Here is a 114371-nt window from a genome sequence, read left to right as displayed (position 1 = left end):
CGACGCGCTCAACCCGAAGCTTCGATGAGTACGCCTCGTCCATGACCGAACCCGTCCTCTCCGTGCGAAATCTCAAGGTCGAGTTCGCCTCGCGCCGCGGGACGTTGCGCGCCATCGACGGTGTCTCCTTCGATATCGCCAAGGGCGAGGTGCTCGGCGTCGTCGGCGAATCCGGCGCCGGCAAGTCCGTCACCGGCCTCTCCGTGATCGGCCTGATCGATCCGCCCGGACGGATCGCCGGCGGCGAGATCCGTCTCGCGGGCCTGCGCATTGACAATCTGCCGCCGGAGGAGTTGCGCCGCGTCCGGGGCAAGCGCATCGGGATGATCTTCCAGGATCCTCTCACATCGCTCAATCCGCTCTACCGCGTCGGCGACCAGATTGTGGAGACGATCCGGACCCATCTCAATCTGTCCGGGACGGCCGCGCGCCGCCGCGCCATCGACCTCTTGGCCGAAGTCGGCATTCCCGCGCCCGAAAAACGTATCGACGGCTATCCTCACGAATTCTCTGGCGGCATGCGCCAGCGCGTCGTGATTGCGCTCGCGATCTGCGCCGAACCGGAGCTGATCATCGCCGACGAGCCGACCACCGCGCTCGACGTCTCCGTTCAGGCGCAGATCATCTCGCTGATCAAGCGGCTGGGACGCGATCACGGCACCGCCGTGATGCTGGTGACCCACGACATGGGCGTGATTGCGGAAACATCCGACCGCGTCGCGGTGATGTATGCCGGCCGGATCGCCGAGATCGGCCCGGTCCAGGACGTCGTGAAGAATCCCCTGCATCCCTACGCCAAGGGCTTGATGGGCGCCATTCCGACGCTTGCGGGCGAGGACAAGCGACTCGTGCAGATTCCCGGCTCCATGCCGCGGCTGTCCGCCATCCCGCCCGGCTGTTCGTTCAACCCGCGCTGCGCCTTCGCCTTCGATCGCTGCCGCGTGGACCGGCCGGACCCGCTCCCGCGCGGAGCGCAATCGGTCGCCTGCCATCTCTATGACGATGCGGCGGCGGAGAGCGTGGCATGAGCGCCCCGTTCGTTCAGGCTACAGACCTGCGCCGCGTCTTCGACGTCTCAAAGCCCTGGCTAAATCGCGTGCTCGAAGGCGGGCATCTCGAATATCTCAAAGCAGTCGATCACGTCACCTTCGACATCAGAAAAGGCGAGACGTTCGCGCTGGTCGGTGAATCCGGCTCCGGCAAGACCACAGTCGCGCGCATGGTCGTGGGGCTGCTGCCGCCGAGCTCCGGCGACGTGCTGATCGACGGCGTCTCCATGACCGATCCGCGGCAGGCGCCCGCGCGCCGGAAGCTGCGCCGCCGCATCCAGATGATCTTCCAGGACCCCTATGCAAGCCTGAACCCGCGCTTCCGCGTGGATGCGATCATCTCCGAGCCGATCCGCGCCTTCGGCTTGATCCTGGGCGAGCGCGACATCCAGGCTCGTGTCGGCGAGCTGCTCAACCTCGTCGGCCTGCATCCCGACGACCGTCTGAAATATCCGCACGAATTCTCCGGCGGTCAGCGCCAGCGCATCGCGATCGCGCGAGCGCTCGCGTCTGACGCCGAGTTCATCGTCTGCGACGAGCCGACCTCGGCCCTCGACGTTTCCGTGCAGGCGCAGATCCTGAACCTGATGCGCGACCTCCAGGACAAGTTCGGCCTGACCTACATGTTCATCAGCCACAACCTCGCCGTGGTCCGTCACATGGCGAGCCGCGTCGGCGTGATGTATCTCGGCCGCATTGTCGAGATCGCGGAAGGGCGCGAGCTTTTCGCCCGTCCACGCATGCCTTACACCAAGATGCTGCTCGGCGCGGTGCCCGATCTCGCCATGAGCGGCCGTCAGCGGGTTCCCGTCAAGGGCGAGATCCCAAACCCGATCAACCCGCCGCCCGGCTGCGCCTTCAATCCACGCTGTCCGCTCGCGTTCGATCTCTGCCGCAGGGAGACGCCCGAACTGATCGACGGCGCCGCCTGCCACGCGGTCAACACTGCGCCGGTCCCGGCGTGACGCGCGCGTGCCATGCAGCCTTCGCATTTGGCGGCGACGTGGCTCTGTGATCAATTGCGCGCGTCGAAGTAAGGTGGTGAAATCCGATGGGCAGCAATATCAATCCCGATCCGTTCACGACGAGACCCGAGATTGAGGGCACCTTCGGGGTCGTTGCCACCACGCACTGGATTGCGACCGCGGTCGGCATGGGCATTTTGGAGAAAGGCGGTAACGCCTTCGATGCCGGCGTCGCCGCCGCCTTCACTCTCCAGGTGGTCGAGCCGCATCTGAACGGTCCCGGCGGTGATGTCCCCATCATCGTTCACGACGTCAAACGCGGCCGCACCGAGGTGATCTGCGGTCAGGGCCCGGCGCCCGCGCGCGCCACCATCGCGCATTACAGGAGCGAAGGTCTCGACATGGTGCCCGGCACGGGCCTGCTCGCGGCCTGCGTTCCCGGCACGTTCGAGTCCTGGATGATGCTGCTGCGCGATTACGGCACGATGCGCGTGCGCGACGTCCTGGAGCCTGCGATCGCATACGCCCGCGACGGCTATCCATTGGTCGAGCGTGCCTGCGCCACGATCCAGATGGTCGAGCAGTTGTTCCGGAAGCACTGGCCGACCTCCGCCGCAGTGTACCTGCCGAACGGCGAGGTGCCGAAACCCGGCACGCTCTTCACCAACAAGACGTTGGCCGCGACCTACGACCGCATTCTCCGCGAAGCCGAGAGCGGCGGTGCAGGCCGCGACGCCGAGATCGAGCGCGCGCGCAAGGCCTGGTCGCAAGGCTTCGTTGCGGAGGCCATCGACAAGTTTTGCCGGACACAGGAGGTGATGGACGTCAGCGGCTCCCCGCATCGCGGCGTCCTGTCCGCCGACGACATGGCCCGTTGGCAGCCGACAGTCGAGGCACCGCTCACCTACGAATATGGCCGCTATACCGTCTGCAAGGCTGGCGTCTGGAGCCAGGGCCCCGTCACGCTCCAGCAGCTTGCGCTGCTCAAGGGCTTCGACCTCGACGGACTCGATCCGACGGGACCGGAGTTCATCCATCTGCAGATCGAATGCGCAAAGCTCGCCTTCGCCGACCGCGAAAAGTTCTACGGCGATCCTAAGTTCACCGAGATCCCGATCTCGACGCTGCTGTCGGATATCTACAATGATGAGCGTCGCAAGCTCGTCACCGACAAGGCCTCGCTCGATTTCATCCCCGGCTCGGTGGAGGGTTTTGGCGGAATGGTCAAGCTGCGCCGCGCCGAGGGCCAGCGCGAAGCGGTCGGTGCGCTCGGTGCCGGCGAGCCGACGGTGGGACGCTTCGGCGAGGTGCGCGGCGACACCGTGCATTTCGACATCATCGACAAGGACGGCAACATGGTGTCCTCGACCCCCTCGGGCGGCTGGTTGCAATCCTCGCCCATCATTCCGGAGCTCGGCTTCTGCCTCGGCAGCCGCGCCCAGATGTTCTGGCTCGAGGAAGGCCACCCCGCCGCGCTCGCGCCGGGCAAGCGGCCGCGCACGACGCTGTCGCCGACCATGGCATTGCGCGACGGCGAGCCGTACCTTGCCTGGGGCTCGCCCGGCGGCGACCAGCAGGACCAGTGGATCACGCAGTTCTTCCTGCGCCACGTCCATTGCAACCTCAATCTCCAGGAGGCAATCGACGCGCCGGCCTGGCACTCCGAGCACTTCCCGATCTCGTTCTGGCCGCGCACCGCGCGCCCGGGCGTGCTCGTGGTCGAGAACCGCGTGCCTAAGGCAACGATCGAGAACTTGCGCGAGCGCGGACATATCGTCGAGATCGGTCCCGACTGGTCGGAAGGCCGTCTCACCGCCGCCTCGCGGGTCGGTCCACGCCGCCGCGCTGCCGCCAATCCGCGCGGCATGCAGGGCTACGCTGCGGGACGGTAGAAGGCTGCACATGACTTGGTCGATCATCGCGCGCGACCCTGCCACCGGTCAGTTCGGGATTGCGGTGGCCACCCGCTTCTTCGCCGTCGGCGCGCGGGTCCCGTACATTGCTGCCGGCGTCGGCGCCATCGCAACGCAGGCCTTCGTCAATCCCTATTACGGCATCGACGGCGTCAGGCTGCTGCGGGAAGGCCTCAATGCCCACGACGTGCTGGGCTCTCTGCTCGCAACCGACGACGGCCGCGAGAGCCGGCAAGTCCACATCATGGATGCGAGCGGCGAAATCGCGGCTCACACAGGGCACGACTGCGTCGGCTGGTGCGGTCACATCGCCGGCAGCGGCTTCTCGATCGCCGGCAACATGCTGGCAGGAGCCGACGTGCTCGACGAGACCGCAAAGACCTACATCGCCAATGACAGCTTGCCCTTTCCGCGCCGCCTGCTCGCCGCGATGCGCGCAGGCGAAGCCGCAGGCGGCGACAAGCGCGGCAAGCAGTCCGCCGCGCTGCTGATCCACGGCGAGGAAGAATGGCCAGCGCTCGACATTCGGGCCGACGATCATCCCGATCCGCTGGGCGAGCTCGAACGGCTCGAGCGCGTCAGCCACGAGCTCTGGGTGCACTTTCGCGCCTCCATGCCAACGCGGCAGAACCCGGCGGGCAACACCGATCGCAGCGTCATCGAGGCCAGCATTGCTGCGGCGCGCATAAGACAGTCATGATGCGATCTGGCTTTCCCAGTGGACGAGCTGAAGAGCGACCATCAGCGTCAGACTAAATCACCACTTCCCGCATCACCCGGCGGCAATCCATCTCGTATTCGAGATCGACGACAGGCGGCCGGGCAAAATGCCAGGTCAGGCCGGAGCGCAGCGCGCCACGGCGGACCAGCTCGTCGACCAGCGCATGATGGAAGTCGTGCACGGAATATGCCTGCACGCCGGTAGTATCCTTCCAACCGAAGCCGAAGGCCGCCATCCGGTTCTCCATCTGCGACGTCGTCGTGAAGCGCACCTTTTCCCGAAGCCCTTCCGGGCTGAGATCGCGGTAACGCACCGTGCGCTCGACATAGGTGCCGCTGCCCTCACGTGCCTCGGCGCCGCCGGCGATGACGAAGCTCGGCGCGTTTGACCGTGTCGGGCGCGTGAAGGAGAACGCATAGAACGAGGGCTCCGATGGCGGATCGATCTCGGGACAAACATTGCTGCGCGCCACCGGATTGGTGGTGCCGTCGAAGATGCCCCATTCGGACAGGGTCTTCACATAATGCAGATTGAACGCGCGAAAGCCTTCCTCGCTGAAGGCCGCCGGCGACCGCAGCTCGCAAGCACAGAATGCCGTCAACGGACGTCCCGCCTCCTGGATAAACTTTGCCGCCAGCGCAAAGCCTTCTGCGAGCGGCACCAGGCGATCGAACCGGACGCGCTGGATCTCATAGCCTTCGTCCGCGGCGGCGCCTGCGGAGTACTGGAACACGGATGGAATGAAACGGTAGTTGCCGGCTGAGAATTCACGGGTCATGATGGGCTCCTATTCCAATTGCATGCGAATGCCCTTGGCGCCGTTGAGCAGGCGCTTCAGGTGAAAACTGGCCAGAGGGTCGTCGGCATGCATGCCGACCAGCGCGGCAAAGGCCGGCATGGCCGCGGCATCACCAGCCTCCATCTTGCCGAAAGCTTCGGAATATTGCGCCGTCGCCGGAGCTTCGAATTCGGTCTGGCGGAGCGGTTCGAATGCGCGCAGCGGCTCGCTGCGTCCGCGCAGCATCAGGTCGCCCACCGGACGACCATGGAAATTCGCTGCCCCGTTCGCTACGCTGGCACTGACGCAGATGCGCGTTCCCAGATGCTTGTTCGCGGCCTCCAGCCGCGCCGCCGTGTTGATGGTGTCGCCGTAGGCCGTGTAGTCGAAAAAGCGGTTTCCGCCGAAATTTCCGACCAGCGCCGGTCCGGCGTGAATGCCGATACGGGTCGTGCCAAAATTCACACCCCTGGCTTTCTGGCGCACGCAAAAGCTCTGCGCCCAGGCATCAAGATCATGCGCGCAGGCAACGGCACGCGTCGCATAGTCCGGCTGATCTCCGGGCGCATTGAACAGAACCTGGATCGCGTCGCCGATGATTTTGGCGACCGTCCCTTCGTGCGTGAAGACGATCTCGGTCATCCCGCCGACATATTCGTTGAGCAGTTCGCCCAGCGTCTCGGGCGGCGCACTTTCAACCAGCGAGGTGAAGCCGGTGATATCGGTGAAGATGGTCGCGATGTCGCGCCACTGTACTTCAACCCCTTCGCCTTCGCCGCTTGCCGCCAGCCGTTTGGCGAGCTGTGGCGAGAAATGACGCGACAGCGCAGCATGGGCACGCTCGGCTTCCATCTGACGCCGCCGGACTTCGCGCAGCATTTCAACATGCCGAATGGTCTTCTCGATCGTTGTCTCCAGATCGGCGAAGTCGATCGGCTTGGTCAGGAAGTCGAACGCTCCCCGGTTCATGGCGATGCGGATATTGCTCATGTCACCATAGGCCGAGACGATGATGGTCGACTTCTTGTCCTCGGCCTCCTGGAGCTTCGCCAGCAGCGACAACCCGTCCATCCGCGGCATGTTGATGTCGGAAACCACCATGTCGACATGCGGGTTCCGCTCGAGCGACTCCAGCGCCTCCAGGCCGTCGCGCGCGAAGATGAGAGCGAGCTGCCCGTCGCGGACCTGCTTGCGGAATTTCTGCAGGACCAGCGCCTCGAGGTCGGGCTCGTCGTCGACGAAGAGGATGGTCGCAGTCATGCGGCTTGCTCGAGCCTCGTGTCGATCTCCTGCCGCAGCAGCGCGAAGTCGATCGGCTTGGTGAGAAGCCCGACGGCGCCGCGTTCGATCGCCTTGCGGCGCGTTTCGGCATCGCCATAGGCCGTGATCATGATGACGGGGACGTCCGGATGCGCAGCGCGGACCTTGGGCAGCATGTCTAGCCCGCTCATGCCGGGCATGTTGATGTCGGACAGGATTAGGATCAGCGAGGGATCGCGGACCTCGGCGGCACGCTTGAGCGCCTCGGGCGCAGAGAGCGCGAACTCCATCTGGAACCGGCCGGCGCGCAGGTCGCGCCTGAACTGCTGCCGAAACAGCGCCTCGACGTCCGGCTCGTCGTCGACGACCAGGATGTATACGTTCAAGACTTGCCTCCAGGTGTGCCAGTCGTGGGGCCGGTTGCGATGGCTCGCGGCAGCGTAATGATGAACTCGGTGAATACACCAGGCTCGGTGTTCACGTCGATCGTACCCCCGTGCTGCTTCACGATGATATCGTGGCTCATGGACAAACCGAGCCCCGTCCCCTCGCCGGCCGGCTTGGTGGTGAAGAAGGGGTTGAACATCTTCTCCTTGACTTCGGGCGGAATCCCGGTGCCGTTGTCACGGATCCGGATCTCGACGGCGTTGCCGCAATTCTTCGTCGTCGCGCTCAGGGTGGGCTCGAAACCGTCACCGGCGCTCTCCTTGCGCTTGGCGGTGGCATAGAAGCCGTTCGCGATCAGATTGAGGAGAACGCGCGTGATCTCCTGCGGATAGACGTCGATCATGCCGGCAGCGGGATCGAACGCCCGCTGGATCGTGACGTTGAAATCCGGTTTCTCTGCGCGCGCTCCGTGATAGGCGAGATTGATGCTTTCCTCCACGATGGCATTGATGTCGGCGGCGCGATGTTCACCAGAGCCTTCGCGCGAATGCAGCAGCATGTTCCGGACGATGGAGTCGGCGCGCTTGCCGTGCTGCACCACCTTCTCGAGATTGCCCTTGAGCATGCCGGTCAGCTCCTCGACTTCCTCTTTCGCCTTGCCGTCGAGCGGGGCGGATCGCAGGGTCTCATTGAGCTCATCGATCAGCTCCGTCGAAATTGCGGAGAAATTGTTGACGAAGTTGAGCGGGTTCTTGATCTCGTGCGCAATGCCGGCGGTGAGCTGGCCCAGGGACGCGAGCTTTTCGGACTGGATCAGGCGGTTCTGCGCAGTGCGCAAATCGTCGAGGGATCGACGCAGTTCCGCGGTGCGCTGCTCGACCTTGTTCTCGAGATCGGCATAGGATTCCTGCAAGCGCGCCCCCATGTCGTTGAACTGGTCGGCGAGACCTTCGAGCTCGTCTCCGGTCCGGATCGAGATGCGCTGCGAGAAGTCGCCGCCGCCGATCCTTTCGGCGCCGCTGCGCAACGCCTGGATAGGACCGACCAAGCGGCGCGCCAGGAAGATCCCCGCAAGCACCGCGAAGATCGACGCCGCAAGCAACACGATCGCGAGCCGCTGCAGAGAGGCATAAAGAGAGGCATAGGCCTCCTCGACCGGCAGCTCGACGAACATGGTCCAATGCAGAGGCTGGATGGGGGCGGAGGCGGTCAAGACCTTCTGGCCCTGAATGTTGCGCCCCTCCTCCAGTTCATCCGGCATCCTGCCGCCGGCAGCCAGCGCCGAACGCACCTGCGGGAGGCCGGACATGTCGCTATTGCGCAGCACGAGGCTGATGTCGGGATGCGCGATCAGACGCCCCTCCGGGCCGACCACATAGGCGTGCCCGCGCGCGCCGACCTTGATTTGGGAGACCACGTCCCAGATCAGCTTGAGATTCACCTCCGCGATGCTGACGCCGGCATCCTTGCGCGCCCCAGCCAGCGCCAGCGTCATGTAGGGCTCGGATTCCCGGCGAAAATAAACGGGGCCGTAATAGACCTTGTGCACGACCGCCTCAGTGAACTTCGGATCGCTCGACAGGTCGATCCCGCTGTCGAGCGCATCCATCGCCAGCCGCGAGACCCGCAACCGCTCCTTGCCGGTCGAATCCACCTGGGCAAGCTCGGTAATCGCGGGCACTTGGCGCAGGAGGCGTAGCGCATCGAATCGGCGCTGTTCGATCGAGCCTCCGGACCAGGGCAGCTGGGTGGTCCAGCCGAGCTGGCTTTCGATCTCCTTGACGAAATGACCGATCTTGGCCGCGGCCGACTCGGCCTGCTCGTGCTGAACCCGGATCAGCGCAGCCTTGTGCTCGCGGTAGTAGAAGAAGACCTCGAACAGGCCGTTGACCAGCAGCGCGATGGCCACGACGGCCACGAACAGGGCGACATACTTGGTGAACAGCCGGATCCTGATGCCGCGGCCCGTTTCGCCCTGCCCTGCCTGGCTTGGTGCCGCACTGGCTAGCGTTCCAGCTTGAGGTGAGTCGGGGTGGAGGGAAAGGCTCATCCCGCGAAACCTAGCAAGAAGACCGATTCTTGTCTCTCGCGGGCGCGCACAGGGCTTGCAACAAGCTCAACGAAAAAGGCGGCAGCGGATGACCGCTGCCGCCCTTGGCACCAGCCTTGTCTGCGGTTCAGGTCGGCCGCAGCGCTTTTGATCCGAGGTCGAGGTCGTTGATCTGCTTGTTCCGCTCCGAATCGGCCGCCGCGCGATGATCGGTCGCCAGCACCACATAGACCGCCGGCAACACGAACAGCGTGAACAGCGTACCGATCGACATGCCGGCCACGACGACCAGACCGATCGAGAAGCGGCTGGCCGCACCCGCCCCGGTCGCGGTCAGGAGCGGAATCAGGCCGGTCACCATCGCGGCCGTGGTCATCAGGATCGGCCGCAGCCGGATGCGAGCCGACATCTCGATCGCCGAGCGGCGGTCGAGCCGCTCGTTGATCTGGAGCTCGTTGGCGAACTCCACCATCAGGATGCCGTGCTTGGTGATCAGGCCGACCAGGGTGAGCAGACCGACCTGGGTGTAGATGTTCATCGTCGCCGCGCCGAAGAACAGCGGGATCAGCGCGCCGACGATAGCCATCGGCACCGAGATCATGATGACCAACGGGTCGCGCAGGCTCTCGAACTGCGCCGCCAGCACCAGGAAGATGATGATCAGCGCGAAGCCGAAGGTGATCGCGAGCTGATTGCCTTCCTGCACATATTGCCGGGAATCGGCCAGATAGTCGTGGCTGAAGCCCTGCGGCAACTTCTTGGCCTCACCTTCGAGGAAGTCCACCGCAGCACCGACGGTCACGCCCGGCATCGGCACTGCCGAGAACGTCGCCGAATTGAGCTGGTTGAAGTGAGTCAACGAATTCGGGTCGGTCTTGGTCTCAATCGACACCAACGTCGACAGCGGAAGCTGCTGCCCGGTATTGGTCGTCACATAATAGCCGCCGAGCGATTCCGGGGACAGCCGCTTGGCACGCGGCACCTGCGGGATCACCTGGTACGAACGACCCTCGAGATTGAAGCGGTTGATGTAGTTGCCGCCGAGCAGCACCGCCAGCGTAGCGCCGAGGTTCTGCATGTTGACGCCGAGATCCTGCGCCTTGGTGCGGTCGATCGTCACCTTCACGTTCGGCTGGTTGTAGGCGAGATCGCTGTCGGAAACGATGAACATGCCGCTGTTGCGCGCGGCCTCCTTCAGCTTCTCCATCTGCTCATAGACCGTCTGGAACCCGGCGGTGGAGTTGATCACCATCTGGATCGGCAAGCCGCCCGGGCCGCCCGGCAGCGGCGGCAGGTTGAACGCAAAGGCTTGCACCCCCTCGATTTTGGAGAGTTCGGCCTGCACCAGCGGCTTCAGCTGGATCGCCGAGCGCTTGCGCTCGTCCCATGGCTTGAGCAGCATGCCGGCGATGCCGCCCTGCGGACCGTTGATGCCATTCAGCACGAAGCGCAGATCGGTCTCGGGGAATTTCGCGAATTCCTTGTCGAGCTTCTCGCCGTAGAAATCGAGATAATCGATGTTGGCGTATTTCGGAGCCTTTGTGACGGCGAACACGATGCCCTGGTCTTCCTCTGGCGCAAGCTCCTTCGAAGTGTGCATATAGAGGAAGCCGACGAGACCGAGGATCGTGACCGCGAAGAGGCCGGTAATCGCCTTGTAGTCAAGCGAACGATCGAGCTTGCGCCCATACCAGCGCGTCATCGCACCGAACACCCGGTTCACGAGCTTGGCGAAGCGGCCCTCCTCGGTGTTCTTCAGCAACACCGAGCACATCATCGGCGAGAGCGTCAGCGCGATTACGCCCGACACGATCACCGAGCCCGCGAGCGTGAAGGCGAATTCGCGGAACAGCGAGCCGGTGAGGCCGCCGAGGAAGCCGATCGGCGCGTAGACCGCCGCGAGCGTGATCGTCATGGAGATGACAGGACCCACGATCTCGCGCGCACCTTGCAGCGAGGCCTGGACCGGTGTCTTGCCCTCCTCAAGGTGGCGATGGATGTTCTCCACCACGACGATGGCGTCGTCGACGACGAGGCCGATCGCCAGCACCATCGCAAGCAGAGTCAAGAGGTTGAAGCTGAAGCCCAGCGCCAGCATCAGGGTGCAGACGCCGATCATCGACAGCGGAATGGTGACGACGGGGATGATGACCGAGCGTAGCGAGGCCAGGAACAGGAAGATGACCACGATCACGATGATCACGGCTTCGCCCAGCGTCTTCTCCACCTCGTCGATCGAGGACTGGATGAACTTGGTCGAGTCGTAGGCGACTTTCATCTTCATCGACGGCGGCAAGTTCCGCTCGAGCTCGGGGAACAGCGCGCGCACGCCCTTCACCAGCGTCAGCGGGTTGCCCTGCGGCGTTGCCTGCACGCCGATGAAGATCGCGTGCTCGCCGTTGAAGGCGACGCTGGCATCCGTGCTTTGAGCGGCAAGTTCGACGGTGGCGATATCCTCCATCCGCACGAAGCCGCCGTCCTTGGCCTTGACGATCATCTTCTTGAACTGATCGACATTGGTCAGGCCGGTATTGGTCGAGACGTTCGAAACGATCAGATAGCCCTTGGTCTGGCCTGCCGCGGACTGGAAGTTGTTGGCCTGGATCGCCGCCGCAACATCGGTCGGCGAGACATTGCGGCCGGCCATCTTCACGGGGTCAAGCCACAGCCGCATCGCGAAGGTCTGGCCGCCCAAGATGTCGGCCGAAGCCACGCCGTCGACGGTCGATAGCACCGGCTGGACCACGCGCGTCAGATAATCGGAGATCGCCGAGCCCGACAGTTCTTCGGACGAGAAGCCGAGATACATAACGGCCGTAGTCTGGCCCGTGGTCTTGGTGACGATCGGGTCGTTGGATTCCTTCGGGATCAGGTATTTCACCGAGTTCGTCTTGGCCAGCACCTCGGTGAGCGCCTGGTTCGGATCGAAGTTCAGCTTGATGTAGACCTGAATGGTCGAGGTGCCGAGCACCGAAGAGGAAGTGATGTAGTCGACGCCCTCGGCGGAGGCGACGGCCTGCTCGATCGGCGTGGTGATGAAGCCCTGGATCAGGTCGGCAGACGCGCCGGGATAGACGGTCGTGATGTTGATGACCGTATTCGACAGCTTCGGATATTGCCGGATCGGCAGCACCATCGCCGCACGCAAGCCGATCAGCAGGATCAGCAGGCTGACGACGACCGACAGAACCGGGCGCTTGATGAAAATATCGGTAAAGGCCATCGCGGCGATCTCGATTTCTTAGGCTCAAGATAAAGTGATCCGGCGGAGCCGGATCACCTGAGTGTATTTGTCAGTAGCGCGGCGGCTGCGCCGGGATCGGCGGGGCCGGGTCGGTGGAGATCGACACCGGCGCACCCGATTGCAGCTTGAGCTGGCCCACAGCGACGACCTTGTCGCCCGCCTTCAGGCCCTTGACGATTTCGACGCGACCCTCGACCCGGCTGCCGGTCTGCACGAAGGTGCGCACCGCCGAAAGGCTGGTCTTGCCGTCGTCTTCCTTCTTCTCGGTGATCACGAACACGGAGTCGCCGTAGAGCGTGTAATCGACCGCCGTTTCAGGCACAGTGATCACGGCGGGCTTCTCCGGCAGCACCACTGTCGTGGTGACAAACATGCCGGGCTTCAGGATCTTCTCCGGATTGGCGATGGTCGCCTGCACGCGGATGTTGCGGGTGTCGGTGGAGATTTGCGGCTCGATCGTGGTGATCTTGCCTTCGAAGGTTCGGCCCGGATAGGCGTCGACCTTGAGCCTGACGGCCTGTCCGACTTTGAGGCTGCCGGAATCCTTTTCCGTCACGGTGAAGTTGGCCCACAGCTGCGACAGATCGGTCAGCGACACGATAGCGGTGCCGGCGGTGAGATATTGGCCGACCTCGACCTTGCGCACGCCGAGATCGCCAGAGAACGGGGCGCGCACCAGCTTCTGCGAGATCAACGCCTCGGTCTTGGCAATGCCGGCCAGCGCCTGGTCGTAGGCAGCCTGGGCGGTATCGACGGTTGCCTGGGGACCGAACTGGCGTGCCGCCAGCTGCTTGGCGCGATCGAGCGACAGCTGCGCGACGGTCGCCTGTGCCTTGTAATTGGCGAGGTCGCCCTGCTCCGGCGCGTCGAACAGCTGCACCAGCGGCGTGCCGGCTTCCACACGCGTACCAGGTTGGAACTTGATCTCGGTGACGCGGCCGTTGACGTCGGCGCTGACGTCGACCTGATGCACGGCGACGAGGCTGCCCACCGCGGTGAGCAGGTTCGGCACCACCTCGGACTTCGCCTCCGCGGCGCTGACGGCGGTCGGCGGCGGCTTGTTGCTGGCGAAGAACTGCTTGATCATCTGGCCGCGGAAATAATTGAACCAGACGAGGCCGCCGACGAGCGCGGCCAGCAGCGTGCCGACGATGATGAACCACAGCACCGGCCGGACCGGACGCTTGGGAGCCTTGCTATCGATCGGTTCGCCCGAAATCTTGTGTTCGGCTACGACGTTCATGTCATGCACTTTCTGCAATCGCCGCCTCGCCGGCATCTGAGGCCTGATCGCGGCCCAGATGCGAAGCAATTGCGGCGTCGTTAAGTCCGATACCCCTCAGGAGAAACTCACAGAGCTGCCGCTCCAGATCGTTGGCCTTGCCGTAAGCGAGACATGGCTTGGCCGGCAGCCTGGTCAGCGCCGCAGTCATCACCGAATGATGCGCGAACCAGAACAGGTTGAGCGGATCGCCGTCGCATGGCCGCGCATCGCCGCTCGCAATCGCGCGTTCGAGCGAGGCGACGAAGACAGCCCCGATCAGCGTCTCGATCTTGGCATATAGCAGACGGGCGAATTCGCCATCTTCCAAATGACTCGTGGCCATCAGCCGCAGACGCTGCGCCTCTTCCTGATCGGGACCATCCGCGATCTGGAGGAAGTGTTCGACCATGCCGCGGATCAGTTCGACCAGAGTGGCCGTCGAGGGCTCCCGTTCGAGCAGCTCCATGAAGGCCGGGTCCGCCTCGCACTCGTCGCTCAGGATTTCGGCGTAGAGCGCCGCCTTCGAGGGGAAATGCTTGAACAGCAGCGCCTCGGAAATGGCAGCGGCGGCCGCCACGCTCTTCGTCGTGGTGCCGGTATAACCATGTCGGGCAAAGCAGCGCTTTGCGGCACCGAGGATCAATTGACGCCTCAGGTCGCTCGTCATACGCAATGAGCTCATGCTGGGTGAGTAAGCACTCACCCACGCAGAAGTCAAGCACTATGTTGCATCGCAACCTGAATGCGTTGCAAACTCAGGGGAAATTCGTCAGGCGGCCCGCAAGTCGCTCCGGTCCTAGATCGGCTGGAATCCCAGGTCGCCGCGGATCCGGTTGACGATGTAGGTTCCGTCACGGCTGGGCAGGATGCGCTCCAGGTTGGCGCTGTCGATCTTCACATTGGCAAAGCGCGGCCCGGCGGAGACGTCGTGGACGGCTTTGGCGAAGGCCTCGACCTCGGCCATGGTCGTGACGGCCCGGCTGTCCGCAATGCCGCAGGCTCTGGCGATGCCGACGAGGTCGGCGGCCGCGGACGTGTGGCTGGTCTGGCCGCCGGTCTCGCCATAAGCCTCGTTGTCGAGCACGACGATGGAGAGGTTGCACGGCTTCTGCAGGCCGATGGTGGCAAGGCTGCCCATGCCCATCAGCATCTCGCCGTCGCCCGTGATGACCAACACCGGCAGCTTCGGCTGCGCCAGGGCGAGGCCAAGGCCAATCATCGCGGCGCCGCCCATGCCGCCCCAGAGATAGAAATTGCGCGCGTGGTCGCCGACCGCGCACATGTCGTTCGTGGAGGCGCCCAGGCCGCCGATCGCGACGACGTCCCTGCGGTCCGCGAGCAGTGTGGACACCACCTGGCGGCGGTCGAGGAGATTGGCCTTGCTCATTTGGTGAAAACCTTGGCGCCGATCAGGCGCTGCGACAGAAGGACGGCAGTGGGCGTCAGCGCGTTGTAGGCCTGCGCCGCGGCGGCCTCGAGCACGGCCGGCACCTCGGCCGCGTTCGAGGCGCGCAGCACCTTGACGCCGGAGAGCTCGAACACGCCTTGCGTGGTCGATCCCATCGGCACCTGCCACGGATTGAACTCGCCCCACTCGCCGCGCATGGTCACGAGCGTGAGGAACGGAAAACGCAGGATCGGGATCAGCGACAGCATGTTGATACAATTGCCGACGCCGCTCGACTGCATCAGCAGCACGCCGCGCTGTCCTCCGGTCCACGCGCCGGCGAGCAGCGCCACGCCCTCCTCCTCCGTCGTCAAGGGAATGCCGCGCATCGTGGAGGAGTCCAGCACGCGCTGGATCAGCTTGGAATGACCGGCATCGGGCACGTACGGCACCTGCCGGACGTCGAAGCGCTGCAACGTCGCGAAAATATCGTCAGGCCAACTCGGCGTCGTGTCGGCAGCGTCAGTGCGTGCGTGCATTTTCCTGTCCGGTCGGCTAGCAAGGTGCAAAGACTGTAGACGCATGCACGCGCCAACCAGAACAACAAAAACGGCATATCGGCTTTAACCGGCGAGTATAACGGGATGAACGCAGATGCGAAGGCGCTGGCCGCAAGCTTCGACCTCGAGAAGCTGACGCCTGAGTTCTACGATAACCCCTACCCGACCTATCGTGCACTGCGGGAGAACGAGCCCGTCAAGCGCCTGCGCAACGGCACCGTGTTCCTGACCCGCTACGACGATCTCGTCACCACCTACAAGAACACGAAAGCGTTCAGCTCGGACAAGAAGCGGGAGTTCGCGCCGAAATACGGTGACACGCCGCTCTATGAGCACCACACCACGAGCCTCGTCTTCAACGATCCTCCGTCGCATACCCGCGTGCGGCGCCTGATCATGGGCGCGCTGTCGCCGCGCGCGATCGCGAGCATGGAGGCCGACCTGATCAAGCTCGTCGACCGCCTGCTCGACGCAATCGCCGCCAAGGGCAGTTGTGAGCTGATCGAGGACTTCGCTGCTTCGATCCCGATCGAGGTGATCGGCAATCTGCTCGACGTCCCTCACGACGAACGCGGGCCGCTGCGCGACTGGTCCCTGGCGATCCTTGGCGCCCTCGAACCCGTGGTGTCGCCCGAAGCGGCCGCGCGAGGCAACAAGGCGGTGACGGATTTCCTCGCCTATCTCGAAACGCTGGTTGCGCGCCGGCGCCAGAAGCCAGGCAATCCCGAGCGCGACGTGCTGACGCGGCTGATCCACGGAGAAGGCAGCGGCGAGGAGAACGGCGAGCGGCTGACCGAGAAGGAGCTGCTGCACAATTGCATCTTCCTGCTCAATGCCGGCCACGAGACCACCACCAATCTGATCGGCAACGGCCTTGTCGCGCTCGACCGGCATCCCGACCAGAAGCAGCGCCTGATCGACAACCCCGACATGATCAAGACCGCGGTCGAGGAGATGCTGCGCTACGAGAGCTCGAACCAGCTTGGCAACCGCATGACCACCGAGCGCGTCGAACTCGGCGGCGTCATGCTCGAGGCAGGGACGTCGGTGACACTGTGCATCGGTGCGGCCAACCGCGATCCCACGCAGTTTCCGGACCCTGAAAGCTTCGACATCGCGCGCACGCCGAACCGGCACCTTGCCTTCGCCACCGGCGCGCATCAATGCGCGGGCATGGCGCTGGCGCGGCTGGAAGGCGCGATCGCGATCTCGCGCTTCCTGGCGCGCTTCCCGAACTATGCCGTGAGCGGGCCGCCAGTGCGGGGGGGACGGGTCCGTTTCCGCGGCTTTCTGAGTGTGCCCTGCTCGATCGGCTGAGGGACCGGCAACAAACCGCGAAAACAACCCCATGCACAGTAGCCCGGCGTCCGTGCAAGGCGCCGAGGATTTCGGCTAAGCCTCTGAGATCCCTCGGCAGTAGACTACCGGTGACTAAATACCTACACCGCGGTCCTGTGGCGCGCGATGCAGGTTCGCAGCACCTCGTCCATCGGCTTGGCCCACCACTCGTTGGAGAAGATCTCGATCTCGGAATAGCCGGCAAAGCCCTGCGCTTCGACCGCCTGACGCACCGATTTGATATCGATGACGCCGTCGCCCATCATGCCGCGGTCGTTGAGAATATCTTTTGTCGGCACCAGCCAGTCGCAGACGTGGAAAGCAAGCAGGCGATCTTTCCCGGCCCGCGCGATCTGCCCCATCAGCTCAGGGTCCCACCAGATGTGATAGACGTCGAGCGCGACGCCGAGCATGCCAGTTCGGCCGGGATCGAGCCGGTCGCAGATGTCCAGCGCCTGCTTTGTGGTGTTCACGCAGGCGCGGTCGGCTGCATAGGCCGGGTGCAGCGGCTCGATCGCCAGCGGCAGCTTTGCCTGTCTGGCGTAGTCGAGCATCTCGGCAAGTGCTTCTTCGACCTGCCCGCGCGCCGCCACGAGATCCTTCGAGGCCTCGCTGCCCGGCCGTGAATATTGCGGCAGACCGCCGACGACGAGGACGATGCAGGGCGCGCCCAGCGCCTCGGCTTCGTCGACGCAGCGCCTGTTGTCGTCCCGTACCTCGCCGCAGCGCGAGGCGTCCGACGTGAACATGCCGCCGCGGCAATAGCCTGACAGCTCAAGTCCGGCATCGCGGACGGCGCGCGTAGCGCGTTCGAGCCCGACAGCTGCGACCTGATCGCGCCAGGGGTCGATGGCGCGGATGCCGTGCTTCGCACAAGCGTCTATGATCGCGAGGATATCACCCTGCTTGCGGACGGTTGCCGTGTTCAGCGATAGCCAGCGATGGTCGGACGAGAAGTCGCGCATCAGGATTCGATACCGTGGGTGGCGAGCACGGTCTTCATCCGCTGCGTCGCGAGTTCAGGGTTGGCGAGCAGGCCGGCCTTGTCAGCCAGACGGAACAACTCGGCCAGATGCAGCGTGGAGCGCGTGCTCTCCTGGCCGCCGACCATGGTGAAATGATCCTGATGGCCGTTGAGATAGGCCATGAACACCACGCCGGTCTTGTAGAAACGCGTCGGCGCCTTGAAGATGTGACGCGAGAGCGGCACCGTCGGCCCCAGCACATCGTGGAAGCCGGCCTCGTCGCCGGCCGCCAGCCGCGACAGCGCATAGGATGCCGCCGGCGCGATGGCATCGAAGATGCCGAGCAGCGCGTGCGAAAAGCCCTGCTCGTCGCCGGCGATCAGCTCTGCGTAGTTGAAGTCGTCGCCGGTATACATCCTGATGCGCTTGTCGAGGCGGCGGCGCATGTCGATCTCGCGCTGCTTGTCCAGCAGCGAGACCTTGACCCCGTCGACCTTGGCGGCATTGCCGTTGATGATGGCCACAGCCGCGTCCATCGCCTTGTCGAGGTCTTTGGTGCCCCAATAGCCGGTCAGCGCGGGATCGAACATGTCGCCGAGCCAATGGATGATGACGGGCTCGCGAACCTGCGACAGCACGCGGTCATAAACCTTGGCGTAATCGTCGGCGTTGCGGCCGAGCTTGGCCAGCGCGCGCGACGCCATCAGGATGATGCGGCCGCCAACCTTCTCCACCGCCGAGACCTGCTCCTCATAGGCGCGGATCACGTCGTCGATGGTCTTGGCATCTTCCACCGCGAGATGGTCCGTGCCGGCACCCGAGAACACCAGCGCGTTGCGGCGCTTTGCGGCACCGACCGAGCGCGTGATCAGCTCCAGCGAGGTCGGCCAGTCCAGGCCCATGCCGCGCTGCGCGGTGTCCATGGCTTCGGCAACGCCGAGGCCGAGGTCCCAGACGTGCTCGCGGAAGGCGACGGTCTTGTCCCAGTCGACGGCCACCGACAGCCAGGGATCGTTGTCGGCGAAGGGATCGGCGACGGTGTGCACGGCGGAGAAGGCGATGCGATTGAGCGGTCCTTCCAGCTTTGCGGGAAACGTGCGCGAGGCCGCGAGCCGATAGGTCTCGATCGAGCGATCGGCCTTGGGCAGCTTCAGCGACAATGACGACATGGGTTGAACGGGCTTGTTCATGATTTCAGACCTCTTCCCGTCATTGCGAGCGAAGCGACGAAGCAATCCAGACTGTTGCCGCGGATGGACACTGGATTGCTTCGCTTCGCTCGCAATGACGGCTTGGTGGACATCCGAGTTTACTCGACGGACCTCACGCCTTGATCGGGGCGACGTCGATCCAGCGCCGCTCCTTCCAGCTCTTCAGCGCGCATTCGGCCAGCTGCACGCCCTTGGCGCCTTCGAGCAGCGTGAACTTGTAGGGCGCATCCTCGTAGACGTGCCGGATGAACATCTCCCACTGCTCCCTGAAGCCGTTGTCGTAGGTGACGTTGTCGGGCAGCTTCTGCCAGTCGCCGTAGAAATCGTGCAGCCGCTTCTCGTCGGGATTCCAGACCGGCCTCGGGGTCGCCTGCCGCGCCTGGATCATGCAGTCGGTGAGCCCCGCGACCGCCGAGCCGTGTGTGCCGTCGACCTGGAACGTAACGAGGTCGTCGCGATAGACGCGCGTCACCCATGACATGTTGATGTGCGCGATGACGCCGCCTTCGAGCTGGAATGTCGCGTACGCGGAATCATCCGCGGTCGCCTTGTACTTCTTGCCCTGCTCGTCATAGCGCTCGGGGATGTCGGTGTTGCCGATGCAGCTCACGCTCTGAACGTTGCCGAAGAGGTTGTCGAGCACGTAGCGCCAGTGGCAGACCATGTCGAGGATGATGCCGCCGCCGTCCTCGCTGCGGTAGTTCCAGGACGGCCGCTGCGCCTCCTGCCAGCCGCCTTCGAACACCCAATAGCCGAACTCGCCGCGCACCGAGAGGATGCGGCCGAAAAAGCCGCTATCGCGCAGGAAGGCGATCTTCTTCAGGCCCGGCAGGAACAGCTTGTCCTGCACCGTGCCATGCTTGATGCCCTTGGCATTGGCAAGCTTCACGACCTCGAGCGCCTCCTCGAAATTGGTCGCGATCGGCTTCTCGCAATAGACGTGCTTGCCGGCATTGATCGCCTGGGTCAGCAAGCCCGGACGCGCCTGGGTGGTCGCGGCGTCGAAGAACATGGTGTCGTTCTTGTCGGCGAGTGCCGCATCGAGATCGGTGGTCCAGCGCGTGATGTTGTAGCGCCTGGCGAGCGCCTCGACCTTGTCGGCGCTGCGGCCGACCAGGATCGGATCGGGCATGACGCGGTCGCCGTTCTTCAGGCGGACGCCGCCCTGGTCGCGGATCGCGACGATGGAGCGGATCAGATGCTGGTTGAGCCCCATGCGGCCGGTGACGCCGTTCATGATGAGGCCGAGGCGTTGGGTGGTCATGCCAAATGCTCCTGAGATGATCCTGGCTGTTCGAGCGGGCACAGCGCCGGCCAGTCCGGATGGACCGACGTCGCGAAACCCGTTGCGTGAAGCGATCCCGTCAGGAGATCGCCGTCGTGAATCTTGAGGCGGATGCCCTGCCCGGCATCGGCATAGAGATCGGGATGCGCGGCCGCGAAGGCCGCTGCCTCCGCCGCAGGCGTTTCGCCGAAGCCGTCGACATAGTGATGGCCGTTGCGTTCGGCATGGGTGACGCCGAGGAAGGCACCGAGCGCGAGATCCTGCTGCACGGCGAGGCCGGCCTGGCAGGTGAGGTCTTCGCCGGTGACGTAGAAAGTCTCGCTCTCCGCGCTCCATTTCGCTGCACGCGTGGCGTTGACGATCGACTTGTAAATTCCCTTGCAGGATTTCGAGGAGATGCCGCGATAGCCGAGTGCCCGCGCCGTCGGGAAGGCATCATAGGAATCGTCGGCCTCGTCGATGATGAAACCACGCGCAGCCAATGCGCCGAGCGGCGATTGCCGCGTGATGTCGCGCGGCATCGGTTGTTCGATATAGAGCAGACGCGTGGCGATCGGACGCAGCGCGGCGTCATGATCAAGCCGGTCCATCAGCGCCTGCAATGCGGCGAAGTCCGCATATTGCTCGTTGGCGTCGAGCGTCACCCTGTAGTCGCGCCCGAGCGTGTCGAGCTCCTTGCCGATCCGCGCGAGCCGCGCCGTATCGGCGGCGGGATCGCCCGACAGTTTGAGCTTGAAGTAGCGCGCGCCGGCGTTCTCGCGCGGATCGGCGACGCCGCCCTCGCCCTCTATGGCGTCATCCAGGCCGACGGTGTGCCTGATGGCAACACGCTGCAGCGGCACCCGACCCGAGAGAAACCTGGCGATGTCCAATTTTGCGAGGTCAGGCGACAGCCGCGCATCGATGCCCGCGATATTGCCGGCCATCCCCTCGAAGAAGTTGGTTTCGGCGGCGCGCAGCAGCGCATCGAGGATCGCCTTGTCGATCTCCGCCGGGCCATAAGCCGCGGCGAGCGGCGGAATGTTCTTGTTCGCACAGGTCGCGACCTGGTCCCCGATGCACGAGGCATGCAGATCGAACGCGGTCTGATATCCGGCGCTCGCCAGATAGAGCCCGCGCGCGATCTCCAGCGATTCTCTCAGCCCCTCTACCGTCTGTGCCGGCGAAAGCTCCGGCCGCTTGTCGAACCACTTCGGCACCAGCAGCTCGGCGCTGGCGCCGACAGCGGTCCCCCTGCCCTCAACCTCGAGCTCGACCCGCACGAACAGCTGCGGCGTGGCGCTGATGGTGATCGCGCCGAAGCGGAACGGCCGCGCGAATGGCACGGGACGTTCGAAGAAGGCGATGTCTCGCAGCTTCAGGCGCACCGACATGGTCCTATGAAGCTCGTCATAGCCGGGCTTGTCCCGGGCATCCACGTTCTTTGTCGCACGGAGCAAGACGTGGATGGCCGGGTCAAGCCCGGCCATGACGCCTTGAAAGCTAGAGCTACTCCCATCACTCTCAATCCAATGCCCCTTGCGAGAAGAAGTGCTTGCGGATGCGCTGCACGAGCTCGGTGAAGACAGGATCGGCCATCGCGTCGAGCGAGCGCGGACGCGGCAGTGGCACGTCGTAGATCGCGGCGATCGCGCCGGGGCGCTCGGTCATCACAAGCACGCGGTCGGCGAGGAACACGGCCTCGGGAATCGAATGCGTGATCAGCAACACCGTCTTCCCGGTCTCGCGCTGGATCCGCATCAATTCGACATTCATTCGCTCGCGCGTCAACGCATCGAGCGCGCCGAACGGCTCGTCCATCAGCATGATCCTGGGATCGTGCACCAGCGCGCGGCAGATCGAGGCACGCTGCTGCATGCCGCCGGAGAGTTGCCACGGTAGCTTCTTTTCGAAGCCTTCGAGGCCGACCAGCTTCAACAGCTCCTTGGCACGGGGAAGATACTTGTCCCGCGGCAGCCGCTTCATGTCGATCGGCAGCATCACGTTCTTGAGGATGTTGCGCCAGGGCAAGAGCAGAGCGTTCTGAAAGACGATGCCGACATTGCCGTGCGGCGTCGTCACCTTCTCGCCCTCGACGAGGATCTCGCCCGTGGTCGGCGGCAGCAGGCCCGAGATCAGCTTGAGCAACGTGGACTTGCCGCAGCCGGAAGGGCCGACCACGACGAAGAACTCGCCGTCGTTGATGTGGAAGTCGAGCGGCCGTAGCGACGGCACGTCGCCGTCGCGTGTCCGGTAGGTCTTGGATACGCCCGACAGCTTGATGCCCGACGCATCGCCGGCAGCCCGGCCGCTCACCAGTCTCAGATGTGCAGCCGGCTGCGCGGTTTCGCTCATAACAGTCGCAGGTTTCACGAGCCGCTCTTCGGCAGATAGTCGTTGGTGTAGAAGGCCTTCGGGTTCTCCTTGGCCTTGGCATCGAGGCCGCCATATTCGACCATCAGATTGACCGTATCAGTCATGTTCTGGTCGCTGACCTGGAACGGCCGCTTGCTCTTGGTCTCCGCGGTCCGGTAGAGCGGAATCGTGAGCTCAAAACCCTGCGTGAGCGTATCGATCTTGCCGCCCTTCGGGTTGGCGTCAAGGATCGCCTGCGCCGCCGCCTTCGGCTCCTTTTCGGCGGCTTCGACCGCTTTCGTCGTCGCCGACATGAAGCGGCGGACGAGATCGGCATTGGCCTTCACATAATCGGCGTTGGCGATGATGCCGGACGAGACCATGTTGATGCCGTAGTCGGCGAACTTGATCGGATAGACGTCCTTGCCGGTGGCGTCCTTGATCTTCATCGACTGGTCCATGACGTAGCCGAGCAGCAGATCGGCCTGGCCGTTGATGACGGCGTTGAGCTTGGTCTGGCCGTCGCCGGCGACGGTCTTGAAATCGCTTTCCTTCAAGCCGGTCTTCTTCAGGAACAGCGGCCAGATCTGTGTCATGGAATCGGCGGGCGTGATCGCCACCGTCTTGCCCTTGATGTCCTCGGGCTTCCTGATGTTCTTGTCGGCGAAGCCCATGGCGGACATCGGCGAGGTCTGGAGCAGGACACCGGTCGCAACCACCGGCGCCCCCTTGATCGCGGCGCGCATCATGGTGGGGACGTCGACATAGCCGAAATCGGCCGTCTTGGCGGCGACAGCCTGCGTGGTCGCCGCCGAGCCGCGGCCTTCCTGGATCTCGATATCAATGCCCTCGGCCGCGTAGATGCCCTTGGCCTTCCCATAATAGAACGGCGCATGCTCGCCATAGACGTACCAGTTCAGCATCAGCACGACCTTGTCGGCCGCGTGCGCCGGCATGGCCGTAAATGCCATCAGCGCCGCTGAGACAGCCCCAATCAACCGCTTCATCGCTTCTCTCCCTTGCCGCTCGTTGTGCCGGCCGTTCGCGGCCGTTCGCTGCTAGTTTTGGTTCGAGCATGATCTGATCGGAAAACCGCTGCACACTTTTCCGGATCATGCTGTTAAGACGCAAAGATCACGTCCTCGCGCTGGCTGACATGCCAGGGAATGACCAGCTTCTCGATGCGGTCGACGATCCAGAACAGGACCACGCCGAGCAGCGCGAGAATGACGAGGGCCGCGAACATCGTCGGCAGGTCGAACGTGCCGATCGAGCGCTGCATGACGTAGCCGATGCCGGAATTTGAGCCGACGAACTCGCCGACGACGGCACCGACGACCGCCAGCGTCACCGACACCTTGAGGCCGGAAAAGATCGCCGGCAGCGCATGCGGCAGGTTCACCGCGCGAAACACCTGAAAGCGGCTGCCCTGCATGGCGCGGGCGAGATCGACCATATCAGGGTCGACCGATTTGAAGCCCTGCACCGCAGACACCACCACGGGGAAGAAGCCGAGCAGGAAGGCCGAGATCACCTTTGGAATGATGCCGAAGCCGAACCAGACCACGAAGAGCGGCGCGATCGCGATCTTCGGCACCGACTGCGAGAACACCAGCAGCGGGTAGACGTAGCTCTCCACCGTCTTCGAGCCCGCGATCAGCATCGCCACGGGAATGCCGAACAGCGCCGAGAGCAGGAAGCCGCAAACGGTCGCGTAGGTCGTCGGCCAGGCCTGGCGCAGCAGCTCCGGCCATTCGGTGCGCAGCACGGCGACGACGTCGAGCGGCGACGGGATCTGGTAGGCAGGAATCCTGAACAGGCGGATCGCGAGATCCCAGGCGACGACGATGAAGACGAGGAACAAGAACGGCCGAACCCAGGCTGCATTCAGCAGCTTGGAAACGGCGTTTTGCGGCTTCAATTCAGCCACGTATTCCTCCCGGTCGTTCTTCTAGGTTCGGGCGAGAAATTAACCCGTTGGATAAATACTGTCCAGCGGATTCCCTGTGACGTTTTGCGGCGGGGTTCCTGCGGGTTGGCGGATGCCGGGACCGGCGCTTCCTTGTCCCGGACGCGCCGCAGCGCCCTTGTGCTGCTGCGCCGCGTCCGGGGCACGAGACCACCATCCGCATCGTCATTGCGAGCGCAGCGAAGCAGTCCAGACTGTCTCGACGGAAAGATTCTGGATTGCTTGGCTGCGCTCGCAATGACGGAGCGTCGCTCCATCCAGGCTACAGACCAAAAGCTAAACCGTCTGCGCCACCGCGCTGCGGGACTTCGGGGCCTTCGCGATCTCGAACAGCGCGGCCGACCGCCCGGTCAGCGCAGCCAGGACGAGGCCGACCATATGGGCCAGCCTCTCGTCCTTGGCCTTCTTGTCGAGGAGATCACGCCCGAAGATCACGCTGAGCGTCGCAGAGTTCGACAGGTAGAAGAAGCTCAGCGCCGCGATCGAGATGTAGAGCTGCACCGGATCGACCGCGACCTGGAAGTCGCCGCTGTCGACGCCGCGCCGCACCACAGTCCGGATCATCTCGACGAAGGGCGAGTGCATCGACTTGACCTTGGTCGATTTCTTCAGATGCTTGGCGCGTGCAAGGTTCTCGGTCTGCAGCAGCGACAGGAATTCGGGATTGCGCAGGAAGTAATTCCAGGTGAACTCGATCAGCCGGCGGATGGCCTCGGGCGGATCGAGGTGTTCGAGATCGAGCCCCCGCTCCTCGCTGCGGATCTTGTCATAGGCGCCTTCGAGCACCGCGAGATAAAGCTCGTCCTTGTTGCCCACGTGATAGTAGAGCATGCGCTTGTTGGCGCCGGCCTTCGCCGCGATCCGGTCGACGCGCGCGCCCGCCAGGCCATGAGCGGAAAATTCCTGCTTGGCGGCTTCGAGAATGCGCAGCCGCATCCCCTCGGGATCGCGCTGCCATTTCTGAGTTCGCTTTGGCTTCGTCAAACCGGTTGCTCGCTGAGGAGTCTTGGTGTGCCATGTAACACGCAGGCGAGCGTTTGAGAACGCAAGGATGTTGGCTCCGTCATTCCGGGATGGTCCGAAGGACCAGACCCGGAATCTCGAGATTCCGGGTTCGCCCTTCGGGCGCCCCGGAATGACAGAATCACTTCACCGGCTTCGGGGAGCGCTCCAGGAGCACGGTCTGGATGCCGCAGGTGCCGCTGCGCACCGTCATGATCCGCGTGCCCGGCTTGCGGCCGTTGCGGACCTCGGAGACGTCGAGCCCGGCGGCGATCAGGCGGGCGCGCGTAGCGTCGATGTCGGCGACGCGCCAGCTCACACCCCAGAGGCGGTCATGCGCGGCATCGCCGCCGGCCACGGGGCGGCGGACCACCTCGACGATGAGGTCGCCGCAGCGGAAGAACATCAGCTGGCCCCAATCCTGGTGAGAGCGATCGAGCGCCAGATCGAGTCCGAGCCGCGCACCGTAGAGCGCGGCGGCGCGATCGGAATCCTCAGTGGTAACGACGACGTGGTCGAGCGCGTCGATCGGCGCGATATCGGTCGCGACCGACTTCGGGCGCTCCTCGGCCAGTTCGAGGAAGAACATGCGCACGCCCCGCGTGAGCTCGGTGGCGGCACGCGTACGCTTCCAGTGCAGTACGGCGCCCGATCCGGCATCGCTGCTCTCGACCTCCGTGACCGGGTCCGGCTGCAAGGCCACACGCTCCAGCCGGCGGTGCATCTTGCCGACGTCTGCGACGCGAAAGCAAAGGCTGGCGATAATGCCTTCCTGGTCGTCGAGCAGCGCGCGCATGCGGTCGGCGGTGACGCTGAAGCCGCTCGGCGCCATCAATTCGATGGTCATGTTGTCCAGGGTGAACAGCACCCTGTCCGCGCCCTCGCCCGAGTTCTGCCAGGCCGGTGCGCGGGCGAGCAGCGTCTGATAGGCTGCCTTTGCGGCACCGATATCACTCACCAGAACGACGATGTGATCGAGGCCGGTGATCATCCTGCACCCATTTGATCGACTTGGAACCCGCGGACCGAAAGACGGCGTTTGTCCGGGCTTGGCATTGGCCTGACATGGTCGTATTCCGGCACCATGCTGATCTCAAGCGCTTCGGGCAGCAGATTTGCGAATAATTTCAGCGTCCCTCCAGAGCGGAACCGGTGCTAGAGTAATCCGGCCGGCGGGGACCACAAGCGCATCACGGACAAGCAATGCAGGCTCTCTTCATCGGACAGACCTATATCGACGTCGTCTTCATCACCGACCACATGCCGACCGGGGACGAGAAGCACGTGGCTTCGGATTACGCGGTCTCCTTCGGCGGCAATGCGGTGACCGCGGCGTTCTGCTGCGCCAAGCTCGGCATCGTGCCGGATCTCATCGCCACTGCGGCCAATGACTGGCTGGGGCGCATGTTCCAGGACATGTGCGCCAAGTACGGCATCTCGCTGCATGGGCGCAAGGTCAACCAGTCCTCGCTCTCCTTCATCATGCCCAAGGACGGCAAGCGCGCCATCGTCCGCTGCCGCGACGACGAGCACATCCACCCCTTCCCCATCCTCAATCTCGGCGGCTGCCGCGCCCTGCACGTGGACGGCCATCAGCCCGATGCCGCGATCCATTACGCCAAGGTCTGCCGCGAGGCTGGCATCCTGACCTCGCTCGACGGCGGCGGCCTGCGCACCAACACCCATGAGCTGCTCGAATTCATCGACGTCGCGATCGTCGCCGAACGCCTTTGCGAGCAGATGGACCTGACGCCCGAGAAGATGCTCGACTATCTCAAGGGCCGCGGCTGCAAGATCGGCGGCGTCACCATGGGCGAGAAGGGCCTGCTCTGGTACGACGAAACAGGGACGGTGCAGGTGATGCCGGCGATGCCGATCCCGCGCGAGCGCGTGATCGACACCAACGGCGCCGGCGACGTCTTCCACGGCGCCTATGTCTATTCCTACCTCGCCCATCCCGGCAAAAGCTGGCGCGAGCATTTCGATTTCGCGCGCGCCGCCTCGACCTTCAAGATCCAGCGCCTCGGCAACGAGGCCGGCTTGCCGACGCTGGTCGACATCGCCAAGGTCAGGCACGAGTTCGAGGTCAGGGTCTAGCCGGGGTTTCCCATGGGGCGCGTCTTCGTCGCCGGCAGCATCAACATGGACGTGGTGGTGACGGCGGATCGCCACCCCAAGGTTGGCGAGACCGTCGCGGGTCAGCAGGTGCTGTATTTCCCGGGCGGCAAGGGCGCCAACCAGGCGGTCGCGGCATCCCGGCTCGGTGCGCGGACCACGCTGATCGGACGGCTGGGAAAGGATTCATTCGGGGCCGAGCTGAAAGCCTTCCTCGACGAACAGGGCATCGATCTCGGCTATGTGGTGGAGACGGCGGAGGCCCACACCGGCACGGCCATCATTACGGTGGCAGAGGCCGACAACACAATCGTCGTCATCCCCGGGGCGAACGGGCTGGTTGCCGCCGACGACGTCAACGTCGTGCCGCTGCTGAAGGGCGATGTCGCCGTCAGCCAGTTCGAGATTCCGCTCCCCGCGATCGCCGCCTTTTTCCAACGCGCGCGCGGAGCCGGGGCCACGACGCTGCTCAACCCGGCACCGGCGCAGGCAATGCCCCGCGAGCTGCTCGCGCTGGTCGACATCCTCGTGCTGAACGAGACCGAGCTCGGCGTCCTCGCAGGCAGCGAGCTCTCCGAGAGCGACGCGGCGGCGCGGATCATCGAGGTCGCGCGGAAACTTCAGGCGCGCAAGGACCAGACCATCTGCGTCACGCTCGGCAAGCGCGGCGTGCTCGCCCTCGCCGGGCGCGAGGAGATTGCCGTGCCCGGCCGCGCGGTGAAGGCGCTCGACACCACGGGCGCCGGCGATTGCTTCGTCGGTGCCCTGGCCGCGCAACTGGCCGACGACGTGCCCCTGCGCGCCGCCCTCACGTTCGCCAACGCGGCCGCTTCGATCAGCGTGCAGCGGATGGGCGCAGGGCCGTCGATGCCGACGGCGGAGGAAGTAGCAGCCGTCTTGTAGCCCCTATGCCAGCGCGCTCTTCAGGTCGAAGCTCTCGTCCGCGGCCTGCTCCGGCGTGATGGAGCGGTCCATGGCCTGCAGGCGGCGGCCGAACATGTGATCGCCGGCGCGATTGATCGATTCGATGCCGAGCAGCTTGTCGCCCTTGTAGCAGAACGCGGAGAACGCCTTGTTGGCGGGGTTGCCGCGCAGCACGACGCGATCATAGCCGGTGGTCAGCCCGGCGATCTGGAGCTTGTCGTCGCCCTGGTCGCTCCAGAACCAGGGATGGCTGTCGTACGGCTTCCTGTCGCCGGTCAGCCGCGCCGCGAGGCAGCGGGCGTGATCGGTGGCGTTCTGCACCGATTCCAGCCGTAGCGAGCCGCCGAAGCGCGGGCTTGCGAACAGCGCGCAATCGCCGATCGCGGAGATATCGGGATCGGCGGTGGAGAGATATTCGTCGACGATGATGCCGGCGGCGACGGGGAGCCCCGCCTCCGCGGCAAGCTCGATGTTCGGCAGCACGCCGACGCCGACCAAGACGAGGTCGGCGGGCAGATGCCGTCCGTCGCTCAAGGAAACGCCGGTGACCTTGCCGCCCTCGGCCTCGATCGCGGTGGCCTGCACGCCGAGATGGATGCGGATGCCGGCCTCGCGATGGCGCTCCTGGAAATACTCCGAGACCTCAGCCGTGACCGCGCGCGCCATGACGCGCGGGGCGAGCTCGAGCACGTCGACCTCGAGCCCTTTGATTCTCGCAGTGGAGGCGAATTCAAGACCGATGAAGCCGGCGCCGATGATCACGGCGCGCTTCTTCGTGGGCATGATCTGTCGCAGTGCCTCGCTGTCGTCGAGGATGCGCAGATATTTCACGTCGGGCAGGTTGGCATTGGGCAGGTCGAGCAGGCGATTGCGCGCGCCGGTTGCCAGGACGAGGTGCCCGTATGGCAGCGTGTCGCCGGATGCGAGATGCACCCTGCGCCCGGCCCGGTCGATCGACACCGCGCGGCCCGCGATCAGCTCGATGTTCTGGTCCTGGTAAAATTTCTCCGGCCGGAACATCAGGCTCTCCGGCCCGGCCGAGCCCTTGATGTAGGCCTTCGACAGCGGCGGCCGCTGATAGGGCAGATGCGACTCGTCGTTGATGAGGCAGATGCGCGCGGAGAAGCCTGCCTGGCGCAGCGATGCCGCGACCTGGTAGCCGCCGTGGCCGGCGCCGACGATGATCACCGGACCGCCCGTCATTGGAGCAGCCCACTTCCGGAGACACGAGCGTGACCCATGTCGTCTCCCTCTCACGCTGATTTTGGTTTGCTGACCTCAGGAGGAGCCGGCGCTCGTGTCCGTTCCTTGGCAAAGGCGCACCTATTTGAGCCTATCGCTCCGCCGGGCGCAAGAGCGGCGGCCGGGGATTGTCTCCGCTCGCCTTCTGCGATTTAGTTGCAGCAATCATCTCATGCCGGGGATTTCGATATGCCAGCTCCCGTCTCGAAGCCCGACGATCCCGCCCTGCTGCGGATCGACGGCCCGATCGCGACCATCACGCTCAACCGCCCTGCCGCGTACAACGCGATCAACCTCGCCATCGCGCAGAAGCTCGAGCAGCTCGCGGCCTATATCGAGGGCGACGACAGCATCCGCGTCGTGGTGCTCGAAGGCGAAGGCCGCGCCTTCTCGGCCGGCGGCGATCTGCAGACGATCGGGGCCGCCGCCGAGGCCGGCACGGTGACGCCCGTCGTCGGCGAGCTCTTGAAGCACTATCACGCCTTCATCGAGATCGTCAGGCGCATGCCGAAGCTGTCGCTGTCGAGCGTGCACGGCTCGGCCGCCGGCGCCGGCATGGGGCTCGCCTTCGTCACCGATCTCTGCATCGCCGCCGATGACGCCAAGTTCACGCCGGCCTATGCCAAGATCGGGGTGTCGCCGGACGGCGGCTCGACGGTCGGGATCGTCGGCACGGTCGGCTCTCGCCGGGCGCTGCAGATCTTCCTGGCCGAGGACAATTTCACCGCGCAGCAGGCCTACGAATGGGGCCTCGTCGCCAAGACCGTTCCGGCCGCCGATCTGAAAGCGGCAACGCGGCAATTCGCCGAGCGGCTGGCGCAGAACCCGCCCGCGGCGATCGCCGGCACCAAGCAGCTGGTCTACCAGGCCGCGACCACGCCGGTGAAGCAGCAGCTCGATGCCGAGGAGCACAAGATCATCATGGCGATGAACACGGACCCGTTTCGCGCCGCCGTGAAGAAGTTCACCAGCAAGGGCAAATAGCGCCGCGCTCGCTCAGCGCTTCGCGGCGCCGGGCCCGGCCCTCTGCATGAAATCGAAATCGCAGCCCTCGTCGGCCTGCAGGATGGTCTCGTTGAACAGCCAGGCGTAGCCGCGCCGCGCCTCCTCGGGTGCGGCGGCCGGCATCAAGGCGGCGCGACGGCGTTCCAACTCGACGGCATCAACCAGCAGCTCGATGCTGCGCCTTGCGACATCGAGGCGGATCATGTCGCCGTTCTCAACCAGCGCCAGCGGGCCGCCGACGGCGGATTCCGGCGTGATGTGCAGCACGATCGTGCCGAACGCGGTGCCGCTCATGCGCGCGTCCGAGATGCGCACCATGTCCTTGGTACCGTTCCGCGCCAGCTTCTTCGGGATCGGCAGATAGCCGGCTTCCGGCATGCCCGGCGCGCCTTTCGGGCCGGCATTGCGCAGCACCAGCACGTCGTCGGCAGTGACGTCGAGATCGGGATCGTCAACCCGCAAGGTCATGTCCTCGACGGATTCGAACACGACGGCACGCCCCGTATGCTGCAACAGCTTCGGGGTGGCGGCCGATTGCTTGATGACGGCGCCGCGCGGGGCGAGATTGCCGTGCAGGACGGCGAGGCCGCCTTCCTTCTTGATCGGGTTGTCGCGCGGGCGGATCGCGTCCTGACCGGGCACGTCCTCCGCATTCGCCGCGACGTCGCGCAGCGTCTGGCCGGTGATCGTCTTGGCATCGAGATCAACGAGATCGCCGAGCTGCGCCAGCAATTTCGGCACGCCGCCGGCGTGATGGAAATGCTCCATGTAATGCTCGCCGGAGGGCTTGAGGTCGACCAGCACCGGCACCTCGCGGCCGATCTGGTCGAACACTTCGAGATCGATCCGGTGCGGCGAGCGATGGGCCATAGCCGTGAGATGGATCAGGCCGTTGGTCGAGCCGCCGATGGCCTGGAGCACGACTTGCGCGTTCTTGAATGACGAGGGCGTCAGCAATTCGCTCGGCTTCGGTCCCTTGGCCTTGGCCATGGCGGCGGCAACCTTGCCGCTGGCCTCGGCGAGACGGAAGCGCTCGGCATGCGGCGCCGGAATGGTCGCGCTCATCGGCAGCGACAGGCCCATGGCCTCGATCATGCAGGCCATGGTCGAGGCCGTGCCCATCACCATGCAGGTGCCGACCGACGGCGCCAGACGCCCGTTCACCGCCTCGATCTCGGCATCGTCCATTTCGCCGGCGCGATATTTCGCCCAGAGACGGCGGCAATCGGTGCAGGCCCCCAGCACCTCGCCCTTGTGATGGCCGACCACCATGGGACCAACGGGAATGACCACCGTCGGCAGATCGGCGCTGATCGCTGCCATCACCTGCGCCGGCAGCGTCTTGTCGCAGCCGCCGATCACGATCGCCGCATCCATCGGCTGGGCGCGGATCATCTCCTCGGTGTCCATCGCCATCAGATTGCGCAGGTACATCGAGGTCGGATGCGCAAAGCTCTCCGCGATCGAAATGGTCGGGAACACGAACGGCATCGCGCCGGAGAGCATCACGCCGCGCTTGGCGGCTTCGATGATCTGCGGGACGTTGCCGTGGCAGGGATTGTAGTCGCTATAGGTATTGGTGATGCCGACGATCGGGCGCTCCAATGCATCATCGGAATAGCCCATGGCCTTGATGAACGCCTTGCGCAGGAACAACGAGAAGCCGGCATCGCCATAGCTGGTCAAACCCTTGCGCAAGCCACTCGTCATCAGATCGCTCCCTTCAGCTTTGTCGTGGTGGTAAGGCCAGTCCCCTGATTGTCAACAAGCCGGGCTGCAGGCCTGACGCTTTGTAGCGGGACCACTCAAGCGAGCATCTCACGGCGCTGCGCGTCGCAGGGTCACCTCCCGAAGATGATCCCGCATCGGGTTCGCCCGTCTCCGGCTCCCAAATGCGCGCGGCGTGCTCCGGTTGCAGTGTCCGGCGTAAATTGGTGGAACCCGGCGCCACTCCAATTCTCACAAGGGCAGGTGCGCCACATCAAGGCCGCCTGTCCCTGACCAGAAATTTCGTCGAACGCTACTAAGAATGATTAGCAAGTAGTTGCATGCCCGACCATTCTGTGGAATCTTTGTTGCGAATGACTTGCAATCGCAGGGAGGCTGCGCGTGAACCCGAGCTCCCTGCGTCGATCAGTGCCCTTGGTTCGCGCGGGTTGGTGGATGTCGTGCTGAGAAAATCGAGCTTCAGGGGCGCCATGTCGGCGGCAACGATCGTCGCCGGTCATCTGGCGAGTTGCGTCTCCGCCTCAGCTGACGAGGGCGCACGCGGCCTCGCAAATGCCCCCCCCTCGCTCGCCGCCGGCGTCGACAAGCTGACGGGAGGATTGCCGTCGGCCCATGCGGAGATCGACACCGAGCACATCTTCGGCTTCAGCATGGGGTCCGATATCGGCAAGCCCGGCGAAATCGAGGTCGAGTTCGAGAATGTCGGCGCGTTCGGCAAGCGCTCCGGCACTTACGCAGCCTGGGCCAATCTCAATCAGGTCAAGTACACGGTCTCGGACAATTTCCGGATCGCACCCGGATTTGCACTGAGCGGACAGCACATCAATGGCGTTCCCGGGCTTACCGATCATCGCGACCTTGCCTTCAGCGGCGCAGCGCTCGAACTGCGCTACAAGCTCGTCGATCGTGCCGTCGCGCCCTTCGGACTGACGCTTCATGCACAGCCCGGCTGGAGCCGGATCGACGACGCCAGCGGCGTGCATATCGCGCAGTATGGCGCAGAGTTTGCCGCGCTGTTCGATCGCGAACTGATCAAGGACAGGTTGTTTGCGGCATTCAACGTCTGGTACGGGACCGGCGGAACGCGAGAGATCTCAACCAATCTCTGGCGGCACGATTCCGAGATGCAGCTCCAGACAGCAATCTCATACGCAGTGCAGCCCGAACTGCTGCTCGGCCTCGGCATTCGCTACGCGCGGGCCTACGACGGCGGCGCACTCAACCGCTTCATAGGCGACGCGGTCTTCGCCGGCCCGACCTTCTCCTACACCATCTCGAAGGAAGTCGGCATCTCCGGCACCTGGCAGATGCAGGTTGCAGGCGGGGCAGTCGGAGACAACCGAAGCCTCAACCTGGAGCAGTTCGAGCGGCACCAGGCGCTATTGCGTCTCAACCTGCATTTCTGATGTGCGCGCCCGACGCAGTTACGTCCGCGGCCTCCGCAGCGCAACGTTTCCGGGCATGTCGGCCAGGCGCGTCTTCAGGCGCGGCACGGCGAAATCGAGGAACGCTCGCAGCTTCGCGGGCATGAACCGGCTGGGCGAATAGACGAAGCTGACCGGTTGCGGGGGCGGTTGAAAGTCCTGCAGGAGCGCAACGAGCGCTCCAGATTTGAGCGCATCCGACGCCAGGTAAGAGAACGCGACGGTGATCCCGATGCCGGCGCGTGCGGCATCGACGGCCGATTCCAGGTTGCTCGCAATGAAGCGCGACCGCACGGGCACTGCATACTCGGTCTGCCCTCGCTTGAATCTCCACGTGCTCGGCGATTGAAGCGGAGGATAGCTGATGCAGTCGTGGGCGCAGAGATCATCCGGAGACTTCGGCATTCCCCGCAACTTCAGATAGGCCGGGCTGGCGCAGGCGACGCGGTGAATTTCCCCGACGCGGACGGCGATAAGGCCACTGTCGGCGAGGTCGCCGACGCGAAGCGCGACGTCGATGTGCTCGTCCAGGAGATTGAGCGTCCGGTCCTGCAAGATCAGCTGAACGTCCACTTCCGGAAACGCCGCGAGGAACTCGGCCAGGATCGGCTGCAAGCAAAGGCGACCGAGCGCGACCAGCGTCGTGATACTCAGATCACCACGCGGCGTGGTGTATTCGCCGGCGGCAACGCGCTCGGCTTCGGTGAGATCGGCGAGAATTCGCTTGGCTGCAGCGATGTAGGAGCGCCCGGCGTCCGTTGGGACGAGCACGCGGCTCGATCGATGAAACAGCTTGGTCTGGAGATGCTCCTCGAGCTCCGACACCTTCCGGCTCACCGTTGCCAACGGCATTTTCTGACGGCGCGCGGCGGCCGATAGGCTGCCCGCCTCCGCCACCGCCAAGACCACCGACATGCTTTCGAGACGATCCATCGGACACTTCCATATTCTGGAAGGATAGATCCCGATTTTGCCAGATACCCATCATTTCCGGAAGTGCCTATTCCTCTCAGCACCGAAACCGAAGGAGAGACGAAAATGACCCAGCCCCGAAAAGGCACTGCCCTCATCACCGGTGCTTCGACCGGGATCGGCGCGATCTACGCCGACCGACTGGCGAAGCGCGGCCACGACCTCATCCTCGTTGCACGCAACAGGCAGCGGCTTGCATCGCTCGCGCGCAGGCTGAGCAACGAAAGCGGCCGCAAGGTGGAGACGGTGGAAGCCGATCTCACATCCCCTGCCGGCCTGCGCCGCGTCGAGCAACTCGTCGGAACCAACGGCGACATCTCGGTGCTGGTCAACAACGCCGGCGTCGGCGCCTCGGCCCCGCTGATCGAATCCGACATCGACAAGATGGAGGACATGATCCGTCTCAACGTCAGTGCACTGACGCGCCTGACCTACGCAGCGGTGCCCGGATTTGTTGCGCGCCGCCATGGCACGATCATCAACATCGCTTCCATCGTCGCGATCGCGCCGGAGCTGCTCAACGGCGTCTACGGCGGCTCGAAAGCCTTCGTGCTCGCATTCACCCAGTCACTCGTTCACGAGCTCGCCGGCAAGGGCATCCGCGTGCAAGCCGTGCTGCCGGGCGCCACTGCGACGGAGTTCTGGGACGTCGCGGGCACGCCGGTTCACCAGCTCCCGGCAGAGATCGTCATGTCGGCCGACGATCTGGTCGACGCCGCGCTCGCAGGTCTCGACCTAGGCGAAGTCGTGACAATCCCGGCGTTGGCCGACAAGTCGGAGTGGGATCGCCACGAGAGCGCGCGGCTTGCCATGACGAACAGGCTCTCGAGCGCCATTCCCGCCCCTCGCTACAACCTGCACACGCACGTGAATGCGTGAGCGAACAACCAGCATCAAACGGAGATCACCATGTCACGCATCATCAGCCATTCGTCCACCTCATCCATCGCCCTGCGCACGATCAGCTGGCGCGAACAGTCTGAACGCCTGCTCGCCTACGCCGAACCCATCAGCCGGATCGGTCTCTACGCGTCGCTCGCACTCATCTACGCCTGGTTCGGCGGCATGAAATTCACCGATTACGAAGCGCAGGGGCTGGTGCCCCTGGTCGAGAACAGCCCGCTGCTGCGATGGTTCTACACGCTGTTTTCGGTCCGCGGCTTCTCGACCTTTCTCGGTTTCGTCGAACTGAGCATCGGGCTCCTGATCGCGCTCCGGCTGTCGAGCCCGACCTATTCCGCAGCCGGCGGCCTTCTGTCGGCCGGACTGTTCGTGACGACGCTGAGCTTCATGGTCTCGACGCCCGGCGTCGTCGTGCCGGAGCTCGGGGCACCCGCGATCACGGTCGCTCCGGGACAGTTCCTGCTCAAGGACGTCGGCCTGCTCGCCGCTTCCTTCTGGGTGTTCACGGACTCGCTGAAGGCCGTCATCCGCAGGTGAGAACTCACTCCGCAGCGTAACAGACACGAATCCGAAACAGGAGACCTCCATGAAAGTGCCATTCATCTTCGGGGCGGCTTTCGCTGCCATTGCCATTGCGGGTGCGACGCCCAGCGCCGCCCATGGCATCGGCGAAACGGTCACGCCGCATTTCGAGCAATCGATCCCCAATATCCCGGGCAAGTCAGTCGTGGCCCTGGTTGTGAACTACGCACCTGGTGGAGCGTCGCCTTCGCACGTCCATGCCAAGTCGGCTTTCATCTTCGGCTACGTGCTGTCAGGCGCAATCGAGTCTCAGGTGAACGACGGACCCAGACGGGTCTACCGCGCCGGCGAGAGCTTCTATGAGCCGCCGGGCTCCCGTCATCCCGTCAGCCGCAATGCGAGCCGGTCCAAGCCCGCAAGCCTGCTCGCAGTGTTCGTCGTCGACAGCAGCGAGAAGGATCTGACCAGTACCGTCCGGCAGAATCAGCATCAGGGAGAGAAACATGAGTAAGCGTCTCGACTACAACCAGATCGCGCCGGCAGGCATCAAGGCGCTCGGTGGCGTCTACGGCTACCTCCTGCAGAGCCGCCTTTCCGCCACGCTGATCGAGCTGGTCTATCTGCGGATCTCTCAGATCAACAATTGCGCCTACTGCCTCGACATGCACACGCGCGACCTGCTCAAGAAGGGAGAAAAGGTCGAGAAGATCGCGTTGCTGCAGGCATGGCGCGAGGCCGGCAATCTCTTCGACGAACGCGAACGGGCTGCCCTGGCCTGGGCGGAGACGGTGACACGGGTTGCCGAGACCGGCGTGCCCGACGAGGCATACCAGGCCGCACGCGCCGCGTTCGAAGAGCGTGAGCTCGTGGACCTCACGATCGCGATCAGCCTGATGAATGCCTACAACCGCATGGCCATCAGCTTTCGCGCAACGCCGGCGGCTGCCGCCGGCTGATGCGCTCCCCACCAACCCCCTCACAATTCAAGAAGGACATTCACATGACGAAACGTAGGATCATGGTTGCGGCGGCGCTGATCGCCGCAACCAGCCTGGCTTCGCTCTCGGCACGATCCGAGGAGCCACGACTGGGAGACATCAAGCGCACACATCTCATGAAGGAAGCTCTGAGCGCACCCGGGCGCGAGGTCATCCAGGTGCGCGTCGATTTTCCTCCGGGTGTCGCCGCCGTCCGGCACAGTCATCCGGGCGAAGAGCTCGTCTATCTCATCGAAGGCGAGCTGGAATATCAGCTCGACGGCAGGCCTCCGATGATCCTGAAGGCCGGAGACGTGCTGCTCATTCCTCACGGAGTGCATCACGCGGTGAAGAATGTCGGCAGCGGCAACGCCGCGGAGCTTGCGACCTACATTGTCGAGACCGGCAAGCCGCTGTTGACGCTCGGCCGGTGAACAATCCTACCGCTTATTCCAGTCGATCACGCGACTCGGGTCGGCATCGAACTCCATGCTGCAGAACGTGCCGCCCTGAAAATAATCGCCGACGGGATCCGGCTTCAACTTGGCCTGCTCGGCCATCGCGTGTTCGCAGAAATCTTCGGCGCGGCCGGTCGGGCGATAGCCGAATTCGTAGGCCCGGTGATTGTCCCACCAGGCGCGCTCGTTGAAGGACGCGCCGTAGAAGACCTCGAAATGAATGTCGGGATGCTCAAGCCCGATGCGGCAGAGCTGCACGAGGTCGTCGGGCTTGAGCCAGATCGAGAGGCGACGCTGGTCGAGCGGCATGTCGCCGAAATTGCCGATGCGCAGGCAAGTGACCTTCAGGCCATGCTTGTCGGCGTAGAGCGCGCCGACGGCTTCGCCGAACACCTTGCTGACGCCGTAGCGACTGTCGGGCCGCGCGGTGACGTCGGTGCCGATCTTGTGGTGGCGCGGATAGAAGCCGACGGCATGATTGGACGAGGCGAACACGACGCGTTTGACGCCCTTGCGATAGGCGGCCTCGAACAGATTGTAGCAACCGACGATGTTGGCCTGGTGAATCTGGTCCCAGGTGCCTTCGACCGAATAGCCGCCGAAATGGAGAATGCCGTCGACGCCCTCGCACATTGCCTCGCACTGGGCGAGATCGGCAAGGTCCGCCATCTTGAATCTCTCATTCGCGCCGAGATCCGCCGGCGGCGTGATGTCGGAGAGCAGCAGGTCCGGATAGATCGGCGGCAAGAGCTGCCGCAGTCGCGTTCCGATTCCGCCCGAAGCTCCCGTCATCAAGATGCGCGGCATGTCTGACCTCGTCCGTGGCAACCGATTTGCGGCCATGGATATCTGATGCTAGCAGACTTGGACAGAGGGAACGCAACAACGAGAACCGCACATGAAGGATGCATCGTCCCATCACGAGGGCTGGCGGCCGGCGACCCATTACCCTGACCCTGCGATCGAAGCGCTCGATCCTCGCTTCGAAAAGTACTGGCTGAAGCTTTCTGCGGTGGAGCGGCTGACGACCGGCCTGCGCTGGGCCGAAGGTCCGGTGTGGTTCGGCGACGGGCGTTATCTGCTCTGCAGCGACATTCCGAACCAGCGCATCCTCAAATGGGAGGAAGAGACCGGCGCCGTCAGCGTGTTCCGCAAGCCCTCGAATTTCGCCAATGGCAACACCCGCGACCGCCAGGGACGGCTCATCACCTGCGAACATGGCGGGCGACGCGTTGTTCGCACCGAATATGATGGCAGCATCACCGTGCTGATGGACTCGTTCGACGGCAAGCGGCTGAACTCGCCGAACGATGTCGTGGTGAAGTCCGACGGCTCGATCTGGTTCACCGATCCGACCTTCGGCCTGCTCGGCAATTACGAGGGTTACAAGGCGGAGTCGGAGATCGACGCGAATGTCTACCGGCTCGATCCCGTAAGTGGCAAGGCGACCATCGTCGCCGAGGGCGTGCTCGGCCCGAACGGCCTGTGCTTCTCGCCGGACGAGAAGATCCTGTACGTCGTGGAATCGCGCGGGGTGCCGAACCGCAAGATCCTCGCCTATGACGTCTCGGCCGACGGCACTGCGATCTCGAACAAGCGCGTTCACATCGACGCAGGTCCAGGCACGCCCGACGGAATGCGCTGCGACATCGACGGCAATCTCTGGTGCGGCTGGGGCATGGGCGATCCCGAGCTCGACGGTGTCGTGGTGTTCGCGCCCGACGGCGTCATGATCGGCCGCATCGCACTGCCCGAGCGCTGCGCCAACGTCTGCTTCGGCGGGCTCAAGCGCAACCGCCTGTTCATGGCGGCAAGCCAGTCGATCTACGCGCTCTATGTGAACACGCAGGGCGCGCTGGGGGGATAGGCGCCGCGGCGCTCTTCTCCGTCATTGCGAGGAGCACTTGCGACAAAGCATTCCGGACTGCCTCCGCTGAGAGATTCTGGATTGCTTCGCGGAGCCTGTCATCGGGCCGGGCTTCGTCCGGACCCGATGGCTCGCAATGACGAAACGCCGGAGCGGTTGCCCGCTCCGGCGTCATGTTCGTTCACGTGATGACGCTTACGCGGCGTTGAAGCCGGCGACGGCCTTCACTTCGAGGAAGTCCTCGAGGCCGAACTTGCCCCATTCGCGGCCGTTGCCGGACTGCTTGTAGCCGCCGAACGGCGCGGTACGGTCGTTGGGCTGGCCCTGGAGGTTGACGTTGCCGGCGCGGATCTGGCGACCGACACGCTTGGCGTCCTCGACCGACGGACCATAGACATAGCCCGCGAGACCATAGGGCGTGTCGTTGGCGATCTTGACAGCGTCGGCCTCGTCCTTGGCGCCGATGATGGTGAGCACCGGCCCGAAGATTTCCTCGCGCGCGATGGTCATGTCGGGCGTGACGTCGGCGAAGATGGTCGGGCGGACATAGAAGCCCTTGTTGACGCCTTCGGGCAGGCCCGGGCCGCCGGCGACAAGCGTCGCGCCCTCGTCAATACCCTTCTTGATCAGGCCCTGGATCTTGTCCCACTGGCCGCGGTTGACGACCGGTCCGATGGTGGTGCCTTCGGCGCGCGGATCGCCGGCCTTGGTCTTGTCGGCGACGGCCTTCGCGATCGCGGCGACTTCCTTCATCTTCGAGGCCGGCACGATCATGCGCGAGGGCGCGTTGCAGGACTGGCCCGAGTTGTTGAACATGTGCATCACGCCGCCGGTCACCGCCTTCTGCAGGTCGGCGCCTTCGAGGATGACGTTCGGCGACTTGCCGCCGAGCTCCTGGCTGACGCGCTTCACGGTGGGAGCAGCGCGCTTGGCCACGTCGATGCCGGCGCGGGTCGAGCCGGTGAACGAGATCATGTCGATGTCGGGGTGCTCGCTCATGGCGGCGCCGACCTCGGGGCCGAGGCCGTTGACGAGGTTGAACACGCCCTTCGGCACACCGGCTTCATGCAGGATTTCGGCGAAGATCAGCGCCGAGGTCGGCGTGAACTCGCTGGGCTTCAGGATCATGGTGCAGCCGGCGGCGAGCGCGGGCGCCACCTTGCAGGCGATCTGGTTCAGCGGCCAGTTCCAGGGGGTGATCATGCCGACCACGCCGATCGGCTCGCGCAGCACCATGGCGGTGCCGACGGGCTCCTCGAAATGATAGTTCTTGAGCACGTCGAGCGTGGTCATGAGATGGCCGAGGCCGGCGCCGGCCTGGAGCTTCTCCGCCATCGGCAGCGGCGCACCCATCTCGTCCGACACGGCGGCGCCGATCTCCTTGAGGCGGCCCTTGTAGATCTCGATGATCTTCGACAGCAGCGCGACGCGGTCCTCGCGGCTGGTCTGGGAGAACGTTGCGAACGCGCGCTTGGCGGCGGCGACGGCCTTGTCCACGTCGGCCTTGGAGCCCAGCGCAACCTCGTACATCGCCTCTTCCGTCGCCGGATTGATCACGGCGGTGGACTTCTTGACGACCGGATCAACCCAGGCGCCGTCGATGTAGAATTGCATGCGATTGACCATCGTTAACCTCTTCTTGGGGGCTTGGAGGGGGCGTTTCGGCAGGTATCCTTGCACGAAAGCGCCGGCAGTTGAACCCGCCATATGCGGGGCCAGCGTTGCGGCGGACGGAGGTTATATGAGCCGATGGCGGGAACGTGGCAAGGTGGCCCCGCTGTCATTACGGCGCGATGCGAAGCATCGAACCCGGAATCTCGAGATTCCGGGTTCGGCTCTCCGAGCCGCCCCGGAATGACAGCGGAGTCACCCCGACTACACCGCCATCTTCCGGTGCAGCACCGGCGCACCAGTGGTGAGGCTTTCGGCCGCATCAATGATGGCGTTGGCGTCGATGCCGTAGTGCCGATACAGGTCCGCAATGCTGCCGGTCTGGCCGAACTGCTCGACGCCGAGGGCCTCGACGCGGTGGCCGCGGACGCTGCCGAGCCAGCCGAGCGCCGCAGGGTGGCCGTCGATCACGCTCACGATGCCGCAGTCACGCGGCAACGGCGCCAGCAGCCTTTCGATGTGGCTGAGATGCTGCACGCCGCGGCGATCCCGCCGCAATTTCCGTGCGGCGGTCCAACCCGCATGCAGGCGATCGGCCGAGGTGATCGCGAGCAGGCCCGCGTCGCGGCGGCTCTCGCCGATGAAGCCTGTGGCCTCGATCGCCTCCGGCGCGACCGCGCCGGTATAGGCGATCACGACCTCGGCATTCGGTCCCGGCTTGCGCAGCCAGTAAGCGCCGTCGGTGATGCCCTGCCTCAGCTCCGGCGTCATGATGCGTTGCGGCTGCTCGATGCTGCGCGTCGAGAGCCGCAAATAGACCGAACCGCCCTCGCCCGGATCGCGCTGCATGTGCTCGAAGCCGAACGCCATGATCGCGGCAAGCTCGTCGACGAAAGCCGGCTCGAACGAGGCGAGCCCGTCCTGTGCCATGCCGATCAACGGCGTGGCGATCGATTGGTGCGCGCCGCCCTCCGGGGCAAGCGTGACGCCCGAGGGCGTCGCCGCCACCATGAAGCGGGCATCCTGGTAGCAGGAATAGTTCAGGGCATCGAGGCCGCGCTCGATGAAGGGATCGTAGAGCGTGCCGACCGGCAGCAGCCGCTCGCCATTGATCTGGTGCGACAGACCCAGCGCCGAGAGCATGATGAACAGGTTCATCTCGGCAATGCCCAGCTCGAGGTGCTGGCCCTTGGGCGAGGCGTCCCAGTTGTAGGTCGAGGGAATTTTCTCGCTGCGGAATAAGTCCGCCTTCTCGGCGCGCGCGAACAGCCCGCGGCGGTTGACCCAGGGGCCGAGATTGGTCGAGACGGTGACGTCGGGCGAGGTCGTGACGATGCGCCTGGCCAGTTCGCTGTCGCTGCGCGCGATCTCGTTCAGCACGAGGCCAAAGCCCTGCTGCGTCGACATCTGCGCCGAAGGCTTGAAGGCCAATTGCTGGGGCACCTCGACGACGGGCGCGCTCAGGCGGCGGCCGTCCTGGTTGAACGGCACCCGCGCGAGGAACGCTTCCAGCTCGGCCGCCTCCTGCGCCAGCCCCTCGAACTTGTCCCATTCATGCCCGGGCCGGATGTTCTGGCTCTCGCGATATTTCTCCATCTGCGCGACCGTCATCAGGCCGGCGTGGTTGTCCTTGTGGCCCTGGAACGGCAGGCCGACGCCCTTGATGGTGTACGCGATGAAGCAGACCGGGCGGTCGTGATCGATGGAATCGAACGCCTCGAGCATGCTCGCCATGTCGTGGCCGCCGAGATTCGACATCAGCGCGAGCAGCTCCTCGTCGCTCCGCTTGTCGATCAGCTTCGTGATCGGACCCTGGTCGCCGATCTCGTCGTGCAGATGCTTGCGGAAGGCCGCGCCGCCCTGGAAGCACAGCGCCGCATAGAGCGCGTTCGGGCAGTTGTCGATCCAGCGCTTCAAGGCTTCGCCGCCGGGCTCGGCGAAGGCCTCGCGCATCAGGCGGCCGTATTTCACGATCACCACGTCCCAGCCGAAATTGCGGAACATGTTCTCGAATTTTTCCCAGAGTCCCTCGCGAACGACGGCATCGAGCGACTGCCTGTTGTAGTCGACCACCCACCAGGTGTTGCGCAGGCCGTGCTTCCAGCCCTCCGCCAACGCCTCGAAGATGTTGCCCTCATCCATCTCGGCATCGCCCACCAGGGCGATCATCCGCCCCTCGCGGCGGTCCTTCATCCAGCCGTGTGCCTTGACGTAATCCTGCACCAGCGAGGAGAACAGCGTCTGCGCGACGCCGAGGCCGACCGAGCCGGTGGAGAAATCGACGTCATCGACGTCCTTGGTGCGCGAGGGATAGGACTGCGCGCCCTTGAAGCCGCGGAAATTCTCCAGCTTCTCGCGGCTCTGCCGGCCGAACAGATACTGGATGGCGTGGAACACCGGGCTCGCATGCGGCTTCACCGCGACGCGGTCCTCGGGGCGCAGCACGTGGAAGTATAGCGCGGACATGATGGTCGCGAGCGAGGCGGAGGAAGCCTGGTGGCCGCCGACCTTGAGGCCGTCCGCATTGGCGCGGATGTGGTTGGCGTGGTGGATGGTCCAGGACGACAGCCACAGCGCCTTGCGGCTGAGGGCGGTCAGGATTTCGAGGCGAGCGGGGTCAACGGGCATGGCGATGCTCCGGCAAGATAAGCAACCGATCATACGCCCGAGCGCCGCCGCAAACTTCTCAATTTCCGGCGCCAAATCTCCGAATATTGGGATAATTTGCCATGCCGGATCATGAAAAGCAGGTTCTATTCCAATGCACGAGCTCGACGCCATTGACCGCAAGATCCTCAGCTATCTTCAGAACGACAGCCGCATGACCATGCAGGAGCTGGCCGAGAAGGTCGGTCTTTCCGTTTCGCCCTGCCATCGCCGGGTCAAGCTGCTCGAGGAGCGCGGCGTCATCTCGCGTTACGTGGCGACCGTGGACCAGAAGGCGCTGGGGCTGCATGTCAGCGTTTTCATCTCGATCAAGCTGGCGCGGCAGAAGGAGGAGGACCTCAACCGCTTCGCCCGCGCGATCTCGAAATGGGACGAGGTGCTCGAGTGCTATCTGATGACGGGCAACCGCGACTATCTGCTGCGCGTCGTCGCCGCCGACCTCGCCTCCTACGAGACGTTCCTCAAGACCAAGCTGACGCGGCTCGACGGCATCGCCTCGATCGAGTCGAGCTTTGCGCTAAGCCAGGTGAAGTATTCGATCGCGCTGCCAGTGTGACCTGCTTCAGCGGGATCGCATGTCACATGGTCGCAACAAACCCCGCCGATGGTCGTTGTGACTGGTATCCGAACCGAGAGAAGGACCATGACCGCATCCGATCGAAAATCCGAGATATCCAAGCGCGAGCGCATCATCCGGGAAATGGCCGATGATCTCGACGAGGAACTGGAGATGGAGCTGGATGATACGAGGTTCGACGAGCTTCTGGACGAGACCGGCATGCCCGGTCCGACAATCGATCGCAGACTTTATTTCCGGGAGCTGCTTCGCCTCCAGGGCGAGCTGATCAAGCTCCAGGACTGGGTACAGAGCGAGAAGAAGAAGGTCGTGGTGCTGTTCGAGGGCCGCGACGCCGCCGGCAAGGGCGGCGTGATCAAGCGCATCACCCAGCGCCTCAATCCGCGCATCTGCCGCGTCGCGGCGCTTCCGGCGCCGAACGAGCGCGAGCGCACGCAATGGTATTTCCAGCGCTACGTCGCGCACCTGCCGGCCGGCGGCGAGATCGTGCTGTTCGACCGTAGCTGGTACAACCGCGCCGGCGTCGAGCGCGTGATGGGCTTCTGCTCGGAGGACGAATATCAGGAGTTCTTCAAGTCAGTGCCGGAATTCGAGCGCATGCTGATCCGCTCCGGCATCATCCTGGTCAAGTACTGGTTCTCGATCACCGACGACGAACAGCAATTCCGCTTCACCATGCGGATCAAGGATCCCTTGAAGCAGTGGAAGCTGAGCCCGATGGACGTCGAGTCCCGCAGGCGCTGGGAGGCGTACACCAAGGCCAAGGAGACGATGCTCGAGCACACGCATCTCCCGGATAGCCCATGGTGGATCGTCGATGCCGTGGACAAGAAGCGCGCCCGGCTCAACTGCATCGCACATCTCTTGACGCAGATCCCGTACCAGGAGGTCGCGCGGGCTCCGGTGACGCTGCCGGCGCGCGTGCGCAACCCCGACTACCAGCGAGGCCCGGTCCCGCCGGAGATGTACGTGCCGGCGAAATACTGACGGTGTCCCGCAGGGTGGGCAAAGGCGCGTACCGCTTTGCCCACCCTGCGCGGCCGTCACCGCCACGGCTGCACGATGATCTTGGTGTGCATCTCGGGATTGGCGAGGTCCGCGAACGCCTTGGCGACGCCGTCGAGGCCAACCTCGGCCGTCACCATCGCCGCGGCGTCCACCTGCCCTTCCGCGATCAGGCGGAGCGAGGCGGCGAACTCCTCCGGCGTATAACCCAGCACGTACTGGACATTGAGCTCCTTCATGATGCCGAGCATGGGCTCGCTCTTGTCGGTTTCCATGCAGACGCCGACCACGACGATGCGCGCGTCCCGCGGCGCGCCTTCGAACACCTGCTGCAGCAGCCCGGGCACGCCGACGCACTCGAAGATGATCGCCGGCTTCAGCGCCGGCAGCATGGCCCGGAACGGCGATCGTGCTGCCTTCTCCGCCTCCGACATCTGCGCATGCTCGGCCCAGGTCGCATAGGGCTGCGAGACCCGGGGATCGACCACGACGTCCGCGCCCAGCTTCGCCGCGAGCGCGCGCCGGGCCGGCGAATAGTCGGCGGCAACGATCGGATGCAGACCCCTCAGCTTCAGCGCGGCGATCACCGCGAGGCCGACCGGACCGCAGCCGATCACGAGCGGCACCTCGCCTCCGCTGATATCGGCTTTCGCGACCGCGTGGACGCCGACCGCCAGCGGCTCGGTGAGCGCGGCATGTTCGGGCGCAAGGCCGTTCGGCACTTCAAGCAGCAGCGCTTCGCTCAGCAGCATCGCTTCGGCATAGCCGCCGGCGTTGTCGTTGGAATAGCCGATGCCCTGGATGCCTTCCGGCGTCACCAGCGCCGGCAGCGAGCATACGCGGGTCCCGGGCTTGAGCCTGCGTTCGGAGCCGGGACCGTAGCCGACGATCTCGCAGCAGAACTCGTGGCCGAACACGACGTCGCGGCTGAGGTCCATCGGCTTGCGGCCGACCTTCCGCGCCATGTCGACCATGCGATGGGCGTGCTGGCGGGCGTGCAGGTCGGAGCCGCAGATGCCGCAGGCGAGCGTCTTGACCAGCACCTGGCCGTTGCCGGGCTTCGGCTCGGCCATCCGGTCGACGACGATCTCTCCGTTCCTGAAAATCGCGGCCCGCATCCGGCTCCTCCCTTGTCATTGGAGCGGTTGATAGCACGAGACGCAACCCGCCAACTTGCGTCAGGCGTTCGGAGAACGCTCTTCCAGCACCAGGAGCTGGGCGCGGCGAACACGCTCGCGATGGGCGATGTAGAGGCCGCTGGCGACGATGAAGGCCGCGCCGGTGATGGTGAAGACGTCGGGCACTTCGCCGAAGATGAAGTAGCCGAGAATGCTGACCCAGAGCAGCTGCGTGTAGGAAAACGGTGCCAGCACCGACGCATCGCCGTAACGATAGGCCAGCACGACGATCCACTGGCCCGCCGTGGAGGCCACGCCGATGAAGATGCCGAGCGCGATCGCGGTCCACGACGGCGTCACCCAGACGAAGGGCACCAGCGCCGTCAGGATCACGAGGCCCGTCAGCGACGAATAGGCCATGGTGGTGACGACGGCTTCCCGCCCGCTCATCATGCGCGTGAGGATCAGGGTGCCGGCCCAGCATGCCGCCGAGATCAATGGAAAGGATGCGGCTGGGTGAAACGCGCTGGTGCCCGGTCGCAGGATGATGAGCACGCCGATGAGGCCGAGCGCGGTCGCGAGCCAGCGGCGCATGCCGACCTTCTCGCCGAGGAAGACGATCGAGAGCGCGGTGACGAACAGCGGCGCGACGAAGCCGGTGGCGGATGCTTCCGCGATCGGCAGGAAGCCGAGGCCCGTGATGAAGAACAGCGAGGAGCCGAGCAGCGCCGCCCCGCGCATGACGTGTAGGCCGGGACGCCTGGTGCGCATCGCGTAGAGCGGCGTGGCCGGCAGCATCACCGGCGTGAACAGCAGCGTGAAGGTGAGGAAGCGGATCCAGGTGATCTCGATCGACGGCAGGCTTGTCGACAGATACTTCGCGGTGACGTCGGAACAGCCGAGGAATATCGTCGACAGCAGGACCAGTGCAATCCCTCTGAACGGATGATCGACGCGCGCAGGCGCGCGGCGAGTCTCCTGCTTCTTCTCCGGAACGGGCATGGGAATAGTGTCGAGCCTTGCGGCTGCGGCGGGCGGCGGTGTCACGGCAGGAACCCGGGCGAAATGCGAATCGAGAACGGTCGTAAAAAACGACAAATGCGCCGCGTTCACAACTTCCGAAAACAGGATGCCGATATGCGCGCGCCGCCGCGCGCGTCAATGCTCCGTTAATAATGCGGGTTTGTGCACTACAGCATGGGCAGGCCGCGCGGCTTCGGCCCGCGCGGAAAGGCAGCATCCAGCGCATCAATCTCGTCTTTCGTCAGCACGAGATCGCCGGCTGCCGCATTCTCGGCGGCGTGCTCCGCAGACGAGGCCTTCGGGATCGCGAATACCGTAGTCGCACGGGTGAGGAAGCCCAGCGCGATCTGACGCGGTGTCGCACGACGCGCCTCCGCGATACGGGCCAAAACGGCGCCGCCCTTGCTGCTGCTTGCGGGGAAATCATCATGACCGAACGGCGAGTAGGAAACGACGGCAACGCCGTGCCGCTCGCACCACGGGATCACGGCATGCTCAATCGCGCGCTCCTTGAGATGATAGAGCACCTGGTTGCACGCGATCCGGCCTTCGCCCGCAACGTCAAGAATTTCGTCGAGATCGTCCGCGTCGAAATTGGAGACGCCCCAGGATTTGATCTTACCTGATTTCACCAGTTCCTCGAATGCAGCAACGGTGTCCTCCAGTGGATAGGAGCCGCGCCAGTGCAAGAGATAGCAGTCGAGCCGGTCGGTCCTGAGCCGCTTCAGCGAGCGCTCGCAGGCGGCGATGGTCCCGCGGCGCGAGGCATTGCTCGGCAGCACCTTTGAAACGAGGAACACCTCGTCGCGCCGGCCGGCGATGGCATCGGCAATGACCAGTTCGGCATCGCCATACATCTCGGCGGTGTCGATATGGGTCATGCCGAGATCGAGCCCGCGCTGAAGCGCCGCGATCGCGCGCTTGCGGTCACCGTGGTCGAGGTACCAGGTGCCCTGCCCGATGACGGACACGTTGACGCCGGTCTTGCCGAAGGGATTGGTGTTCATGTCTGCTCCACGGCGGGTCAGAGTGCCCCCTCGCCCACTTGAAGAGAGCGGCCGGCAGCATAGGGCACAATCACGGACGCGTCGATTGGGCCCGGAGCCCGGCTTGCAGCCGATCTCCTCGAGTCCCGGACGCCGCGCAACTCGGTGCGATATGGGCAACCGCTCTGCAGAGCATCGCCGAAAGGGATGCTGCTGCGTCCGGAGCACGACATCGTGGCCTTCGCACAGCGCATCCACGCCGTCATTGCGAGCGCAGCGAAGCAATCCAGACCATAGCTGCGGAACGATTCCGGATTGCTTCGCTGCGCTCGCAATGACGATGGAAAGAGCCAGCCTCTAACCTGCCACGTTTGCGAGCTTGGTCTCTTTCGCCGGAGCCGCGTCCGTGGCCGCGATCAGCCGCTTCAGCTCGGGGATGCAGGAGCCGCAATTGGTGCCGGCCTTGAGTTTCGCGCCAATCTCGGCGGCCGTGCATGCGCCGGCAACGATGGCGTCGCAGATGGTGCCGCGGCCGACGCCGAAGCAGGCGCAGACGATCGGGCCGGTCGAGGCGGCGCCTTCGCTGGACTTGCCTGACAGCAGCATGCGGCGTTGCTCGTCGGTGACGTGATCGGCCGCAAACGCGCCCTTCACCACTTCCCAGTCGCCGGCATCGTGCGCAGGTCCGACGAACAGGCAGGTCTCGATGCGGTCACCAGCGAATGAGGCGGCACGATAGACGCCGCCGCCGATGTCGCGGTATTCGGCGACATCCTCGCCCGCAACGGTCCCGACCCAGGCGGGCCACCGCGACAGATCGCCGTTGTCCGCGAAGAGATAGCCGAAACCGCCGGAGACCGTGACGCGCGTCCACAACAGGTTCGAGGGAAGTTCGAGCTGCTTGCGCGACAACGCGAAGCCGCGGAAGACAAATTCATAAGGCGCGATTGCAGCCGGCGTCGCCTTCGATTCCGGCTGGCCCGAGAACGGATCGGTGAAGGAGTGCACCAGCGCACCGACGCGGCCGTGCGAGGCGTTCATCGCGCTCCAGTGGATCGGCACGAACAGCGTGCCGCGCTGCTGCCGTTCGCTGACCACGGCCTTCAGGATGCACTGGCCGTAATCGGTGGTGATGCGGGCATAGCCGTCATGGGCGATGCCGTATTTTCCAGCGTCGTCCGGATTGATCTCGACGAACGGCTCGGGCAGGTGCGCGCCGAGCCGCGGGCTGAGACCCGTACGCGTCATGGTGTGCCATTGGTCGCGAATCCGCCCGGTGTTGAGCCTGAGCGGCCGCGACGGACCGGTCTCTCCGCGCAGCGCCGGCACCTCGGGCGCGACGAACCGGCCCCTGCCGTCGTTGGTGAAGAAGCCGCCTTGCGCGAAGAAGCGCTCGACGGGGTCGCCGCCGCCCCGCACCGGCCACTGCACGGGCTGCAGGGCATCGAAGGCCTCGTCCGAGAGCGAGGTCAGCGCGCCGATGTCGAAGTCGCGATTTCCGTTGTTCTCGAACGCCGAGAGCGCTGCATGCTCGCGGAAAATGTCGGCGGCGGACTTGTAGTTGAAACTGTCGCCGAAGCCGAGGCGCCTTGCGGTCTCGCTCAGGATCCACCAGTCGGGGCGCGCCTCGCCCGGCGCCGGCAGGAACGCGCGCTGGCGCGAGATGCGGCGCTCGGAGTTGGTCACCGTGCCCGACTTCTCGCCCCAGGCCAGCGCCGGCAACAGCACATGCGGGCCGGCCGCGACCGTGTCGTTGCAGAGCACGTTCTCGGAGACCACGAAGAGCTCGAGCTTCTTCAGCGCATCGCGAGCCATGTCGGCGTCAGGCAACGACACCGCGGGGTTGGTGCCCATCACCCACAGTGCCTTGACCTCGCCGCGGTTGATGGCCTCGAACAGCTGCACCGCCTTCAAGCCCTCATGCGTGGCGATACGCGGCGCTTTCCAGAACCGCCTGACACGATCGATGTCGGGCGGCGTGAAGCCCATATGGGCGGCGAGCATGTTGGCGAGGCCGCCGACCTCGCGGCCGCCCATCGCGTTGGGCTGTCCGGTAAGCGAGAATGGCGAGGCACCGGGCTTGCCGATGCGTCCCGTCGCAAGATGGCAGTTCAGGATCGAATTGACCTTGTCGGTGCCCTGCGCTGACTGGTTGACCCCTTGCGAGTAGAGCGTGACGACCTTCTCGGTGTCACGGAACATCTTGAAGAAGGCGGCGACGTCCTGCTCCGACAGGCCCGTGGCGAGCGCCGTCGCCGTGACGCTGCCGGCGATGTTGCGCGCACGCGCCAGCGCGTCGTCGTATCCGCTGGTGTTCTGCGCGATGTAAGCCCGATCGAGCGCGCCGCAATCGGCGAGATGGACGAACAGGCCCGAGAACAGCGCCGTGTCGGTGCCGGGCTTGAGGCCGAGGAACAGGTCGACATCGCCGGCGGTGTCGGTGCGGCGCGGGTCGATCACGATCATGCGCGCGCCACGCTCCTGCCGGTTCTTCAGCATGCGCTGGAACAGGACGGGATGGCACCAGGCCGCATTCGAGCCGACGAAGACGAGCAGATCGGCCTGGTCGAGATCCTCGTAGCAGCCGGGCACGGTGTCGGCGCCGAAGGCGCGGCGATGGCCCGCAACTGAAGAGGACATGCAGAGCCGGGAATTGGTATCGACATTCGCCGTGCCGACAAACCCCTTCATCAGCTTGTTGGCGACGTAATAGTCCTCAGTGAGGAGCTGACCGGAGAGATAGAATCCGACCGCGTCCGCGCCGTCGCGCGCCACGATGTGCTGCATGCGATGAGCAACGTGATCGAGCGCGTCGCTCCAGGCGACGCGCTCCAGCACGCCCTTGCAGCGGATCATCGGGTAGAGCAAGCGGCCTTGCAGATCGATAGTCTCGCCGAGCGCGGAGCCCTTGGAGCACAGCCGGCCGAAATTGGCGGGATGCTCAGGGTCACCAGCGATTGCCGCACCACCCTTGCCGTCGGGTGTCGCCAGCACGCCGCAGCCGACTCCGCAATAAGGACAGGTCGTCCTGATGGTGCGGAGGTTCGGATTGATCGCCGTCATCTCAAGCCGCCTTCGACGGCAACGCCAGCGCGCGGCCGAACATCATGCCGGTGCGGATCGCCGCGACCTTGTCGCGATTACGTATCAGTTCGAGATACCAGAGCGCGTCGGCGGTATCGCCGATCAGCACCGCGCCGGTGAGCCGACCGTCCGCGATGACCAGCTTCTTGTAGGTGCCGCGGCTGCGGTCCGACAGCACGAGGCTTTCGCTGCCCTCCCCGCCCATGAAGTCGCCGGCGGAGAACAGGCTCACGCCGGAGACCTTGAGGTTGGTCGAGATCACGCTGCCCTCATAGGCGGCGGGGCGGCCGGCCAGATGGCGCGCCAGCACGCGCGCCTGTTCATAGGCCGGTTCGACCAGGCCATAGCAGATGCCGCGATGCTCGGCGCATTCGCCGAGCGCGAAGACATCGGACGAGGAGGTCCGCATCACGTCGTTGACGACGACGCCGCGATTGACCGCGATCCCCGCCTCTTTCGCCAGCGCGACATTTGGCTTGATCCCAGCAGCGAAGATCACCGCGTCGGCCTCGATGCGGCTGCCGTCGGCGAGCTCGATCGCCTCGACGCGACCATCGCCGTGGATGCCAGCGGTGGAGGCATTGAGCAGGATGCGGATGCCCTTGCGCTCGACCAGGGTCTTGAGCAGGTCGGCTGCGGGTCCATCGAGCTGGCGCTCCATCAGCCGGTCCATCAGATGCAGCAGTGTCACGGGCGCGCCGGCCTTGGCAAGGCCATAGGCGGCTTCGAGCCCGAGCAGGCCGCCGCCAACCACGACCACGCGCTTCCTGGCCGCAGCCAGCGTCAGCAGCAGGTCGACGTCGCGCGTATCGCGAAAAGTGTGCACGCCGGCGAGATCGGCGCCCGGCACGTTGAGCCGCAGCGGCGTCGAGCCGGTGGCAAGCACAAGCTTGGAATATTCCATGCTCTCCTCGCCCGCGATCTTAAGCTCGCGCCGACCGAGATCGACCTCGGTAACGCGATAGCCGTAGCGCACGGTGACACCGCGATTTCGCCACCACTCCGCCGGACGCAGTTCGATCTCGTGCGAGCCGGTCTCGCCGGCCAGCACGGAGGAGAGCAGCACGCGGTTGTAAGCGAGCCGCGGCTCCTCGCCGATCACGGCAACCGCGTAGCGGCCGAGGGCGGTCTTGGCGAGTTCGTCGACAAGACGCGCGGCCGCCATACCGTTACCGACGATGACCAGCGGCTCACTCACATAGCATCTCCTATTCGGCGGCCTGCGCTTGCGCGCCGTAGGCCTCGGAAATCATGTAGCCGGACAGCACGCCGTAGGCGTCGGTCCAGGCTTTGGCGAGCTCGGGCGTCCAGGCTTCGCCAAGGCCCTTCTCCAGGGTCCACAGCAGGGTCGCACCGACAACGGGGTAGTGCTCGGCCTTGGCGCCGTAATCGACGTGGCGCTTGGCGAGCGCAGAAGCCGCTGGCAGAATCGACTCCAGGTTCGACAGGCCGCCGACCACGGCTGCGAGCATGCCCATCAGCTTCTTGCGCTGCTCGGTCATGTCCTCAGGAAACATCGCGCGCACCGACGGAGCCACCTCGAACAGCCGGTCGTAGAACAGCACCGCCGCCTGCTCCGAGATCGGCGCGACCTTCGAGAAACTCTGCTGGATGAGGGTGACTTGCTCGGGCGTCATGATGTTCTCCTGTCTGTTTCGGTCTGCCTTCGTCCGCGCCATTGCGGAAAAAGTTCATGGGTCAAACGTCATCAGAGAGATTCCTCCCCGCGTACGGGGAGAAGCGACCTTCGTGCCAAGTGTCCTGGGCGAGGCTTGGCGCGCCTGCACCCTGCCGGCTGCGACGCAGGTGGAAGCACCAGGTCACCCGCGAGCCGGGAGGCGTGTTGGGATGCGCACGCCTCTCGCGATAGCGCCGGCTTTACGCGGCCTCGACGAAGCGATGCCGCTCGTAGAGGAATTCGAGTACGCGCTGGCGGCATTTCAGATAGGCGGCGTTGGTCGCAAGCTCGAGCCGCTTGCGCGGCCGCGCCAGCGGCACGTCCAGCACCTCGCCGATGCGCGCGCTGGGCCCGTTCGTCATCATCACGATCCGGTCGGACAGCAGCACCGCCTCGTCCACGTCGTGGGTGATCATCAGGATGGTGTTGCCGAGCTTCTGATGCAGGGCCATCACGGAGTCCTGCAGGTGGGCACGGGTCAGCGCGTCGAGCGCGCCGAACGGCTCGTCCAGCAGCAGCACCTTCGGCTCCATCGCCAGAGCCCGCGCGATACCGACGCGCTGCTTCATGCCGCCGGAGATCTCGGAAGGACGCTTGTCCCTGGCGTGGGCCATCTGCACGAGGCTGAGATTGTGCATCACCCAGGCGTCGCGCTCGGCGCGGGACTTGGTCTTGGCGAAGACCTTGTCGACGCCGAGCTTCACATTCTCGTAGACGGTCAGCCAGGGCAGCAGGCTGTGGTTCTGGAACACCACGGCGCGATCGGGCCCCGGTGAGTTCACCTCGCGATTCTCCAGCAGCACGCCTCCGGTGGTGGCGCGGGTCAGCCCTGCTATGATGTTGAGCAGGGTCGACTTGCCGCAGCCGGAATGACCGATGATCGAGACGTATTCGCCTTCCTCGATGGTGAGGTTGATGTCCTTCAGCACCTCCGTGGTGGCGGCACCGCGGGTGAAGACCTTGTCGATATGGTCGAGCTTCAGATAGGCGGTCATGTGCCCTCTCCTCTCAGTTCTGCGCGGTGCCGCGGGTGACGACCTTGCCGAGGCCCGCGATCAGGCGGTCCAGCACGAAGCCGATGATGCCGACATAGAACAGCGCCAGGATGATCTCGCTGATATGCGAGGAATTCCAGGCGTCCCATATGAAGAAGCCGATGCCGACGCCGCCGATCAGCATTTCCGCTGCGACGATCGCGAGCCAGGACAGGCCGATACCGATGCGAAGGCCGGTGAAGATGTAGGGCGCCGCCGCCGGAATCATGATCTTTGCGAAGAACTCGAGCGGATTGAGCTGCACGACCGCGGCGACGTTGCGATAGTCCTGCGGGATGTTGCGGATGCCGACCGCGGTGTTGATGATGATCGGCCAGATCGAGGTGATGAAGATGACGAAGATCGCGGAGGGTTGGCCGTCGCGGAACGCCGCGAGCGAGAGCGGCAGCCAGGCCAACGGCGGAATCGTGCGCAGCACCTGGAACAGCGGATCGAGCCCGCGCATCGCCCAGACCGACTGTCCCACCAGCACGCCGAGCGCGATGCCGGCGATCGCCGAGAGCGAATAGCCGAAGGCGACGCGCTGGAGGCTGGCGGAGAGATGCCAGAACAGACCCTTGTCGATGCCTCCATTGTCGAAGAACGGGTCGAGGATCAGTTCCTTGGTATCCTTGAACACCTTCGACGGCGGCGGCAGCGCCGAGCCCGCGCGGCGGCAGACCAGCTCCCATATCAGCGTCAGAAGCGCGATGACGACAAGCGGGGGGATCACCCGCACGGCCGTCTCCCGTACCATGCGCGCGTAGGCTTCAGTGCGCGGGGGACGCTTGGGCATCAACGCGACGACCGGCGCTGCGGTTGCGGCGGGCGTCGCGGTCTCGACCTCGATCTTCGTGGCAGTCATGTTCATCGCTATCTCTCTCCGGCTGCGCAGGGACGATGCGGCCGCGCGAGGGCGGCCGCTGGCTCCATCAGACTTCGACGCGCTTGATCGCGAGGGACTTCAGATAGGCGGCGGGATTCTCCGGATCGAACACCTTGCCATCGAAGAAGGTCTCCTTTCCGCGCGAGGTGGAGGTCGGAATGTCGGCAGCCGCGACGCCGAGGGTCTTGGCCGCGTCCTTCCAGAGGTCCTCGCGGTTGACCTTGGCAATCAGCGCCTTGCTATCGAAGCCGGCGTCGTACTTGCCCCAGCGGATGTCCTCCGTCATGAACCAGAGATCATGGCTCTGGAACGGATAGGAGGCATGGTCCTTCCAGAAGCGCATCTGCTGCGGCGAATTGTCGACGACGCGGCCTGTGCCGTAGTCGAACTTGCCCTTCATGCGGTCGGTGATGTCATCGACCGGGCAATTGATCCACTGGCGCTTGGCGCAGATCACCGCGGCTTCCTCGCGGTTTTCCATCTTCTCGGCCCATTGCTGGGCCTCCATCACCGCCATCAGCAGCGCCTTCGCTGCCTTCGGGTATTTGTCGACCCAGGCCGCGCGCATGCCGAACGACTTTTCGGGATGCTTGTCCCAGAGCTCACCGGTGGTGATCGCGGTGTAGCCGATGTTCTGATGGATCAGCTGCAGATTCCAGGGCTCGCAAACGCAGAAGCAGTCCATGGTGCCAACCTTCATATTGGCCACCATCTGTGCCGGCGGAACCACGATGGTTTCGATATCCTTGTCCGGATCAATGCCGCCAGCGGCGAGCCAATAGCGAATCCAAAGGTCATGTGTGCCGCCAGGAAAGGTCATCGCCGCCTTCACCGCCTTGCCTGACGACTTCTTCTTCTCGAGTGCCGGCCTGAAGGGCGCGGTATCCACACCGATCTTGAGATCGGCGTATTCCTTGGCGACCGAAATGCACTGACCGTTCAGGTTGAGGCGCGCCAGAATGTACATCGGCGTCGGCTGGTTGTTCTGCGTCACCTTGCCGGCCGAGATCAGATACGGCATCGGGGTGAGGATGTGCGCGCCGTCGATGCCATTGCCTTCCGAGCCCAGCACGAGGTTGTCGCGCGTGGTGCCCCAGGAGGCCTGCTTCTGCACCTCGACATCGGGCATTCCATACTTGGCGAAGAAGCCCTTTTCCTTGGCGACGAACAGCGGCGTGGCGTCCGTGAGCGCGATGAAGCCGAGCTTGGCGCCCTTGACCTCAGGGCCTGCGTCCTGCGCGAAAGCGCCGGCAGGGAAGCTCAGCTTTGCAGCAGCGAGAAGTGCGGCGGTCGAGCCGGTGGCCTTCAACAATTGACGGCGGCTGAGGCCAGTGGTTTCCGAGGGCCGGCGGGTGCGCTTGGTCATAGGCGATGTCGTCCTTTGCGTCTTTGCGGAATGATTTGCGGCTGTGCGCGCGAGCAGCCCGTCCTTCCGTTGGCGCCGTGTTCGGCGCATGCGAACGCACGGACAGGGAGGACCCCCGTCTGGTGGCGTCAGCAATCGGATGAGAAATCTCGCGGGACGGCTTCAATGGCGTCGGGTTGGAACTATTCAAGCTTCATGCCAAGCGCGACGCGGCGAAAAATCTCGGAAAATCAGCACTCTGGCCAAACGCAGTGAAGCCGCCGACCCAAGCGTCCGCTCGCGAAATTTGCGATCTGCATATTACTTGTGCGGCGCACAATCCTTATGCAAACGCTTAATCGAGAGGCCGTCGCGACAGCAGCTACAGTCTCGACAAGGTGATATCCAATTGAAGTTGCTAAGTAATCGGGACGTGCAACTCCGGCACGCGATTTGCAACCTCGTGAACGTCAACGAAGACAGCGGCTTGCCGCATTGTTGCAGCCTCTGGCGGCTGCATCCGGAAGCTGAGCTGCATCGCAGCTCCCCGGCTTTGGTCCTCGTGACGCGATTCCGAAGGCTTCCTCACTCTCCATGGTCCTCGTGCGCGGCAGGCGAGCCCGCACGACCGACGACGTTCAGCTGCGCTCTCCAAGAGAGTGCCGATCTTACTTGCGAAGCAAAAGGAACCATTGATGTCGTATCTCGCGCCTTCGGAATTCGTCACCAAGATGGTGGATGCGGGCGAGTCCAAGATCTTCATGTCCACCCGGGATACCATCATCCGCGCCTACATGGCCGGCGCCATCCTCGCGCTGGCGGCGTGGTTCGCCGTCACGATCACCGTCAATACCGGCCAGCCGCTGATCGGCGCGCTGCTTTTTCCGGTCGGCTTCGTCATGCTCTACCTGCTGGGTTTCGATCTGCTCACGGGCGTGTTCGTGCTCTCGCCGCTCGCGCTGATCGACAAGCGCCCGGGCGTCACCTTCGGCGGCGTGCTGCGCAATTGGGGCCTCGTCTTCGTCGGCAACTTCGCCGGCGCCTTCACCGTGGCCTTCATGATGGCCTTCGTCACGACGTTCGGCTTCACGCAGGCACCCGACAAGGTCGGTGCGGCCATCGGCAATATCGGCGAGGGCCGGACCCTCGGCTATGCCGCGCACGGCGTGGCAGGCATGGCAACGCTGTTCATGCGCGGCATGCTCTGCAACTGGATGGTCTCGACGGGCGTGGTCGGCGCCATGATCTCGACCTCCGTGCCCGGCAAGGTCATCGCGATGTGGATGCCGATCCTGGTGTTCTTCTACATGGTGTTCGAGCATTCCGTCGTGAACATGTTCTTGTTCCCGTCGGGCCTGTTGCTCGGCGCGAAGTTCTCGATCATGGACTATCTGATCTGGAACGAGATCCCGACCGTGCTCGGCAACCTCGTCGGCGGCCTCGCCTTCACCGGCATGACGCTCTACGCGACGCATGTCATGACCCTGCCGAAGCGCCAGGCCGGCAAGGCCACTCGGCCGCGCGTCGCGGCCTGATCAAAACCGTCTCGACAGCGGAGCCTCGCCCGAGCAGGGTGAGGCTCCTCCTTGCCGGTGATGACGATGACCCGCGGACTCCTGATTTCAGTCGGCCAGCACTCCGACAAGGGTCGCAAGCCCGTCAACCAGGACTTTCACGGCGTCCTCATTCCGGAGGAGCCGCTGCTCAGCCTGAAGGGCATCGCGGCCGTCCTCGCTGACGGCATCTCCTCCAGCACGGTGAGCCAGATCGCCAGCGAGTCGGCGGTCAAGAGCTTCCTGATGGACTATTACTGCACGTCAGAGTCATGGACGGTGAAGACCTCCGCCCGCCGCGTGCTCGACGCGACCAATTCCTGGCTGCACGCGCAGACGCGCAAGAGCCAATACGCCTATGACCGCGACAAGGGCTATGTCTGCACCCTCAGCGCCATCGTCATCAAGGCGACCACCGCACACATCTTCCATGTCGGCGACTGCCGCATCTACCGCGTCGCCGGCAAGGCGCTGGAGCAGCTGACCGACGATCACCGCATCATCGTGTCGTCGGAGCAGACCTATCTCGGCCGCGCGCTCGGCATCAATCCGCAGCTCGAGATCGACTATCAGACCGTCGAGGTCCAGGCCGGCGACACCTTCCTGCTGGCAACGGACGGCGCGTATGAGTTCGTCGATGCCCGCTTCGTCACGAGCGCGATCAACGAACATGCAGGCGATCTCGGCGCCGCGGCCAGGACCATCGTCGAGGAAGCCTACCGGCGCGGCAGCGACGACAACATCACGGTGCAGGTCCTGCGCGTCGATGCGGTACCCCAGCGTGAGCCGGCGGATATTCTCAGCCAGAACTCGCAGCTTCCGCTGCCTCCGCTGCCGGAGCCGCGGGCGATCTTCGATGGCTACAGGATCGTCAGGGAAATCCACGGCAGCAGCCGCAGCCACATCTATCTCGCCGTCGATGTGGAGACCGACGAGCCGGTCGCGCTCAAGCTGCCGTCGATCGACCTGCGCGACAACGCCCTCTATCTCAAACGCTTCTTGATGGAGGAATGGATCGCGCGCCGGATCGACAGTCCCAACGTATTGAAGCCGCTGTCGCGATCGAAGCGTCGCAGCTACCTGTACGTCGCGACCGAATTCGTCGAGGGGCAGACCCTGAAGCAATGGATGACCGACAATCCGCGCCCCGATCTCGAAACCGTCCGCCGCCTCATCGAGCAGATCGCGGCGGGCCTGCGCGCCTTCCACCGCATGGAGATGCTGCACCAGGACCTCAGGCCCGACAACATCCTGATCGACAAGACCGGCACCGCCAAGATCATCGACTTCGGTTCGGTCAGGGTTGCCGGCGTCGCGGAGGCCGCGCCTTGCGAGGAAGCCGACGAAATCCTGGGAACGGTTCAGTATACCGCGCCGGAGTATTTTCTGGGACAGGGCGGCTCACCGCGCTCCGACATGTTTTCGCTGGCCGTGATCTGCTACCAGATGCTGACGGGAAAGCTGCCTTATGGCACACAGGTTGCCAGGATCCGGCGCAAGGCGGACGTGCGCAGGCTCCAGTATCGCCCGGCGGACGACGACCGCAATGTGCCGGCTTGGGTCGATGGCGCGCTCAAACGCGCGCTCCATCCCGATCCCTACAAGCGGCACGAGGACCTGTCCGAATTCGTCCACGAGCTTCGCACGCCCAATCCAGCCTATCTCGACACGCGGATCACGCCCCTGTTGGAGCGCAACCCGTTGATGTTCTGGAAGGTGACGTCGGCGGCGCTCGCCTGCGCGGTCATCGTGCTGCTGGCGCTGCTGCACTCAGGCTAGGAACGCGAGCTCTCACGCCGGCTCGATCGCCTTGGTTCCCAGCGGCTTCGGCGCCATGCCGCCGCCCGGCTTGAGGTGAAATTCGTAGGTCATCAGGTGCCATTGCCCGTTCGCCTTGGTGCCATCGGGCATTTCGGGATCGTTGCGCGGCTCGACGTTGGCGATGAGATCGTTCTTGACTCCGAACACGACGTCGGAATCCAGATATTTGTCGCCACCGATGAAGACGTGCGTGATCAGCGGTTCATGGCCCTTGGCGTTGACGAGGAAGTGCACATGCGCCGGACGCATCGGGTGGCGCTTGGTCTGCACGATCATCTCGCCGACGGGACCATCGGTCGGGATCGGATAGCTGCACGGCAGTATCGTGCGGAAGAAGAAGCGGCCGTCATCGTCCGTAATGAAGCGCGCCCGTGCGGACGCGCCGACCTCGTCATAGTTGGGCTTCTGGGAATCATAGAAGCCATCATCGTCGGCGTGCCAGACGTCGACGGGAACGCCCGCGAGCGGCTTGCCCTCGAGGTCGGTGACGCGGCTCTGCACGAACATCTTCTCGCCGGTCTGATTGTTCGGCGAGATATCGGTGCCATGGGCGGTCACCTTGTGCTCGCCGACATAGAACGGGCCGAGCACGGTCGTCTCGGTGGCGCCGTCGCGATCGCGGTGATTGACGGCGTCGACCAGCATGGAGACGCCGAGCACGTCGGACAGCAGGATGAACTCCTGGCGGGTGTCCGTGCATTTTTGCCCGGTGCGGGTCAGGAAATCGATCGCGTATTCCCATTCTTCGAAGGTGAGGCCGGTCTTGCTCACGTAATCGTGCAGCGACTTCACCAATTCCTGCAGCAGGAATTTTGCCCGCCTATCAGGCGTCTGGTCGAAGCTCCTGACGACGGCTTCCGTGAGCTCGGTCTCGTTGAACTGAGTCATGCTGCATTTCCCTCGCGCTTTTCTCGTCGGCCCGGGCGGGCTCCTTGCGTTCCCAGGTACAGCCTATACCAGCTGGCCTACTCGCGTTAAGCGCGACCGGCTTGGAATGGGCGCGCCATTTGGCTATCACCGTCGTCGAGAAACCGCCCCGGAGGAACTGATGCTCGCTCCCACCCCTGCCTCGCCCGAATCCGTCGGCATGTCCAAGGCCGCCCTCGACCGCGTCGATGCGCATCTGAAGAGCCGGTACATCGATGCCGGCCGCTTCCCGGGCACGCAGCTCCTGGTCTACCGCCGCGGAAAGGTCGCTCACAGCTCGGTGCAGGGCTTTGCCGACGTCGAGCGCAAGGTGCCGGTGAAGGACGACACGATCTACCGCATCTATTCCATGACCAAGCCGCTCACCAGCGTCGCCTTCATGATGCTGGTGGAAGAAGGTCTCGTCGCGATCGACGAGCCCGTCGCCAAATACATTCCGGAATGGAAGGATCTCGGCGTGTTCGTCGCCGGCACCTACCCGGCCTTCCTGACCCGGCCGCCCTCCCGGCCGATGCTGATCGTCGACCTGCTGCGCCACACCTCCGGCCTCACCTACGGCTTCCAGCAGCGCTCCAATGTCGATGCCGCCTATCGCACCGAAAAGATCGGCGAGGTCGAGAAATCAGGCACGCTGCAGACCATGATCGAGAGCCTGGCCAAGATCCCGCTGGAGTTCTCGCCGGGCGAGGCCTGGAACTACTCGGTCTCGACCGACGTGCTCGGCTACCTCGTCGGCAAGATCTCGGGGATGCCGTTCGAGCAGTTCCTCAAACAACGCATCCTCGATCCGCTCGGCATGACCGACACCGATTTCCACGTTCCGGCCTCCAAGGCGCATCGCTTCGCCGCCTGCTACTCGGCGGACCCCGGCGGCGGCATGACCTTCCATGCCGGCCAGCGGCGAGAGGGCCTGACGCTGCAGGACGATCCGACCACGAGCTCGTTCCTGTCCCCGCCCTCCTTCATCTCGGGCGGCGGCGGCCTGTGCTCGACAGTCGCCGACTACCTTACTTTCTGCCGCTCGCTGCTCAACGGCGGCGAACTCGGCGGCGTCAGGCTGATCGGGCCGAAGACGCTGGCGCTGATGACGAGCAACCACATCCCAGGCGGACGCTCCCTACCCGAGGTCTCGCGCTCGCTGTTCTCGGAAGCGGCGTATAACGGTATCGGCTTCGGCCTCGGCTTTGCCGTGACCATGCGCCCGGCCGAGACGCTGATTGCCGGCAGCCCCGGCGAGTACAATTGGGGCGGCGCGGCTACGACCTCGTTCTGGATCGACCCGGCCGAGGAGCTGATCACGATCTTCATGACGCAGGTGCTGCCGTCGAGCGCCTATCCGATCCGTCGCGAGCTGCGCAGCATGGTCTACGCGGCCATCACCGAAAGCAATCTGTAGGCGGTGGATCCGATCCGGCGGCCGTCTGCTGCGGGAGCACGCTCACACGCTCATTTGAGCATCTCCGGCACGATCAGACGCGGCAGGAACAGCGACACGCTCGGCCAGACGATGACGGCCGCCAGCACGAGCAGCATCGGGATCAGCATGATCACCGTGTCCTTCAGGGCGTAGCGCAGCCGCACGCCGGCGATCGAACAGGCGATCATCAGGCACAAGCCGTAGGGCGGCGTCACCAGCCCGAACGCCAGCGATATGATGGAAATGATCGCGAACTGGACCGGATGGAGATCGACGGACTTGGCCAGAGGCTCCAGCACGGTCCCGACGATGATGATGGCCGGGATTGCGTCCAGGAAACAGCCAACCACCAGAAAGCAAAAGGCGATGAAGAAGCCGGCCGCAACGGCGCCCATTCCCCATGTCGAGACGTTGGCCAGCAGCTCCTGCGGAATCCTGTAGTAGGCGAGCAGCCAGCCGAACGCGCTCGCGGTGCCGACACAGAATAGCGCCACGCCGGCAAGGCGCCCGGTGTCGAGCAAGGCCCTGTACAGTTCGCGTATGCCTGTCTCGCGGTAGAAGAACGCCGAGAGCACGACGGAATAGAGCACTGCGACACAGGCGGACTCGGTCGCGGTGAACCAGCCGAGCAGAATGCCGCCAACGATGATGAACGGCGTCATCAACGCCGGTATCGACCGCCAGATGGCGCATCGCATCTCGACCCAGCCTGACTTCGGATAGGTCGGGTAGCCGCGACGCACAGCATAGACGTGCACAGTCGCCATCTGCGCGCCCGCGATCAGCAGGCCCGGCACGATACCCGCCAGGTACATCGCTGCAATCGAGGTCGAGATCAGCCCGCCCCACACGATCATCAGGATGGAAGGCGGAATGACGACCGCCAGAACCGCGGACGCCGCCGTGATGGCGATGGAGAAGGAGAGATCGTAGCCCTCCTTGGTCTGCGCATCGATGAAGATCTTGGACTGGCTCGCGGCATCGGCCGTGGAGGAACCCGAAATACCTGCAAAGAACACCGACAAAACGACGTTGATCTGTGCCAGCGATCCGGGCCAATGCCCGACCATCGAGCGCGACAGCGCCACCAGCCGGTCGGTGATGCCGCCGATGCTCATCAGGTTCGCCGTCAGCAGGAAGAACGGCACCGCGAGCAGGATGAAGGAATTGTACGCATTGAAGGTCTCCTGCGCGAGCATCATCAGCGACAGGCGCGGCTCGATCAGCAGGATCGGCACGCAGGCAAGGCCAAGCGCAAAAGCGACCGGCACGCGCACGATGAGCAAGCCGACGAAGACGCCGAACAGCACCATCGCAGCCTGGCCGGCAGAGAGCACGGTCCCGTTCATCGCCCAGCCCCAAACAGAACGCGCAGTTCATCGACCATCTGTTCGCCCGCAAACACGATCCACGTCACGCCGGCCACCGGCCAGGCAAGGTGGATCAGCCAGAGCGGCAGATCGGCGAGCTCCGACGTCCTGTTCCAGGCAAAGCGCGTGAATTCGATCCCGGCCCACACAAACACCAGGGCCAGCGCCAGCACGCCGACGCGCGCAATGATCCGCACCGCGGCCTCCGATCGCCGCGACAGGTCGGGCCACACGTCGACCTCGAAGTGCTGCGCCTCCCGGATACCCACCATGGCGCCGATCATGATCGTCCAGATGAACAGGAAGCGCGCCATTTCCTCCGTCCAGATGTAGGACGGAATGAACGGCGTGTAGCGCGAGATGATTTGCAACGTGACCGGGACAACAAGGACACCGACGCAGACGGCCAGCAGGAATTCCAACAATTTCGCATAGGCCGCCGTGAGGCGACGCCACAGCGACGGTGTGGACGGGACGTGCATTTCGGACATTCTGGCTCCGTGCGGCACTCATCCACCACGTCCGGGCAGGAAGCGGGGCCTGCCCGGACCAGGATCGCGGGATGCAACGACCTCAGACGACGTTGATCTTCTCGAAAATGCCTTCCGCGCCGATCTCCTTCGCGTAGGTTGCCATCACGGGATCGGCGAGCTTCTTCATGGCGTCCCGCTCCTCGAAGGGAACGCGCTTGAGCTTGCCGGCCTTCTCGAGCGCGTCGAGCTTGACGACCTCTTCGCTCGACTCAAGCTGACGACCGTAGTCGCCGGCCTCCTTGCCGGCCTTCATGATCGCGTCCTGCAGATCCTTCGGCAAGGCCTTCAGTGTCTTCACCGAGAAGCAGATCGGCCGGATCGATACCGCGTGCTGGGTCAGGTTGAGGTGCGGCGCCACTTCGTAGAACTTCATGGCCTCGACGCCGGCCGCCTCGTTCTCGCCGGCCGATATCACACCGTTCTGGATCGCGTTGTAGATCTCGTTATAGGCGATCACAGTCGGGCTCATGCCGACGGCCGCGAACGTCTTCGACCAGATCGGCGCGCCCTGCACGCGGACCTTGAGCCCCTTGAGATCTGCGAGGTTCTTGAGCGGCTTGTTGGCGAAGATGTTGCGGATGCCGCCCCCAGCATAACCGATCAGAACGACCTCGGCCTTGGCGGCAACCTCGTCGGCGATCGGCGCCAGAATGTTGGCTTCAACGACCTTGTTCATGTGCTCGATGCCCTTGAACACGAACGGCGCATCGATGAACGGGGCCGCCTTCGCGAAGGTCGACATGTGTGCCGGCGAGACGATGCCGTAATCGACCGCCTTGCCCTGCGACATGTACTCGAAATACTGCTTTTCGAGGCCGAGCGAGGAGTTCTTGTGCAGCGTGAAGTTGACGGGCTTGCCGTAGTATTTCTTCACCAGCTCCTCGAACCGGATCAGCGCCCGGTTGAAGGCGTGGTCGTCGTTGAACTGGACTGCGCCGTTCAGCGTGATCGCGCCTTGTGCCCTGAGGATCGACGGCATGCCGATCGTCGCCGCCGCACTGGTCGCACCGATACCAGCGAGAAATGACCTTCGCTTCATCGTTCCCCTCCCTTGATGCTCCGGCCCTGTCACCGGGCCGTGAGTGCAGCCGCTCTGCGGCTTGCGAGAGGCAAGCGTATGAAAATCCGCAGGGGGACGGAAGTCATTTCGCAGCGCTGGCCGTGCTCTTCGTCTCGGGACTACTCCGTCACGACCTGCTGCACTGCACCTGCGCGTCGGCGCGGCATTCCGAAGGGCGGCCTCCGCCCCGCGCACTGCGAGGCAATCGCGAAAATCGTGGCGTAGCGCGGCGCGCGACCGTATGGTCTGCCAAAATCATCCGGCGCCGCTGCGCTGGAACCGGGACCGCCGCGTTGCCAAAACTCACACTGCCCGCCCGGCTAGCTCTCTTGGTCGCGGGAACGATGTTGCCGCTGATCGTGTTTGCCGTCGGCCTTGCCTACTCCAACTATCGCCAGGATCGCAGCGAGGCGACCCGGCGGGTGCTGGAGACCGTACGAAGCATGCGCCTTGTGCTCGACTCCGAGGTGCAGCGCATGACGGGCGGCTTGCAGGTGCTCGCGCTCAGCAATTCTTTGCAGAGCGGCGATTTTGCCGCCTTTCGGCGCCTGGCTGCCGAGTTCACGGGGCAATATGGCGACGACAGCGTGCTGCTGGTGGCCGACAGATCCGGCGACCAGCTCTTCTCGTCCGTGACTCCGGGAGCTGCGAACTTGCCAGCGCGCAACAACCGAGAGATCGTCGAGCGGGTGTTTGCACGCAAGGCGCCGCAATATTCCGATCTGTTCGTCGGCTCTACCAAGAAACAGCCGATCGTGACAGTAGAGGTTCCCGTGCTGCGCAATGGCGAGGTCGCCTATGCATTGTCCTTCAGTCCGCCGATCGCGCTGTTCCAAAGACTGGTCGAGCAGCAGCGTCCAAACGATCAATGGACGGTATCGCTGCTGGACACCAAGGCTCGCGTGTTTGCGCGGACGCCCAATCCAGTCGACACGTTCGGCAAGCAGGCCTCCGGCGCGCTCTACGATGCGATGTCCCGCACGCCGGAGGCTGCGCTTTCGACAATATCGCTCGACGGCGTCCCTCTGTCGTCCGCTTTCACCAAATCACAGCTGACCGGCTGGACGGTGGTGGCCGGCATCGCCGAGAGCTCGTTGATCGCCCCGCTCTGGCGCAACGTCGCGATCACGAGCCTGATCGGCGGCATCCTGCTGCTGGTCGGCCTCACCTTTGCAGTCCGGATGGCAGCAACGATCGCGCGCGGCGAGATGCTGCACAATCTCCTGATCGAGGAGCTCAATCATCGCGTCAAGAACACGCTGGCCCTGATGCAGGCAATCGCGGTGCAGACCTTTCGCAGCGCCAGCCGTGACGAGCGGATCAAGTTCGAGGGCCGGCTCGGCGCGCTGGCCGAAGCGCATAACCTGCTGAGTCAGGAGAAATGGGCGGGCTCCGAGCTTCGGGACGTGATCGCCCGTGCGCTCCAGCCGTTCCTGCTAAGCAATCCCGACCGCATCCGCATGGCTGGACCGCCTGTCCCGCTGTCGCCGCGGCTCGCCGTGGTGCTGTCGATGATCGTGCACGAGATCGCCACCAATGCCGCGAAATACGGCGCGCTGTCCAACGAGACGGGCCGGGTGACGCTGAACTGGGAGATCATCGCTGATGCGCCGAAGCCGCGGCTGCGGCTGATCTGGACCGAGAGCGGCGGGCCGCCAGTGACGGCGCCGGTGCAGCGCGGCTTCGGCTCGCGCCTGATCGAGCGCAGCGCGCGCGATCAGCTCGGCGGCGAGGCAACCGTCGACTTCCTGCCGCGGGGCGTGGTCTGCACGGTGATCTGCACGCTGGACGAGGCGCCCTGATCCGCGGCCTCCTGGCGCATATCGCAACGCAGCACGATCATCCCTGCGACAATTGCGCTTGCCCTGCCCCATTCATCCGATGTTAAACATCGGATGATTGTGCAGCTGCCGGGCGTGGCAGCCAAAGATAATGAACCGGCCGCGACAGGCCGGACGGGAGAAACGTACGAGTGGCAAGAGCGCGCCCGAGCCCCGTCGACAAGCTGATCAAGCCCGGCCGCATTCGCGCCGTGCTGACGACGCTCGGCCGCGAGATCGCCCAGGATCTCATTCCCGTCGGGACGACCCTGCCGCCAGAACCTGAACTCGAGACCCGTTTCGGCGTCGGACGCGGCGTGGTGCGCGAGGCAATCAAGACGCTTGCCGCAAAAGGCCTCGTCAGCGTTCGGCCGCGCCACGGCACGCAGGTGCTGCCGCGTCACGAATGGAGCCTGCTCGACCGCGACGTTCTGAGCTGGCTCGTCGGCCAGGACGAGCCGGATCGCGATCTTCTGCTGGCGATCCAGGAGGTGCGCTCGATCATCGAGCCCGCCGCCGCAGCTCTTGCCGCCGAACGCGCGACCAAGAACGACCGTTGGCGGATCGACACGGCCCTGGCCGCGATGCAGACTGCAAAGGACCAGGCCAGCGCCCTCGCAGCGGACAAGGCTTTCCATCTTGCCATCCTGGACGCGACCCACAATCCCGTCCTCCAGGGCTTCCGCGGCGCGATCGACACCATCCTGAGCACCGTCTTCACCGTCGCCGTCGTGAGCCCCGGCGGCTGGTTCAGGGACAATCTGCCGAACCACGTCGCGGCGGCGCGGGCCATCGAAAGCGGCAACCCCGAGAAGGCGCGCGCCGCGATGGAGCGCCTGCTCGGCTACACCCGATTGAAGCTGTCGAACCGGAAGACGGTCATCGCCGCGGCGAGCCGCAGAGCGGGCGGACCGAACCAGCGCGTCACCAGGACGTCGGGCGTCAAACGTAAGAGAAAAGCCCATGGAGCGTGACAGAAGGCTCGGACGCGCCGCCCGCGATCGCGAGGGGCGCAACCGATGCAGATATGCGATTGCGGGAAACGCGGTTACGATGTCGGGAATGATCAGCGCGAAATGCCGGCACAGGCATAGCTGAGCGTCGGGAGGTCAGATGCAGGTGACGGGCAGTGTGAAAGGTCGATCGTCGCGGCTGATCCGCAGCGTCAGTTCGCTGGCAGGAGCCGCGATGTTCGTCGCGCCGCTGATCGCGCTCGTGGCGATCTGGGCCATCGTCGTCCCGCTGTTCAACGTCAATCCGCGCGTATTTCCCTCGGTGGGAGCGGTCGGCACCGCCGCGCTGGATTCCATCCGCGACGGCACGTTGTTCGCCCATGTCGCCGCCAGCCTCTTGCGCGTCGGCCTCGGCACATTGATCGGCATCGCCACCGCCGTGCCGCTCGGCATCGCCATGGGCGTCAGCCCGACGGTGGCGGCCTTTCTGACGCCGCTGTTCCGCTTCTTTTCGGTGCTCGCCGGCATCGCCTGGATCCCCATCGCGACGCTGTGGTTCGGCTACGGTTTTGGCGCGATCGTCTTCGTGATCTTCAATGCCGTCTTCTTCGTCGTCGCCTACAACACTCTGCTCGGCGTCAGGACCATCCCGCACTCGCTGCGCAATGCTGCCGCCTCGCTCGGCGCCGGTCGCTGGACGCTCCTGACCGAAGTGCTGGTGCCGGGCGCGCTCCCCAACATCGTCACCGGCATTCGGACGGGCCTGGGCTTCGCCTGGCGCGGCCTGATCGCCGCCGAGATGATCGCGACCAATGTCGGGCTCGGCTACATGCTGTTCGTCGCCCGCGACTTCTACCGCACCGAGGTGATCGTGTTCGGCATGATCGTGATCGGCGTGCTCTGGCTTCTGATCGACCGTCTGCTGCTGGTCCCGCTGGAACGCGCGACCATCGAGCGCTGGGGCATGGTGAGGCGCGCATGAATCTGATGCTGCAAATCTGGGCCGGCTATGCCCGCCTGACCCGGCGCTGGCCGGGATTCGCCGCGATCATTCCATTCATCCCGGTGCTTGCGCTGTGGACCGCGGTGAGCGAGGCCGGCTTGTTTCCGCGCGCGTTCTTCCCGGGACCGGCCGATGTCTTGCGCGCGTTCGTCACGCTCACCTACAAGGGGATCCTGCCCGACTACCTCCAGGACAGCCTGATCCGTCTCGCGACCGGCGCCGCAGTCGGCATGGCGCTCGGTATTCCCCTGGGGATTCTGATCGGCACCAGCCGCTGGGCACATCGGATCTGCTGGCCGGTGCTGCTGTTCTTCCAGGCGATCGGCGACATCGCCTGGCTGCCGATCCTGTTGATCTGGTTCGGCTTCGGGCTGACGACGATGACCTTCGTCATCGTCTACACGGTGCTGTTCCCGGTCGTGCTCAACACCGTGCTCGGCGTCGGCTCCGTGCCGCGTGACCTCTCGCGCGCCGCCTTGAGCCTCGGGGCCTCGCGGGCACGCGTGCTATGGGAGGTGACGCTGCCGGCCGCGCTGCCCAATATCATCACGGGCCTGCGCAACGGGCTCGGTTACGGCTGGCGCGCGCTGATCGCAGTCGAGATGATCGTCGGCACCTCCGGCATCGGATTCATGATGTTCGACGCCCGCCGCGCCGGCTCGACCGTCGAGATCATCCTCGGCATGATCATTCTCGGATTGCTCTGGTACATCGTGGATGCCTGGATCCTCGCCCCGCTCGAGCGTGCGACCGGCCAGCGTTGGGGATTGGTGACATCATGAAGACGCTTTCGCTGCGCAATCTCGGCAAGACCTATTTCGACCCCTATGCGGGCGCGCATGTCACTGCCGTCCACGATGTCTCGCTCGACGTCGAGCCGGGCGAATTCATTTCGGTGGTCGGTCCCTCCGGCTGCGGCAAGACGACGATCCTGAACATGATCGCCGGCTTCATCCCCTACTCGAAGGGCGACATCCTGCTCGACGGCAAGCCGGTGCACGGGCCCGGCCCTGAGCGCGGCGTGGTATTCCAGTCGTTCGCGCTGTTTCCCTGGAAGACGGTGCTCGACAATGTCGGCTTCGGCCCGAAGATGCGCGGCGTGCCGAAGGCCGAGCGCGACCGCATTGCGCGCGAATATCTCGCGCTTGCCGGACTCTCGCACGCGGCGCACCGCTATCCCAATGAGCTCTCCGGCGGCATGCAGCAACGCGTCGGCGTGGTGCGCGCACTCGCAAACAATCCCGACGTCCTGCTGATGGACGAGCCGTTCGCCAGCGTCGATGCGCAGACGCGCATGACCCTCCAGGAGGAACTGACCCGCATCTGGCAGGAGCGCAAGCCGACGGTGATCTTCATCACCCATGACGTGCCGGAAGCGGTGTTTCTCGCTAACCGCGTGGTCGTGCTGTCGAAGGGACGCGTGCTCGACCAGATCGCGGTCGACCTGCCGCGCCCGCGGGTGTGGGACGAGCTCGTCAAGGACGACCAGTTCAAGCAGCTCTCGGCGCGCGTGCTGCAGATGGTGCGCGCGGCATGAGCATCGCCTCCGAAGCCTTGCGATCACCCAAGCTGCGCATCGCGCTCGGCGCGATCGCGGCTTGGGCGCTGTTTCAGCTCTGGCTGACCATCGCGGCGCCGGCAAAGATCTCGCCCGAGCTCAAGGGCACATCGGAGAAGGTGAACGTGCAGATCGAGCTGCCGTTCACGCCGGAGCGCTTCCACGTGCTCGCGTTCCAGCAATACGGACGCGTCTCGGGTACGGACGAGCATTCGATCGAACTGCGTGGTGTCAAAAGAACGGACCTCAACGCCGTGGCCCGGCCCTATTGGGTGACGGCAGTGGGGCCGATAAAAGAGGGAGGCTGACAATATGAAAAGACTCGTGTTGCTTGGACTAGCGCTTCTCGCCGGCCTCGTGCCGGCAAGCGCCCAGACGCTGACGAAGCTCAAGGCCGGCATGGTGACCGGCATCGATCAGATCGGCCTGCCGATCGCACTCGAGCGCGGCTTCTTCGAGAAGTACGGGCTCGATGTCACGATCGCGCGCCCCTACGCCACCGGCGTCGACGCGCTGAACGCGTTGCAGGCGGGTGAGAGCGAGATCGTGCAGGTCGGCGTGCCCATGATCGGCGCCGTGCTGCGCGGCATGGACCTCGTCGCGCTCGGCAATTACAGCGGCAATGCCACCAAGGCCGGCTCCGACGCGACCATGGCGATCGTCGCGCGCGAAGGTTCGGGCATCGTCAAGGGCGACCTGTCGACCTTGAAGGGAAAGAAGATCGCGGCCTCCTTCGGCACGATCAACCATCTCTACATCCTGGCGACGCTCGAGAAGGCCGGTCTGAAGCCAGATGACGTGACATTGGTCAACACCCCGCCGCCGGACATGACCGTGGCCCTGCTCGCCAAGGGCATCGATGCGTTCTCGGGCTGGGATCCGTGGCCGATCGTCGCGGGCAAGGACGTGCCGGGCGCGGTCGAGATCATCCGGGGCGGCGACGTGATTTCCTACATCGGCTTCAACGTCGCGCTCCGCCCCTGGGTGCAGGCCAATGGCGAGACCATCGAGAAATTCCTCGCCGCCGTCTCCGAGGCCGACCAATGGATGCGCAAGAACCCGAAACTGGCGGCGCAGGTCGCCACACGCTGGATTCCCGGACTCAAGCAGGAGGTCGCCGAGACTGCGATGCAGTTCAACATCCAGCAGGCGGACCGTCGGCTGTCGGCGAACAACTACCGCGCACTGTGGAGCGCTGAGGACCGCCTCTCTCGGCTGGGCATCCTCAAATCGACCTTCGACGTCAACGCGCATATCGAGCCGAAGCACATTCTCAAGGTCATGAAGGACCGCCCGGAGCTGTTCGCCGATCTGCCGCCGATCCCGGAGGCGGCGGCGATCACGCCGGGCTACGTGTTCAAGCCCTGAGTCGGCCGCACGCGGAGGTGCCGGCGCGACCAGCGCGCCGGCTCCTCTCGGGACCGCGCCCTACCCGATCGTCTGCAGCGCCGGAAACGTCTCCAGCAGCCAGATGCTCACATTCGAGACCGCGCCGGTGAGAAAGCCGATGCCGGTGATCACCATCAAGACGCCCATGGCGCGCTCGATATTGACGAGGTGGCCTTTCATGCGCGCGAACAGCGCGGAGAACTGCTCGATCATCAGGGCGGCGATCAGGAAGGGAATGCCCAGGCCCGCGGAATAGACCGCCAGCAGGCCAGCGCCCTTCGCCACCGTGGCTTCCGCCGCCGCGATCGAGAGGATCGCGGCGAGGATCGGGCCGATGCAAGGCGTCCAGCCGAAGGCGAAGGCGAGGCCCATGATATAGGCGCCCCAGAGGCCGACCGGCCTGGGGATCGGCAGCCGTCCCTCGCGCATCAAAAGGCCGATGCGCGTCAGGCCGAGAAAATGCAGTCCCATGATGATGATGACGATGCCGGCGAGGATCGACAGCTCCGCCGACCATGCACGGATCAGCCCGCCGACCAACGAGGCGCTGGCGCCGAGCGCCACGAACACCGTGGAGAAGCCGAGCACGAACAGCAGCGCCGACAGCAGGATTGCGCGCTTGGAGGCCTCTGCTGGCTCGTCGCTCTCGACGTGCTCGATCGTGGCGCCCGTGAGATACACCAGATAGGGCGGCACCAGAGGCAGGACGCAGGGTGAGAGGAAGCTGACGAGGCCGGCAATCAGCGCCGCCGGGATCGAAACATTTTGCATGATGCAGTCGGAGCCATCTCAGGCCCGGTACGGCGCGCAAGGAACGCGCGCGGCCCGGAGCCGAACCGGCTCTGGTGTAACCGATGCCGGAGAATGCGCAACAGAAGCGCACAAAACCAGGGCTCCTCCCGATGCCCTCCGTGATCACAGATGCGGCATCGGGACGCGCAGAAACCTCGCCAAAAAGCGAGATTCGGCGGCGCGGCTATTTCACCACGCGGAGCAGCGGACGCCGGGGCTGGTCCTGCGTCTGCTTGGAAGGGGTCGGCGGCTCGCTCGCAGCGCTCCGCAGCATCTCGTCGCACAGCGCCTTGAGATCGGCACCGTCGATTCCTTTCAGTTTCATCCGCACGTCGAGGATGACGATGGACAACATCTCCGCCGATTCGCGGCTGCTGCACTCATTGAGAACCCTGCGGCACTCCTCAAGGGTTTCCAGCACCGACTGCAACTGTTCGTCTGAATGCGACACCGGCGTTCTTTCCGTTAATTCGGCCTGCGAGACGTGTTCGTGACGTTCCCTTCGGCTCCCCTGGCAGAGCCAAGATAGCACGAAGCCCCTGCGCCCCCGAACCTGATTCCGGTGTGTTTCTGCCGTGGAACCGCTGTTCTGCCCGCCGTATCCGCGCAGCGCAGTCGGCGATCACCAGGGTGGTTCGGGAGCAAACGCCTGATGCGGCGAGATCGATCCATTGAGGGAGATGACAGCGGCGCTCGCGCGAGAATTCTCGCCGCGGACAGCGCCGGCAATCCCGCAGCCACTTCACGGCCTGCAACGGAACTCACGCCAAACCCCTCAGTCGGAGGACAATCCGTCCAATCCCCATCCTGGGCAACACTCTAATACCGCCCACGAGTAGTAAAGGATGACGTTCAAAACTCGTCGTTCCCCAACCCGTCGTGGTTGTGGTTTGCGCCAGATTCTGCCAGTTTAGCCACCCGAAGGGAATTGTATGCACTCCTTAGCGGAAAGGGGCGTTCCTCCAGCGGAACGCCCAAAGACAAATCTCAGCGGCCTCTCGGATTGGGATGCGGCCCGCATATTTCTTGAAGTCGTCCGATGCGGAAGTTTCCGGTCGGCGGCCGAACGCTTGTCGCTGTCGATCAATGCCGTGCGCCGGCGAATCGACGGTTTCGAACGCCAGACCGGCACGACCCTCTTTACCCGCGACGTTCACGGCACCCATCTTACCGACGAGGGCGCCCTGGTGGTCTCCGCCGTCGAGCGCATGGAGGCGGCCACCTTCGACGTGCTGCGCGCCAGCGATTCGATGGCCAACGCCTTGTCGGGCGAGGTCCGGGTTGCCGTCACCGAGGGGCTCGGCACGTTCTGGCTGGCGCCGCGCCTCGTCGAATTCCAGCAGGCCTATCCGAAGATCCTGGTGGATCTGCATTGCGCGATGCGTTCGGCCGACGTCTCGCGCCACGAGGCCGACGTCGCGATCCACCTGTCGCGCCCTTCGGCGCTCGACATCAAGCTGGTGCGGCTCGGCCGCATGCATCTGATGTTCTGGGCCTCTGAGAAATACATCGCAAAGCATGGCGCGCCGCGGTCGGCGGCGGAATTGATCAAGCATCGCCTGGTGCTGCAATTCGCCGACGAACTCGCCGCCAAGGAAACCTTCGAGAGCTTCTTCCCGGGCGTTCCGGAACGTGACCTTCTGGTCATGAAGACCAACGTCTCAAGCGCCAATTATTGGGCGGTCGCGAATGGCGCCGGCATCGGCGTATTCCCGAGCTACGCCATCGCGCTTGGCGGGAAGTTAATTCCACTGGAGGTCGAGCTGAACCGACCGCTGGATATCTGGCTGTCCTACCACCCCGGTAGCGGCCGTATTCCGCGCGTGCGGCACATGATTGACTGGCTGATCGACGCTTTCAATCCGGCTCGCTTCCCGTGGTTTAAGGAAGAATTCGTGCACCCGCATGAATTCAAGGACTCGTACATGGGCGAACCCCTGACCCAGCTCTTCGGGGGATTTTCAACCGAAGAACAAAGGTGAAAGCAGAGATGAAAGCAGCGGCAAAAAGAATGAAGCAGCGCAGCGCCGGGAAGCCGGACATCGAGCTCGGCAAGCGGATTCGGCTGCGGCGCGTCGAGATGAAGATCTCGCAGGCCGAGCTCGGCGAGAAGCTCGGAGTCAGCTTCCAACAGGTCCAGAAATACGAAAAGGGCGTCAATCGCGTCGGCGCGGCCCGCCTTCAGCAGATCGCCTCCGCCCTCGACGTGCCCGTGACCTTCTTCTACGACGGCGACAACAAGGCGCGCGAAGTCGAGAGCCTGCTCTTCCTGGATTCGGCCTTCAGCCTCCGCCTGCTGCGCGCCTACAGCAAGATCAAGGACCAGACGGTGCAGCGTCAGCTCGTCTCGCTGATGGAATCGATCGCGGCCAACGAGAGCTGAAGTCGAACGACGGTTTGGCCTTCACGGCCGACGTTCAATCCACCGCGTCAAGGGGGCGCGGCTGGATTGAACGAGACCGGACGAAATATGTCTGCGCCCGTGCCCCTGCGCGGGGTCTGTCTCGGGGCGGCCTGGCCGCTCCTTTTTGTTGGCGGTCAGCCGCCACCTTCGTCGAGCTTCGCGCATGCAACCGAAGCACGGGCGGATGCAAGCTGCCCGCCCTTGCCCGGGTTGACCATGGCGGCGCCTGCGCCGCACATTGCGGCTCGTCCTACGACCAGCGAGCGCACGATGCCCGACATGTTCAGCACGACCGGAATGCCTTACGCCGACGGCAGGATCCTCCAGCACGCGGCCGGCGGCGTCGGCGTGATCACCTTCAACAATCCGGACAAGCGCAACGCGATGTCGCTGGAGATGTGGGAGGGATTTGGCATGGCGCTGACCGCCTTGCGCGACGACGACGACGTGCGGGTCGTGATCCTGCGCGGCGCCGGCGGCAAGGCATTCGTCTCTGGCGCCGACATCAGCCAGTTCGAGAAGGCCAGGCACAATGCAGCGGCATCCGAGGAATACGCCAGGCGCAGCGCCGCCCAGCGCGCGCTGCTCGCCGACTATCCCAAGCCGACGATCGCCTGCATCGACGGTTACTGCCTCGGCGGCGGCATGCAGGTTGCGATGCTCGCCGACATCCGCCTCGCCTCGCATGGGAGCCAGTTCGGCATACCCGCAGCCAAACTCGGCATCGCCTACGGCTATGACGGCCTGCGGCATCTGGTGTCGCTGGTCGGTCCGTCCTGGGCGCGGCTTCTGATGTACACGGGAATGCGCATCGATGCCGCAGAGGCGCTCCGCATTGGCTTGGTCGAGCGCGTGTTCCCTGTCGACGAGCTCTGGGGCGAGACCATGATGATCGCAGAGACGGTCTCGCAGAACGCTCCGCTCGCGATCAAGGCCGCAAAGATCACCATCACGCAGGTGCTTGAGGATGAAAGCCGGCGCGACATGGAGGCGGTCAAGGCGATCGGCAATGCCTGCATGGACTCGGAGGATTTCCGCGAGGGCCGGCAGGCCTTCATGGAAAAGCGCAAGCCGCAATTCCGGGGCCGCTGAAGCTGAACCGACATTCAGGAAGATTAAATTCCGCGTGCAGTTCAGCGCCGTTGCAACCACTTGATCCCGCGAAAGTTCTCCCGCCAGCAACGAGGGAGATTGCGATGACACTGAAATTTGCTGTTCTTGGTCTGGCTGCCGTCGGCGGTGTGGCGCTCGCCTCCGGACAGGCACTTGCGGCAATGCCGAACGGCATTCCGCAAGCGGACAAGATTGCAAGCGGTCCGCCCGCCGAGGTCGAGCAAGTGCGCTGGGTCTGTAACCCCTGGGGCCGCTGCTGGTGGCGCCCGAACTATTACCGCGCCTACGGCTACTATGGCGGCCCGCGCTTCTATGGCCCCCGTCCATGGCGCTGGCGTCATCACCATCACTGGCGCCGCTGGTGAACGACCAAGGGGCCTGCGGGCCCCTTTTCCTTGATTACAGCGCCGCGAGCACGGCCTTTGTAATATCCGCCGTGCCGTTGCTGCCGCCGAACTCCATCGGCTTGATGCCGCCGGCATAGATCTGGTCCACCGCACGCTCGATGGTCTCGCCGGCTTCCGCAGCGCTCTCGAGGCCGTGCTTGTCGGCGAGCCAGTCCAGCATCATCGCGGCCGACAGGATCATGCCGGTGGGATTGGCCTTGCCCTGCCCCATGATGTCAGGCGCGGTGCCGTGGCACGGCTGGAACACCGCATATTCATCGCCGATATCGGCCGACGGTGCCATGCCGAGGCCGCCGATCAGGCTCGCTGTGATGTCGGAGACGATGTCGCCGAACATGTTCTCCATCACCATCACGTCGAAATCCCAGGGCCGCTTCACCAGCATCGCCGAGCAGGCATCGACATAGAGCCGGTCGGTCTTCACCTCGGGATGCTTCTTCGCGATCTCGTCGAAAATGCCGCGGAAGAACGCAAACGCCTTGAACACGTTCGCCTTGTCGACGCAGGTGAGCGCGCCCGGCCTGCCGCGCGCCTTGCGCCGCTCCGCGAGGCGAAACGAGAATTCGAACAGGCGCTCGGAGGTGCGACGCGTGATCACCATGGTCTCGCGCGCGTCCTCGTGGGTGACGACGCCCTTGCCCATCGAGGCGAACAGGCCTTCGGTCGATTCCCGAATGACGACGAGATCGATGCCGCGCTGGTCGGCGCCGACGATCGGGCTCGGCACGCCCGGAATGAGCCGCGCCGGACGCACGCCGGCATAGAGATCGAAGATGAAGCGCAGCTCGATCTGCGGTGCGATCTCGGTGTTGTCGGGGTAGCGCACCGAGGGCAGGCCACAGGCGCCGAGCAGGATCGCATCCGCCTCCTCGCACAGCTTGATGGTCGAGTCGGGCATCGACTTGCCAGTGGCCAGATAGTTGTTGGCGCCGGCCGGCGCCTCGGTGAAGCGGAAGCTCAGGCCGGACTTCTGCTCGACCTTGCGCAACACTTCGAGCGCCGGCGCCATGACTTCGGGGCCGATGCCGTCGCCGGCGAGCACGGCGATATGGAAGGCGTTGTTTGCGGACATTCGAGAGCCTCGGGGAAGGAGTCAGCCAAGTCGTCATTGCGAGCGAAGCGAAAGAATCCAGAACTGCATCTGCGGCGACGTTCTGGTTTGTTCGTGGCTTCGCTCCTCGCAATGACGGGGAGAGTGTCAATCTTTACGGCGTCAACACCGTGCGCCCGACCACCGCACCCTGCTGCAGTTGCAAGAGCGCATCGTTCGCCTTGGCGAGCGGGGCCGTCGTCACCGGGATCGGCGGCACCTTCTTCGTCCGGACGAGGTCGAGCAATTCCTGCGTCTCACGCAAGTTTCCGACATAGCTGCCCTGGATCGTGATCGCCTTGATCGGAATCAGCGGCAGCGCCCAGGTCGCGCCGCCGCCGAACAGGCCGACGATGACGAGCTTGCCGCCCTTGGTCAGGCAATCGAAGCCGAGCTGCGTCGTCGCGGCGTTGCCGACGAGGTCGATCACGGCGCGGATGGGGCCTCCCGCCTTCTTGGCAAGCTGCTCGAGCGCATCCGGCGCCTTGGGATCGACGGTCGCCAGCGCGCCGGCCTTCTCGGCGGCTTCGCGCTTCTTCACGTCGATGTCGACCATGATGGCGCCCTTGCCGCCCATCGCCTTGAGCAGCGACAGCGCCATCAGGCCGAGGCCGCCGGCGCCGAACATCACGATGGGCGTGTCGAAGTGCTGCTCGACCTTCTTCAGCGCGCTATACGTGGTGACGCCCGAGCAGGCATAGGGCGCGGTCGTCGCGGGGTCGAGACCTTTCAGATTGAGCAGATAACGCGGATGCGGCACCAGCATGTGGTCGGCATAGCCGCCGTCGCAATAGACGCCGAGCGAGCGCGGCGTCAGGCACATGTTCTCGTCGCCGGCAAGGCACGTGGCGCATTTGCCGCAACCGATCCAGGGATAGACGAGGCCGACATCGCCGAGCTTGAGATCGCCCTGGTCGGTCGGCTTCACGTCGGGACTGAAGGCAAGGATTTCACCGACCGTCTCGTGGCCCATGGTCAGCGGCAGGTTGATGCCGCGGTCCTTCAGCGACAGCGGCTTGCGGCCGTGGCCGAGATCGTAGCCGCCCTCCCAGATGTGGAGATCGCTATGGCAGACGCCCGCGGCTTTCACCTTGATCAGCACCTGCGTGCCCGACGGCTGCGGCGTGGCCTCGTCGAACTCCTTCAACGGCGCTTTGAAATCGGCGACCTTGAAACTCTTCATCGGCGTCCTCCCGCATGCTTCTTGCTTGTCGCGCCACCATGCCACGGCGGGCGAGACGAGACAAACCCGGAGCCGTCTTAGTTCAGGCCAGCGGATGGTGGCAAGCCGCGAACTGGCCGGGAACGACCTCGCGCAACTCCGGTATCTCCGCGCTGCATCGCTGATCGGCCCGCGGGCAGCGGGTACGGAAGCGGCAACCGGACGGCGGCGCAATCGGCGATGGCGGCTCCCCGGTCGCAACACTCTCTGCGGGACGCACGTCCGGATCGGGCACCGGAATCGCCTGCAGCAGCAGCCCGGTGTAGGGATGCGCGGGCCTTGCGAACAATTGCTCCGAGGGCCCGACCTCGCAGAGCCGACCGAGATACATCACCGCGACGCGGTCGCTGACGGCTTTGACGACTGCGAGGTCATGCGCAATGAACAGCAGCGTCAGACCGAAGCGCACCTTCATCTCCTCCAGCAGATTGAGGATCTGTGCGCGAATTGAGACGTCGAGCGCCGACACCGGCTCGTCGCAGACGATGAACTCCGGATTGAGCACCAGCGAGCGCGCGATGCAGATGCGCTGGCATTGCCCGCCGGAAAATTCATGCGGCAGACGTCCCGCCACGAGATCGGGATCGAGCCCAACCGCAGAGAGCACCTCGTGGACCCTACGCTTGCGTTCGGCGGCATCCTTGATCCCGGCGATGATCAGCGGCTCCGCCACGATGTCGCCGATGCGCCGGCGCGGATTCAGCGAGGCGATCGGATCCTGAAAGATCAGCTGCACGCGCCGGCGCATTTTCCGCAGCGCCTCGCCCTCCATGGCCGTGAGGTCCTCGCCGTCGAACAGCACGCGGCCGGATTTGGCGCGGCGCAGCTGCAAGACCGCGCGTCCCAGCGTCGACTTGCCGCAGCCGGATTCGCCGACCAGTCCCAGCGTCTCGCCGCGCGCGACCTGGAGACTGACTCCGGAGACGGCGTGCACCGTCTTGTTGCCGAGACCATATTCGACGACGAGATTGTTGACCTCCAGAAGCGGCTCGGGGCGGACGGCAAGCTGCATCATGCGCCGATCCCCTCCGCCATCCGGATTGGATGGAAACAGGCGTACCGATGCCCGGGCGTCTCCGCATCCATCAGTTCCGGCTTGGCCTCGTGACAGCGGCCAGCGGCATAGCGGCAGCGCGGCGCAAAGGAGCAGCCCTTCAGCGGCCGCGTCGGATCGGGCGGACGGCCGGAGATGGCCGGCAGCGGCGTATGCGGCGCAGTGTCGAGCTTCGGGATCGCCGCCAGCAGCGCCTCGGTGTAGGGCATGTGCATGCGCTTGAAGAGCGCAGACGTCGGCGCGCGCTCCACCACCCTGCCCGCATACATCACGGCGACCTCGTCGGCACGGCCGGCGACCACGCCGAGATCGTGGGTGATGATGATCATCGCCATGTGCCGGCGGCGCTGCTCGCGCGCGAGCAGATCGAGGATTTGAGCCTGGATCGTGACGTCGAGGGCGGTCGTCGGCTCGTCCGCGATCAGAAGCTTCGGCTCGCAGGACAATGCGATCGCGATCGCGATGCGCTGGCGCATGCCGCCGGAACATTGGTGCGGATATTGCGCGAGCCGTTGCTCCGGCGCGGGGATGCCGACCGCTGCCAGCAGCTCGATGCTGCGCTTCTTCGCGACCGGCGCGTCGAGTTCGAGATGCTCCTGGATCGTCTCCATCAGCTGCGTCCCGATCGTGAGCACGGGATTGAGCGAGGTCATGGGATCCTGGAACACGACCGCGAGATCGCGTCCCCGGAGCCGGCGCAAGCGTTCTGCGTCGAGCCGCACCAGATCCTGGCCGTCGAAAATGACGCGTCCCGCGAGCTTCGCCTTCTTCGGCAACAACTGAAGCACTGCGCGCGACAGCATGGTCTTGCCGCAGCCGGATTCGCCGACGATGCCGAGCGTGCGGCCGCCTTCCAGCGAGAGATTGACATGATCGACGGCGCGCAGATTGCCGCGCGGGGTCGGCAGGTCGACCGCGACGTTCTCGATGGTCAGAAGAGGCGCGCTCACAGCGCCCCCTGACGCGGGTCGGTCAGCGCCCGCAAGGTGTCGCCGACGAGGTTGAACGCCAGCACGGTCAGGAACAGCGCCGCCGCCGGCAGGAAGGCAAGCCGCGGCGCAACGTCGAGGCTCTCGCGTCCTTCCCCGATCATGCTGCCCCAGCTCGGCATTGGCGGCGGCACGCCGAGGCCGAGAAAGGAAAGCGCGCCCTCGACCACGATGGTGACGGCGACGCCGAGCAGGAAGAAGGCGAGCAGCGGCAGGATCACGTTCGGCAGCAGCTCGCGCAGGAGGATGCGGGCATGGCTGGCGCCCAACGCCTCGGCCGCGATCACGAACTCGCGCCGCGCCAACGTCAGCGTCGCCGCACGCGCCACCCGCATGAAGGCGGGAATGCCGAGCACGCCCAGGATGACGGTGAGATTGGGAACGGATTGCCCGAGATAGGCCGTCACGGCGAGCGCGAAGATCAGCGGCGGAAAGGCCAGCAGCACGTCCATGCTGCCGACCACCACCGTCTCGAACCGGCCGCGAAAATAGCCGGCAACGAGGCCGAGCGCGCCGCCGATAACGAGGCCGATCATCGGCGCGATCAGCCCGACCGTCAGCGACACGCGCGCACCGAAGATCAGCCGGGCGAGCTCGTCGCGACCGAGTCCGTCGGTGCCGAGCCAATGCTCACTCGAGAAGGTGGCACGGCGCTCCAGCATGTCCATGTCGACCGGGTTCTGCAGCGGCAGCACCGGTGCAAGTATTGCGAGCGAAAGGATGATGGCAAGCCAGCCGCCCGCGACCCAGAACAGGAAGCCGAACTTGTTGCCGCGAACGGGCGCGGATGCCACCTCGTCCTGAACTGACAGCTCAAGCGTGGCCATGGCGGATCCTGGGGTCGAGCACGGCGTATAGCATGTCGACGATGAAATTCACGATGACGAAGCCGCAGGCGACCAGCAGCACCACGCCCTGGAGGATGACGAGATCGCGGGTGTAGATCGCACCGACCAGCAGCCGGCCGATGCCCGGGAGCGCGAAGATCGATTCCACGATCAGTGTGCCGCCGAGCAGGCGGCCGATGTTGATGCCGGTCACCGTCACCAGCGTCAGTGACGAGGGTTTCAGCGCATGCACGAACAGGATGCGCGCGGGCTTGAGGCCCTTGGCCTTGGCGAGCGCGATATAGTCCTCCTGCAAGGTCGCGATCATGTCGGAGCGCAGCACGCGCATGATGCCCGGCCATTCCGCGAGCGCGAGCGTCAGGGCCGGCAGCACGAAGAAGCGCAAGTTGGCGAGCGGCGCCTCGGTGAACGGCACATATCCGGTCGCCGGCAGCCACCGCAGCTCGACCGCAAACAGATAGATCAGGAGGATTGCAGTGAGGAAAGACGGCATCGACAGCATGGCGAAGGCGCCGCCGGTCATGAAGCGGTCGAACGCGCCGCCGGCCCGCGCGGCGCAGACGATCGCGAGCGGCACGCCGATCAGGAGCCCGATGAACTCGGCCATCAACATCAGCTGCAGCGAGACCGGGATGCGCTCGGCGACCGCCTGCAGCACCGTCTGCCCGGTGCGGAAGGAACGGCCGAGATCCCCCTGCATCACCTGACCGAGCCAGCTCAGGTAGCGCCACCACAGCGGCTGGTCGAGCCCCATGTCGCGACGCAGTGCCGCGACGTTCTCCGGGGTCGCCTGGTCGCCGAGGATGACGAGTGCCAGATCGCCCGGCAGCAGCGAGGCGATCAGGAACGTCAGGAGCGACACGGCAAGCAGAACCGGCAGCATGGCAAGGAGCCGCCGAACGACGAAGTTCAGCATCGCGCGGTCATTCCAGCCAGGTGGTCGAGACGTCGATCACGCCGTTGTAGATCTTCGGAAAGCCCTTCAGCCTGGTGCTCGACAATGCGTAATAGGTATTCTGGAAGGTCCAGAACCAGATCGCCTCCTTGTTGATCAGGCGGCTGATCGCGCAATAGTCCTCGGTGCGCTGGCCGAGCTCGGCGGTCACGCGTGCATGGTCGAGAAGCTTGTCGAGCTCGGGATTCGAGTATCCGGCGAGCGCCAGCGGGCTGCCGCTGCGGAAGTTCGCGTACATCTGCGGATCTGGATCGGCGAGATCGACGATACGCCACGGCGTCAGCTGGAACTGGCGGGTGAAGGCGCGCGAGGGAATGGTGGCCTGATCGACCTGCTCGATCTCCATATTGGCGCCGACGCGCTTCCAGAACTGCTGCAGCACCTGGCCGATCATGCGGCCGCGCGGCGTCGCCGTCACCAGCATCTTGAACTCGACCGGCTTGCCGTAATCCTTGATCAGCGCCTTGGCCTTCTCGACGTCGAACGGCAGCGCGCCGTCGTCCTTGCACTTGACCCAGGAGCCGTCGCCGTAGGGATTGCTCGCCGGCCGGCTCAGACCGTTGCTGATCGCCTGCGACATCTTGGGACGGTCGATCGCCATCACCAGCGCCTGGCGCACGCGGACATCGTCGAAGGGCGCGACCTTGGTATTGAAGGCATAGACCGCAGCGCCCGAGCCCTTGTAGGTGTGCACGGTGAGCTTCGGGTCCTTCTGCGCCCTCATGATGTTGTCGGCGTCGTTCTCGTCGTCCCAGATGATGTCGGCTTCGCCCGATTGCAGCGAAGCGAAGCGCGACTGCGCGTCGGGCAATGGTTTCAGGATGATGCGGTCGAGATAGGGGCGACCCTTGTCCCAATAGTTGGGGTTCTTCTCCAGCACCATGCGGTCGCCGGCGGTCCAGGATTTCAGGATGTAGGGACCGGTGCCCACCGGATTGCGGTTGTAGTCGTCGCCCTTGGTCTTCCAGGCCGTAGGCGAGTGAACGACGTTGTTCTGGCTCTGGATGGTGATCACCGCCGGCAGGTTCACTGAAGGGTCGGTGAGATTATAGACGATGGTGTCATCGTCCGGCGCCAGCACCTCCTTGACGTTGCTGATGTAGAAGGCGCAGCGGCACTTGTTGGCGGGATCCTTTTGCCGGTCGAAATTCTCCTTGAAAGCCCGCGCGTTGAACGGCGTGCCGTCGTGGAATGTCACGCCCTGGCGCAGCTTGAAGGTCCAGGTCTTGTAGTCGGCGGAGTGGGTCCAGGACACCGCGAGCTTGGGCGCGGCTTCTCCCTTTTCATTGAGCGTCGTCAGCGTGTCGAAGATCGCGGCGGCTGCGGTGAAGGTCGAGGTGTCGTAGACGCCGACCTTGAGCGGATCGAAGCCTGCGATCTCCAGCTCCTGGCCGACCGTGATGCTGCCGCCCGGTTTCTGCGCCTGCGCCGGCGCGGCCAGCGCAAAGGCCGCAACGAGGAGAAGCGGCGCGCGCTTGCGTGCCGCGGCAGCGATGTTCGTCATGGTTCCTCCCGGATCGCTCGTCCGATGTTTCGGATCGTTGAACGACTTGAGGGCGAGATTGACGACAAATGCCCGCCACCGCAAGAGGAACGAACAGAAGTCCGAGCGCCGCACGCGGCGGCGATGTCGCTCAGTTCGTCGCGGCTGTTTTGCCTGGCGGAATTGACGTGTCGCTGGCGATGCCGATCTCGTTGCGCAGCGCGTCGGTGTGCTCGCCGAGCACGGCGATCATCTTGCCGGGCGCGGTGTCCGCGCCGGACATCCGGAACGGCAGATTGAGCACGCGGAAGGAGCCACCCTCGTCCCGCACCTCGGAGAGCGCCTGCCGGTGCGCAAGCTGCGGGTCGGCCAGCGCCTCGGCCACGGTGCGGTAGGCCGAGGCCGGCACGCCGGCAGCGCCAAGCGCGGCGAGGCACGCATCGGTCTTGAGCTGACGCGACCAGATCTCGACGCCGTCCATCAGGTCAGCCCAGTTCTCGCGGCGCGCCGCGTAGGTGGCAAAGCGTGGATCGGAGATCCATTCGGGGCGTCCGATCACGGCCATCAATCCCTGAAACGTCTTCTCGCTTGCGACCGTGATCATGACATAGCCGCTCGCCGTCTCGGTCGGGCCGAACATCGGGCGCGGCGGCGGCTTCACCGCGAATTGCGAGCTCTGCAGCTCGATCACCGTCAAGCTCAGCATGGATTCCAGCATGGAGACGTCGATATGCTGGCCCAGGCCGGTCACGCTGCGCTGATAGAGCGCCGAAGCAATCGCGCCGAAGCCGTAGGTCCCGGTGACGACGTCGGCGTGATAGATGCCGCAATAATCGGGACGGTTGCGGCCCGGCTGATAGGCCAGATGCGCCATGTCGTAGCCGGACGCCGCATGGATCACGGGGGCGTAGGCCGGCAGCTCGGCCGAGGGGCCGGTCTGGCCGTAGCCGGAGATCGAGCAGTAGATCAGCCTCGGGTTGACCGTGCGCAGCCGGTCGTAGTCGAGCCGCAGCCGGTGCATCACGCCCGGGCGGAAATTCTCCACCAGAATGTCGGCCGTCGCGGCCAGCCGGCGGACCGTCTCCCTGCCGTCCTCGGACTTGAGGTCGAGCACGACGCTCTTCTTGCCGACATTGAGCTGACCGAACACGGTGCTGCATCCCTGGCGCAAGGGAGGCCGGGTCCGCATCGTCTCCCCGCCCTCGGTCTCGATCTTGATGACCTCGGCGCCCATGTCGGCGAGCATGCGTGTGCAATGGGGGCCGGCGATCGTCGTCGAAAAATCCAGGACGCGCAGGCCCGCGAAGGCCTTTGTCGTCGTTCCCTCATGCTTATCTGCTAGCTGCATCCCCGGAGCCCTCTTGGAACCTTCAATGTTCTCTCTTGTTGATGCGCTGACCCTAGAGGGCGGCGGCTGAGTAGGAAAGTATTTACCGAGCGGACGCGCCGAATGGGGGGCTTGGGAATTCCAGGACAACTGGACCCGTTCTTGCATAGTAGCAAACCGGGATCGGAAGAGGGCGGCTGTTCTTGAGGGTCTTATTCGTCACCACAGAGATGGACGACTTCGTCCGCGTCGGCGGATTGGGCGCCGTTTCCGCCGCGCTTCCCCGTGCACTTCGCTCCTTCGCCGATATCCGGATCATGTTGCCCGGCTATCGCGACATCATCGAGCAACTCACGCATATCCAGATCGTTGGCCGCTGCCCTGCATTCGCGGAGATGCCGGCCTGCTCGCTCGGCCGGGCCGCGACCAAGGACGGAATGCCGGTCTACGTGCTGTTGTGCTCGCAGCTCTACGACCGGCCCGGCAACCCCTATGGCGATGAGTCCGGGCGCGACTGGCCCGACAACGACATCCGCTTCGCGCGCTTTGCCTCGGCCGCCGCTGAGCTGGCCATGGGCACGCTGGACAAGAATTGGGCAGCAGACTTGATTCATGCCAATGACTGGCCGGCCTCGCTCGTGCCGGCGTATCTTGCCTGGCGCGGCGCCAAGCTGCCGTCGATCCTGACCATCCACAACCTCGCCTATCAGGGCCTCTTCCCGAAGGACTCGCTGCGTCGGATCGGCGCGCCGGAGAGCTCCTTCCACATCGACGGCGTCGAGTTCTACGACCAGGTCTCCTTCCTCAAGGCGGGCCTTGTCTACGCCTCGCACCTCACCACAGTCAGCGGCACCTACGCGCGGGAGATCACCACCGCGGAATTCGGCTGCGGCCTCGAGGGTCTGCTCCGTCTGCGCTCCGACGCCGCCGAGCTCACCGGCATCCTCAACGGCATCGACGAGAGTTGGGACCCGCGTTCCTGCGCCCAGCTCGCGCAGCAGTTCGGCGCCGGCGATTGGGCCGGGAAGAGAGCCAACGCGGATTACGTGCGTAAGCAGTTTGGCTTAGCGGTCTCGCGCGGGCCGATGTTCGGCATCGTCGCGCGCCTCGTGCACCAGAAGGGCATCGACCTCGTGCTGTCGGCGGCCGACGAGATCGTCGATGCCGGCGGGCAGATCGTGGTCACCGGCTCCGGCGAGCCGGCGCTCGAGCAGGCTCTGATCGACGCGCATCGCCGCCGTCCCGACGCAATCGGGGTGGCGATCGGGTTCAACGACGCCCAGGCGCGCCGCATCTTCGCCGGCAGCGACTTCACGCTGATGCCGTCGCGCTTCGAGCCGTGCGGCCTCAGCCAGATGTATGCCCAGCGCTTCGGCTCGCTGCCGATCGGCCACCAGACCGGCGGCCTTGCCGAGACCATCAGCGACGGCGAGACCGGATTCCTGTTCTCAAAACCCTCGCGCGAATCCTTCCTCGGGGGCGTGCGCCGGGCCTTCTCCGCCTTCATGGCGCACGACCAGCTCGACGCCATGCGCCGCAGCGCCATGGGACGATCGTTCTCCTGGAGCATCTCGGCCGGCAGCTACAGCGCGCTCTACCGCAAGCTGGCATCGGTGTGACGCCGGGGCTTTTCTCCGCGGAGAGGCGGGTGCGCCCACTCCTTACTCATGCCCCGGACGTGGGGCAGCGTGACTGGGACCTCACCCCTTCCCGCGCACATCCATCCGTGGCCGTCCGATCCAGGCCCGGTTGAGACACCGTGTCATCCAGTCCGGCTGCATCTCACCCCGCAGCCGCGCCTGCGCTTCCTGGTAGGGACCGACATAGCGCAGCCGGTCGGGCAATTTCGGATAGACGCGCCGTATCCATCTCAGCGCATTGTCGGCTGACCGGATCTCGCGCGCATCGAGCTCAAACCCAAACCCGGCCCGCAACCGCTCGGGCAGCATCCTTGCCGTGATCGCACGATACCATCGCGATGGCCGCAGCCATGGACGCGCGCCCATGAAGATCTGCGTCGCGATCTCGCGTGCCGCCGGGCTGACTGTCAGCGTGTCGGATTCCACCATCGCCCCGGTGTAAGCGGCGAACCCGGACCAGTCCGCGGGCAAGTCGTCTCCCGTCAGGCCGAACAGCGCGCCGAACATGCGGCTCTCGGCCCAATAGCGCTCACGCTCCTCCCCTGGGAGCGGCTGGAGAACGAGATCGTGGGCCATCAACGCGGTCTCGACCAGCGTGGCGTGAACCCAGCGTAGCGATGGAATGTCATTGGCACGGTAGCGCGAGCCTGCCGCGAACGGGCCGACCGTCTCGGGCATCTCGCCGAGGATCATGTCGTGGCGCCGGTGCAGTTGCCGCGACGCCAACAGTGCCCGGTCAAGCGAGCCGAACACCATGGCGAAGACGATGTCGAAGGTGCGATGAAAACGGCCGATCGGATCGGCAAAGGTCTTGGAATGCTCGGCGATTGCGGCTGCCACCCAGGGATGGGCCAGCTGCATGAGCAGCGCTCGGCCGGCGCCGAGAAAGATCACGGCCTCGCGGTCGATCCGCCAGGTGACCGTGTCAGGTCCGAACACGCCGGCAACCGGTCCCGCCGCATTGGCGCGGACCCGATCGAGAGCGGATTCCAGATCGCTGGCGGACACCACTTGCAGGGCCTTTCGACTGCGGACCGATCACGATGCACAAGGCCTGTGGCAATTCGATGAAGGCGGGCGATCCCTACTCGGCCGCCATCGGCATCTCGTCCATATGCTCGTGCAGCACCACGCCGGCGAGCGGATCAAATTCGCCGATCCAGGGCTTGCGCGCCAGCACCGATTTCGTGTGAGCATAGCCGGCATGCCACCGCCGCGTGATCCCGGACGGACTGAAATCGATATCCTTGGTATGGGTCTCGCGCTCGAGCTGTGGTGCCAGCAGGCGCACCACATGCATGCGGGTCGGGCAGCCGTAGCTCGCCAGTTCGCGCACGGCGGGGTCGCTACGCTCGCTTTCGGGCAGTCGCGCCGCGAGCTGGTTGATGACGTGACGCAGCCGATGCGCCTGTTGCTGCCGCACGATCTGGCTCGCGATGCGGCTGGAATATTGCACGTCCTTGTGCCGATTCAGCACCTCCGCCATCGTCGTCGGTTCGGGCCCGACAGGATTCCACAGATGCACGGAGAAGATCAGCGAATTCCTCCGCGGATTGTCGTCGAACACCGCCTCCGTCGGCGTATTCGACAAGATGCCTCCGTCCCAATAGAGCTCGCCATCGATACGTACGGCCGGGAAAGCCGGTGGCAGCGCGCCCGAAGCCATCACATGCTTCACCGTGAGCTCGCCGTCTCGGCTGTCGAAATAGCGCATTTCGCTGGTGCCGACGTGAGCCGCGCCAACCGTCAGGCGCGGCGCGCAGCGATTGGCAAGATCGAAGTCGACCAGTTCGCTCAGCGTCTTCTCCAGCGGAGCGGTCGAATAATAGCCGGCGTGATCGGCGCCGAGAGGATAGGAATCGCCGGCATGCGCCAGTGGATTGGGCCGGAAGAAACCGTGAATGCCGTGGGTCACGGTCGACCAATAGGCGAGCTTCTCGTTGAAGCCGGGAAACGCGGCTCGCCAGTCCCAGACCGGCTGCTGCTCCATTCGTTTCCAGAACTCCCTCAATCGCGCGAGCCGGTGCTCGGGCCTGTTGCCGGCAATGAGGCTTGCATTGATCGCACCGATCGACGTGCCGATGACCCAGTCCGGCTCGATGCCGGCCTCGTGCAGTGCCTGGTAGACCCCGGCCTGATAGGAGCCGAGCGCGCCGCCGCCCTGAAGCACGAGCACGACCTGTCCCGGCAGGTCCGTAACCTTGCTCTGCATGTCGTTCTGCATATCGTCCATGTCTTGCTCCTGATGAGCCTGCCCCGATCGACCATTCGTCGTCGAAGACAGCTTGTTACGCCGGCCCATGTCAATGCGCGGTCCAGCCGCCGTCGACCGGAAGCGCAATGCCGGTGATCGAAGCCGCCGCATCCGTTGACAGGAACACTGTCAGCGCGCCGAGCTCCTCGACCGTGGCAAAACGCTTGTTCGGCTGTTGCGCCAGCAAAACGTCGCGGATTACCTGATCGCGGGAGATGCCGTGCGCCTTGGCTTGCGCCTCGATCTGCGATTCGACCAGCGGCGTGGAAACGTAGCCGGGGCAGACCGCGTTGCAGGTGATGCCCTCCTCCGCGGTCTCCAGCGCCGTGACCTTCGTCAGACCGACGATTCCGTGCTTGGCCGCGACATAGGCCGACTTGAACGGCGAGCCGACCAGGCCGTGCGCGGAGGCGACGTTGATGATCCGGCCGAAGCCGCTCCGGCGCATCGCCGGCAGGGCGAGCCGTGTCGTGTGGAAGGCCGAGGTCAGGTTGATCGCGAGGATCTGATCCCATTTCTCGACGGGAAACTGATCGAGCGGGGCGACATGCTGGATGCCCGCATTGTTGACGAGAATGTCGAGCCGGCCTGATTGGGCGATGATGGCCGCGACCATCTCCGCGATCGATTTCGGCTTCGTCATGTCGGCGGGCGAGTAGCTCGCCTTGATGCCGAACTCGGCGGCGATCTGCTCGCGCGCCCGGCCAATCTCGCTCGCGATACCAAGGCCGTTCAGCACGACGTCAGCGCCGGCGGCCGCCAGCGCTCGTGCTATACCGAGGCCAATACCGCTGGTCGACCCCGTGACCAGCGCGACCTTTCCGGCCAGCGCGCGTCCGGGCTGCTGGGTCTGCGGCTCCAGCGGCATGTTCATGACTGACCTCCATCGGCGATCGCCGGGCTCGGGCCGAGCTCCGACATTTGCAGGACCATGACGCGTGGCCGCTCCGCATGGAAATGCCGCCTGGCTTCCAAAACCATACGCGCGCGCTATCGCGGCCGGGATGACATTCCCCGCTGCGATCGGTTAGATTCCGATCCATCCTGCTGGGGAACCGATCCATGGAAATGCACCAGGTCCGCTATTTCCTCGCGGTGGCGCAGCTCTTGAACTTCACGCGCGCGGCCGAGGAGTGCAACGTCACGCAGCCGTCGCTGACGCGCGCGATCAAGCAGCTCGAGGCCGAGCTCGGCGGCGATCTATTCCGCCGCGAGCGGCCGGCGGCACAATTGACCGAGCTCGGCCAGCGCATGCATCCGCTCCTGAAGCAGTGCTATGACGCCGCCGCCGGCGCACGCTCGCTCGCCTCCTCGTTCAAGAGCGGAGAGATCGGTGCGCTCCGCATTGCGCTGACCCATGCGATCGACCTCGGCTTGCTCATCCCGCATCTCAACGAGATCAAACGGCAGTTCAACCGCCTTGAATTCCGCTTCCTGCGCGGCACCAGCCGGGAGGTCGGCGACTTCCTGAAGAAGGGCGAAGCCGAACTCGGCATCGCCGCGGAGATCGACGAGGCCTGGGACCGCCTCGACGTTTGGCCGCTGTTCACCGAGAGCTTCGAGCTGGTCGTCGGCAACGGACACCGGCTGGCCGGCCGCAGTTCGATCGACCTGGACGACTTGCGATCGGAGCAGCTGCTGAACCGGACCTTCTGCGAACACGCGCGCCGCATCTCCGTGAGCCTGCGCGAACACGGCATCGACATCGAGCATGGCCCCGAGGTCTCGAATGAGCGCGATCTGATCGAGCTGGTCGAGGCCGACATGGGCGTCGCCATGATGCCGCACACTTCGCCGGTGCCGGATCGGTTGACACGGGCCGTGGTCGCGGGGCTGGACGCCCGCCGCACCGTCAACCTGTATGGCGTCGCCGGCCGTCAACGCACCGCCGTGGGCAATGCCGTGATGCGCATGCTGCGCGGCGCAGACTGGCGGCAAATCGCAGGGTAGCGCGGACGCTCAGTTCTCCCGGCTGGCGCTCTCCAGCGCTTCGATCAGATCGTCGATCTCCATCCGCTTGCGAAAATCGGGATCGACGAAGCGAGCTTTCACGATGCCGTCGCGCCCGACCACGAATACGGCCGGGATCGGCAGCAGCCAACCGTCGTTGCCGTGGAATTTCGCCATGTCCTGATAGGACAGCAACTGCTGGATCTCCACGCCGAGCCAGATTGCGAGGTTGAGCGACAGCGCATAGCCATTATCGAGATCGGTCAGCATCGGAAATGGCGCGCGGGATTCGGCCTTGAGCTGCCGCGTGTATTCCTGCGTCTCCGGCATGATCGCGACAACCTGTGCCCCAAATGCCTTGATGCGATCGAGCGCCTGGACCACGGCACGAACATTGAGCCGGCAATAGGGGCACCAATGACCGCGGAAGAACATCACCGCGACAGGGCCGCTCCTCAGCAGCGAAGGCAAGGAAACGAGATGCCCGCCCTCGTCAGGCAGCATGAACGACGGCATGGGGTCGCCCCGGCGCGGCGCCGTCTCGCCGCCGCCATTTCCGCTCAATCGCATCACCAGGCGATCGACCGCCTCGCCATAGGCGGGAAAGACCTTGCGGCTGGCGTCGGCATAGGCGCGGAGCTGTTCGTTCAGCGTGCCGTCCATGTCGCGGCAGCGCTGGAAGGCGAGCCTGAGCTGTTCGGCGTCGGCTGGCGAGAGAGAGGTCATCTTCTGCTCCGGCATTCCCCGTGGTGAATACTAGTTTCCCGGTTCGGCCGCCCGCAAGGGGCGGCCGCGATGCCAGGACCGGTTCAGTTCACGTAGAAATTGCCGGTGGGATCGAGCCGCCCGGAGGCAGAGTACAACGTACCATTGTCCATGAAGAACACGGTGTTGTCGGGCACCTTCTTCGCGTGCTTCATCATGGCCTCGTGGTTCTTCTCGGCCGGGGCCATGGCCATCGCGGACATCTTGCCGGGTCCGCCATAGACATAGGCCATGCCGGGCTTGAAGTCCCATGCGGCTTGCGAAAAGGCCGCCGTTGCGATGACCGCAAAGGCGGCGGTCGCGATCAGGGTCTTGGAAAATTGCGTCATGGTGCTCCTCCGAACTGACGAGAACGCCCGCCGATCGGGCGCGCTGCCATCGGACGCCGGATATCGCGAAAGCGGAAATGCCGATGCCCAATCGGTTCGATAGCCGTCGCCTATCGGGATAGCGCCGGGCTATCGCATCGAAAGCAAGCCGGCATTTCAATATGGAGACGGTCTCGACGAAGCTCCTGCCATCGCCCGCGACCATCGCGGTTGCGGCCAACACAGGAGACTTTCCATGTCTAGGCATCTCACAGCCTCCCGCGTGGTGTGGACAGGCGTTGCCGTTCTCGGGGCGCTGACGTTTGCGACGCCGGTTTTCGCCGGCGAGTGCCCGGCCGGCAAGATCAAGCCGAACGCGCAGCAAATGGTCGACCACAAGGCCGTCGGCGTCACCGACGTTACGCTCGGCGCGATCGATCTCGGCAAGCAGCCTGCCCGTATCGAGGGCCGCGAGCTGCGCTTCCGCAAGCTGACCATCGCGCCCGGCGGCATCGTGCCCTGGCACAGCCATGATGACCGCCCGGCTTTGATCTTCGTGCAACAAGGCGAGATCGTCGAATACGCCTCCAACTGCGTCGATCCGATCGTGCACAAGGCCGGCGACATCCGCCCCGAAGTCTACGGCACCTCGCATTGGTGGAAGAACCTCGGCAAGGAGACCGTCATTCTCTACGTCGGCGACGTCCGCAAGGATCCCAACGACCATCACATGTAACGAGCGCCCCAGCCCCAGCGCACTCGTTACCGGGTGTGGCGCCCGGATTCCCCATGCCGGCCCCGCATGCCGGGCGCCACATCCGCACAGGACAATCAGGCATGATCGATCTTTCGGCTCCCATCAAGCCGGGCGCGATGACGATGGAGGCGCATCCCCCCGGTTTCGCGCTTCGCTCGATCGTGATCGGCCTCACCGCCTTCCTGACCGTCGTCGATCTCTTCGCGACGCAGGCGATCCTTCCCTCGTTGACACGGCATTACGGCGTCACCCCCGCAGCGATGGGCTTTGCGGTGAATGCCAGCACCTTCGGCATGGCCCTTGCCGGTCTCGTCGTCGGTATCTTCAGCCCGCATATCGACCGGCGAACGGGCATCCTGCTCAGCCTGGCATTTCTTGCGATCCCCACCAGCCTGCTGGCCTCCGCGCCCAATCTGGCCGTCTTCACCGCCCTGCGCGTCGCGCAGGGCCTGTGCATGGCCTCCGCCTTCGCACTCACCCTCGCTCACCTCGGCGAGCAGTGCAGCGCCATGGACGCCGGCAGCGCGTTTGCGGCGTACATCACCGGCAATGTCGCCAGCAACCTCGTCGGGCGGCTGATCTCGGCGGCGCTTGCCGATGGCCTCGGCCTCGCCTGGAACTTCTACGTCTTCGCCGGGCTCAATCTTGCCGGCGCACTGCTGGTCTATTTCACCATCAAGCGCGTGCCGCCGATGCATGCGATGAGGCCTGCGGGATCTCCGCTGGCCGCCATGATCGCGCATTGGCGCAATCCGCGGCTGCGCGCCGCCTACGGCATCGGCTTCTGCATTCTGTTTGCTTTCATCGGCACCTTCACTTTCGTCAATTTCGTTCTGGTGCGGCCGCCACTGTCGCTTGGCATGATGGATCTAGGCCTCGTCTATTTCGTCTTCCTGCCATCGATCGTCACGACGCTTCTCGCGGGCAAGGTGGCCGCGCGGCTGGGAACGCGGCCCACGATCTGGAGCGCGCTCGCAGTCGCCGGGCTCGGGCTGCCCTTGATGCTGGCGCAGCATCTTGGCACGGTGCTCGCCGGAATGGTCCTGGTCGGCGTCGGCACGTTCTTCGCCCAGGCCGCCGCGACCGGCTTTATCGGACAGGCGGCAGCCGACAACCGCGGCCTTGCCAGCGGCACCTATCTTGCGTGCTATTTCTGCGGCGGGCTCGTCGGCACGGCCGTGCTCGGCCGGCTGTTCGATGCTTTCGGCTGGCAGGCCTGCGTCGCCGGCGTGGGCGTGGCGCTCGCGCTGGCGGCCGTGCTCACCTTCGCCCTGAAACGCTAGCGTTTCGCCGGTGCTTCCTGCGGCGGCTCGTCATCGGCGATGGCGCGCCAGGCGGCACCGTCGAGATCGTCGTACTGTCCGCTCCTGAGCGACCAGAGGAAGGCGACGAGACCCGCACCTCCCAGCATCAGCGCCAGCGGGACCAGAATGACCAGGATCTCCATCACACGATCTCCCGCGAGGCGCTGCGGGCGCGCAGCGAGTTCAGCATGACCAGGATCGACGAACCGCTCATGGCGGCTGCCGCGATCAGGGGCGTCACGACACCGCTGATCGCGACCGGCACGGCCAGAACGTTGTAGCCGATGGCGAGCCAGAGGTTCTGCCGCATCAGGTGCAAGGCCTTGCGCGATGCGTCGATGGCGGCGACGACCGGGGCCAGCGGCCGGCCGAGGAAGACGAGATCGGCGGTCGCCTGGCTGAGATGCGCGGCCGAGATCGGCGACATCGAGATATGGGCTGCCGCGAGCGAAGGCGCATCGTTCATGCCGTCGCCCACCATCAGCACCTTGGCGCCGCGCTGCTTCAGCTCCTCGATCCTTGCAATCTTGTCGGCAGGCGTCACGCCGGCGCGCCATTCCGGGATTCCAAGCGCATTGGCCGCCGCCTTCACCGCCGGCTCGCGGTCGCCGGACAGGATCTCGATGCCCATGTTGCGCGCCTTCAGCGCCGCAATCGCGGCTCGCGCATCGGGGCGCAAGCCCTGGCGGACGGAAAGGATGAACTTCTCGCTGCCCTTGCTGAAAGCCACGATCGACGCTTCGGGATCCACCGTGGCGCCGCCGACCAACGCCCCGGCGCCGCAGAAGGACGGGCGCCCCAGGCGAAGCTCGACGCCGTCGACGCTCGCGCGGACGCCCTGACCGGATTCCTCGACAGCTCCGACGATCGGAGACTTCGCACCGGCGGCCTGCGCAACCGCCGCCGCCACCGGATGATGGCTCGACAGCGCGAGCCGGCCGGCGAGATCGAAGACGTCGGCGGGGATGTCGGCGGCATTGATGACTTCGAGATCGGGCAGCGTCAGCGTGCCGGTCTTGTCGAAGATGACATGGTCGGCTTCGGCCAGCCGCTCGATGGCGTCACCGGCATTGAGCAGCACACCCGCTTTGAACATCGCCCCGGAGGCGACCGTCTGCACGGTCGGAATGGCAAGACCGAGCGCACACGGGCAGGTGATGATCAGCACCGCCACGCCGGTGACGATCGCATCATGCCAGCTCGCGCCGGCGATGACCCAGCCGAGGATGGTCAGAAGCGCGGTCGCGTGCACGACCGGCGCGTAGAGCCGCGAGGCGCGGTCGGCGAGGCGCATGTAGCGCGAGCGCGCCTGGAGCGCGTTGTCGAGCAGCCGCGTGATCTCCGCGAGCAGCGTCGCCTCCGAGGCGGCCGAGACCCGGACCCGCAACGTGCCCGAAATGTTCATCGACCCCGCGTAGACCGGCGTGCCCTGCTCTGCCGTGACATAGAGCGTCTCGCCGGTGATCAGGCTCTGATCGATCTCGGAACGCCCCTCGATCACGGTGCCGTCGACCGCGCAGCGCTCACCCGGTCGCAGCAGCACGATGTCGCCGGCATTGATCGCGGCAACCGGCACCTGCGAGATCTCGTCGGGACCGACGAACTTCGCGGCCGTCTCCGCCTTGAGCGCGGCGAGATTGCCGGCGACCGCGCGCGTCCGGCGCCGCATGTTCTGGTCGAGGAAGCGGCCGACCAGCAGGAAGGTCAGCAGCATGATCGCCGCGTCGAAATAGGCGTGCTCGGCGTGGTTGATGGTCTCGACCACGGACATGCCGAGAGCCAGGATCACGCCGATCGAGATCGGCACGTCCATGTTGGTGGTCTTCGCCGACAGTGCGCGCCAGGCCGAACGGAAGAACGGCTGGCCGGCATAGGCCGCCGCCGGCAATGCGATCAGCGCCGAGAGCCAGTGGAAGAAGTCGCGTTGCTCGGGCAGCATGTCCGAGACGTTGCCCGACCACACCGGGATCGACAGCATCATCACGTTCATGGTGGCGAAGGCTGCGACCCCGAGACAGCGCAGCAGGAAACGCGATTCGGCGACCTCGGCCGCCTCCGCGCTTTCGGTCTCGAAGGGATAGGCCTTGTAACCGAGTTCCTCGAGCCGATCGATGAATCGGCCGGGATCGAGCGTGCCCGCCTTCCATTCCAGGGCGACGCGGCGGTCGGTGAGATTCACGCGTGCCAGCGTGACATCGGGAATGGCTGACAGGCCGCGCTCGATCTTGGCCATGCACCCGGCGCAGTGAACGCCCTCGACCGCGAGATCGATGTGCTGGACGCCCTCGCCCGCGCTCCGAACGTAGTGCGAAAAATCCCGCGTGATGTGCATGACGGCGTCCTTCAGTTCAGGATCACGCGATTGCGCGACAGGAACACGCGCGTTCCCCGCGCCTCGCCCTCGATCACCAGGTCCCATTGGCCCGGCGCGACGTCCGCGGCACTGCCGCGATAGAGACCAATGCCGGATTCCGTGAGCTCGACGGCGAGATCGGCGCGCTTGTCGGTCGGCCGCTCCAGCCGGCCGCCGAACTTCAGTCCCGAGATCGGCTGGCCGCCGGCATCGCGGGCTTCGATCTGGACCGAGGCGCCGCCGTCGCTGCGGCGCTCGATATGCGCGTTGACCTTCCACTTGCGCGCAGCTTGGTCCTGCGCCGCCGAGATCTCGCGATCGTAGACAAGGCCTGCGGCATAGGGACTGTCGACGTCGGTGCCGGGCAGCGTCGCGATCGCGAGCTTCATCATGGTGAAGTTGGCCCCGATCACGACGCCGAAGAAAGCGACCAGCATCAGGAAGACCTTGGTTCCGGTCAGCGGCTTGGATGCCATGGCAGTCTCCTGATCCTCAAGGTGAGACGAAATTGTCGGTTGCGGAAGCGACCTCGCCGAGCCCGATATCGGTGACCAGGAAACGGACGGGGATCGACTTCTCCGGATTGTTCTCTGCCGGCGCGGTGACGAGCAGCCGCAGCTCGCTGGTGGAGTCGCGTGGGATCACGATCATCGGCCGATCAGGCGTTACCGAATCGACGCCGATGACATGGATCGTCGCATTGGCCGGCCCGTTGGCGTCGATCGCAATGACGCGGTCATAACCGCTCTTGTTGAGCAGCCGCACCGTGTAGGCGTTGCGGATCGAGCCGTCGCTGAGCTTGACCGCGATCGGGTTGCGATCGTGCAGCACGTTGACGTCGAGCAGGCTGCGGGTCGCGAGCGTATAAGTCATGAAGCCGCCGATGGCCACGATGATCGCGCTGTAGACGATGGTGCGCGGGCGGACGATGCGGTAGATCGGCGCCTTGCCTTCCTGGCGGCGGTGGATGTTGATGTCGTTGTCGTAGCCGATCAGCCGCTTCGGCCGGCCGATCTTCGCCATCACGTTGTCGCAGGCGTCGATGCACAGCCCGCATTGGATGCATTCGAGCTGCGGTCCGTTGCGGATGTCGATGCCGGTCGGACAGACCGCGACGCATTGATAACAGTCGACGCAGTCACCGACCTGCTGGCCGAGCGCGCGCAGCTCGGCCGCCTTCTTGACAGACGTCCGCTTCTCGCCGCGGTCGTAGCGATAGGTGACGTTGAGCGCCCATTCGTCCGTGAGCGCGGCCTGAATGCGCGGCCATGGGCACATATAGGTGCAGACCTGCTCACGCATGAAGCCGGCGAGGACATAGGTCGTCGCGGTGAGGATGCCGATCCAGATATAGGCGATCATCGGCGCCTGGAACGTGACGAGCTCCTTCACCAGGGTCGGCGCGTCGGTGAAATAGAGCACCCAGGCGCCGCCGGTCCACCACGCGATCATGAGCCAGATCGAATGCTTGAGCACGATCTCGGAGATGCGCTCGAGCTTCAGCGGATCGGACGATTTGTCCTTCTTCATCCGCTCGCGCCGGTCACCTTCGACCAGACGTTCGACGGCATAGAACAGGTCGGTCCACACCGTCTGCGGACAGAGATAGCCGCACCAGATGCGACCGCCGACCGAGTTCATAAGGAACAGCGCCACCGCGGCCACGATCAGCAGGCCGGTGAAGTAGTAGACCTCCTGCGGCCACAGCTCGATGAAGAAGAAGTAAAAGCGGCTGTTGGGAAGATCTATCAGCACCGCCTGGCTGGGCGCGCCGAGACCGCGGTTCCATCGCACGAACGGCAGGAAATAATAGACGCCGAGGCAGATCGCCATCAGCGTCCATTTGATCCGGCGGAACGTGCCGGAGACGCTCTGGGGATAGACCTTCTTGCGGGCTGCATAGAGCGGCCCGGTGTCATCCGCAGGCTTCAGTTCGTTCGGATTTACGGTCTTGTTCATCGCCTGGAGTTTCTCGAAGAGGTGCGATTGAACCTAGACCTGGCGCCGGAATCTCCCTTGATCCAACGCAAACGGGGGCGCTTTTCTTCGCCCCCGCCGCAGGTCGTCGATCGTCGATCGGCTACTTGCCGCCGCCGAGCGAATGGACGTAGACCGCCATCGCCTTGATGGTGGCGGGATCGAGCCGGCCTTCCCAGGCCGGCATCACGCCGGCGCGGCCTTGGCTGATGGTCTCGACCAGGCTCGCCTCGTCGGAGCCGTAGAGCCAGATCTTGTCGGTCAGGTTCGGGGCACCCAGCTCCGGGTTGCCCTTGCCGGCATCGCCGTGGCAGGCGGCGCAATTCTCGGCAAAGATCTTCTCGCCCTTGGCGGCGTCGTAGCCGTTGCGGGTGGAAAGGCCCGACAGCGATCGGACGTAGTTGGCGACGGTGACGATCTCGTCCGGCTTCAGCACGCCGTCCTTGCCGAAGGCGAGCATCTGGCCCTCATGGCTCTTGGCATGGCCCGACCGCACGCCGAACTGGATCGTCTGCATGATCTGGTCGAGCGAGCCGCCCCACAGCCATTCGTCATCGTTCAGGTTGGGATAGCCCTTGGATCCCGTCGCACCCGTGCCGTGGCAAGGCGCGCAATTGTCGCCGAACACGGTCTTGCCCTTGGCGCGCGCAAGCGCCAGCAGAGCCGGGTCCTTCTCGATGTCGGCGAGCGAGGCCGTGCCCAGCGCCGCCATCTTGTCACCGCGGATCTTCTCGAGGTTGGCGAGTTCGACCGCAACGTCGGCGCGCGAGGAGTAGCCGAACACGCCTATGGTGTTGCTGGAGATCAGCGGCCAGGCCGGATAGACGATCCAGTAGCCGATCGACCAGAGGATGGTGAGGTAGAAGGTGATCACCCACCACCGTGGGAGCGGCGTGTTGAGCTCCTTGATGCCGTCCCACTCGTGTCCGGTCGTGGACTTCCCGGAGAGGGAATCGATGTCGCTAGAATGATCGGTCATGGTTTCTCACTCCTCCCGCAAGGGCAGGTGCGCTGCTTTGTCGAACGCAGCCTTGTTACGGGGCCAAAATGCGTAGGCGATGATCGCGAGAAAGATCGCGACGAACACCGGTGTCCAGATCGTCGCCACGAGATCGGACGCTAGATTGTGGACTGTCAGGATGGCTTTCATCGTTCATGCCTTCTCAGCGAAGATTGGCTTTCTCATTGTAGATCTTGAAGTCGACCAGCGTGCCGAGCATCTGCAAGTACGCAACGAGCGCGTCCATCTCGGTCGGCGTGCCGGTCTTGCCGTCGAAGTTGCGCACGACGGCCTTGGCGTAGCGCTTCGTGAAGGCGTCGGAGCCGGCATTGTCCGGATCGGCCTGGGCTTTCAGGTCGGCCGCGGCATTGGCGATCTGCTCGTCGCTATAGGGGACCCCGACGGTCTTCAGCGCGCGCATGTCGCCGGCGATCGCATCCGGGTCGACCTCGGTCTTGCTGAGGAACGGATAGCCTGGCATGACCGACTGCGGCACGATCGCACGCGGGTTGGTCAGATGGGTGACGTGCCAGTCGTCGGAATACTTGGCGCCGACGCGGGCAAGATCAGGTCCGGTACGCTTGGAGCCCCACTGGAACGGATGATCATACATGCTCTCGGCGGCGAGCGAGAAGTGACCGTAGCGTTCGACCTCGTCACGCAGCGGCCGCACCATCTGCGAATGGCAGAGATAGCAGCCCTCGCGGACGTAGATGTTGCGGCCCGCGAGCTCGAGCGGCGTGTAGGGCCTGACCCCGTCGACCTTCTCGATCGTGCTCTTGAGGTAGAACAGCGGGGTGATCTCGACGAGACCGCCGATCGCGACCACCAGCAGGATGCCGACGACGAGGATGATCGAGTTCTTTTCGAAGACTTGGTGGCGTGTCCAGAATGACATTGTTTGCTCCTCACTCCGCCGGCTGAAGAGCGACGGGCATCTGGACTTCCGCCTCGCCGACGCGAACGGTCATCCAGAGATTATAGGCCATGATCAGCGAGCCGATCAGGAACAGGCCGCCGCCGGCGGCGCGGATGATGTAGAAGGGATGCATCGCCTCGACGGTTTCGATGAAGGAATATTCGAGGAAGCCGAGCGAGGTGTAGGCGCGCCACATCAGGCCCTGCAGGATGCCGGACACCCACATCGCCGAGATGTAGAGGACGATGCCGAGCGTGGCGACCCAGAAGTGCCAGTTGACGAGCTTGAGGCTGTAGAGTCCCTTGCGGTTCCAGGCCCACGGCACCAGGCAGTAGAGCGCGCCGAAGGAGACGAAGCCGACCCAGCCGAGCGCGCCGGAATGCACGTGGCCGATGGTCCAGTCGGTGTAGTGACTGAGCGAGTTGACCACCTTGATCGACATCATCGGGCCTTCGAAGGTCGACATGCCGTAGAAGGCGACGGAGACCACGAGCATCCGCAGCACGGGATCGGTGCGCAGCTTGTCCCAGGCACCCGACAGGGTCATCAGGCCGTTGATCATGCCGCCCCATGAGGGCATCCACAGCATGATGGAGAAGGTCATCCCCAGCGTCTGCGTCCAGTCCGGCAGCGCCGTGTAGTGCAGATGGTGCGGGCCGGCCCAGATGTAGAGGAAGATCAGCGCCCAGAAGTGCACGATCGAGAGCCGATAGGAATAGATCGGCCGCTCTGCGCGCTTCGGCACGAAGTAATACATGATGGCGAGGAAGCCCGCTGTCAGGAAGAAGCCGACCGCGTTATGGCCGTACCACCACTGGAACATGGCGTCCTGGATGCCGCCCCAGGCGACGTAGGACTTCGAGCCGAACACCGAGACGGGGAGCGCCGGATTGTTGCCGAGATGCAGGACCGCGATCGTCACGATGAAGGCGAGATAGAACCAGTTCGCGACGAAGATGTGCGGCTCCTTGCGCTTGAAGATGGTGGCAAGGAAGACGAGCAGATAGACGACCCAGACGATGGTGAGCCACAGGTCGGCGTACCATTCCGGCTCGGCATATTCCTTCGACTGGGTGACGCCGAGCAGATAGCCCGTGCCGGCGATCAGAATGAAGAAATTGTAGCCCACCACCACGAACCACGGCGCGAGGTCGCCGGCCAAGCGTGCGCGGCAGGACTTCTGCACCACGTAGAAGGACGTCGCGATCAGCACGTTGCCGCCGAAAGCGAAGATCACGGCGGAGGTGTGCAGCGGCCGCAGGCGGCCGAAGCTGGTCCAGGGCAGGTCGAAGTTCAACGCGGGCCAAGCCAGCTGCGAAGCAATGATGAGGCCGACGAGGAAGCCGGCAATGCCCCAGAACACGGCCATGAAGGCGGAGAACTTGATCGGCCCCATGTTGTAGTTCGGGCGGCCGTTGATTTCCTGGGGCGGCAACGCCGCCGGCCGCTCGAAGTAGCGGTTGACGATGACGAACACCGCAGCCACGCTCGCCGCCGCGCTGAGCGCGGCGTGGAAGGCGAAGGGCGCATCGAGCGCCTTGGCCGAGGCGATGACGCAAAAGAAAGCGGTGACTGCGAATACGACAGCCAAGCCGCTTTCACCGATGGTCATTGATTTTGAAATGGAGGGCTGGCTCATGCGGATTCTCTCTGAAAGAACACAGGGCCAGAAACCACATTCACCCTCGCGGGGAATTGATTGAAATCAAGATGGATGGATTTCTGTTCGTGTGGAGCAGCCGCGGATTGGACGCGAGATCAATCGCTTGCGGCCGGCATCGGACGCCGCAACACCGGCCGCTTCCGTAATATCACGGAGCCCGAATTGCCGGGTCGAGCGCTGTCAGTCGCCGGCGCTCGCCTTCAGCGCCGCGATGACATCCTCGCGGGCAATGATGCCGACCAGCTTCTGTGCACTGTCGAGCACGATGATGCTCCGGATACGGTGCTCGACCATGATCTGGAGCACACGCGTCAGCCGCGTATCGGGGCTGACATAGATGAACTCGGGCGTCATGACGTCACCGATCTTGCGGCTCATCAGGTCATCGTAGCGCGGCAACATCTGGCTCGGCGTGAAGGCGAAGCATTTCAGGATGTCGAATTTGGTGACGATGCCAACCACTTGCCCGTCGTCTTCGACCGGATAGGAGTTGAAATCGTCGGTCTCGAACATCTCGCTGAGATGGAATAAGTCGAGGCTGCGCTGCACCGTCTTGACGTTGCGCGTCATGAAGCCGTCGACGGTCTGTTCAAGAAATTTATACACGGCGCGTCCTCCTCGATTCGATACTGACCGGCCGGTGCTCAGTGCGACAACAGCACGTTGCGGGCGGTTTGCGTGACCAGATGCTGGGTGACGCCTCCCAGGATCAGCTCACGGAATCTCGAATGACCATACGCGCCCGCGACGATCAGGCCGGCGCCGACGTCGCCGGCGACTCTCTCCAGCTGCGCCGCGGGCGCTTCGCGTCCTGCGGCCTCCGAGACGCGCGCGGTCGCGGTAACGCCGTGACGGCCGAGCCAGGCGGCAACGTCGGTGACGCCGGCCATCACGGCCGAGCGGTCGTCGCCCTGCTCTGGAATCTCAAGGATGGTGACGTCCCTCGCTTTGCGCAGCATCGGCAGCGCGCTGGTCACCGCCCGCCGCGCCTCCGGCGTGTCCTTCCACGCCACCAGCACGTTGCGGAGGTCGAGCCAATTGGTCCGGTCGGGAACGACGAGAAGCGGGCGGCCGGCCTGCATCACCAGATCCTTGGGGCTCACGAGCGAGAAAGCATCGGAAAAGGCGGGGCTCTGCCCCCCGCTGACGATGATGTCGGCGCAACGCGCCTGGGCCAGGACGAATCGCGCCGGAAAATCCAGGGCGCTGCGCCACTCCACATGCCCTCCCCGGTTCTTCACGGCCGCACGGAACTGTGCTTCCAGGCTGGCCAGCCGCCGCTTGACCGAAGCCTCGCCTTCGTCGATCAGCCCTTGTGCCTCGGCGCCATCGGCGAAATAGAGCGGCGGCGCGAACTGCGCCGCGGCGACGCCGATAATGGCGGCCTCGAATCGTTCGGCGAGTTCCCCCGCGACCTGAAGACGCGCCTCGTTGGACTGATCCAGCGCCAAGCTGACCATGACGGTCGCGTATGTCATCGGAGAATCTCCAGCATCACCAAATTTTCTTTAATCCTAAACCTGCTGCTGCGCAGCAGGCTGAGATAGATCAAAACACGCGCATCTAGGTCAAACGCCGTCCAGTGGGAAATCCGCCAGTGAATTCAACGTCCGCTTGCCTCCGAGCGAGCCTTGCGCGAAATTGCGGTAGTGGTAAAGGCATCCTGCCTGCCCGCCCAGGATAGGAGCATGACTTGGCGCCGACCCGCTTAACCGATACGGCAGAGGATGGTCGGGGCGAGCATTTCCGGGGCCGCATCGAGGGATTCGGGGTGGGCACCTGGGATCTCAATCTCCAGACGCGCGAACTTGAATGGTCGGAAGTCGCCAAGCGGCTGTTTGGCCTCGGGCGGGATCAGGCCGTCAACTATGATCTCTTCCTGTCGTTGCTGGAGCCGGGCGATCGGGACCATCTCCTGAAGGCGATCGGGCGCACCTCGGAAGGCGGCGGTGAGCTTGACCTCTCCTTCAAGGTCGCCGGCGGATCCGGGAACGGCCAATGGATTCGGGCCAGGGCCGGAGTGATCCGGGACAGTTCGGGCACGCCACGTCATCTCACCGGAATCTTCCTCGACATCAACGAGGAAAAGGAGCTCGAGGAGGCCCTGCGCTCCCAGGAGAACCATCTCCGCTCGATTCTCGAGACGGTGCCCGATGCCATGATCGTCATCGATTCACGCGGCATCATGCAGCTCTTCAGCAGCGCCGCGGAGCGGCTGTTCGGCTACAGCAGGCAGGAAGCCATTGGTCGGAACGTGAGCATTCTGATGCCGGAGCCCGATCAGTCGCGTCATGACAGCTATCTCGACCGATATCTCAGGACGAATGATCCGCACATCATCGGCATCGGCCGGATTGTCACGGGCAAACGCCGCGACGGCACGACTTTCCCGATGCACCTGTCGGTGGGGCAGACGCAGCGCGCCGGCGAGCCCTATTTCACCGGCTTCGTGCGCGACCTCACCGAGCACCAGCAGACGCAGGCGCGGCTCCAGGAACTGCAATCCGAGCTCGTGCACGTGTCGCGGTTGACCGCAATGGGCGAAATGGCCTCCGCGCTCGCCCACGAGCTCAACCAGCCGCTGGCTGCGATCAGCAACTACATGAAGGGATCGCGGCGCCTCCTCGCCGGCAGCAGCGATCCCAACACGCCGAAGATCGAAAGCGCGCTGGACCGAGCGGCGGAGCAGGCACAGCGCGCCGGTCAGATCATCCGCCGCCTGCGCGACTTTGTCTCCCGCGGCGAATCGGAGAAGCGGGTCGAGAGCCTGTCCAAGCTGATCGAGGAAGCTGGCGCGCTCGGGCTCGCCGGCGCTCGCGAGCAGAACGTGCAGCTCCGCTTCAGCCTCGATCCCGACGCCGATCTCGTGCTTGCCGACCGGGTGCAGATTCAGCAGGTGCTCGTCAATCTGTTCCGCAACGCGCTCGAGGCAATGGCGCAGTCTCCGCGGCGCGAGCTCATCGTCGCCAACACCCGGGTCGGCGACGGCATGATCGAGGTGGAGGTCTCCGACACCGGCATCGGCTTCCGGGAAGACGTCATTCCAAACCTGTTCCAGACCTTCTTCACCACCAAAGACACCGGCATGGGCGTGGGGCTGTCCATCAGCCGCTCGATCATCGAGGCTCACGGCGGTCGCATGTGGGCCGAGAGCAATGCGGCTGGCGGAGCGACATTCCGCTTCACCTTGCCGGCAACCGACGAGAGCTGATTCATGACAACCAAGGGAAATGTCTACGTCATCGACGACGACGCAGCGATGCGGGATTCGCTGAACTTCCTGCTGGACTCCGCCGGCTTCGCCGTCACCCTGTTCGATGATGCGCTCGCCTTTCTCGAAGCCCTGCCCGGCCTCGATTTCGGCTGCGTCGTCTCCGACGTGCGCATGCCCGGTCTCGACGGGATCGAGCTGCTGAAGCGGATGAAGGCGCAGCAAAGCCCGTTCCCGATCGTGATCATGACCGGTCATGGCGACGTGCCGCTCGCGGTCGAGGCGATGAAGCTCGGCGCGGTCGATTTCCTGGAGAAACCGTTCGATGACGACCGGCTCACCGCCATGATCGATTCGGCTATCCGCCAGGCCGAGCCCGCCGCCAAGAACGAGGCCGTCGCGCAGGACATCGCCGCCCGCGTCGCGTCCCTGAGCCCCAGGGAGCGCCAGGTCATGGAAGGTCTGATCGCGGGCCTCTCCAACAAGCTGATCGCCCGCGAATACGACATCAGCCCGCGCACCATCGAGGTCTACCGGGCCAACGTCATGACCAAGATGCAGGCCAACAGCCTCTCCGAGCTGGTTCGGCTGGCGATGCGCGCCGGCATGCTCAAGGATTGAGGCAAGTCAAGGTGCCTTGCCGGCGGCGTGCTAACCAGTCAGCATGATTGAGGTCAGCTCGCTTTGTGCGCGGCCGTCGTCCTCCCCACAACCCACTGTCTTTGTGGTCGACGATGATGCCGCCGTCCTGGGATCCCTGCGGTTTCTGCTGGAGACCGACGGCTTTGCCGTGCGGACCTTCAGGAGCGGCACGGCCCTGCTCAATGTCAGCGGTGCTCCCGGGCCGGACTGCTATGTCATCGACTACAAGATGCCCGATATCAATGGCATCGAGCTGACCGGCCGCTTGCGCAAGTCCGACCGGGACGCCCCTGTAATCCTGATCACGGGCTATCCCGACGAGAACATCTCGGCCCGGGCCGCCACGGCGGGAATCAAAGACGTGGTCTTGAAGCCGCTTCTCGACGAAAACCTGGTCAAATGCATCCGCCACGCCATCAAGGATCGCCCCAGCGCCTGACCTACGGGGTTCTACGTAAGGCAACCCCCTTAAGATATCTCGCGAAATTTTCGAAGCACCCGATACCACGTAGGAAAGCGCCATCACACCGGAGATGGCGCAGATGCTGACCCAGACAATCAAGACCCAGGCAAGCAACACCCAAATCGGTGGCAAGATTGCTCCTGCCAATCCCGTTACCGACCAGTTCGGCGCGATCACGGGCCATGTCGGCCTGGTCGCCACCGAGTTCTCCTACGGCAAGGACGAGGAGATCTATGGCGAGGACGAAGCGGCCGAGTATGTCTACCAGGTCGTCACCGGCGCGGTGCGCAGCTACAAGCTTCTTTCCGACGGTCGCCGTCAGATCGGAGCCTTCCACCTCCCCGGCGACGTGTTCGGCCTCGAATCCGGCGCCACGCATCGCCTGGCCGCCGAAGCCATCATCGACACCACCGTGCGTCTGGTGAAGCGTGCGAGCCTCGAAAAGGCCGCCGGCACCGACGTGCAGGTCGCCCGCAAGCTCTGGGCGATGACCGCCTCCGAGCTTCGCCATGCCGAGGACCACATGCTGCTGCTGGGCCGCAAGACCGCGATGGAGCGCGTTGCGACCTTCCTGCTCGAAATGGACCGCCGCCTCGCCGTCGCCGGCATGATGGCGCTGCCGATGTGCCGTCGCGACATCGGCGACTATCTCGGCCTCACGCTCGAAACCGTGTCGCGCGCGCTGTCGCAGCTTCACGCCCAGGGCATTCTCGGTTTCTCCGGCGCTCGCCAGATCGTGCTGCGCAACCGCCAGCGCCTGCACAATCTCGACGCCTGATCGGTTTCTCCCCCGTGACTTGGCCGGCCGAATTCGTTTCGGCCGGCTTTTCTCTTGCCGCGATCATGCCGTGCGCCGGGTTTCCGGCATCACCAGCAGGATGAGAAGGAGCCCCGTCGCTGCGACGCCGGACAGCCCGATGAACGCGGTGGCGTTGCCGAACTTGTCGCTGACATAACCGCCAAGCACGGTGCTCAGCGATGCGCCGATGCCCGTTGCGGTGCCGACGATGCCCTGCGCCAGGTTGAAGTGACCGCTGCCAAAAGCGACGTCGGCGACGATCAGCGGAATCATCACCGCGAATACCGCCGCGGTGAGGCCGTCGAACACCTGCACCAGCACCAGGAGATAGGGATCGCGCACCGTCGCGAACAGCAGGCCACGGATCACCAGCGCGCCGAATCCGATCAAGAGCAAGGGCCGCCGGCCCCACACCTGCGCCTGGCGCCCGACCGTCGGTGAGAGCAGCGCCACGATGGCCTGCGGCACGATGATGCAGGCGGCGACGAGCACGGTGGCCCATTGGCTCGACCGCGCCGTCAGCGCGCTCGCCATCAGGGGCATCATCGCGGCGTTCGCGAGCTGCAGCAACATTACGCTGACCGCAAAGACGATGAGCGGGCGCTGCCGGATCAGGTGCCAGATATTGGTATCGGCGCGGTCGGCGGCCTCCGGCGGCATCTCGCCGTGACAGCGCCTGATATCGACCTCGTTCTCGCGGATGCGCGACAACGCGATGAGGGTCGGGATCACGAGCAGGAAGGTCACGAGGAAGACCGCCCGGCTCGACAGCAGATAGCCGACCGTGCCCATCACGGCCGCCGCGATGCCGCTGCCCAGCGAGGCGAAGCGCGCGTTGCGGCCGAGCCGCTCGCCGATCGCAAAAGGGCCGACGAGGCCGAGGCTGATCGCCGCGATCGCCGGTCCGAGCACGCAGCTGGCCGCCGCGTGCAAGGTAGCCGCGGCCACCACGACGGGGAAGATCGGCATCGCGGCATAGGCCAGCGCACAAGCGCCGATTGTCATGATCGCGAGGGCGGCGACCAGACGCTCCGATTTCGCGGCGTCGATGATCGCGCCGCCCGGCATCTGCCCGATCAACGCGACGATGCCGCCGATCGACAACACGAGGCCGATTTCGATCTGGGTCCATTTCTGCGTCGTCAGATAGACCGCGATGAAGGGGCCGAATCCGGTCTGCACGTCGGCGAGGAAGAAGATGAACCAATCGAGCCCGCGCAGGCTCTGCCGCGAGGGCGCCGGAAGGCTTGCGGCCGGCGGCGCGGCAACGTGATCCTGTTCGACGCCGCGGTCGCGATCCGCATGGTTCGGCTTCCTCAACAACAGCACAGGCGGTCAGCCCTCCGGCACCTCACTGGATTGCTTGCAGCGGCTGAAGGCTGCCGGACGCGCCGAGCACGACGATCGGCGTGTCCTCCTTGTATTCCGGCGCGGCCGCGACCTGCGCCTTGGTCAGTTCCAGCGTGATGCTGTCCTTCTTGTTGGCGATCTTGCCGAAGCGCAGCGCATTCCAGTCCACCACGATCTTGCGGCTGCCGACGCCGAGAAAGCCGCCAAAATCGATCGCGGCGGCACGGACATGGCCGGTGCGATCGACGATGACGTCGACGATGCGCCCCATGTCCTCGCCGGCGGCGCTACGAACGTCGCGGCCGAGCACGCCGTGGGCTTCGCTCGCGCCGATGATGGTCACCGAGGGCGGCGGCGCCGCATCCTTGGGCGTCACCGGAACGGTCGAGACGGGCGGCTGTGCCGCTGGCGGCACAGCCGCCTCATTCCGGCCGGCGGGCGGATCCTCCGCGGCGCGCGAGGGCGCCGCGGCCAGGGCCATCACCATCGCCGCGCCCAGGATCGAAGCTCCAATCGCACGCATGACACTCTCCTCACGACGCGCCGCTAGCGCGCCAGCACGATCGAGACCTGGATATGGCCGCGTGTGCGCATCACCTCCAGCGCCACGTCGTCGCCATGACGACCGACACGCAGGTCCACGCTGGACTCGCCCAGGCGCAGATCGCGCAGGATCACCTCATTCAGGAATGCCGGCAGATGGGGATTACGCAGACGAATCTCGCGGCGAGCCACGTCAAATTCCAGGCCCAGCGCCGCTTCCAGCAGCGTGAAAGGCGTCGCGCTGGCCCAAGCCTGCGGCGCGCAGGCGACCGGATAGAGCGTCGGGCCACGCCGCTTCTCGCGCCGGAAGCCGCAGAACAGCTCCGGCAGCCGGCGCAGATCCATGTAGGTAGCCGCGTCGAACAGGCCCTTGAAGACCAGCGCCACCGAATGCTTGAGGCCGTAGCGGGCGAGCCCAAGCGCGATCAGCGCATTGTCGTGCGGCCAGATCGACCCGTCGTGATAGGACATCGGATTGTAGCGCACCTCGCCTTGAGCGACAGTGCGGATGCCCCAGCCCGAGAAGAAATGCGGGCCCATCAGATCGGCAGCGACGAGGCGGGCGCGGTCCTCGCGGACCATGCCGCTGAACAGGACCTGGCCGGCGTTCGATGTCCTGACCTTGCAGGGCCGCTTCTCGCCGTCGAGCGCCAGCGCATAGGTGCCGAGCTCGTCGCACCAGAACGCCTTCTCGAACCGCTCGGCGAGTTCCCTGGCTTCGGTGTCGAGCTTGCGCATGCGATCCGGCTTGCCGAGCCGCAGCGCGCACCGCGCGGCGAGCTGCTTGGCAGCAAAGACGTAGCCTTGGACTTCCGCGAGCGCGATGTTGCCTTCCGCCAGCCGGCCGTCGGCATGAAAGATCGCATCGTAGGAATCCTTCCAGCCCTGGTTGGCCAAACCCTTCTCGGTGGCGCGCTGGTATTCGACGAAACCGTCCTGGTCAGGATCACCAGCGCCGTCGATCCAGGCTAATCCCGCCTCGATCGCTGGCCACAGCTCGATCAACGTGGCCTCGTCGCCGGTGCGCTCGAAATAGCTTCCCGCGAGCAGCACGAACAGCGCGGTCGAATCGACGCTGCCGTAATAATGCGCGAACGGCACCTCCCCGAGCGATGCCATCTCGCCGCCGCGCATCTCATGGAGGATCTTTCCGGGCGCGGCGTCCGCGCGCGGATCGATCGCCTTTGCCTGGAAATGCGCGAGCCGGCGCAGGACGCCCTTGGCGATGCGCGGATCGACCCAGAGCATCTGGAGCGCGGTGATCAGGCCGTCGCGCCCGAAGGTCGTCGAGTACCAGGGAATGCCGGCATAGGGGTAGCGTCCCTGCGGCGTCTCGGTCATCAGCATGTTGAGGTCGGCCATGGCTTGGCACAGCACCTCGTTGAAGATGTTGTTGGAGGTCTCGATGCTGGCCGCGCCCATGGTCGACCGCCTCATCTCGCGGCGATGCGCCAGAAGACCCGGAAAGAAACGAACCGGCCTTTCCGTGCCCGGGCGGTTGCAGGACACGGCCACGAACAGCGACTTGGCCTGATGCGGCTCCAGGTCGAGCTCCCACGTCGCTGCGTCCGCCGAGAGCCGCGTCGGACGCGGATCGAAATGCAGCCCGGTGGTGCGCTCGGCATCGTCGAGACCGCGATATTCGAACAGGACGTCGGTCGGCCCGACCAGCCGGCTCGTTCCGATGCCGCGGCGCGGCCGCCGCTCGCCGCGGACCTCGAACAGATCGGCGAAGTCGTTGCCGAACAGCAGCGTCAGGTTGAAGCTGGTACGCCGCTCGGCATGGTTCTGCACGCCAATGCGCTGATAGGCCCTGCCGCGCCACAGGAAGATCGTGCGCACGATGTGCAGCAGGTCCTTTTGTAGAACGAGGCTGCCTTCCCGATAGATATCCGGATTGGTCAGATCGACGGTCAGCGCCGAATTGTCATCGCGCAGGTTCGAGCCGAGCAGGAGCGGCTGGAGATCGTCGAGCACGAGTTCGAGCCGCGCGAGGTAGCGCGTATCGTGATGGAACAGGCCGTCCGGCCCGCCGGCGGACGCGCCGATGTCGCCATGACTGTCCAGCACGATGAAAGTATCGTCATGCTTGAGTGAACGCCGCGGCCGCGCCGACGGTCCGGTCATCGGAATGTAGAAGGGTTGTTCCGCGACCTGCTCCGAGGTCCGCGTCACGGAGGCGAACTGGGCTACGGTTTCGGCCGACATGAGCTGCTCCCCTGCGCTTGTATCGCAACGCAACCGACTCGAGAACGCGACTGTGCTTTAGGCGGCGGCTTGCGCGAGCCGGCTCATTTCCTGCGTGACCAGCTCACGATACGGCCCGTGTCCCTGCATCAGGCGCTCGGGCGAGCCGTCCTCGATGATCTTACCATGTCTCAACACCACCACACGGTCGAAATTGCGCAGCGTCGCGAGGCGATGCGCGATCGCGATCACGGTGCGGCCGCGCATCAACCGCGACAGCGCCTCGCGGATGGCCTCCTCGGATTCGCTGTCGAGCGCGGCGGTCGCCTCGTCCAGCAGCAGGATCGGAGCGTCCTTCAGGAAGGCGCGCGCGATGGCGATGCGCTGGCGCTGGCCGCCGGACATCTTCACGCCGCGGTCGCCGACCATGGTGTCGAGGCCTCCAGGCAGGCTCTCGACGAAGTCGCAGCGCGCAGCGATCGCCGCGCGCAACACCTCGTCGTCGGTCGCATTCGGCCGGCCGTAGCGGATGTTCTCGCGGATCGAGCGGTGGAACAGCGAGATGTCCTGCGGCACCACGGAAATCGCCTCGCGCAGACTGAGCTGCGTGACCTTCGAGATGTCCTGGCCATCGATGGTGATGTTACCCTCGTCGACGTCATAGAAGCGCTGGAGCAGCGTGAACAGCGTCGACTTGCCGCCGCCGGACTGGCCGACCAGTCCGACGCGCTGACCAGGCTGCAGCCGCAGGCTGAACCGCTCGAAGATCTTGTCGGCGCCGGGATAGCCGAACGTGACGTTATTGAATGCGATGGCCGCGCCGCTCTTCACCAGCGGCTCGGCCTCGGGGTGGTCGCGCAATTCGTGCGGAACCAGCAGCGTGGCGATCGCCTCGGTCAGCCGCGCCACGTGCTGGGTGACGTCGACCAGCGCAACCGCGAGGTCGCGCGTGGCGCTCAGGATCGAGATGCCGAGCGTGCAGACCAGCACGACGTCGCCCGTCGTCGCTTGGCCTTTCTGCCAGAGCGTGATGGCCCAGGCCATCAGCGCGATGGTCAAGAGCACCGTTATGGCTGCATGCAACAGCCGCAGCTTTTCCAGGTAACGCAGGCTGCGGCTTCGCGCGGTCAGCTCCCTGTTGACCGTGGCATCGAACCGCTCATGCTCGTGGCCGATGCCGCAGAAGGCACGGACCAGCGGCATGTTGCTGATGACGTCGATCATCTCGCCGTCAACCGCAGCCGCTTTGTCGGCGAAGTCGTCATGCAGCGGCTTTCCGGCAGCGGCCAGGCGGAACATCGCGATGACCATGCCGCCGGCGATCACGGTCAGGCCGAGCGCCATATAAGGGCTTACGGTTCCGATCAAGGCGATTGCCGCAATTGTGGCAATGCACGGCGGCAACACATTCCAGACGAACATGTTTTCGACCGTGAACACCGCGTTCGAGGTCGCGGTGATGCGGCTCGTCAGCATCCCCGGCATCCGGTCCGAAAAATAACTCGGTGCGTGTCCGGTCAGATGACGAAATATGTCACGCCGTAAATCGCCCGTTACCCTGACGAAGGTGAAGCTCGCCGTCCAGCTCGCGATCCGCCACAGGAAGTTGTCGGCGGCAATCAGCGACATGAGCAGAATGAATGCGAGCCATACACCGCCCCCTTGCGAGGGTCCGGCAGACAAGGCGTCGACAAGGGATTTGACCCCGTACTGGGTACCTACGGAGCAGGCAACGGCTCCGACGACCGCGGTGAGGATCACCAGATGCGATGCCATTCGCATCCGAAGATAGCGCAAGACAAAGGCAAATGGCCTGCGCGCGTATCCAGAAAGCTGATCCATATAACTGTCGCCCCGTTGGCTGGCTTTTCGTTTTGTTTGTTACCGATCGACTGAACATCGATCTCTTCGCCTGGGTTCCCAGGCTTGGCGATCACGACATGCGGATGCGGACGATATGAGAAGATGAAGTGGCAGCATCGAGACGGCCTGCAGACGTGGCGAACATGTAACGATCGGAGGAAGGAACTTCGCAGGTGCGGGAACGTTCCTCCGTCTGGCATTGCCGGTGCCGTACAGGCGGGGGCTTCAACATTCATGATCGCAGAGGAGATGGTGAGATGCGCATCGCGCAGGTAGCTCCGTTGACGGAGGCTGTTCCACCCAAGCTGTATGGCGGCACCGAGCGGGTGGTGCATTGGTTGACGGAAGAGCTGGTGGCCCTCGGACACGACGTGACATTGTTCGCCAGCGGCGATTCGCAAACGTCGGCAAAGCTGGACGCGCTGTGGCCGAAGGCGCTCCGTCTCGACGGTTCCGTGCGCGATCCCAATGCGCTGCACATGGTGCTGCTGGAGCGGGTGCG

Annotated in this window: 107 protein-coding genes (2 of these 107 cut by a window edge); 41 read left to right on the top strand and 66 right to left on the bottom strand. The window is 64.7% G+C overall.

All coding sequences use genetic code 11. The features are described from left to right. The 5 genes from ASG57_RS07455 to ASG57_RS07435 form a co-directional block, all read left to right on the top strand. A protein-coding gene (locus ASG57_RS07455) for an ABC transporter permease (protein WP_024340058.1) crosses the window boundary here: on the top strand, positions 1 to 28 show its final stretch. It extends 941 nt beyond the left edge of the window; only the last 28 of its 969 coding nucleotides appear in the window; its start codon lies beyond the left edge, outside the window; its stop codon occupies positions 26 to 28. Between the two features lie 13 nt (positions 29 to 41). Further along, positions 42 to 1028, top strand: coding sequence for an ABC transporter ATP-binding protein (locus ASG57_RS07450; RefSeq protein WP_024340059.1), 987 nt, complete (start codon positions 42 to 44; stop codon positions 1026 to 1028). After that, positions 1025 to 2014, top strand: coding sequence for an ABC transporter ATP-binding protein (locus tag ASG57_RS07445; protein WP_024340060.1), 990 nt, complete (start codon positions 1025 to 1027; stop codon positions 2012 to 2014). Before ASG57_RS07450 ends, ASG57_RS07445 begins: the two co-directional genes overlap by 4 nt. Before the next feature lie 86 nt (positions 2015 to 2100). Next, a complete protein-coding gene (locus ASG57_RS07440) occupies positions 2101 to 3906 on the top strand; it encodes a gamma-glutamyltransferase family protein (protein WP_024340061.1) in 1806 nt (601 codons plus the stop codon). 10 nt (positions 3907 to 3916) lie between these two features. Then, the gene (locus ASG57_RS07435) at positions 3917 to 4627 is read left to right on the top strand and encodes a DUF1028 domain-containing protein (RefSeq protein WP_024340062.1); all 711 of its coding nucleotides are present in this window, start codon (positions 3917 to 3919) and stop codon (positions 4625 to 4627) included. Positions 4628 to 4679: 52 nt separating this feature from the next. On the opposite strand, the gene cnbZ is transcribed toward ASG57_RS07435, so the two are convergent. From cnbZ to ASG57_RS07390, 9 genes are all read right to left on the bottom strand, one after another. Beyond that, on the bottom strand, positions 4680 to 5426 hold the full coding sequence (cnbZ, locus tag ASG57_RS07430) for a 2-amino-5-chloromuconate deaminase CnbZ (protein ID WP_024340063.1): 747 nt from the start codon (positions 5424 to 5426) through the stop codon (positions 4680 to 4682). Positions 5427 to 5435: 9 nt separating this feature from the next. Continuing rightward, positions 5436 to 6686 carry an adenylate/guanylate cyclase domain-containing protein gene (locus ASG57_RS07425; protein ID WP_024340064.1) on the bottom strand — a complete coding sequence of 417 codons (1251 nt, stop codon included), beginning with the start codon at positions 6684 to 6686 and terminating at the stop codon, positions 5436 to 5438. Next, a complete protein-coding gene (locus ASG57_RS07420; protein WP_024340065.1) occupies positions 6683 to 7072 on the bottom strand; it encodes a response regulator in 390 nt (129 codons plus the stop codon). The genes ASG57_RS07425 and ASG57_RS07420 overlap by 4 nt, the downstream gene beginning before the upstream one ends. Further along, on the bottom strand, positions 7069 to 9123 hold the full coding sequence (locus ASG57_RS07415) for a sensor histidine kinase (RefSeq protein ID WP_024340066.1): 2055 nt from the start codon (positions 9121 to 9123) through the stop codon (positions 7069 to 7071). Before ASG57_RS07415 ends, ASG57_RS07420 begins: the two co-directional genes overlap by 4 nt. A 127-nt stretch (positions 9124 to 9250) precedes the next feature. Further along, a complete protein-coding gene (locus ASG57_RS07410) occupies positions 9251 to 12346 on the bottom strand; it encodes a MexW/MexI family multidrug efflux RND transporter permease subunit (protein ID WP_024340067.1) in 3096 nt (1031 codons plus the stop codon). A gap of 70 nt (positions 12347 to 12416) precedes the next feature. After that, positions 12417 to 13610 (bottom strand): efflux RND transporter periplasmic adaptor subunit, encoded by a 1194-nt coding sequence (locus ASG57_RS07405; RefSeq protein WP_024340068.1) that lies wholly within the window; start codon positions 13608 to 13610, stop codon positions 12417 to 12419. 1 nt (position 13611) lies between these two features. Further along, complete coding sequence (locus ASG57_RS07400) at positions 13612 to 14313, bottom strand: TetR/AcrR family transcriptional regulator (RefSeq protein WP_063828469.1); 702 nt, start codon at positions 14311 to 14313, stop codon at positions 13612 to 13614. Positions 14314 to 14427: 114 nt separating this feature from the next. Further along, positions 14428 to 15018 carry a thiamine pyrophosphate-dependent enzyme gene (locus tag ASG57_RS07395; protein ID WP_024340070.1) on the bottom strand — a complete coding sequence of 197 codons (591 nt, stop codon included), beginning with the start codon at positions 15016 to 15018 and terminating at the stop codon, positions 14428 to 14430. After that, on the bottom strand, positions 15015 to 15557 hold the full coding sequence (locus ASG57_RS07390) for a phosphonopyruvate decarboxylase (RefSeq protein ID WP_024340071.1): 543 nt from the start codon (positions 15555 to 15557) through the stop codon (positions 15015 to 15017). The genes ASG57_RS07395 and ASG57_RS07390 overlap by 4 nt, the downstream gene beginning before the upstream one ends. Before the next feature lie 105 nt (positions 15558 to 15662). Between ASG57_RS07390 and ASG57_RS07385 the strand changes: the two genes are divergently transcribed. Next, complete coding sequence (locus ASG57_RS07385; RefSeq protein ID WP_024340072.1) at positions 15663 to 16895, top strand: cytochrome P450; 1233 nt, start codon at positions 15663 to 15665, stop codon at positions 16893 to 16895. A gap of 122 nt (positions 16896 to 17017) precedes the next feature. On the opposite strand, the gene ASG57_RS07380 is transcribed toward ASG57_RS07385, so the two are convergent. The 9 genes from ASG57_RS07380 to ASG57_RS07340 form a co-directional block, all read right to left on the bottom strand. Beyond that, complete coding sequence (locus tag ASG57_RS07380) at positions 17018 to 17881, bottom strand: sugar phosphate isomerase/epimerase family protein (protein WP_024340073.1); 864 nt, start codon at positions 17879 to 17881, stop codon at positions 17018 to 17020. After that, positions 17881 to 19071, bottom strand: coding sequence for a dihydrodipicolinate synthase family protein (locus tag ASG57_RS07375; protein ID WP_024340074.1), 1191 nt, complete (start codon positions 19069 to 19071; stop codon positions 17881 to 17883). The genes ASG57_RS07380 and ASG57_RS07375 overlap by 1 nt, the downstream gene beginning before the upstream one ends. A 133-nt stretch (positions 19072 to 19204) precedes the next feature. Further along, on the bottom strand, positions 19205 to 20356 hold the full coding sequence (locus ASG57_RS07370; RefSeq protein ID WP_024340075.1) for a Gfo/Idh/MocA family protein: 1152 nt from the start codon (positions 20354 to 20356) through the stop codon (positions 19205 to 19207). Continuing rightward, positions 20353 to 21750 (bottom strand): enolase-like domain-containing protein, encoded by a 1398-nt coding sequence (locus ASG57_RS07365; protein ID WP_024340076.1) that lies wholly within the window; start codon positions 21748 to 21750, stop codon positions 20353 to 20355. The genes ASG57_RS07370 and ASG57_RS07365 overlap by 4 nt, the downstream gene beginning before the upstream one ends. 130 nt (positions 21751 to 21880) lie before the next feature. Beyond that, entirely contained in the window at positions 21881 to 22711 is an 831-nt protein-coding gene (locus ASG57_RS07360; RefSeq protein WP_162250038.1) for an ABC transporter ATP-binding protein, read from the bottom strand. Between the two features lie 14 nt (positions 22712 to 22725). Then, positions 22726 to 23718, bottom strand: coding sequence for an ABC transporter substrate-binding protein (locus tag ASG57_RS07355; RefSeq protein WP_024340078.1), 993 nt, complete (start codon positions 23716 to 23718; stop codon positions 22726 to 22728). Between the two features lie 113 nt (positions 23719 to 23831). Continuing rightward, positions 23832 to 24641, bottom strand: coding sequence for an ABC transporter permease (locus ASG57_RS07350; protein ID WP_024340079.1), 810 nt, complete (start codon positions 24639 to 24641; stop codon positions 23832 to 23834). A gap of 315 nt (positions 24642 to 24956) precedes the next feature. Next, complete coding sequence (locus ASG57_RS07345; RefSeq protein WP_200948535.1) at positions 24957 to 25664, bottom strand: TetR/AcrR family transcriptional regulator; 708 nt, start codon at positions 25662 to 25664, stop codon at positions 24957 to 24959. 160 nt (positions 25665 to 25824) lie between these two features. Continuing rightward, a complete protein-coding gene (locus tag ASG57_RS07340; protein ID WP_024340081.1) occupies positions 25825 to 26673 on the bottom strand; it encodes a VOC family protein in 849 nt (282 codons plus the stop codon). A 212-nt stretch (positions 26674 to 26885) separates the two neighbouring features. Between ASG57_RS07340 and ASG57_RS07335 the strand changes: the two genes are divergently transcribed. Together ASG57_RS07335 and rbsK are read left to right on the top strand one after the other, a co-directional pair. Then, positions 26886 to 27779, top strand: coding sequence for a sugar kinase (locus ASG57_RS07335; protein ID WP_024340082.1), 894 nt, complete (start codon positions 26886 to 26888; stop codon positions 27777 to 27779). Between the two features lie 12 nt (positions 27780 to 27791). Next, a complete protein-coding gene (rbsK, locus tag ASG57_RS07330; RefSeq protein WP_024340083.1) occupies positions 27792 to 28700 on the top strand; it encodes a ribokinase in 909 nt (302 codons plus the stop codon). A 3-nt stretch (positions 28701 to 28703) separates the two neighbouring features. Here the strand turns inward: rbsK and ASG57_RS07325 are convergent, their stop codons facing one another. Beyond that, complete coding sequence (locus ASG57_RS07325; RefSeq protein ID WP_024340084.1) at positions 28704 to 29924, bottom strand: NAD(P)/FAD-dependent oxidoreductase; 1221 nt, start codon at positions 29922 to 29924, stop codon at positions 28704 to 28706. Between the two features lie 228 nt (positions 29925 to 30152). Between ASG57_RS07325 and ASG57_RS07320 the strand changes: the two genes are divergently transcribed. Then, positions 30153 to 30947, top strand: a complete 795-nt coding sequence (locus ASG57_RS07320) for an enoyl-CoA hydratase/isomerase family protein (RefSeq protein ID WP_024340085.1) — start codon at positions 30153 to 30155, stop codon at positions 30945 to 30947. A gap of 12 nt (positions 30948 to 30959) precedes the next feature. Here ASG57_RS07320 and ASG57_RS07315 read toward each other — a convergent pair whose 3' ends face one another. Further along, positions 30960 to 32678 carry an IlvD/Edd family dehydratase gene (locus tag ASG57_RS07315; RefSeq protein WP_024340086.1) on the bottom strand — a complete coding sequence of 573 codons (1719 nt, stop codon included), beginning with the start codon at positions 32676 to 32678 and terminating at the stop codon, positions 30960 to 30962. A 488-nt stretch (positions 32679 to 33166) separates the two neighbouring features. On the opposite strand from ASG57_RS07315, the gene ASG57_RS07310 reads away from it, so the two are divergent. After that, the gene (locus ASG57_RS07310; protein WP_024340087.1) at positions 33167 to 34102 is read left to right on the top strand and encodes a DUF6662 family protein; all 936 of its coding nucleotides are present in this window, start codon (positions 33167 to 33169) and stop codon (positions 34100 to 34102) included. An 18-nt stretch (positions 34103 to 34120) separates the two neighbouring features. On the opposite strand, the gene ASG57_RS07305 is transcribed toward ASG57_RS07310, so the two are convergent. Beyond that, entirely contained in the window at positions 34121 to 35053 is a 933-nt protein-coding gene (locus ASG57_RS07305) for a LysR family transcriptional regulator (protein WP_024340088.1), read from the bottom strand. A gap of 105 nt (positions 35054 to 35158) precedes the next feature. Here ASG57_RS07305 and ASG57_RS07300 point away from each other — a divergent pair, with 105 nt between their 5' ends. From ASG57_RS07300 to ASG57_RS07280, 5 genes are read left to right on the top strand one after another with little or no spacing between them, the layout of a single operon-like run. Continuing rightward, entirely contained in the window at positions 35159 to 35971 is an 813-nt protein-coding gene (locus tag ASG57_RS07300) for an SDR family NAD(P)-dependent oxidoreductase (protein WP_024340089.1), read from the top strand. Between the two features lie 30 nt (positions 35972 to 36001). Beyond that, positions 36002 to 36532: a YkgB family protein gene (locus ASG57_RS07295; protein WP_024340090.1), complete on the top strand. Its 531-nt coding sequence runs from the start codon at positions 36002 to 36004 to the stop codon at positions 36530 to 36532. A 49-nt stretch (positions 36533 to 36581) separates the two neighbouring features. Further along, on the top strand, positions 36582 to 37028 hold the full coding sequence (locus ASG57_RS07290) for a cupin domain-containing protein (protein ID WP_024340091.1): 447 nt from the start codon (positions 36582 to 36584) through the stop codon (positions 37026 to 37028). After that, on the top strand, positions 37021 to 37473 hold the full coding sequence (locus tag ASG57_RS07285) for a carboxymuconolactone decarboxylase family protein (RefSeq protein ID WP_024340092.1): 453 nt from the start codon (positions 37021 to 37023) through the stop codon (positions 37471 to 37473). The genes ASG57_RS07290 and ASG57_RS07285 overlap by 8 nt, the downstream gene beginning before the upstream one ends. Before the next feature lie 44 nt (positions 37474 to 37517). Continuing rightward, the gene (locus ASG57_RS07280) at positions 37518 to 37928 is read left to right on the top strand and encodes a cupin domain-containing protein (protein ID WP_024340093.1); all 411 of its coding nucleotides are present in this window, start codon (positions 37518 to 37520) and stop codon (positions 37926 to 37928) included. 6 nt (positions 37929 to 37934) lie between these two features. Here ASG57_RS07280 and ASG57_RS07275 read toward each other — a convergent pair whose 3' ends face one another. Then, positions 37935 to 38759, bottom strand: coding sequence for an NAD-dependent epimerase/dehydratase family protein (locus tag ASG57_RS07275; RefSeq protein WP_024340094.1), 825 nt, complete (start codon positions 38757 to 38759; stop codon positions 37935 to 37937). Between the two features lie 91 nt (positions 38760 to 38850). On the opposite strand from ASG57_RS07275, the gene ASG57_RS07270 reads away from it, so the two are divergent. Beyond that, complete coding sequence (locus tag ASG57_RS07270) at positions 38851 to 39819, top strand: SMP-30/gluconolactonase/LRE family protein (RefSeq protein WP_024340095.1); 969 nt, start codon at positions 38851 to 38853, stop codon at positions 39817 to 39819. Between the two features lie 195 nt (positions 39820 to 40014). Here ASG57_RS07270 and ASG57_RS07265 read toward each other — a convergent pair whose 3' ends face one another. Further along, on the bottom strand, positions 40015 to 41445 hold the full coding sequence (locus ASG57_RS07265) for an aldehyde dehydrogenase family protein (RefSeq protein WP_024340096.1): 1431 nt from the start codon (positions 41443 to 41445) through the stop codon (positions 40015 to 40017). A gap of 249 nt (positions 41446 to 41694) precedes the next feature. After that, positions 41695 to 44058 (bottom strand): thiamine pyrophosphate-binding protein, encoded by a 2364-nt coding sequence (locus tag ASG57_RS07260; protein WP_024340097.1) that lies wholly within the window; start codon positions 44056 to 44058, stop codon positions 41695 to 41697. A 133-nt stretch (positions 44059 to 44191) separates the two neighbouring features. Between ASG57_RS07260 and ASG57_RS07255 the strand changes: the two genes are divergently transcribed. Beyond that, positions 44192 to 44653 carry an Lrp/AsnC family transcriptional regulator gene (locus ASG57_RS07255; RefSeq protein WP_024340098.1) on the top strand — a complete coding sequence of 154 codons (462 nt, stop codon included), beginning with the start codon at positions 44192 to 44194 and terminating at the stop codon, positions 44651 to 44653. Positions 44654 to 44740: 87 nt separating this feature from the next. Beyond that, entirely contained in the window at positions 44741 to 45661 is a 921-nt protein-coding gene (gene ppk2 / locus ASG57_RS07250) for a polyphosphate kinase 2 (RefSeq protein WP_024340099.1), read from the top strand. 56 nt (positions 45662 to 45717) lie between these two features. Here the strand turns inward: ppk2 and ASG57_RS07245 are convergent, their stop codons facing one another. The 9 genes from ASG57_RS07245 to ASG57_RS07205 all read right to left on the bottom strand — a co-directional run bounded on the left by ASG57_RS07245 (position 45718) and on the right by ASG57_RS07205 (position 56854). Further along, positions 45718 to 46797, bottom strand: a complete 1080-nt coding sequence (locus ASG57_RS07245; RefSeq protein WP_024340100.1) for a zinc-binding dehydrogenase — start codon at positions 46795 to 46797, stop codon at positions 45718 to 45720. A 60-nt stretch (positions 46798 to 46857) separates the two neighbouring features. Further along, positions 46858 to 47799 carry a DMT family transporter gene (locus tag ASG57_RS07240; protein WP_024340101.1) on the bottom strand — a complete coding sequence of 314 codons (942 nt, stop codon included), beginning with the start codon at positions 47797 to 47799 and terminating at the stop codon, positions 46858 to 46860. Positions 47800 to 47987: 188 nt separating this feature from the next. After that, positions 47988 to 48827 carry an aldo/keto reductase gene (locus ASG57_RS07235; RefSeq protein WP_024340102.1) on the bottom strand — a complete coding sequence of 280 codons (840 nt, stop codon included), beginning with the start codon at positions 48825 to 48827 and terminating at the stop codon, positions 47988 to 47990. A 336-nt stretch (positions 48828 to 49163) separates the two neighbouring features. Continuing rightward, positions 49164 to 51869 (bottom strand): nitrate reductase, encoded by a 2706-nt coding sequence (locus tag ASG57_RS07230; protein ID WP_024340103.1) that lies wholly within the window; start codon positions 51867 to 51869, stop codon positions 49164 to 49166. Between the two features lies 1 nt (position 51870). Continuing rightward, positions 51871 to 53088 (bottom strand): NAD(P)/FAD-dependent oxidoreductase, encoded by a 1218-nt coding sequence (locus ASG57_RS07225; protein ID WP_024340104.1) that lies wholly within the window; start codon positions 53086 to 53088, stop codon positions 51871 to 51873. A gap of 10 nt (positions 53089 to 53098) precedes the next feature. Continuing rightward, positions 53099 to 53527, bottom strand: coding sequence for a globin family protein (locus ASG57_RS07220; RefSeq protein WP_024340105.1), 429 nt, complete (start codon positions 53525 to 53527; stop codon positions 53099 to 53101). Between the two features lie 241 nt (positions 53528 to 53768). Next, positions 53769 to 54563, bottom strand: a complete 795-nt coding sequence (locus ASG57_RS07215; RefSeq protein WP_024340106.1) for an ABC transporter ATP-binding protein — start codon at positions 54561 to 54563, stop codon at positions 53769 to 53771. A 13-nt stretch (positions 54564 to 54576) separates the two neighbouring features. After that, positions 54577 to 55473: a nitrate ABC transporter permease gene (gene ntrB / locus ASG57_RS07210; protein ID WP_024340107.1), complete on the bottom strand. Its 897-nt coding sequence runs from the start codon at positions 55471 to 55473 to the stop codon at positions 54577 to 54579. A gap of 61 nt (positions 55474 to 55534) precedes the next feature. Beyond that, positions 55535 to 56854, bottom strand: coding sequence for a CmpA/NrtA family ABC transporter substrate-binding protein (locus ASG57_RS07205; RefSeq protein WP_024340108.1), 1320 nt, complete (start codon positions 56852 to 56854; stop codon positions 55535 to 55537). A 674-nt stretch (positions 56855 to 57528) separates the two neighbouring features. Between ASG57_RS07205 and ASG57_RS07200 the strand changes: the two genes are divergently transcribed. After that, complete coding sequence (locus ASG57_RS07200) at positions 57529 to 58368, top strand: formate/nitrite transporter family protein (protein WP_024340109.1); 840 nt, start codon at positions 57529 to 57531, stop codon at positions 58366 to 58368. A 60-nt stretch (positions 58369 to 58428) separates the two neighbouring features. Further along, a complete protein-coding gene (locus ASG57_RS07195) occupies positions 58429 to 60165 on the top strand; it encodes a bifunctional protein-serine/threonine kinase/phosphatase (RefSeq protein WP_035698272.1) in 1737 nt (578 codons plus the stop codon). Positions 60166 to 60177: 12 nt separating this feature from the next. Here ASG57_RS07195 and ASG57_RS07190 read toward each other — a convergent pair whose 3' ends face one another. Continuing rightward, positions 60178 to 61095, bottom strand: a complete 918-nt coding sequence (locus tag ASG57_RS07190) for an intradiol ring-cleavage dioxygenase (RefSeq protein ID WP_024340111.1) — start codon at positions 61093 to 61095, stop codon at positions 60178 to 60180. 160 nt (positions 61096 to 61255) lie between these two features. Here ASG57_RS07190 and ASG57_RS07185 point away from each other — a divergent pair, with 160 nt between their 5' ends. Next, entirely contained in the window at positions 61256 to 62530 is a 1275-nt protein-coding gene (locus tag ASG57_RS07185) for a serine hydrolase domain-containing protein (protein WP_057195972.1), read from the top strand. A 50-nt stretch (positions 62531 to 62580) separates the two neighbouring features. Here the strand turns inward: ASG57_RS07185 and ASG57_RS07180 are convergent, their stop codons facing one another. From ASG57_RS07180 to ASG57_RS07170, 3 genes are all read right to left on the bottom strand, one after another. Further along, on the bottom strand, positions 62581 to 63900 hold the full coding sequence (locus ASG57_RS07180; RefSeq protein ID WP_024340113.1) for a TRAP transporter large permease: 1320 nt from the start codon (positions 63898 to 63900) through the stop codon (positions 62581 to 62583). Beyond that, a complete protein-coding gene (locus tag ASG57_RS07175; protein ID WP_024340114.1) occupies positions 63897 to 64412 on the bottom strand; it encodes a TRAP transporter small permease in 516 nt (171 codons plus the stop codon). The genes ASG57_RS07180 and ASG57_RS07175 overlap by 4 nt, the downstream gene beginning before the upstream one ends. 82 nt (positions 64413 to 64494) lie before the next feature. Next, positions 64495 to 65493: a TRAP transporter substrate-binding protein gene (locus ASG57_RS07170; protein ID WP_024340115.1), complete on the bottom strand. Its 999-nt coding sequence runs from the start codon at positions 65491 to 65493 to the stop codon at positions 64495 to 64497. 365 nt (positions 65494 to 65858) lie between these two features. On the opposite strand from ASG57_RS07170, the gene ASG57_RS07165 reads away from it, so the two are divergent. The 7 genes from ASG57_RS07165 to ASG57_RS07135 all read left to right on the top strand — a co-directional run bounded on the left by ASG57_RS07165 (position 65859) and on the right by ASG57_RS07135 (position 72216). Continuing rightward, positions 65859 to 67316: a sensor histidine kinase gene (locus tag ASG57_RS07165; RefSeq protein WP_051160682.1), complete on the top strand. Its 1458-nt coding sequence runs from the start codon at positions 65859 to 65861 to the stop codon at positions 67314 to 67316. 170 nt (positions 67317 to 67486) lie between these two features. Further along, positions 67487 to 68308, top strand: coding sequence for a FadR/GntR family transcriptional regulator (locus tag ASG57_RS07160; protein WP_024340117.1), 822 nt, complete (start codon positions 67487 to 67489; stop codon positions 68306 to 68308). Positions 68309 to 68447: 139 nt separating this feature from the next. Next, positions 68448 to 69269, top strand: coding sequence for an ABC transporter permease (locus tag ASG57_RS07155; protein WP_029674140.1), 822 nt, complete (start codon positions 68448 to 68450; stop codon positions 69267 to 69269). Further along, a complete protein-coding gene (locus tag ASG57_RS07150) occupies positions 69266 to 70072 on the top strand; it encodes an ABC transporter permease (RefSeq protein ID WP_024340119.1) in 807 nt (268 codons plus the stop codon). The genes ASG57_RS07155 and ASG57_RS07150 overlap by 4 nt, the downstream gene beginning before the upstream one ends. Continuing rightward, positions 70069 to 70827 (top strand): ABC transporter ATP-binding protein, encoded by a 759-nt coding sequence (locus ASG57_RS07145; protein WP_024340120.1) that lies wholly within the window; start codon positions 70069 to 70071, stop codon positions 70825 to 70827. Before ASG57_RS07150 ends, ASG57_RS07145 begins: the two co-directional genes overlap by 4 nt. Continuing rightward, positions 70824 to 71156: a hypothetical protein gene (locus ASG57_RS07140; protein WP_024340121.1), complete on the top strand. Its 333-nt coding sequence runs from the start codon at positions 70824 to 70826 to the stop codon at positions 71154 to 71156. Before ASG57_RS07145 ends, ASG57_RS07140 begins: the two co-directional genes overlap by 4 nt. A gap of 4 nt (positions 71157 to 71160) precedes the next feature. Then, entirely contained in the window at positions 71161 to 72216 is a 1056-nt protein-coding gene (locus ASG57_RS07135) for an ABC transporter substrate-binding protein (RefSeq protein WP_024340122.1), read from the top strand. Between the two features lie 60 nt (positions 72217 to 72276). Here the strand turns inward: ASG57_RS07135 and ASG57_RS07130 are convergent, their stop codons facing one another. Together ASG57_RS07130 and ASG57_RS07125 are read right to left on the bottom strand one after the other, a co-directional pair. Next, the gene (locus ASG57_RS07130) at positions 72277 to 73008 is read right to left on the bottom strand and encodes a cytochrome c biogenesis CcdA family protein (RefSeq protein WP_029674142.1); all 732 of its coding nucleotides are present in this window, start codon (positions 73006 to 73008) and stop codon (positions 72277 to 72279) included. Positions 73009 to 73213: 205 nt separating this feature from the next. After that, complete coding sequence (locus ASG57_RS07125) at positions 73214 to 73480, bottom strand: hypothetical protein (RefSeq protein WP_024340124.1); 267 nt, start codon at positions 73478 to 73480, stop codon at positions 73214 to 73216. 481 nt (positions 73481 to 73961) lie between these two features. On the opposite strand from ASG57_RS07125, the gene ASG57_RS07120 reads away from it, so the two are divergent. The 4 genes from ASG57_RS07120 (at position 73962) to ASG57_RS07105 (ending at position 76911) form a co-directional block, all read left to right on the top strand. Further along, the gene (locus tag ASG57_RS07120; RefSeq protein WP_024340125.1) at positions 73962 to 75011 is read left to right on the top strand and encodes a LysR family transcriptional regulator; all 1050 of its coding nucleotides are present in this window, start codon (positions 73962 to 73964) and stop codon (positions 75009 to 75011) included. 29 nt (positions 75012 to 75040) lie between these two features. Beyond that, entirely contained in the window at positions 75041 to 75412 is a 372-nt protein-coding gene (locus ASG57_RS07115) for a helix-turn-helix domain-containing protein (RefSeq protein ID WP_020608151.1), read from the top strand. Positions 75413 to 75703: 291 nt separating this feature from the next. Then, complete coding sequence (locus tag ASG57_RS07110; protein WP_024340126.1) at positions 75704 to 76525, top strand: enoyl-CoA hydratase; 822 nt, start codon at positions 75704 to 75706, stop codon at positions 76523 to 76525. 104 nt (positions 76526 to 76629) lie between these two features. Continuing rightward, positions 76630 to 76911: a hypothetical protein gene (locus ASG57_RS07105; protein ID WP_024340127.1), complete on the top strand. Its 282-nt coding sequence runs from the start codon at positions 76630 to 76632 to the stop codon at positions 76909 to 76911. A 34-nt stretch (positions 76912 to 76945) separates the two neighbouring features. Here the strand turns inward: ASG57_RS07105 and ASG57_RS07100 are convergent, their stop codons facing one another. The 8 genes from ASG57_RS07100 to ASG57_RS07065 form a co-directional block, all read right to left on the bottom strand. Further along, positions 76946 to 78025 carry an isocitrate/isopropylmalate dehydrogenase family protein gene (locus ASG57_RS07100; protein ID WP_024340128.1) on the bottom strand — a complete coding sequence of 360 codons (1080 nt, stop codon included), beginning with the start codon at positions 78023 to 78025 and terminating at the stop codon, positions 76946 to 76948. A 133-nt stretch (positions 78026 to 78158) separates the two neighbouring features. Further along, entirely contained in the window at positions 78159 to 79226 is a 1068-nt protein-coding gene (locus ASG57_RS07095) for an alcohol dehydrogenase (RefSeq protein WP_024340129.1), read from the bottom strand. A gap of 82 nt (positions 79227 to 79308) precedes the next feature. After that, on the bottom strand, positions 79309 to 80280 hold the full coding sequence (locus tag ASG57_RS07090) for an ABC transporter ATP-binding protein (protein WP_024340130.1): 972 nt from the start codon (positions 80278 to 80280) through the stop codon (positions 79309 to 79311). Further along, positions 80277 to 81269, bottom strand: a complete 993-nt coding sequence (locus ASG57_RS07085; protein ID WP_024340131.1) for an ABC transporter ATP-binding protein — start codon at positions 81267 to 81269, stop codon at positions 80277 to 80279. Before ASG57_RS07085 ends, ASG57_RS07090 begins: the two co-directional genes overlap by 4 nt. Then, positions 81266 to 82135: an ABC transporter permease gene (locus ASG57_RS07080; RefSeq protein ID WP_024340132.1), complete on the bottom strand. Its 870-nt coding sequence runs from the start codon at positions 82133 to 82135 to the stop codon at positions 81266 to 81268. Before ASG57_RS07080 ends, ASG57_RS07085 begins: the two co-directional genes overlap by 4 nt. Beyond that, complete coding sequence (locus ASG57_RS07075; RefSeq protein WP_024340133.1) at positions 82122 to 83072, bottom strand: ABC transporter permease; 951 nt, start codon at positions 83070 to 83072, stop codon at positions 82122 to 82124. The genes ASG57_RS07080 and ASG57_RS07075 overlap by 14 nt, the downstream gene beginning before the upstream one ends. A gap of 7 nt (positions 83073 to 83079) precedes the next feature. After that, complete coding sequence (locus ASG57_RS07070) at positions 83080 to 84615, bottom strand: ABC transporter substrate-binding protein (protein ID WP_024340134.1); 1536 nt, start codon at positions 84613 to 84615, stop codon at positions 83080 to 83082. Positions 84616 to 84745: 130 nt separating this feature from the next. Further along, a complete protein-coding gene (locus tag ASG57_RS07065) occupies positions 84746 to 85942 on the bottom strand; it encodes a CaiB/BaiF CoA transferase family protein (RefSeq protein ID WP_024340135.1) in 1197 nt (398 codons plus the stop codon). A gap of 182 nt (positions 85943 to 86124) precedes the next feature. Between ASG57_RS07065 and glgA the strand changes: the two genes are divergently transcribed. Continuing rightward, entirely contained in the window at positions 86125 to 87540 is a 1416-nt protein-coding gene (gene glgA, locus ASG57_RS07060; protein ID WP_024340136.1) for a glycogen synthase GlgA, read from the top strand. 81 nt (positions 87541 to 87621) lie between these two features. On the opposite strand, the gene ASG57_RS07055 is transcribed toward glgA, so the two are convergent. The 3 genes from ASG57_RS07055 to ASG57_RS07045 form a co-directional block, all read right to left on the bottom strand. Then, a complete protein-coding gene (locus ASG57_RS07055) occupies positions 87622 to 88572 on the bottom strand; it encodes an oxygenase MpaB family protein (protein ID WP_024340137.1) in 951 nt (316 codons plus the stop codon). A gap of 73 nt (positions 88573 to 88645) precedes the next feature. After that, entirely contained in the window at positions 88646 to 89794 is a 1149-nt protein-coding gene (locus ASG57_RS07050) for a DUF3734 domain-containing protein (RefSeq protein ID WP_024340138.1), read from the bottom strand. A 70-nt stretch (positions 89795 to 89864) separates the two neighbouring features. Then, entirely contained in the window at positions 89865 to 90689 is an 825-nt protein-coding gene (locus tag ASG57_RS07045; RefSeq protein ID WP_024340139.1) for a 3-hydroxybutyrate dehydrogenase, read from the bottom strand. 188 nt (positions 90690 to 90877) lie between these two features. Between ASG57_RS07045 and ASG57_RS07040 the strand changes: the two genes are divergently transcribed. Then, complete coding sequence (locus ASG57_RS07040) at positions 90878 to 91765, top strand: LysR family transcriptional regulator (protein ID WP_024340140.1); 888 nt, start codon at positions 90878 to 90880, stop codon at positions 91763 to 91765. A gap of 9 nt (positions 91766 to 91774) precedes the next feature. On the opposite strand, the gene ASG57_RS07035 is transcribed toward ASG57_RS07040, so the two are convergent. Together ASG57_RS07035 and ASG57_RS07030 are read right to left on the bottom strand one after the other, a co-directional pair. Then, entirely contained in the window at positions 91775 to 92491 is a 717-nt protein-coding gene (locus ASG57_RS07035; RefSeq protein WP_024340141.1) for a peroxiredoxin-like family protein, read from the bottom strand. An 83-nt stretch (positions 92492 to 92574) separates the two neighbouring features. Next, positions 92575 to 92859, bottom strand: coding sequence for a hypothetical protein (locus ASG57_RS07030; protein ID WP_024340142.1), 285 nt, complete (start codon positions 92857 to 92859; stop codon positions 92575 to 92577). 235 nt (positions 92860 to 93094) lie between these two features. On the opposite strand from ASG57_RS07030, the gene ASG57_RS07025 reads away from it, so the two are divergent. Both ASG57_RS07025 and ASG57_RS07020 read left to right on the top strand, forming a co-directional pair. Continuing rightward, positions 93095 to 93574, top strand: a complete 480-nt coding sequence (locus ASG57_RS07025) for a cupin domain-containing protein (protein ID WP_024340143.1) — start codon at positions 93095 to 93097, stop codon at positions 93572 to 93574. Between the two features lie 101 nt (positions 93575 to 93675). Beyond that, positions 93676 to 94878: an MFS transporter gene (locus ASG57_RS07020; protein WP_024340144.1), complete on the top strand. Its 1203-nt coding sequence runs from the start codon at positions 93676 to 93678 to the stop codon at positions 94876 to 94878. Here ASG57_RS07020 and ccoS read toward each other — a convergent pair. From ccoS to ASG57_RS06970, 10 genes are all read right to left on the bottom strand, one after another. After that, entirely contained in the window at positions 94875 to 95042 is a 168-nt protein-coding gene (gene ccoS / locus ASG57_RS07015) for a cbb3-type cytochrome oxidase assembly protein CcoS (RefSeq protein ID WP_008550618.1), read from the bottom strand. The two genes, ASG57_RS07020 and ccoS, sit on opposite strands and share 4 nt — an antisense overlap. After that, on the bottom strand, positions 95042 to 97231 hold the full coding sequence (locus ASG57_RS07010; protein WP_024340145.1) for a cation-translocating P-type ATPase: 2190 nt from the start codon (positions 97229 to 97231) through the stop codon (positions 95042 to 95044). Before ASG57_RS07010 ends, ccoS begins: the two co-directional genes overlap by 1 nt. Positions 97232 to 97242: 11 nt before the next feature. Further along, positions 97243 to 97728 carry a FixH family protein gene (locus ASG57_RS07005; protein ID WP_024340146.1) on the bottom strand — a complete coding sequence of 162 codons (486 nt, stop codon included), beginning with the start codon at positions 97726 to 97728 and terminating at the stop codon, positions 97243 to 97245. Positions 97729 to 97744: 16 nt separating this feature from the next. Then, positions 97745 to 99211 carry a cytochrome c oxidase accessory protein CcoG gene (gene ccoG / locus ASG57_RS07000; protein WP_024340147.1) on the bottom strand — a complete coding sequence of 489 codons (1467 nt, stop codon included), beginning with the start codon at positions 99209 to 99211 and terminating at the stop codon, positions 97745 to 97747. A gap of 121 nt (positions 99212 to 99332) precedes the next feature. Next, positions 99333 to 100208, bottom strand: coding sequence for a cytochrome-c oxidase, cbb3-type subunit III (gene ccoP, locus ASG57_RS06995; RefSeq protein ID WP_024340148.1), 876 nt, complete (start codon positions 100206 to 100208; stop codon positions 99333 to 99335). A gap of 6 nt (positions 100209 to 100214) precedes the next feature. Beyond that, a complete protein-coding gene (locus ASG57_RS06990; protein ID WP_024340149.1) occupies positions 100215 to 100379 on the bottom strand; it encodes a cbb3-type cytochrome oxidase subunit 3 in 165 nt (54 codons plus the stop codon). Positions 100380 to 100392: 13 nt separating this feature from the next. Continuing rightward, positions 100393 to 101127 (bottom strand): cytochrome-c oxidase, cbb3-type subunit II, encoded by a 735-nt coding sequence (gene ccoO, locus ASG57_RS06985; RefSeq protein ID WP_024340150.1) that lies wholly within the window; start codon positions 101125 to 101127, stop codon positions 100393 to 100395. A gap of 10 nt (positions 101128 to 101137) precedes the next feature. Further along, on the bottom strand, positions 101138 to 102787 hold the full coding sequence (gene ccoN, locus ASG57_RS06980) for a cytochrome-c oxidase, cbb3-type subunit I (RefSeq protein WP_024340151.1): 1650 nt from the start codon (positions 102785 to 102787) through the stop codon (positions 101138 to 101140). A 204-nt stretch (positions 102788 to 102991) separates the two neighbouring features. Further along, entirely contained in the window at positions 102992 to 103417 is a 426-nt protein-coding gene (locus tag ASG57_RS06975; protein WP_024340152.1) for a CBS domain-containing protein, read from the bottom strand. Positions 103418 to 103455: 38 nt separating this feature from the next. Next, complete coding sequence (locus ASG57_RS06970; protein ID WP_024340153.1) at positions 103456 to 104289, bottom strand: universal stress protein; 834 nt, start codon at positions 104287 to 104289, stop codon at positions 103456 to 103458. 215 nt (positions 104290 to 104504) lie between these two features. On the opposite strand from ASG57_RS06970, the gene fixL reads away from it, so the two are divergent. The 4 genes from fixL (at position 104505) to ASG57_RS06950 (ending at position 107905) form a co-directional block, all read left to right on the top strand. Next, positions 104505 to 106022: a sensor protein FixL gene (gene fixL / locus ASG57_RS06965; RefSeq protein ID WP_024340154.1), complete on the top strand. Its 1518-nt coding sequence runs from the start codon at positions 104505 to 104507 to the stop codon at positions 106020 to 106022. 3 nt (positions 106023 to 106025) lie between these two features. Next, positions 106026 to 106643 (top strand): response regulator FixJ, encoded by a 618-nt coding sequence (fixJ, locus tag ASG57_RS06960; protein ID WP_024340155.1) that lies wholly within the window; start codon positions 106026 to 106028, stop codon positions 106641 to 106643. A 43-nt stretch (positions 106644 to 106686) separates the two neighbouring features. Further along, positions 106687 to 107103 (top strand): response regulator transcription factor, encoded by a 417-nt coding sequence (locus ASG57_RS06955; protein WP_024340156.1) that lies wholly within the window; start codon positions 106687 to 106689, stop codon positions 107101 to 107103. Positions 107104 to 107206: 103 nt separating this feature from the next. Next, positions 107207 to 107905: a helix-turn-helix domain-containing protein gene (locus tag ASG57_RS06950; protein WP_024340157.1), complete on the top strand. Its 699-nt coding sequence runs from the start codon at positions 107207 to 107209 to the stop codon at positions 107903 to 107905. Between the two features lie 63 nt (positions 107906 to 107968). On the opposite strand, the gene ASG57_RS06945 is transcribed toward ASG57_RS06950, so the two are convergent. From ASG57_RS06945 to ASG57_RS06930, 4 genes are read right to left on the bottom strand one after another with little or no spacing between them, the layout of a single operon-like run. Then, positions 107969 to 109255: an MFS transporter gene (locus ASG57_RS06945; RefSeq protein WP_024340158.1), complete on the bottom strand. Its 1287-nt coding sequence runs from the start codon at positions 109253 to 109255 to the stop codon at positions 107969 to 107971. A 22-nt stretch (positions 109256 to 109277) separates the two neighbouring features. Continuing rightward, the gene (locus ASG57_RS06940) at positions 109278 to 109799 is read right to left on the bottom strand and encodes a PRC-barrel domain-containing protein (protein ID WP_024340159.1); all 522 of its coding nucleotides are present in this window, start codon (positions 109797 to 109799) and stop codon (positions 109278 to 109280) included. A 23-nt stretch (positions 109800 to 109822) separates the two neighbouring features. Further along, positions 109823 to 112027 carry an amylo-alpha-1,6-glucosidase gene (locus ASG57_RS06935; RefSeq protein ID WP_024340160.1) on the bottom strand — a complete coding sequence of 735 codons (2205 nt, stop codon included), beginning with the start codon at positions 112025 to 112027 and terminating at the stop codon, positions 109823 to 109825. A 57-nt stretch (positions 112028 to 112084) separates the two neighbouring features. Beyond that, positions 112085 to 113848: an ABC transporter ATP-binding protein gene (locus ASG57_RS06930; RefSeq protein WP_024340161.1), complete on the bottom strand. Its 1764-nt coding sequence runs from the start codon at positions 113846 to 113848 to the stop codon at positions 112085 to 112087. Positions 113849 to 114126: 278 nt separating this feature from the next. Here ASG57_RS06930 and ASG57_RS06925 point away from each other — a divergent pair, with 278 nt between their 5' ends. Then, a protein-coding gene (locus ASG57_RS06925; protein WP_024340162.1) for a glycosyltransferase family 4 protein crosses the window boundary here: on the top strand, positions 114127 to 114371 show its 5' end (the start). The gene runs 826 nt beyond the window's last position; the window shows 245 of its 1071 coding nt (coding positions 1-245); it begins with the start codon at positions 114127 to 114129; the stop codon falls past the right edge of the window.

The sequence above is a fragment of the Bradyrhizobium sp. Leaf396 genome (genome assembly GCF_001424605.1).
GTDB classification, from domain to species: domain Bacteria; phylum Pseudomonadota; class Alphaproteobacteria; order Rhizobiales; family Xanthobacteraceae; genus Bradyrhizobium; species Bradyrhizobium japonicum_C.
Note: the sequence above shows the minus strand (reverse complement) of the source record. Positions and strands in the feature narration are given on the sequence as shown.

Coding starts and splice junctions, on each gene's coding strand:
- ASG57_RS07450 (WP_024340059.1), top strand. CDS start 42: ATGACCGAACCCGTCCTCTCCGTGCGAAATCTCAAGGTCGAGTTCGCC.
- ASG57_RS07445 (WP_024340060.1), top strand. CDS start 1,025: ATGAGCGCCCCGTTCGTTCAGGCTACAGACCTGCGCCGCGTCTTCGAC.
- ASG57_RS07440 (WP_024340061.1), top strand. CDS start 2,101: ATGGGCAGCAATATCAATCCCGATCCGTTCACGACGAGACCCGAGATT.
- ASG57_RS07435 (WP_024340062.1), top strand. CDS start 3,917: ATGACTTGGTCGATCATCGCGCGCGACCCTGCCACCGGTCAGTTCGGG.
- cnbZ (WP_024340063.1), bottom strand. CDS start 5,426: ATGACCCGTGAATTCTCAGCCGGCAACTACCGTTTCATTCCATCCGTG.
- ASG57_RS07425 (WP_024340064.1), bottom strand. CDS start 6,686: ATGACTGCGACCATCCTCTTCGTCGACGACGAGCCCGACCTCGAGGCG.
- ASG57_RS07415 (WP_024340066.1), bottom strand. CDS start 9,123: ATGAGCCTTTCCCTCCACCCCGACTCACCTCAAGCTGGAACGCTAGCC.
- ASG57_RS07410 (WP_024340067.1), bottom strand. CDS start 12,346: ATGGCCTTTACCGATATTTTCATCAAGCGCCCGGTTCTGTCGGTCGTC.
- ASG57_RS07405 (WP_024340068.1), bottom strand. CDS start 13,610: ATGAACGTCGTAGCCGAACACAAGATTTCGGGCGAACCGATCGATAGC.
- ASG57_RS07400 (WP_063828469.1), bottom strand. CDS start 14,313: ATGAGCTCATTGCGTATGACGAGCGACCTGAGGCGTCAATTGATCCTC.
- ASG57_RS07395 (WP_024340070.1), bottom strand. CDS start 15,018: ATGAGCAAGGCCAATCTCCTCGACCGCCGCCAGGTGGTGTCCACACTG.
- ASG57_RS07390 (WP_024340071.1), bottom strand. CDS start 15,557: ATGCACGCACGCACTGACGCTGCCGACACGACGCCGAGTTGGCCTGAC.
- ASG57_RS07385 (WP_024340072.1), top strand. CDS start 15,663: ATGAACGCAGATGCGAAGGCGCTGGCCGCAAGCTTCGACCTCGAGAAG.
- ASG57_RS07380 (WP_024340073.1), bottom strand. CDS start 17,881: ATGCGCGACTTCTCGTCCGACCATCGCTGGCTATCGCTGAACACGGCA.
- ASG57_RS07375 (WP_024340074.1), bottom strand. CDS start 19,071: ATGAACAAGCCCGTTCAACCCATGTCGTCATTGTCGCTGAAGCTGCCC.
- ASG57_RS07370 (WP_024340075.1), bottom strand. CDS start 20,356: ATGACCACCCAACGCCTCGGCCTCATCATGAACGGCGTCACCGGCCGC.
- ASG57_RS07365 (WP_024340076.1), bottom strand. CDS start 21,750: ATGTCGGTGCGCCTGAAGCTGCGAGACATCGCCTTCTTCGAACGTCCC.
- ASG57_RS07360 (WP_162250038.1), bottom strand. CDS start 22,711: ATGAGCGAAACCGCGCAGCCGGCTGCACATCTGAGACTGGTGAGCGGC.
- ASG57_RS07355 (WP_024340078.1), bottom strand. CDS start 23,718: ATGAAGCGGTTGATTGGGGCTGTCTCAGCGGCGCTGATGGCATTTACG.
- ASG57_RS07340 (WP_024340081.1), bottom strand. CDS start 26,673: ATGATCACCGGCCTCGATCACATCGTCGTTCTGGTGAGTGATATCGGT.
- ASG57_RS07335 (WP_024340082.1), top strand. CDS start 26,886: ATGCAGGCTCTCTTCATCGGACAGACCTATATCGACGTCGTCTTCATC.
- rbsK (WP_024340083.1), top strand. CDS start 27,792: ATGGGGCGCGTCTTCGTCGCCGGCAGCATCAACATGGACGTGGTGGTG.
- ASG57_RS07325 (WP_024340084.1), bottom strand. CDS start 29,924: ATGACGGGCGGTCCGGTGATCATCGTCGGCGCCGGCCACGGCGGCTAC.
- ASG57_RS07320 (WP_024340085.1), top strand. CDS start 30,153: ATGCCAGCTCCCGTCTCGAAGCCCGACGATCCCGCCCTGCTGCGGATC.
- ASG57_RS07315 (WP_024340086.1), bottom strand. CDS start 32,678: ATGACGAGTGGCTTGCGCAAGGGTTTGACCAGCTATGGCGATGCCGGC.
- ASG57_RS07310 (WP_024340087.1), top strand. CDS start 33,167: ATGTCGGCGGCAACGATCGTCGCCGGTCATCTGGCGAGTTGCGTCTCC.
- ASG57_RS07305 (WP_024340088.1), bottom strand. CDS start 35,053: ATGGATCGTCTCGAAAGCATGTCGGTGGTCTTGGCGGTGGCGGAGGCG.
- ASG57_RS07300 (WP_024340089.1), top strand. CDS start 35,159: ATGACCCAGCCCCGAAAAGGCACTGCCCTCATCACCGGTGCTTCGACC.
- ASG57_RS07295 (WP_024340090.1), top strand. CDS start 36,002: ATGTCACGCATCATCAGCCATTCGTCCACCTCATCCATCGCCCTGCGC.
- ASG57_RS07290 (WP_024340091.1), top strand. CDS start 36,582: ATGAAAGTGCCATTCATCTTCGGGGCGGCTTTCGCTGCCATTGCCATT.
- ASG57_RS07285 (WP_024340092.1), top strand. CDS start 37,021: ATGAGTAAGCGTCTCGACTACAACCAGATCGCGCCGGCAGGCATCAAG.
- ASG57_RS07280 (WP_024340093.1), top strand. CDS start 37,518: ATGACGAAACGTAGGATCATGGTTGCGGCGGCGCTGATCGCCGCAACC.
- ASG57_RS07275 (WP_024340094.1), bottom strand. CDS start 38,759: ATGCCGCGCATCTTGATGACGGGAGCTTCGGGCGGAATCGGAACGCGA.
- ASG57_RS07270 (WP_024340095.1), top strand. CDS start 38,851: ATGAAGGATGCATCGTCCCATCACGAGGGCTGGCGGCCGGCGACCCAT.
- ASG57_RS07265 (WP_024340096.1), bottom strand. CDS start 41,445: ATGGTCAATCGCATGCAATTCTACATCGACGGCGCCTGGGTTGATCCG.
- ASG57_RS07260 (WP_024340097.1), bottom strand. CDS start 44,058: ATGCCCGTTGACCCCGCTCGCCTCGAAATCCTGACCGCCCTCAGCCGC.
- ASG57_RS07255 (WP_024340098.1), top strand. CDS start 44,192: ATGCACGAGCTCGACGCCATTGACCGCAAGATCCTCAGCTATCTTCAG.
- ppk2 (WP_024340099.1), top strand. CDS start 44,741: ATGACCGCATCCGATCGAAAATCCGAGATATCCAAGCGCGAGCGCATC.
- ASG57_RS07245 (WP_024340100.1), bottom strand. CDS start 46,797: ATGCGGGCCGCGATTTTCAGGAACGGAGAGATCGTCGTCGACCGGATG.
- ASG57_RS07240 (WP_024340101.1), bottom strand. CDS start 47,799: ATGCCCGTTCCGGAGAAGAAGCAGGAGACTCGCCGCGCGCCTGCGCGC.
- ASG57_RS07235 (WP_024340102.1), bottom strand. CDS start 48,827: ATGAACACCAATCCCTTCGGCAAGACCGGCGTCAACGTGTCCGTCATC.
- ASG57_RS07230 (WP_024340103.1), bottom strand. CDS start 51,869: ATGACGGCGATCAATCCGAACCTCCGCACCATCAGGACGACCTGTCCT.
- ASG57_RS07220 (WP_024340105.1), bottom strand. CDS start 53,527: ATGACGCCCGAGCAAGTCACCCTCATCCAGCAGAGTTTCTCGAAGGTC.
- ASG57_RS07215 (WP_024340106.1), bottom strand. CDS start 54,563: ATGACCGCCTATCTGAAGCTCGACCATATCGACAAGGTCTTCACCCGC.
- ntrB (WP_024340107.1), bottom strand. CDS start 55,473: ATGAACATGACTGCCACGAAGATCGAGGTCGAGACCGCGACGCCCGCC.
- ASG57_RS07205 (WP_024340108.1), bottom strand. CDS start 56,854: ATGACCAAGCGCACCCGCCGGCCCTCGGAAACCACTGGCCTCAGCCGC.
- ASG57_RS07200 (WP_024340109.1), top strand. CDS start 57,529: ATGTCGTATCTCGCGCCTTCGGAATTCGTCACCAAGATGGTGGATGCG.
- ASG57_RS07195 (WP_035698272.1), top strand. CDS start 58,429: ATGACGATGACCCGCGGACTCCTGATTTCAGTCGGCCAGCACTCCGAC.
- ASG57_RS07190 (WP_024340111.1), bottom strand. CDS start 61,095: ATGACTCAGTTCAACGAGACCGAGCTCACGGAAGCCGTCGTCAGGAGC.
- ASG57_RS07185 (WP_057195972.1), top strand. CDS start 61,256: ATGCTCGCTCCCACCCCTGCCTCGCCCGAATCCGTCGGCATGTCCAAG.
- ASG57_RS07180 (WP_024340113.1), bottom strand. CDS start 63,900: ATGAACGGGACCGTGCTCTCTGCCGGCCAGGCTGCGATGGTGCTGTTC.
- ASG57_RS07175 (WP_024340114.1), bottom strand. CDS start 64,412: ATGTCCGAAATGCACGTCCCGTCCACACCGTCGCTGTGGCGTCGCCTC.
- ASG57_RS07170 (WP_024340115.1), bottom strand. CDS start 65,493: ATGAAGCGAAGGTCATTTCTCGCTGGTATCGGTGCGACCAGTGCGGCG.
- ASG57_RS07165 (WP_051160682.1), top strand. CDS start 65,859: ATGTTGCCGCTGATCGTGTTTGCCGTCGGCCTTGCCTACTCCAACTAT.
- ASG57_RS07155 (WP_029674140.1), top strand. CDS start 68,448: ATGCAGGTGACGGGCAGTGTGAAAGGTCGATCGTCGCGGCTGATCCGC.
- ASG57_RS07150 (WP_024340119.1), top strand. CDS start 69,266: ATGAATCTGATGCTGCAAATCTGGGCCGGCTATGCCCGCCTGACCCGG.
- ASG57_RS07145 (WP_024340120.1), top strand. CDS start 70,069: ATGAAGACGCTTTCGCTGCGCAATCTCGGCAAGACCTATTTCGACCCC.
- ASG57_RS07140 (WP_024340121.1), top strand. CDS start 70,824: ATGAGCATCGCCTCCGAAGCCTTGCGATCACCCAAGCTGCGCATCGCG.
- ASG57_RS07135 (WP_024340122.1), top strand. CDS start 71,161: ATGAAAAGACTCGTGTTGCTTGGACTAGCGCTTCTCGCCGGCCTCGTG.
- ASG57_RS07130 (WP_029674142.1), bottom strand. CDS start 73,008: ATGCAAAATGTTTCGATCCCGGCGGCGCTGATTGCCGGCCTCGTCAGC.
- ASG57_RS07120 (WP_024340125.1), top strand. CDS start 73,962: ATGCACTCCTTAGCGGAAAGGGGCGTTCCTCCAGCGGAACGCCCAAAG.
- ASG57_RS07115 (WP_020608151.1), top strand. CDS start 75,041: ATGAAGCAGCGCAGCGCCGGGAAGCCGGACATCGAGCTCGGCAAGCGG.
- ASG57_RS07110 (WP_024340126.1), top strand. CDS start 75,704: ATGCCCGACATGTTCAGCACGACCGGAATGCCTTACGCCGACGGCAGG.
- ASG57_RS07105 (WP_024340127.1), top strand. CDS start 76,630: ATGACACTGAAATTTGCTGTTCTTGGTCTGGCTGCCGTCGGCGGTGTG.
- ASG57_RS07100 (WP_024340128.1), bottom strand. CDS start 78,025: ATGTCCGCAAACAACGCCTTCCATATCGCCGTGCTCGCCGGCGACGGC.
- ASG57_RS07095 (WP_024340129.1), bottom strand. CDS start 79,226: ATGAAGAGTTTCAAGGTCGCCGATTTCAAAGCGCCGTTGAAGGAGTTC.
- ASG57_RS07090 (WP_024340130.1), bottom strand. CDS start 80,280: ATGATGCAGCTTGCCGTCCGCCCCGAGCCGCTTCTGGAGGTCAACAAT.
- ASG57_RS07080 (WP_024340132.1), bottom strand. CDS start 82,135: ATGGCCACGCTTGAGCTGTCAGTTCAGGACGAGGTGGCATCCGCGCCC.
- ASG57_RS07075 (WP_024340133.1), bottom strand. CDS start 83,072: ATGCTGAACTTCGTCGTTCGGCGGCTCCTTGCCATGCTGCCGGTTCTG.
- ASG57_RS07070 (WP_024340134.1), bottom strand. CDS start 84,615: ATGACGAACATCGCTGCCGCGGCACGCAAGCGCGCGCCGCTTCTCCTC.
- ASG57_RS07065 (WP_024340135.1), bottom strand. CDS start 85,942: ATGCAGCTAGCAGATAAGCATGAGGGAACGACGACAAAGGCCTTCGCG.
- ASG57_RS07050 (WP_024340138.1), bottom strand. CDS start 89,794: ATGGACGATATGCAGAACGACATGCAGAGCAAGGTTACGGACCTGCCG.
- ASG57_RS07045 (WP_024340139.1), bottom strand. CDS start 90,689: ATGAACATGCCGCTGGAGCCGCAGACCCAGCAGCCCGGACGCGCGCTG.
- ASG57_RS07040 (WP_024340140.1), top strand. CDS start 90,878: ATGGAAATGCACCAGGTCCGCTATTTCCTCGCGGTGGCGCAGCTCTTG.
- ASG57_RS07035 (WP_024340141.1), bottom strand. CDS start 92,491: ATGACCTCTCTCTCGCCAGCCGACGCCGAACAGCTCAGGCTCGCCTTC.
- ASG57_RS07030 (WP_024340142.1), bottom strand. CDS start 92,859: ATGACGCAATTTTCCAAGACCCTGATCGCGACCGCCGCCTTTGCGGTC.
- ASG57_RS07025 (WP_024340143.1), top strand. CDS start 93,095: ATGTCTAGGCATCTCACAGCCTCCCGCGTGGTGTGGACAGGCGTTGCC.
- ASG57_RS07020 (WP_024340144.1), top strand. CDS start 93,676: ATGATCGATCTTTCGGCTCCCATCAAGCCGGGCGCGATGACGATGGAG.
- ccoS (WP_008550618.1), bottom strand. CDS start 95,042: ATGGAGATCCTGGTCATTCTGGTCCCGCTGGCGCTGATGCTGGGAGGT.
- ASG57_RS07010 (WP_024340145.1), bottom strand. CDS start 97,231: ATGCACATCACGCGGGATTTTTCGCACTACGTTCGGAGCGCGGGCGAG.
- ASG57_RS07005 (WP_024340146.1), bottom strand. CDS start 97,728: ATGGCATCCAAGCCGCTGACCGGAACCAAGGTCTTCCTGATGCTGGTC.
- ccoG (WP_024340147.1), bottom strand. CDS start 99,211: ATGAACAAGACCGTAAATCCGAACGAACTGAAGCCTGCGGATGACACC.
- ccoP (WP_024340148.1), bottom strand. CDS start 100,208: ATGACCGATCATTCTAGCGACATCGATTCCCTCTCCGGGAAGTCCACG.
- ASG57_RS06990 (WP_024340149.1), bottom strand. CDS start 100,379: ATGAAAGCCATCCTGACAGTCCACAATCTAGCGTCCGATCTCGTGGCG.
- ccoO (WP_024340150.1), bottom strand. CDS start 101,127: ATGTCATTCTGGACACGCCACCAAGTCTTCGAAAAGAACTCGATCATC.
- ccoN (WP_024340151.1), bottom strand. CDS start 102,787: ATGAGCCAGCCCTCCATTTCAAAATCAATGACCATCGGTGAAAGCGGC.
- ASG57_RS06970 (WP_024340153.1), bottom strand. CDS start 104,289: ATGACATACGCGACCGTCATGGTCAGCTTGGCGCTGGATCAGTCCAAC.
- fixJ (WP_024340155.1), top strand. CDS start 106,026: ATGACAACCAAGGGAAATGTCTACGTCATCGACGACGACGCAGCGATG.
- ASG57_RS06955 (WP_024340156.1), top strand. CDS start 106,687: ATGATTGAGGTCAGCTCGCTTTGTGCGCGGCCGTCGTCCTCCCCACAA.
- ASG57_RS06950 (WP_024340157.1), top strand. CDS start 107,207: ATGCTGACCCAGACAATCAAGACCCAGGCAAGCAACACCCAAATCGGT.
- ASG57_RS06940 (WP_024340159.1), bottom strand. CDS start 109,799: ATGCGTGCGATTGGAGCTTCGATCCTGGGCGCGGCGATGGTGATGGCC.
- ASG57_RS06935 (WP_024340160.1), bottom strand. CDS start 112,027: ATGTCGGCCGAAACCGTAGCCCAGTTCGCCTCCGTGACGCGGACCTCG.
- ASG57_RS06930 (WP_024340161.1), bottom strand. CDS start 113,848: ATGGATCAGCTTTCTGGATACGCGCGCAGGCCATTTGCCTTTGTCTTG.